Source organism: Novosphingobium sp. NDB2Meth1, assembly GCF_900117425.1.
Classification (GTDB): domain Bacteria; phylum Pseudomonadota; class Alphaproteobacteria; order Sphingomonadales; family Sphingomonadaceae; genus Novosphingobium.
On the sequence record NZ_FPEH01000016.1, the window covers coordinates 1 to 112,371 of the forward strand.

Here is a 112,371-nt window from a genome sequence, read left to right on the forward strand (position 1 = left end):
ACCTCAACAGCGACGGACGAAGCGACCTGCTGTTCCGCGACGCGGCCGGCACATACGCCTCATGGCTGATCAACGACACCGCCATCATCGGCGGCGGAAACCTCGGCAACCTCGGCGCAGAGTGGATTTTGATCTAGGGCAGGCAGCCATAGAACCGGTTGAACGAGCTAGCTGCCGTCGACCAGACGGTCTCCAAACCTGTCCGATAGCGCAGCCTTTCCTCGTTGCATGGATCGTGCACCATCAAACTCCGCGACCAAAACGGCTAGCACAACTCCTCGATCTGGCCGAGGCGTTCCTTGCCGAAGAACATCTCGCCATCGACGAAGAAGGTGGGGATGCCGAACGCCCCGCGATCCACCGCGTTCTGCGTGTTCGCGGCAAGGCGGTCCTTGACCTCGGCGGACTGGGCACCCTCTGCCAGCGCAGCGGCGGGCAGACCTGCTGCGGCGATAACGGCGTCGACGGCGGTCGTGTCAGCCGGGTTGAGCCCGTCTTCCCAGATCGCGCGCAGGAAGGCTTCGGCAAAGGCCTCTCCGCAGCCGAGATCGATCGCGGCGAGCAGCAGGCGCTGAAGGTCGACCGAACGGAACGGGAAGGCCGGATTCATGCGGAACTTCGTCAGGCCATGGCGGACGATGAAGCGCTGCATTTCGAGCTGGGCGTAAGCGCTCTTGCCCTTCACATCGGCGTCGCGGATGAACGGCGGGGCATTGCCGGTGAGCTTGTGCATGCCGCCGAGCAGCGCCGGGGTGAGCGTGATTGTCGCGCCCTTGCGCGCGGCGAGCTCCTGCAGCGGCTGCCACACGAGGTAGCCGTTGGGGCTGACAAAATCGAAGATGAACTCGATAGTTTTGGTCATGTCAGAAGCGCTCCTGCCAGGGGCGAAGGTCAAGCTCGTGCGTCCATGACGAGCGGGGTTGCTGGTGCAGCCACACGAAAGCCTCTGCGGCATCTTCGGGCTTGAGCACGGAATCCTCCGCGAGCAGCGGGGCGACATCCTCCACGCGGCTGCGCAGGAAGGTGCCGTCGATGGCGCCGTCGCAGACGACGTGGGCGACGTGGAGGCCTTCGGGGCCAAGTTCGCGCGCCATCGATTGGGCGAGCGCACGCAGGCCATGCTTGGCGGCGGCGAAGGCGGCAAACCCGGCACCGCCGCGCAGGGAGCCAGTCGCACCGGTGAAGAGGATCGTGCCGTGCCCCCGCGGCGCCATCACCCGAGCGGCTTCGCGGCCTGCCAGGAACCCGGCGAAGCAGGCCATTTCCCACACCTTTTGGAACACACGGGCTGTCGTCTCGCGGATGCCGAAACGGACATTGGCGCCGATGTTGAACACGGCGACTTCGATGGGGCCGATTTCGCGCTCGATCTTGTCGAACAAAGCGACGGTCTCCTCCTCGGAGCGGGCATCGACGCCGAAGGCATGCGCCGTGCCGCCCTCGCTGCGAATCTCGGCGCAGAGCGCTTCGAGCTGATCGAGGTGGCGGGCACGGCGGGTGACGCAGACGGTGAGGCCGGTGCGCGCAAAAGCCCGCGCAATGGCTCCGCCCAATCCATCACCGGCGCCGATGACGAGGCAGACGCCAGCGGGCGATAGTTCGTTCATGGCACTCCCCCGTTTTGCTTCTGGCACTGTCGTAGCTTGCCGGACGGGCGGCTGGCAATGCGGACAAGGATCGGCGACAAGGCAAGGATGGACCACGTAGGACCCCTGCTGGACGAAATCGCCGCCTGCCGGGTCTGCGCGGAGAAGCTGGCGCATCCGCCACGTCCAGTCGTACAACTGGGCGCCGGTGCGCGCGTGGTGCTGATCGGGCAGGCACCGGGGCGCAAGGTGCATGACAGCGGCGTGCCGTGGGACGATGACAGCGGGCGGCGGCTGCGCGATTGGATGGGGATCGACGAGGCGGATTTCTACGATCCCGGCAAAGTCGCGATGCTGCCGATGGGCTTCTGCTATCCGGGCAAGGCCAGCGGTGGAGACATGCCGCCCCGCCCCGAATGCGCGCCGCTGTGGCATGCACGGGCGCTGGAGGTCCTGCCGCCGGACAGGCTCACGCTGCTGATCGGCACTTATGCCCACGCCCGCTATGCGCCCGGCAAGGGGAAGCTGGCCGAACGCGTGCGGCGGGGCAGTGGTTCGCCTGACGTGTTTGTCCTGCCTCATCCGGCTTGGCGCAGCGTGCTGTGGATGAGAGACAACCCGTGGTTCGAAGCGGATATCCTGCCCGAATTGCGCGCGGCCGTTGCAGCGCGGATCGGATAAGTTTGCACCTCGCGCGCCAGCCGAGGCGTGCTAGCTTGAAGGCATGAGCACCACACCCTTTCGCGCCGCTGTCGTGCAGGCGGCGTCCGATCCGGCCGGAGGCGGCGCATCCGCTGCCAAGGCCGCCAGTCTGATCGCCGAAGCCGGAGCTGCGGGCGCGCGGCTGGCGGTGTTTCCGGAGGCCTTCATCGGCGGCTATCCCAAGGGGGCGCGGTTCGGCGCGCCGATTGGCCTGCGTCTGCCCGAAGGGCGCGAGGCCTACGCGAGCTACTACGCGGCCTCCGTGATGCTGGACGGCCCCGAGATTGCGCTGGTGCGCGAGGCGGCGGGCGCGGCGGACATGATCGTGGTGATGGGCGTGATCGAGCGGATGGGCTCGACGCTCTACTGCACCGCGCTCATCATCGATGGTGAACATGGCACCATGGCGCACCACCGCAAGCTGATGCCGACAGCGGCGGAGCGGCTCGTCTGGGGCTTTGGCGATGGTTCCACCCTGCCGGCGGTGGAGACGGCTCTGGGAATCGTGGGAGCGGTGATCTGCTGGGAAAACTACATGCCGATGCTGCGCATGGCGATGTATGGCCAGGGCGTGACGCTCTACTGCGCGCCGACCGCCGACGACCGCGACGGCTGGGTTTCGACGATGCGCCACATCGCGCTCGAAGGGCGCTGCCATGTGCTTTCCGCCTGCCAGTTCTTGCGGCGGCGCGATGTGCCCGAGGGGCAGGAATGCGTGCTGGGCGAGGATCCCGAGACAGTGTTGATGCGTGGCGGCAGCCTGATCGTAGGACCGCTCGGCGAAGTGCTGGCGGGGCCGGACTACAGCGGCGAGACGGTGCTCTATGCCGATATCGACCCGACCGAAATTGCCCGTGCCCGCTATGATTTCGACCCGGTCGGCCACTATTCCCGGCCCGACGTGTTCCGCCTCACCGTCGACCGCCGGGCAAAGCCGGCAGTGGCTTGGCAGGACGAGGAAGCGTGATTGCACGTGCAATTGATTCACTCGATTGAATCAAGGCAAATCTTGAGGTAAGCGGGTCGGATAAGGCTCCTTCGAGAGTCGTGCGGGAGAGAGCCGTTGGACCTGACCAAGCCCAAGTCGAGCACACCAGGTGCGGCAAAACACAAGCCGATCCTCTCGCTTGCACGCGTGATCGAGATGAACCTCGGGTTCCTCGGCCTGCAGTTCAGCTTCGGCCTGCAGCAGGGCAACATGGTGCCGATCTACTCGTGGCTCGGCGCCGACGAATCGAACCTTCCGATCCTGCAGCTAGCGGGGCCGATGACCGGCCTCCTCATCCAGCCGCTGGTTGGCGCGCTTTCGGACCGCACCAGTTCGAAGTTCGGTCGCCGCACGCCCTACTTCCTGCTCGGCGCGGTGATGTGCAGTCTTGGGCTGCTGTTCATGCCCTTTTCTTCGAGCCTGCTGATGGCGGCGAGCCTGCTGTGGCTGCTCGATGCCGGCAACAACATCACGATGGAGCCCTACCGAGCTTACGTCAGCGACCGGCTTGACGAGAGCCAGCACGAGATCGGCTATCTGAGCCAGAGCGCGTTCACCGGCCTTGCCCAGTGCCTGGCGTTCCTCTCCCCCTCGATCCTCGTCTACTGGGTGGGAATCGACCGCAATGCGGTGGATGCGCACAATATCCCAACGATCACGCATATCTCGTTCATGATCGGCGCGGTGCTGTCGATCACCACGATCGTGTGGTCGATCTGGCGCGTGCCCGAACTGCCGCTCAGCGAGGACGAGAAGGCCCGCATCGCCGCCGCACCGCGCTCCGCCGGGGCGACGCTGGGCGAGATCGGGCGCGCCATCGTGGAAATGCCGCAGGCAATGCGTTCGATGGCGTGGATGAGCCTGTTCCAATGGTACGGCTTCTCGATCTACTGGTCATACAGTTCGCTTTCGATCGGGCGCTCGATTTACGATACCGCCGACAAGAGCAGCGAAGCCTTCCGCGCGGCAGTGCTGACCACGCAGCAGCTCGGCGCGTTCTACAACCTCGTCGGCTTTGTCGCGGCGCTGGCGATGGTGCCGATCTCGCGCGCGCTGGGCGCATCGCGGGTGCACATGGCGTGCCTTGCGGCTGGCGGGCTGGGCATGTTGGCGCTGGCACACGTATCGAGCGCGGCCAGTGCCCCCGGCGTCTTGTTCACCGTGCTGGCGATGCCGGACCTTGGCAGCCATACCCCGCTGCTGCTGATCGCGGTCATGCTGGGCTTCTGCTGGGCCAGCATAATGGGCAACCCCTACATCATCCTTGCAGGCTCGATCCCGCCTGAGCGGACCGGGGTCTACATGGGCATCTTCAACATGATGATCGTGATCCCGATGCTGATCAACGGCGTCACCTTTGGCTGGATCTACAACCACCTGCTCGGCGCGGACCCCCGCAATGCGCTGACCTTTGCCGGCGTGCTGCTGGTCATGGGAGCGATCACCATGCTGCGCGTGCCCGATCCGCGGCGGGCGGCCGGGCTGGCTGCGGCCTGAATTCCCTTCGCAAAACCTTTATTCCGTCAGGACCGAACTTCATGCCCGTTCTCGCTTCTCCCACTGCGCTCTGGACCAGCGAGCACTTGCGCGCGCTGCGGATCTCGCCTTGCCATGAGATACCGCTCGTCGAAGGCGCAGGGCTGCACCATCCGCTGCCGGGCTTCGATCTGTGGGACCTCTGGCCGCTGCAACTGGCCGACGGCAGCACTGCGGTGGTCGATGGCTGGACGCTGTGGTTCGTGCTCTCGGCTCCGGCTGGCGAAGACCCGGAAGCGCGGCACGATATCGTGCGCATCCGCCTGATGGCCGAGCGCGGCGGCGCATGGCGCGATCACGGCAATGCCCTGCCCGATGAACTCAATCCCGGCAGTCGCGAATGGGCCGGGTCAGCGCTCTACGATCCCGAGACAGGCGCGGTGACGCTGTATTGGACCGCATCGGGCCTGCGCGGCGAGGAACCCAGGACCTTCATCCAGCGCATGTTCGAGACGACCGGCACGCTGACCGGTGACGCCACCACCTTTGCCATCAAGGGTTGGACCGCGCCGCGCGAGATCGCGGGAGGGCCGATCCCGCACTACATGCTGGTGACCGCCGCGCAGGGCGTGCCGGGCTTCATCAAGGGATTCCGCGATCCGGCCCATTTTCGCGATCCGAGGGATGGCTCGGACTATCTGCTGTTCACCGGCTCGCTGCAGGACGCCAAAAGCGACTGGAACGGCTGCATCGGCCTGCTGCGTCGCGAAGGTGAAGGCTGGGCCGTGCTGCCGCCGTTGCTGAGCGCGGATGGGCTAAACAACGAGCAGGAGCGGCCCCACGTGGTGTTTCACGCCGGGCGATACTATCTGTTCTGGTCGACCCAGCGGAAGGTCTTCGCGCCGGGCGTGCCCAACGGTCCCAACGGGCTCTATGGCATGGTGGCAGAAAGCATGGAGGGGCCGTGGCTGCCGCTCAACGGCAGCGGGCTGGTCGCGGGCAATCCGGAGGAAGCGCCGGTGCAGACCTATAGCTGGTGGGTGACGCACGAGCTCACCGTGCACGGCTTTGTCGATTATCCCAACTCGCTGAAGGGCAATGACCATGGCGACGCGGCGTGGCGGCGAGCGCATTTTGCCGGGGTGCCGGCGCCGGTGTTCTGCCTCGTTCTCGACGGCACGCGCGCGGAAGTCGCGGCATGAGCACGGCGCGCTATGGCCTGATCGAGGCGGGCGGCACCAAGTTCGTGCTGGGGGTCGCCGATGCTGAGCGTACAATCTACGCCCGGGAACGCATTCCCACGACCACCCCGGCTGAAACGCTGGGCTCGGCGTTGGAGTGGTTTGCGGCGCAGGGCGTGGACTATGCCGCGTTCGGCATTGCCTCGTTCGGGCCGCTCGATCTCGATCCCGCCTCTCCCGCCTTTGGCTGCGTGCGGGCGACACCCAAGCCGCACTGGAGTGGTGCGAGCTTGATCGAGCCGTTCCTCGAGCGGTTCGGCGTGCCCGTTGCGATCGATACCGATGTGAACGGCGCCGCCTTGTCAGAAGCGCTGTGGGGTGCCGGGGCCGGACTCGGCTCGGTGCTCTACCTCACCATCGGCACGGGAATCGGCGGCGGCTTCTGCAGCGGCGGGCAGTTGCTCCAGGGCCTCTCGCACCCGGAAATGGGCCATATCCGCATGCCGCGCCATCCTGTGGACCTCGATTTCGCCGGAACCTGCCCCTTCCACGGCGATTGCCTTGAGGGCCTCGCCTGTGGTCCGGCGGTGATCGCGCGCTGGGGCATGTCGCTCTCGGAACTGCCGGCCGGTCATCTGGGCAAGGGCATTATCGCCTGGTACATCGGTCGCGCGCTGGCGACCTTCCAGACGGTGATGGAACCGGCTCGCATCGTGCTCGGCGGCGGCGTGACCGCGACGGAAGGTCTGCTCGATCTGATCCGGGTCGAGGCCCTGGCGGCGAACGGCGGTTATACCGTAGGCAAGATCGATGAACTGATCGTGCCGCCGGGCCTTGGTGACAATGCCGGGCTGCTCGGCGCGCTGGCCCTCGCGCTCAGGTAGATTCGCGGATGAGCAGGCGCGGCTGGAGGATGACCGAATGGATCTCCTCCCCCGCGATGCGCTGGATCACGCTGTTGACGAGGTTTTCCGCACCCTGCTCCAGATCCTGCGCGATCGTGGTGAGCGGAGGCATCGTGTGCTCGCCGAGCGGCAAGCCATCGTACCCGATCACCTTCACGTCGCCGGGAACTGACAAGCCTTGCTCGGCGAGTACGCGCATGGCGGTGACGGCGATGACGTCCGACGCGGCGAAGACACCATCCGGCCGGTTGACCTTTGATCGGAAGTACTTGGCAATCTCGCTCTGGGCTTCATCGGCGACGAGGTGCGTGGGGACAGCGTTGAACTCCACGCCCGGCGCACGAGCGATCACGGATTGGCAGCCTTCGAGGCGCTGACCGATCTCAATCGCGCGCGGATCGCCGAAGAACACCACGTTGCGGCAACCGCGCTCCATCAGATGCTGACCGGCGAGCGCCCCGCCGCGGAAGTTATCCGATCCCACCGAGCAATGCGCCTGCCCTGCAAGGTGCGAGCCCCATGCAACCAGCGGGCGATAGAGCTCGGCCACGCGGTCGAGCACGGCGGACTGGTCCGACTGGCCGATCACGATGATGCCATCCGATTGGCCTGAACGCGCCAGCTTGAGCAGCCAGTCTTCGTCGGTCGGAACCACGCGCGAAAGGAGCAGGCTGTAGCCGCGGTTGGTCAGTTTGTCCGCGAGCAGGCCCAGCATCGTGATGAAGAACGGGTCGGAAATGTTCTGGCGGACTTCGTGGCCGAGCGGGATGACCACGCCGATCGTGTTCGTCTTGCGCATGCGCAAGTTGCGCGCGGTCGCGTTGGGCGTGAAGCCATGTTGCCGGGCGAGCGCCACGATCATGTCGCGCGTGGCGGGCGTGACGAGGTTCGAGCCCGACAGGGCGCGCGAGACCGTGCCGCTGGTGACGCCCGCCAGTTCGGCAAGCTCCTTGAGGGTCTTGGGCCCGGTCATCGAGAAAGCGTCATGGCAAATCAATGTCTTCAGGCGGAGACAGAGCGGGCATCAATCGCGACGTCTGCTCCGACTTCCGCTGCTGGCGGACAAGTCCCATGCCACAGGATAATCGCGAAGACCACTTGGGAGGGTAACCTCGAGACAAGTTTGTTTCCCTCGCCTGCGCGGATCGAACAAGAAAATCCCCCGGATGCAGACTGGCGCACCCGGGGGACTGGAGTCCTTGCGGTCCGGCGTCGGCTCAGAAGTCGAGCTTGAGCGAAGCCGAGATCGTGCGACCGTTGATCGAGCGGGCGCGGACGATGCCGTTGCCCGGGATCGCGCCTTCTTCGGCCTCGGTGAAGCCGAAAGTGTCGAACAGATTGTTGGCGTTGACCGAAACCTGCACGCGCTTCAGCGGGCGGACCGCGACGAAGGCGTTGACCTGCGCGAAGGCGGGCAGCTTCAGCAGGTTGCTGTCCTGCGTGTAGCTCGAGGTCGTGCCGACAACGCTGCCGCCGATCGAGAACAGATCGGTGTTGTAGGTCGGCGCGAAGCGGTAGATGAACTCGGCCTGGCGGCGCGGACGGTTGCCGATCACGGTCGCGTCGAGCGACTTGATGATCTTGGCATTGGTCCAGGTGCCGCTCGCGTTCAGCGAGAAGTCGCCGATGCGGTAGGCGCCTTCGAGTTCGATACCATAGGCGCGGTAGGTGTTGGCGCTCGAGCGTTGCGTGGTCGCTTCGTAGTTCTGTTCCTCGGTCTTGGCCCAGAACGCGGTACCATAGAGCGCGAGGCCGCCCGACTGGTACTTCACACCCGCTTCGGCTTGGCGGACGAAGTCGACCGGGCGCGCACCGGGGAGCAGGGCGCCGGAAGTCGGGCTGGTGTTGCCGCCGAACACGAAGCGATCGGCATTGGCACGGCCGCCGCGGCTGTAGCGCGCGAAGACCGATAGATCGTTCGCGAGGCGATAGTTGGCGCCGAACGAGTACGACCAGTAATTGTAGTTGTAGTTGACCGGGCGCTGGGCATTCAGCGGCAGGATCGTCGTCTTCGATTCCGGCACCGAGATCACGCCGTTGCCATCGACATCGGTCGGCACGACAGGGCCGTCACCCGCGACATAGCCGCGCGCATTGCCGGCGTCGTAGCGCAAGCTGCCGTCGACGGTGAACTTGCCGCTGTTGTAGCTGGCGGCGAAGTAGGGCGCGTTGGTATCGAAATCGAGGTTGTAGGTGCGGCGGCAGCAGTTGCCGAAGAACGAGGCACCGTACGACACGAGCCCGCCATCGGTCTGGAGCGCGCCGGCGGCGTTGCGGACGTCGATGAGCGCGGCGTTGTCACCCTTCGCTTCGAGCAGGTAGGAAGACCACAGCCAGTCCATGTTGATCGTCTGGCGCGACTTGTAGAAGCCGGCGGTGAGATCGAGCGAACCGCTGCCGAGATTGAACTTGCGGTTGATCTTCAGGTCGTTGGTGATGTTGTCGAGGCTGCGCAGCTTGGTGTTGAACAGCACGATGTTGATCGCATAGGCGCCGGCGGGGACGGCCTGACCCGCGTTGGGACCGTTGGCGAAGACCGCCGTCGCGCCCGCGCCGCCGATGCCGGTGGCAAGGTTGCCAATGGTGTCCGCGCCCGCCGGGAACGGCGAGTTGAAGCCACCCGAGATATTGGCGTAGCGGAACTTGTCGTTGACGGTCCAGCCATCGGCGACGTCGAACTGCGTCTCGAAGCCGATCGACTTCACGAGCGGGCGCATGCCGTCGCGGATGTCGTCAACCTGGCGGTTGTTCTGGCCATCGAGCGTCACCGCGCGGGTGAAGAAGGCGCTGTGGATGGTGTCGTTGTTGGGGCTGAGGCCCGGCAGGGCTTGGTAATTCGGGTTGGCATTGGTACCGGTCACGCGGACCGGGCTCGGCAGGTAGCCGATGGCGCGGTCGTCGAGGTACTTGAAGTTCAGGCGGAAGAAGCCGCCGTCGAAGGTCTTGGTGATGTTGCCCTTGATCTGGCCGCCCTTGTTGCCATCATAACCGGCACGGCGCGGGCCTTCGCCGACGCGGTAGAAACCGCCGACGTGGTAGCTCAGGGTGTCGCTCAGCTTGCCGCCGTAATCGGCATCGATGCGATATTCGCCGTAGTCGAGGCCGACGGTGCCCTGGATCGAGCCGCCTTCCTGGTTGCCGGTCTTCGAGATCAGGTTGATCACGCCGCCGGGCGAGTTCGAAGCGAAGGTCGAGGCCGAGCCGCCACGGACCGCTTCGACGCGGGCGACGTTGAAATCGGCGCGGAGGAAGATGTCGGCGTTGCCGAACGCGATGTCGCCGAATTCGAGGATCGGGAGGCCGTCTTCCTGCAGCTGGAGGAACTTGGCACCGCCGGTCGAGATCGGGATACCGCGGACCTGGATGTTGGCGTTGCCTTCACCACCCGACGATTCCGAGCGGATGCCCGGCAGGCTGCGGAACAGTTCGGCGGCGGAGCGCGGCGCGGCGGCGGCGATCGTCTCGGCATTGAGCGAGCTGACCGAGACCGAGCTGTCGAGCTTGTTGGCGCTGCGAGCGACGGCGGTGACGACGATCTCGGCATCGCTGGCGGGTGCTTCGGCGGCGGTGGCAGCAGCATCTTCAGCGCAGGCAGGCGCGGCAAGGCCGGCGACGGCGAGTGCGAGGATTGATGCACACGATTGAATCGCGCGATAAGAATTGAACGTCTGCTTCACAGGTCTCTCCCTTGTGCGTGCACTTTTGTGCCAACGTCGGCAGCGAATCGAGCCATCGATGCGCTTTCTTTGCGCTCCACTCGCAAATGAGCGGAGCATCTGCAAGGTGTAATGCAAGCGATTGAATCAAGTTTAGCACGGGAACGGCAAACCTGTGTCTTCCATGTCACGCCTGAATCGACTGCCCTCTGCAAGCGCTCCGATACTCCGTAGACCAACGCCCCTCTTGACGTTTACGTAAAGTGGAAGGATGGAGGGTACAGGAGACCGGATGCGTGGCTGCGCGCCGAGTCCCGTCGTTTCGCGGCCTTCAAGGCCTTGAATATAAAGGGAGAGCATCATGGATCTTGAGTTCAGCCCCGAGGACCTCGCGTTCCGCGACGAGGTGCGCGCGTTCATCGCCGAGAACTATCCGGCCGAACTGCGCGGCAAGCAGGACGAAGGCGACGAACTTTCGAAGGAAGACTTCCTCTCGTGGCACAAGGTGCTGGCGAAGAAGGGCTGGGTCGCCCCTGCATGGCCGGTCGAATACGGCGGCACCGGCTGGACGGCGACGCAGCGCTACATCTGGTCCGAGGAGACCGCGCGCGCGGACTGCATCCGCCTGATGCCCTTCGGCCTCTCGATGGTCGGCCCGGTGATCTACACCTTCGGTACGCCCGAGCAGAAGGCCAGGTTCCTCCCCCGCATCCTGTCGGGCGAGGACTGGTGGTGCCAGGGTTACTCGGAACCGGGTTCGGGCTCCGACCTCGCCTCGCTGCGGACCAAGGCGGTGCGCGACGGCGATCACTATGTCGTCAACGGCCAGAAGACCTGGACGACGATGGCGCAGCACGCCGATTGGGGCTTCTTCCTCGTCCGTACCGATCCCGATGCCAAGCAGCAGGAAGGCATCAGCTTCCTCCTGGTCGACATGAAGACGCCGGGCATCGAAGTGCGCCCGATCATCACGCTGGGCGGCGAGCACGAAGTCAACGAAGTGTGGCTCGAAGACGTGCGCGTGCCGGTGGAGAACCGCGTCTACGAAGAGAACAAGGGCTGGACTTGCGCCAAGTTCCTGCTGGCCCACGAGCGCACCGGGATCGCGGGGGTCGCGGCTTCGAAGCGCGGGATCGAGAAGGTGAAGACCATCGCGCGGGCGGAGATGGACGGCGACAAGCCGCTGATCGCCAACGCCTTCTTCAAGCGGAAGATCGCGGAGCTGGAAATGGACCTCACCGCGCTCGAGTTCACCGAACTGCGCAGCCTCGCTGGTGAGAGCGCCGGCAAGGGCCCGGGGCCGGAATCGAGCCTGCTCAAGATCAAGGGTTCGGAAATCCAGCAGCGCCTGACCGAGCTGACCCTGGAAGCGGTGGGCCACTACGGCGCGCCCTACTTCCGCGGCTTCGGGGAAGGCGACAACGAGCACCCGATCGGTCCGGACTACGCGCACCGCGCCGCGCCGACCTATTTCAACACCCGCAAGACGACGATCTACGGTGGCTCCAACGAGATCCAGCGCAACATCATCGCCAAGATGGTGCTGGGGCTCTGATTTGACATGAGGCCGCCGCGCAGCATGTGCCGCGGCGGCCCTTTAGCGGGATTTGAGGACAATGGATTTCAGCTACACCGAAACGCAGGGCATGCTGCGTGACACGCTCGCGCGCTTCCTTGCCGACACCTACGATTTCGAGACGCGCAAGAAGATGCTGCTGCGCCCCGAAGGCCGCGATCCGGGCATCTGGCAGGCGCTCGCCACCGAGCTTAGCATTCTGGGCGCGCCCTTTGCCGAAGAGCATGGCGGCCTTGGCGGCGGCGCGCTCGAGAACATGATCATGATGGAAGAGCTGGGCAAGGTCATCGCGGTCGAGCCCTATCTCCAGACCGTGGTGATCGGCGGCGGTGCGATGAAGCGCGCCCCTGCCGCCATGGCCGATGCGGTGATCCCGGAGATCATCGCGGGCAATGCCGTGATCGCCTGGGCCTATGCCGAGCCGCAGGGCCGCTATGACCTGGCGAATATCCGCACGACCGCGAAGGCGGACGGCGCGGGCTTCGTGCTTTCGGGCCACAAGGCGGTGGTCTATGCCGCGCCCTGGGCGACGCACTTGCTCGTGACCGCGCGCACCGGCGGGAGCCAGCGCGAGCGGGAGGGCGTCGAGCTGTTCCTGATCGATGCCAGCCTGCCCGGCATCGTGCGGCGCGACTACCCTTGCGTCGACGGCTTCCAGGCGAGCGAAGTCTACTTCGAGAACGTCGCGATCCCGGGCGATGCACATATCCCGGGCGGCATCGACCTGATCGAACTGCTGGCGGACGAAGCCACCATGGCGATCTGCGGCGAAGCCTGCGGGGTGAGCCGCAAGCTGCACGAGGGCACGCTCGACTACATCAAGCAGCGCAAGCAGTTCGGCCAGCCGATCGGCAAGTTCCAGGTGCTGCAGCACCGCATGGCCGACATCTTTATCGAGGTGGAGCAGATCGCCTCGATGGCGCTGATGGGCACCTTGAAGCTCGATCTGCCTTCGGACGAGCGCAAGGCGGCGGTAAGCCTCGCCAAGGCGAAGGTCGCGCGTTCGATCAACTTCGTCGGGCAGAACGCGATCCAGACCCACGGCGGCATCGGCATCACCGTGGAACTGGCTATCGGCCACTACTTCAAGCGCGGCACGATGATCGAGAACCAGTTCGGCTCGGCCGACTTCCACCTTGGCCGGTTCGAGGATCTGACGCTGGCGGCGTAACGCAACTGCCCCTTAAAGCCCCTCCCCGCTCGGGGAGGGGTTGGGGAGGGGTGCCCAAGCTTTCCGGCAGGCGCCGCGCACCCCCACCCAGCCTCCCCCGAACGGGGGAGGAGCAGGTTGCGCTTGGTTGCGGGGTGGCGCCTACGCCATCCCCGCCAGCCGCTCGCGGATGATGCCGTTGGCCTGTGCCATGATGCGGTCGATCAGCTCCTTGCAGGTCGGGATATCGTGGATGAGGCCGGCGACCATGCCGCAGCTCCACGCGCCGGCTTCCATATCGCCTTCCATCATGATGCGCGGGTAGACCCCCGCGACTTCCTCGATGATGTCCTCGAACTTGATGTCCGCGCCGAGGCGGCGTTCTTTTTCGAGCAGGCGTTCGACGGCGGCGTTGGTGAGCACGCGTTCGGTATTGCGCAGCGGGCGCATGACGAGCCGGGTATCGAGTTCGGACGCGGCGACGAGCGCCTGCTTCACCTTTTCATGCACCGGCGCTTCCTGGGTGGCGATGAAGCGTGTGCCCATGTTGATGCCTTCCGCGCCCATGGCCAGCGCGGCGACGAGGCTGCGGCCATCGGCCATGCCGCCCGAGGCGACGAAGGGAATCGTGAGTTCCTCGGCCGCGCGGGGGAGCAGGATGAAGTTCGGGATATCGTCTTCGCCCGGATGGCCGCCGCATTCGAAGCCGTCGACCGAGATCGCATCGCAGCCGACGTTCTGGGCCTTCACGCTGTGGCGCACCGAGGTGCACTTGTGGATCACCTTGATCCCGGCGTCCTTGAAATAGGGGAGGAAAGGCGCGGGGTTGTTGCCCGCGGTCTCGACGATCTTGACCCCGCCTTCGATGATTGCGCGGATGTAGCCCGGGTAGTCGGGCGAATTGACCGTGGGCAGGAAGGTGAGGTTCACACCGAAGGGCTTGTCGGTCATGTCCTTGCAGCGCGCGATTTCATTGGCGAGATCGGCGGGCGTCTTCTGCGTGAGGCCGGTGATGATGCCCAGCCCGCCCGCGTTGGACACGGCGGAAGCCATCTCGGCAAAGCCGACATAGTGCATGCCGCCCTGGATGATCGGATGCTCGATGCCGAAGAGTTCGGTGATGCGGGTCTTCATGGGTGCCTTGATCCTCTCGGTCGTTGTTGTCCGCGTTGCGGGTCGCAGGAAAGGCAAGTTTGGCCCGCCGCGCAAGAGGGGCTGCGCTGCTATTTCTGGCAGGAAGCACAGAAGAACGTTGAGCGCCCGCCCTGCACCAGCCGCTGCACCGGCTTGCCGCAGGCGCAGGGATCGCCCTCGCGGCCATAGACGCGCCAATCCTTGGCAAAATAGCCCAGTTCGCCGTCGGGCCGGACATAATCACGCAAGGTGGAGCCGCCTGCGCGAATCGCTTCCTCGAGCACGGCGCGGATTTCCGGCACGAGGCGGTTCAGCGCGGCGCGGCTGACTTTGCCCGCCTCGCGCTCCGGGTGGATCTTGGCGCGGTGGAGCGCCTCGCAGACATAGATATTGCCGAGCCCGGCGACGATCTGCTGGTCGAGCAGGAGCAGCTTCACGGCGGCAAAGCGGTCCTTAAAGGCCTTGGCGAGATGCGCGGCCGTCAGGCCCGGACCGAGTGGTTCGGGCCCCATGGCGGCAAACTGCGGCCACTCTTCCAGCGCGGCGGTATCGACGAGATCGACCGAGCCGAACCGGCGTGCGTCGTTCAGCGCCAAGGTGCGCCCTGCCCCGGTCTCGATCACCAGATGATCGTGCTTGCCGATTTCCTCGGGATCGATTCGCCAGCGCCCGCTCATGCCGAGGTGGAACACCATCGTCTGCCCGCGATCGACATGGATCAGTCCGTATTTGGCGCGGCGGCCAAGCCCCGTCACCCGCGCGCCGGTCAGCGCCTGCACCAGCTCCGGCGGAAATGGGCGGCGCAGGTCTGCGCGGCGGGTCTCGATACGGGCGATCACCTGCCCATCGAGGACATGGGCGAGGCCGCGGACGGTGGTTTCTACCTCTGGCAATTCAGGCATGGCTCTGTGCCCCTAACAGGCTTTGCGGTTGCGGCAATTCCCACGTAAAGGCGCGTGTCATGACCGACGCAACCGCTGCCGAGCCCGAAACCGTCTCCTTCGGCTATGAGGAGGTGACCCCGGAAGAGAAGACCGAGCGCGTGGGCGCGGTGTTTTCCTCCGTCGCCAAGAACTATGACCGGATGAACGACGCCATGTCGGCGGGCATGCACCGGCTGTGGAAGGACCGCTTCGTGCGCCGGGTCAAGCCGCGCAGCGGAGAGGCGATCCTCGACATGGCGGGCGGCACCGGCGACATCGCCTTTCGCATGGCGCGCCATGGCGCGGAGATCACGGTCTCGGACATCAACCAGGACATGCTCGATGTCGGCATCGAACGCGCCGAAAAGCAGGGCATTCAAGGCCTGACCTGGTCGCGCCAGAACGCCGAGGAGCTGACCTTCGGCGACAAGACCTTCAACGCCTACACGATCGCGTTCGGCATCCGGAATGTGACCCGGATCGACAAGGCGCTGGCCGAAGCACACCGCGTGCTGAAGCCCGGCGGGCGGTTCTTCGTGCTCGAGTTCTCGACCACCGAATGGCCGGGCTTTGCCGAGGCCTACGACTTCTATTCGCACCGGATCGTGCCGCAGTTGGGCCAGATGATCGCAGGCGATGCCGATTCGTATCGCTACCTGATCGAATCGATCCGCCGCTTCCCCAAGATGCGCGAATTCGAGGGCATGATCCGCAGCGCTGGTTTCCGCCACACAAAGGTCGAGCCGATTCTGGGCGGCGCAGTCGCGATCCATTCGGGCTGGAAGATCTAGGACCGGCCCTTGCTCCGCCACACGACTCATATTCGCCGCCTGCTCGGCTGGGGCATCACGCTTGCCCGGCACGGCGCGCTGATCGGCATCGAGAACGACCGCAACGCGCCGCCGCAGGTGCGCCGCTTGGCAAAACTCGCGCGCTGGGTTTCGCTGACCGGCAAGAACCGCGAGCGCGATTACGCGGGGGCCTTCCGCGCGATCGGGCCCGCTGCCATCAAGCTGGGGCAGACTTTGGCGACACGGCCCGATCTGGTCGGTCCGGGACCAGCGACCAACCTGCTCAAGCTGCAGGACAAGCTGCCGCCGGTGGATTTCGCGCTGATCCGCCGCGAGATCGAGGACAGCTTCGAGCGGCCGCTGGAGGACTTGTTCGCCGAGTTCGAGGAAGAGCCGGTGGGTGCAGCTTCGGTGGCGCAGGTCCACCGCGCCGTGACGACCGATGGCCGCAAGGTGGCGGTGAAAGTGCTGCGTCCCGGCGTGCGCGAGAAGTTCACCGCCGATATCGCCACGTATGAATGGGCGGCCGCGCATCTCGAATCGTTCGGCGGCGAAGCCTCCCGCCTTCGCCCGCGCATGGTGATCGCCAATTTCAAGCGCTGGACGATGAGCGAGCTTGATCTGCGGCGCGAGGCGGCTTCGGCCTCCGAACTCGCCGAGCAGATGCACGCCTTCCCCGGCTACCGCGTGCCCGGTATCGACTGGGATCGCACCAATGGCCGGGTGATGACGCTCGACTGGATCGACGGCATCAAGATCAGTGACAACGATGCGATCGACGCTGCCGGGCATGACCGCAAGGTGCTGGCAAGCCGGCTGGTGATCGCGTTCCTGCGGCAGGCGATCAGTGGCGGTTTCTTCCATGCCGACATGCACCAGGGCAACCTGTTCATCGAAGCAGACGGCACGATCACCGCGATCGACTTCGGCATCATGGGCCGGATCGACCGCCGCGCGCGGCAGTGGCTGGCGGAAATCCTCTACGGCCTGACGACGGGCAACTACACCCGCGTCGCCGAGATCCATTTCGAGGCGCAGTACGTGCCGAGCTACCATTCGGTCGACGAGTTCGCGACGGCGCTGCGTGCGGTGGGCGAGCCGATGCGCGGCAAGCCGGTGAGCGAACTTTCGGTCGGCCAGATGCTCGACGGGCTCTTCGCGATCACCCGCGATTTCGACATGCAGACCCAGCCGCATCTGTTGCTGCTGCAGAAGACCATGGTGATGGTCGAGGGCATCGCCACCCAGCTCGACCCGTCCATCAACATGTGGGACGTGGCGGCGCCTTTCGTGCGCGAATGGATCCGCGACGAACTGGGCCCGGAAGCCGCGATTGCCGACCGCATCCGCGAGAACGTGAAGACCCTGCTCGGCCTGCCCGATCTGGTCCGCCGCGTGGAGGAACGCTTCCCGCCCAAGGGCGGCGCGCCGGAAGATCCGCCCTTGCCGCAGGTGGTGCTCATCGGCGATGGCGGCGGGCTCAAGTGGCTCGGCTACGTCGCCGCAGCAGTGATTGGTGCGGCGGCCAGCGCGGGAGTCCTCCTGCTCGGTCCGTGGGGCTGAGGTGAGCAAAACGCCTCCCCTGCCCGGCCTGCGGCTCGAGAAACGGCACTTCAATGCGCTGGACCTCTCGCGCCTGCTCGCCGCCTGTGCGGTGCTGTTCTGGCACTACCAGCACTTCTTCGTGCCGCCGGTGGATTTCCAGTTCCACGTGGCCCGCGCGAAAGTCTCGCCGCTCTATCACGAGCTGTGGTGGCTCTACGATTACGGCCACGTCGCGGTGCAGTATTTCTGGGCGGTCTCGGGCTTCGTCTTCGCACATGTGTACCTTGCCGATGCCGGCGCGCGAGGGCGATTCTGGCTGGCGCGGGTGGCGCGCCTTTGGCCGCTGCATCTGCTGACGCTGGTGCTCGTGGCGGTGCTGCAGGCGGCCTACAGCGGCGTCAACGGCACCGAGTTCATCTACCACCATCAGGACATCAAGCACTTCGTCCTGAGCCTCGGCCTCGCCCATTACTGGGGTTGGCAGGCGGACCAGTCGTTCAATGGCCCTTCGTGGTCGCTCTCGACCGAGATCCTGGCCTACGCGGTGTTCTGGCTGCTGCTGCCGGGCCTCCGGAAGTCCCCCATGGTTCTGGCCCTGACGGCGGCGGTGACCGCGTTGGCGCTGTTCTTCCTCAAGGCGCCGGATGAGCCGGTGTTCACCTGCATCGGCTACTTCTTCGGCGGCGCGGCGGTCTATGGCGCAGCGCTGAAAGGCGGGCTGCGCGCGGGCGTGCTGGCGCCGCTGGCAGCCATGTTGGCCGTCGCAGCACTTTGGCTCGGTCTGAGCCTTCATTGGGAGGACAGTGCGACGCTGGCGGGCACTTTTGCCGCGCTCCTTGCCGTGCTGGCGATCGATACAGCGGATCGCAGCGACAAGCTGGCCGCGGCGCGGCACCTCGGTGATGCATCCTATGGCGTCTACTTGTGGCACTTCCCGCTGCAGCTGATGCTCGTGCTGCTGATCGATGCCACGCTGGGTTCGCGCGGCATTGCGCGGCAACCGGCCTTCCTGCTGTTCTTCGTGGGCGCCAGCGTGCTGGCGGGCTTTGCCTCGCACCGCTGGTTCGAACGGCCTGCACAGAAATTGGTGCTGAAGCTTGCGGGCAAGCGGCGGGAGCGCAAGGCGCTGACGGCATAGCAACTTCCCTGCCCCCGCTCACCCTGAGCCTGTCGAAGGGTGCCGGAGCAACGGTCGCGGATAATGCTTCGACAAGCTCAGCATGAGCGGGATTGGGTGGAAGCTTTCAAAACGGATTGCGCCGCGCGGCGCGCCATTGCACAAGCGCGGCCATGCTCGGCAAGCGCATCCTCCTCATCATCGGCGGCGGCATCGCGGCCTACAAGGCCAGCGAACTCGTGCGCCTGATCCGGCGCGAGGGCGGCTCTGTGACCTGTGTGCTGACCAAGAGCGGCGCGCAATTCGTGACGCCGATGACGCTTGCGGCCCTCAGCGAGAATGAAGTCCACACCACGCTGTGGGACCTCGATGCCGAAGCGAAGATGGGCCACATCCAGCTTTCGCGGAATGCCGATCTCGTGGTGGTCTGTCCGGCAACGGCGGATCTGATGGCCAGGATGGCGGCAGGCATCGCCGATGATCTTGCCACCACGCTGCTGCTGGCGACCGACAAGCCGGTGCTCGCGGTGCCCGCGATGAACGTGCGGATGTGGCAACACCCGGCGACTTGCCGCAACGTCGCCACCCTGCGCGGTGATGGCATCGAGGTGATGGAGCCCGACGAAGGCCCGATGGCCTGCGGTGAATTCGGCCCCGGCCGCCTGCCCGAACCGCCCGCGATCCTCGCCGCAATTGTCGCGAAGCTGGGCGGAGAGCCGACCGGACCGCTGGCGGGCAAGCACGTGCTGGTCACTGCCGGGCCGACTCACGAGGCCATCGATCCGGTGCGCTACATCGCCAACCGTTCGAGCGGGAAGCAGGGCTTTGCTATTGCCGCCGCCGCCGCGCGGATGGGTGCGCGGGTGACGCTGGTGGCGGGACCCGTCACGCTTCCGACGCCGCCGGGGGTGACGCGCGTGAACGTCGAAAGCGCGCGCGAGATGGCCGCTGCGGTCGCCAGCGCTCTGCCTGCCGATGCGGCAGTGATGGTCGCGGCGGTGGCGGATTGGCGGGTGGCAAGCGAAGCCGATCAAAAGCTGAAGAAGGATGGCTCGGGCGCCGTCCCGCCGCTGCTGCTGACCGAGAACCCGGACATTCTGGCGCGGCTCGGTGCCTCGCCAGATCGCCCGCACCTGCTGGTCGGCTTTGCGGCCGAGACCGAGAACGTGGTGCCGCACGCGCAGGCCAAGCTGGTGCGCAAGGGCGCGGACTGGATCGTGGCGAACGACGTGTCCGGCGATGTGATGGGCGGGCACCTCAACGCGGTGCACATCGTGCGTGCCGACGGGGTGGAGAGCCTGCCCGAAATGCCCAAGGATGCGGTTGCTGCCGCGCTGGTTGAAAGGATTGCCAATGCACTCGCCTGACCCTGTGCCCGTTTTGGTCAAGCGCTTGCCGGGCAATGATGACTTGCCGCTGCCAGCTTACGCCACCGCAGGCGCGGCGGGCATGGATGTCGTGTCGGCCGAAGACGTCGAGATCGCACCCGGCGCGCGCCATGCGGTCGCGACGGGTCTTGCAATGGCAATTCCGGCGGGTTTTGAAATCCAGGTGCGTCCTCGGTCGGGCCTTGCACTCAAGCATGGCGTGACGGTGCCCAACACGCCGGGCACCATCGACAGCGACTATCGCGGCGAACTCAAGGTCATCATGATCAACCTTGGCGCCGAGCCCTTCTCGATCCGCCGGGGAGACCGCGTCGCGCAGCTGGTGCTCGCACCGGTCACGCAGGCCAGCTGGCTTGAAGTCGAGGAACTGGATGAAACCGCGCGCGGCGCGGGCGGGTTCGGCTCGACCGGGGGCCTTGCGGCGCTTCCCGGCTAAGCCGAACCGCTGCGGGCGATCAGCCCTTCTTCTTCTTTTCCGGCGCGATCGAGATCTTCACCGTTTCGCCATTGTGGCCGGGGAAGCCGGTGAACATCGCCTCGACCAGATTGGGCACGAGATAGGGCAGGCGGTTCGAAGTCGACGCCGCTTCGGCCTTGCCTTCGAACAGGCGCTTGCCATCGGCGCGGCGGTCGATCTTCATGTCGATCCCGCTGGTGTAGACCGTCACGACATCGACGTTGTTGAAGCCGCCGCCGTAGAAGAACGGATCATAGAACCCGTAGCCCCACGGTCCGCCGAAGCCGCGTCGACCCCAGCCGCCGCCCCAGCCACCCCAACCGCCGAAGCCCGGGCCCCAGCCCGGACCATACCAGCCGCCCCAGTAGGGATCGCCGATACCAGTGGTGCGCAGCTTGTCGCGGCCCTTGTCGACGCCGTAGTCGAACTGGACGACGAGATCGGCGGTCTGCGGGCTGGTGGCGGGCACGTAACCAACCTTCTGCAGCTGTCCGGCGACAAGGCTGGCATATTGCGCGAACTCGAGGCCGCCGGCATTGCGCGGGTCCTGCGGGACGATCGCGAAGCTCTGGCCGGCCGGCGCAGGCAATTCCGCCTGAAAGCGCGAGACATTGGCATTGAACGGCGTGGCGCAGCCGCCAAGGGCCAGCAGCAGCGGCGCTGCGAGCATGGCGAAGCGATTACGCGTGGGCATCAGACTCATATCCGGCGACTCCTTGGTGCGTGAGCCGGCTCCCCTGTCAGCCAGCACCATCTGCATTGGTAGCATGCCTGAAGGGTGCGCGTCAGGTGCTGAATGCCGGTTGAACGACAAGGCAAAAACCCTGCAATTCCGGGCGATTCCGGCGCAAATGCATCAACCTGATGCAATTTGTTACACCGCCGCCAAACGGTGCAAACACAGCAATACAGGTTAACCGCGCAGGAGGCCAAGCGCCGCATAGGCGCGTTCAAGCGTGGGTGCCGCGAGCGCCTTGGCCCGCGCGGCGCCGTCCGCGAGAATCGCATCGAGCGCGGCGGTGTCGCGGCGCAGGTCGCGGTAACGCGCGGTGATCGGCGCGAGCTTCTCGACGAGGAGCTCGCCCAGTGCCGGCTTGAACGCGCCGAAACCCTGCCCGGCGAATTGTGTCAGCACATCGGCCTGCGTGATCCCTGCCATTGCGGCATAGATGCCGACGAGGTTGGCGGCCTCGGGGCGCCCTTCAAGCCCGTCGTTGTCGCCCGGCAGAGGTTCCGGATCGGTCTTGGCCTTGCGCACCTTCTGCATGATCGCGTCGGCATCGTCGGTAAGGTTGATGCGGCTCATGTCCGAAGGGTCGGATTTCGACATCTTCGAGGCTCCATCGCGCAGGCTCATGATCCGGGCCGCTTCAGGCGGGATGATCGGCTCGGGCAGAGTGAAGACAGGTGCCTCTTCCGAAGCGAAGTCGTTGTTGAACTTCTGCGCGATGTCGCGTGCGAGTTCGAGGTGCTGCTTCTGGTCCTCACCCACCGGCACGTGAGTCGCCTGATAGAGCAGGACGTCTGCCGCCTGCAGCACCGGATAGGTAAACAGCGCGACCGAGGCACCTTCGCGGTTCTTGCCGGCCTTGTCCTTCCACTGCGTCATGCGGTTGAGCCAGCCCATGCGGGCGGTGCCGGTCAGCAGCCATTGCAGTTCGGCGTGGGCGGGGACCTGCGTCTGGTTGAACACGACCGAGCGCTTGGGATCGATCCCGCAAGCGACCAGCGCGGCGACCATCTCGCGCGTGCCGGCGGTCAGCGCAGCGGGATCGTGCGGCATCGAGATCGCATGGAGATCGGCGAGGAAATAGAGGCACTCGCCTCCCTTCGCGGTCCATTCATCCTGCATCGCCACCCAGTTCCGGATCGCGCCCAGATAGTTGCCGAGGTGGAGATTGCCGGTGGGCTGGATGCCCGAGACGATGCGCATGGGTACGGTCACTCTGAAGGGGCGCGTTTGCGGCGCAGGAGAAGTTGCAGGTCGGCCTTGGAGAATGCGCCGAGGATGACCGCGCTGAGCCCATAGACGAGCCCGCCCGCCGAGACCAGCACCGCCAGTGCGAGGAAACGAACCAGCCAGGTGCCGTGGACGTAAGGCATCAGCAGGCCCTGCCCGGCCCACAGCACGCCGCCCATAGCCAGCGCGGCGAGCGCGAGGCGGGGCACACGGCGGCGCAGGCGCGCATCCGTGGTGAACTGCCCGCGCGCCACGAGCGTGCGGTAGAGCATCAGCACGTTGACCGTGGACGCGATGGCCGTCGCCAGCGGCGGGCCGACATGCTGGAGCGGCAGGATCAGCACGAGATTGAGCGCGAGGTTCACGGCCATCGAGATCGTGGCGTAGCGCACCGGCGTCACCGTATCCTGCCGCGCGTAGTAGCCGGGGGTGAGCACCTTGACGAGGATGTAGCTGGGCAGGCCGATCGAGAAGGCGGCCAGCGCCTGCGCGGTGAAATGCGCGTCTTGCGGCGTGAAGCGGCCATAGCCGAACAGCGCGGCAGCAATCGGCTCACCGCAGAGCACCAGCGCTACTGTGGCAGGCAAAGTCAGCAGCAGCGCGAGTTCAAGCCCGCGGTTTTGCGTTTCCATCGCAGCCGCTTCGTCCCCGCCGCCGAGCTGACGCGAGATGGTGGGCAGCAGCACGGTGCCGAGCCCGATGCCGATCAGGCCAAGTGGAAGCTGATTGAGCCGGTCCGCCATGTAGATGTACGTCACCGAACCATGCGCGAGCAGCGAAGCGGCGAGCGCAGTCGAGATGACGAGGTTGATCTGCACCGCGCCAGCCCCGGCGGCGGCAGGCCAGATCAGCGCCATGAGGCGCTTCACGTCGGCATCGAGCCGCGGCAGGCGCAGCTTGAGGCTCACCCCGGCGCGGCGGCAGGCCCAGACCAGCCACGCCAGCTGGAACGCACCGGAGACCGAGACGCCGATCGCCTGGTTGCGCGCGGTGATCATCGGGTCGTCCGAATGGAAAAGCAGCAGCGCCGCGATCAGCGTCAGGTTCAGCAGGATCGGCGCCGCGGCATTGACCCAGAACTTCTGCAGCGAATTGAGGATCCCCCCGCAGAGCGAGACGAGGCTGATCAGCATCAGATAGGGGATCGTCATGCGCGAAAGCGCGACGGCGAAGGCGAACTGCTCCGCGCTGACGCCGTTGAACTGGCCGGAGAGGACCAGCGTGACCGGCCACGCGAACACCTCGAGCAGCGCGGTCATCACGACCAGCGTCGGCAGCAGCACCGCCAGCGCCCGCTCGGCGAAGTCGAGGCCATCGGGCAGGCCCTGCCCTTCCGGATCGCCTACCTTGCGGTTGAACATCGGGATGAAGGCCGAGGCGAACGCGCCCTCGGCGAAGAGGGCGCGGAACATGTTGGGCAGGCGGAAGGCGACGAGGAACGCGTCGGACGCGAAGCCTGCGCCGACATAGCGGGCAAACAGGCTGTCGCGCACGAGACCCAGCACACGGCTGGCGAGCGTGAGCCCGCCAATCGTGCCGGTTGCCTTCAGCAGGTTCATGGCATCTGCTTCATGGCTGGAGCGGCCATGAAACCGGCCGGATCAGGCCTGACCGGCGGTGCCGGCGGCCAGTTCCTCGGCCTGGCGGGCCTGGAGCTGCTGGAGGTAGAGGCCGTTGAAATCGATCGGCTCGAGCAGCAGCGGCGGGTAGCCCGCATCGCGCACGGCATCGGCAATGATGCGGCGGGCGAAGGGGAACACGAGGCGCGGACCCTCGGCGAAGAGGAACGGATGGGCCTGCTCGTCCGTGATGTTGCGCATGCCGATCAGTGCGCCGTAGAGCAGTTCGACCGCGTACTGGGTGCCCTGCGGCGCCTTCGAGGTGGCGGTGATCTTCATTTCGATCTCGTGCACGTCGGGCCCGAGCGGGCGGGCGCCGATGTTGAAATCGATCGAGACTTCCGGCGCGTCGGTCCAGCCATAGCTGTCGGGCGCATTGGGGTTCTCGACCGAGAGATCCTTGATGTACTGCGAGATCAGGCCGATCGCGGGGCTGGTGTCCTCGCCGTTGGGCATGGGCTGCGCCGCATCGAGATCTAGCGGGGTGATGATGTCGCCTTCTTCGGCCATGATCGTGCTTTCGTGCGAATGAGTTGATGAGATTGCGGCGGCGCCTAGCACCTGCCGGAGAACGGGGCAATCGCGCTTGCTGCGACAGAGTGCACCTAGAGGCAGGCGAAAATTGGCCTCAGGAGGGCAATCCGGGTGCCGTCCACGCGTTGTTCATTTGTATTTCGTAACCACATAGGGCACGATACTCATTCGGCGGCGACCGGGACCCGCAGGCCCGGCTACCGCCCTGATCAAGCAGGATGTGGCCTTGTGATTGTTGAAATTGTGATTCTCGCGATGATCGCAGCATTCCTGGGCCTGCGACTCTATGCCGTGCTGGGCCGCCGTCCGGAGCAGAACGAGGAGCCGATGCGCCGCCGCGTCGAGCAGCCCGATCCGTCCAGCGCGCCGCGCACGCTTGCACCGCGCCTGCCGGAAAAGACCGCAGCCGCGCCGCGCACGCTGCCGCTGCCGCAGGACAACCAGCTCGACTCCCGCGCCGAGGCAGGCATTCGCGCCATCGTGAATGCCGATCGCCGCTTCGATGTCGGCCAGTTTCTTGCCGGGGCGCGCGGCGCCTATGGCATGGTGCTCGAAGCCTTCTGGCGTGGCGACAAGAGCGAGCTTTCGCAGCTCTGCGACAGCGATGTCTACGCCGGTTTCGCCGAAGCGATCGACGCGCGCAATGCGGCGGGCGAGGCGATCACCGCCAAGCTGATCCGCATCGAGGAAGCGCGCATTGTCGGAGCGGACTATTCCGCGCCGCGTGCACGGATCACCGTCCGCTTCACTGCCGATGTCGCATCGGTCACCCGCGATGCGAACGGCTCGGTCGTCGCCGGCTCGCTCGACGATGCCATCGAGACCCACGATGTCTGGACCTTCTCGCGCGATCTCACTTCGCGCGATCCGGACTGGGTGGTCGACGAGACCGACGAAGGCTGATTTTTCGTGGGGTTTCGGCGTGCAGGACGGGCCGGGAAGCTGGCCTGGCTTGCCGTTCTGGCACCGGCCTTCCTTTCGAGCTGCCTTCCCATCATTCCGCCGGGCGCGCCGGTTCCCCCGGTGCCGCCCACCGCGCCCAACGCCGCGCTGATCGGCACGCATCGGGGGCCGCTGGCGGCGGGGCTCGGCTTCAGCGACGCCAATGCCCGCGCTGCGCTGTCTGCCTTCATCACCAGTTGCCCGCGCCTGACAAAGCGCAACGATACGAGCGGACTGACTCGCCCGGAAGACTGGGCGCCAGCTTGCGCCGCTGCGTCTGCTTGGCCGGCGGAAGACGCACGCGGCTTCTTCACGCGCTATTTCGAAACCGCCACGGTGGCGCGCGGCGAAGCGCTGGTGACGGGGTATTATGAGCCGGAGATCGCCGGGGTGCGCGTGCGCCAACCGGGCTTCGACGTGCCGGTCTACGCGCTGCCCCCCGATCTGGTGCGCGCGCGTCCCGGCGACGCACCGCCGCAGCAGCCCGATGGGACGCAGCCGCTTGGCCGTTATGACGAGACCGGGCGCTTCGTGCCCTACTACGACCGCACCGCCATCGAGAACGGCGTGCTTTCCGGCCGGGGTCTGGAAATCGGCTGGGTGGCAGACCGGGCCGAGCTGTTCTTCCTCCAGGTCCAGGGCTCAGGCCGCCTGCGCGCACCTGACGGCAGCGTGATCCGGCTCGGCTTTGCCGGGCAGAACGGCTATCCCTACACCGGCATCGGCAGCGTGATGCGCGCGCAAGGCTTGATCGGCACCGGCCCCGGCCAGTATCCCGGCTCGATGCAGGGCATCCTGCGCTACATCCACGAACACCCCGTGGAAGGCCGCGCGCTGATGCAGCAGAACCAGAGCTATGTGTTCTTCCGCGAGCGGACCGGGACGGACACCGTGGGCGCGCTGAACGTGCCGATCATGCCGCGCACCACCTTGGCGGCGGACCCGGCCTATGTCCCGCTCGGCGCGCCGGTGTGGCTGCAGGGTGAAGGCGGGATCAGCGGGCTCTGGGTGGCGCAGGATACGGGCGGCGCGATCAAGGGGCCCAACCGCTTCGACAGCTTCTGGGGTGCCGGGTCCGAGGCGCGCACCATCGCGGGCGGCCTGAAGGCGCAAGGGCAGGCCCTGATCCTGCTGCCCAAAGGCACGCTCGCCCGGCTGAACGGCCAATGAGAGCGCCTCCGCGCGGGCTCAGCCCCGATGAAGCCGCGCTGTGGCGGAAAGTGGCGGCGACCGTCACCCCGCTCCACCCGAAGAAGGCGCTACCAGCCCCCCTCCCGCCTGCGGGAGGGGCCGGGGATGGGCCAGACGAAGCACCGTCCCCTCCGCCCAAGCGTGTCAAAGGCCGCGTCCCGCCGCCCCGCCCGGAACCGGCTCCTTTGGCGAATCCGGTTCGCCCGCTCACTGCAGGAGGCCTCGATTCGAGCTGGGACCGCAAGCTCACGCGCGGACCGCTCCAGCCCGATGTGACAATTGACCTTCACGGCCTTTCCATCGCCTTGGCACACAGCCGGCTCAATGGCGGTATCGAGCAGGCGCTGGCGATGGGCGCGCGGGTGATCCTGCTGATCGCGGGCAAGCACCGCCCGGTGGCAGAGAATGGCCTGCCCAATCACCTTGAACCGGGCGACAAGCGCGGGGCGATCCGCGCGCGGCTGCTCGACTGGCTGGCGGCGAGCCCGCACGCAGGGCGCATCGCGTCGGTCAGACCCGCCCAGCCGCGCCATGGCGGCGACGGGGCGGTCTACATCGTGCTCAGGAAAGCGCGCTGAGCGCGATCCGGCGGTAGATCCGCGTCAGGACTTCCAGGTCGTCCACAGCCACCGCCTCGTCGGTCTTGTGCATCGTCGCGTTGGTCAGGCCGAATTCGATCACCGGGCACAGCGCACGCAGGAAGCGGGCATCACTGGTACCGCCGGTGGTGGAAAGCTCAGGGCTGATACCCGTCTCAGCCTCGACCGCCGTCGCCACGAGCGCCGACTGCGCGCCGGGGAGAGTGATGAATGCCTCGCCGTGCAGGGTCGCGCGGACCTCGGTGCGATGCCTGGCGGCAATCTCGGTCACGCGGTCGACCAGCGCCTGCCCGGTGTGGTGATCGTTGTAGCGGATCGAGAGCCGCGCGCGGGCTTCGGCCGGGATCACATTGGTGGCGCGGTTGCCGACTTCGAGATCGGTGATCTCGAGATTCGAGGGCTGGAACCACGCGCTGCCTTCATCGAGGACAAGTGCATCGAGTTCCGCCAGCAAGGCGACTAGGCGCGGGATCGGATTGTCGGCGAGGTGCGGATAGGCGACGTGGCCCTGCGCGCCCTTCGCCGTGAGCCACACATTGACCGAGCCGCGCCGACCGATTTTCACCATGTCGCCCAGCCGGTTCACCGAGGTCGGCTCTCCCACGAGACAGAAATCGGGAAGCGCGCCCACTTCGCGCATGTGGGCAATCAGCGGTACGGTGCCGTACTTGGCGGGGCCTTCCTCGTCGCCGGTGATGATGAAGCTGATTGTGCCCGCTTCGGCGGGAATCTGCTCTACCGCGCAGACCATCGCCGCGATGGCGCCCTTCATATCGACCGCGCCGCGCCCGTAGAGCACTTTGCCGCCGGGTGCGTCGCGCAAGTCCGCCGCGAACGGATCGCTGGACCAGCCCTCGCCCGGAGGCACGACATCGAGGTGTCCGGCAAACGCAAAGTGGCGCGAGCGTGCAGGGCCTTGGCGGATAGCGAAGAGGTTCTCGACCGGACCTTCCGGCGGCTCTCCGGCGAGGAAGCGATGCACCGCGAAGCCCATCGGCGCGAGCATGGCTTCGAGCACATCGAACACGGCGCCGGTGGCCGGGGTGATGCTGGGCGCCTCGATCAGCGCGGCGGTGCGGGCAAGGACATCGGTGGGAACAGCCATGGGGCGGCGTTAGACGAGCAGGAAAGCGGAGGGAAGCGTCTGCAAGGGCGGAGAGGCATGACCTGCGAGGTAATTGCAGGCCGCCGGGCGCACTGGGACAATCAGGGCGGCGCGCAAGGGGAGAGGATCAACGATGCGATCGCGCGCGTTTCACAAGTTCTGGCTGAAGGTGGCGGCTCTGATCGTCGGATCGTTCGGGCCGGTGTTCTTTCTCGGCACGATGATCGCAACAGCCGAACCTGCCCGGCTTACCCTCGACCTGCTCAGTTGGCCGATCGACGGCAGCGTAACCTATGCTGCATCCGACACGCGCTTCCTGTCCGCACTGACGGGCGGGTTCCTGCTGGGTTGGGGCGTGATGATCTGGTGCCTTTCCGCCTGGGTCCATGATGCAGCGCCCGAAGGCGTGCGGCGCGCGGTGGTGACGGGGCTGACGGCGTGGTTCTGCCTCGACAGCGCGGGATCGCTCGCCTCGGGCAATGCGCCCAATGCGGTGATCAACGTGCTTGTTCTGTTGTCCGCCGTCGGCCCGCTGTGGTGGCCGGCGCGGGACTAGACCTCAGCCGCAGCATCAAAATGCGGGATCGACCAGCTTTCGCCCGCCGCCGCAGCCCGCCAGGTCTCGAGCCACTCGTGGTCCCAGACCGCATCCATGTAGGCAGCAGCAAAGCCCGGCACAGGCACACCATACTGCCGGAAACGTACCACCACCGGCGCGAAGAAGATGTCCGCTGCGCCAAAGGTGCCGAACAGGAACGGTCCGCCTTGCCCGAACCGCGCACGGGCCTGTGCCCATAGCGTAAGGATTCGCTCGACATCTGCACGAACTGCATCGGTCAGGGGCTTCGCCACCGGCTCCATGCGCAAGTTGAACGGCAGCTCGCTGCGCAGCGCGCCGAAGCTCGAATGCATCTCAGCGACCATTGCGCGGGCCAGCGCCCGGGCATCGTCAGCCTTGGGCCAATAGCGGTCGCGACCGACCTTGTCGGAAAGGTAGCCCAGGATGGCGAGGCTGTCCCACACCACTCCGTCGCCGTCCCACAGCACCGGCACTTTGCCCTGCGACGGCGCGAGTTCGGGAATACCGGCTTTCACCGCATCCCAATTCTCGCGGTAGAGCGGAATGACCTGCGTTTCGAACGCAAGGCCGGATTGCCGGGCTGCCAGCCACCCGCGCAGGGACCAGCTGGAATAGGAACGGTTTCCGATGATGAGCTTCATGGGCGAGCAGGCCTAACCCGTCCGCACGGCGGTGTCGAGGCGCGCCGTCAAGGCCGGTCGCAAGGTTAGTTTTTTCAACGCATGCCCGGCGTGGTCGCGCGGATGGACGGGACAACCGCGCGACAAGGCGCCTTGCGCAAAAGAGCCGCATGACATCGCAGGCCGAGCGACTGGTCTTCGAAATCACCGAAACCTCGCTCATAGCCGATTTCGCCGGGGCCCGCGCCGCGCTCCAAAGGCTGCGCGCCTGCGGAGCCAGGATCGCGCTCGACGACTTCGGGACGGGCTACTCCAGCCTCAGCACGCTGCACATGCTGCCGATCGACGTCATCAAGATCGACCGCAGCTTTGCCGTGCAACTCGACGATGGCGAGGGGCGCCGGCTGGTCCGCGCGATCTTCAACCTCACCCGCTCGCTGCGGCTGGAATGCGTGTTCGAGGGGATCGAGACCGAGATGCAGCTGATGGAAGCGACCCTGGCCGGCTTCCACTATGCGCAAGGCTACTTCATCGAGCGGCCAGTGTCGCTCGATGTGCTGCTGGCACGGCAGGCCGCCAGAGCCGCCTAGCCATGTTGCCTAGCCATGTTGCCTAGATCGCGGCGTCCTCGAGGATGGCGCCGCGCAGCTCGGCTATGCCCATCTTGAGTTCCGACGAGGTGACGTGGATCTGCGGAAAGGCCGCGGTCCGCTTGCGCGCGGCGGCTTCGGTCGCGGCGACGGTGGCGGCAAGCTCGCTCGCCTTGATCTTGTCCGCCTTGGTGAGGACGACGCGGTAGCCGACCGCCGCCTCGTCGAGCATCTTCATCATGTCCTCGTCGACCGGCTTGATGCCGTGCCGCGCATCGATGAGGAGCAGCGTGCGCTTCAGCACCACCCGCCCGCGCAGGAAATCGCGCACGAGGCGCTTCCACTGCTCGGTCACCTTGGGCGGCGCCTTGGCAAAGCCATAGCCGGGCATGTCGACGAGCCGCATCTGCAGCGGTTCGCCGACATCGAAGAAATTCAGTTCCTGCGTGCGCCCCGGCGTGACCGACGTGCGCGCCAGCGAATTGCGCCCCGTCAGCGCATTGAGCAGCGAGGACTTGCCGACGTTGGAGCGGCCCGAAAACGCGATCTCGGGCACCTCGGGATCGGGAATGAACTTGAGCGCGGGCGCGGACTTCAGGAAGGTGATCGGCCCGGCGAACAATCGCCGGGCACGCTCTTCAAGCTCGGCGCGCGCTGCGGCTTCCGCTTCGGTGATCGCCATCAGCGCGTCTTGGGCTTGCGCGGCCCGCCCTTCGGCTCTTGCGCCTTCTGCTCACGCGCCACCACGCGGTCGATATCGAGCTGGTCCTTGCTTGCCTGCGCCTTCAGCTGCGGATGCTTGCTGTAGAGGTACTTCTGCTGCGCGATGGTGAGCAGGTTCGAAGTAATCCAGTAGATGAGGAGGCCCGCCGCGAAGGGCGCCATCACGAACATCATCATCCACGGCATCAGCGCCATGACCTGTTGCTGCGACGGGTCCATCGCCGCCGGCTGCAGCTTGAACTGCGCCCACATCGTGATGCCGAGCAGAATCGCCAGCACGCCGATGGCCAGGAATGCTGGCGGGGTGAACGGCAGCAGGCCGAACAAGTTGAGCACGTGCAGCGGATCGGGCGCAGAGAGGTCCTTGATCCAGCCGAAAAAGGGCTGGTGACGCATCTCGATGGTCAGCACGAGCACCTTGTAGAGCGCGAAGAACACCGGGATCTGCAGGAAGATCGGCAGGCAGCCGGCGAGCGGGTTCACCCCTTCGGCCTTGTAGAGCGCCATGATTTCCTGCTGCTGCTTCTGCTTGTCGTCCTTGAAGCGTTCCTGGATCACCTTCAGCTTGGGCTGGATCGCGCGCATCGCCGCCATCGAGGCGAACTGGCGCTGGGCGACCGGGAACATGATGCCGCGCACGATCAGCGTGAGCAGGATGATCGCGAGGCCGAAATTGTGCACCGCGCGGAAGAGCGAATCGAGCAGCCAGAAGATCGGCTTCTCGAACCAGCGGAACCAGCCCCAGTCGATCGAGAGCGAGAGATTGGTCGCGCCCTGCTTCTCGTAGGCTTCGAGGACGTTGTTTTCCTTGGCACCGGCGAACAGGCGCACGGTCTGCGTGGCGGTCTGGCCCGGCGCGACGGTGGCGACCGGGTAGATCAGATCGGCGCGGAAGATATCGGGCGAGACGCTGCGGAAATCGCCCTTGGGCTGCACGGCACCATTTGCGGTGTCCGGGATCAGCGCGGAGAGCCAATAGATATCAGTGAAGCCGATCCAGTTGGCCGAGCCCGCCGGGCTGACCGCGCCTGCGGTCTTCACGTCCGAATAGTTGGTGTCGAACGTCACCGCACCGTCGAAGGCGGCAATCGGGCCCGAATGGACGTTCCAGGTATCGATGCTGGCGGTGCGATCGGTGCGGTTGACGAGCGCGAAGGGCTTGACCGCGACCGGAGTGCCGCCGGCATTGTTGACCGACTGCGTGACCGTGATCATGTAGTTTTCGTCGATCGCATAGCGGATCGCGAAGGTCTGGCCGGTGGCATTGCTCCATTTGAGCGTGACCGGCGTCGCGGGCGTCAGCTTGGCGCCGTCGGCCTGCCACAGCGTGTCCGGTCCGGGCGCAGCAACGCCGTTCTGGCCGAGCCAGCCGACTTGCGCGAAGTGCTGTGCAGGCGTCCCGGCGGGCGAGAACAGGCGCACCGGCGGGCTGTTCTTGTCGAGCGTCTCGCGGTGGCGGGCGAGCGTCAGATCATCGACAAGACCGCCGAGAAGGTTGATCGAACCCTTGAGGCCCGGCGCATCGACGGGGATGCGGTGACCGGCGGCAAGCGCCTGCGCGAGGTCCTGCTTTTCCAGCGCGACATCTGCCGCGGCCTGCAGACCGCCTTCGCGGTTGGGCTTGGGCGTGGCCGCGGGTGCGGGCGCGACACCCGGCGTGGCGGCCGCTCCGGCAGCAGGCTTGGCAGGCTGCGGATAATAGTACCGCATGCCAAGGTCCCAGCCCACGAGCATGAGGGCCATGAGCACCATCGCCAGGATCACATTGCGCTGATTTTCCACTCTGCCTCGCGTTCGTAAGTCTGGTGTGCCGGTTGATTGTTCAGGGCACCGGATCGTAGCCGTGGCCACCCCAAGGGTGGCAGCGCAATAGCCGCTTCACCGTCAGCCAACCACCCTTAATCGCACCGTGTTTGCCGAGCGCCTCGATCGCATATTGCGAACAGGACGGGCTGTAGCGGCAGGACGGCGGCAGCACGGCTGAAGGGCCGATCTGCCACAGCCGGACAATCAGGATCAGCAGCTTGCGGATCACTTGCCACGCCCCCTCGGTTTGCCTTTGAAGCCGGGCGAGCGCGGCGGATCGCCCTTTCCCGCAGCAGCCCGCGAGAGCGCGGCTTCGAGTTCCTGCCGGAGCAGGCCGAAATCGCGCTCGATCCCGTTTTCGCGGCCGATCAGCACATGGTCCGCACCAGGAATGCCCCGCGCTGGCAGGATTTCCCGCGCCAGTGCCCGGAGGCGCCGCTTCATGCGGTTGCGGGCAACCGCGTTGCCGATGCGCTTGGTGACGGTGACGCCGAAGCGCCGTGATCCGTCAGGGCGCGCGAGCGGGTTCACCAAAAGCACGAAACCGGGCCTTGCGACCCGGATTCCGTTGTTCGCCGCGAGGAAATCGCTGCGCTTCGCGATTGTTTCCAGCTTGCACCCCATGACGGGCGCAACCGGAGCCTCGGCGATCAGGCCGAGAGCTTCTTGCGGCCGCGGGCGCGGCGGGCGCGGAGCACCTTGCGACCGCCGACAGTGGCCATGCGGGCGCGGAAGCCGTGGCGGCGGGCACGCACGAGGTTGCTGGGCTGGAAAGTGCGCTTCATCGGTCTGCTCTTTTCGTTCGAATCGGTTTGCCAATGGCCTGCGCAGGACGCGGCCCGGAATCAGGAGCGCGCCGATACGCCGGGATGCCCGTGCAGTCAAGCGCTGCGGCGGCTTCGCGTCCTTCCGCACCACCCCCTTGCCTTGGCGAGGCTGACAGAAAAAAGGCCCGGTCGTTGCCAACCGGGCCTGAAAGTTTTGGGAGAGGATGCCTGAAAGGCAGCTTTCATATGCAACTATCCCGTCATTTTCGCAAGTGCGAAATGGGGCAGGTTGATTGCACTTTTTGCAATACACTCATTACCATTGCCCATGAATGGCCAATTTCCGCCGATATTACAGCGCCATGACTCCATGGCATGCAGTCAATGCCGAAATCAGATAGTGCTGCTGCTGCGTCGCAACATGCCCCTAGAGGCAGGTCTCGCGCGCTTAATGAGCCAGCAGCAGCGGCACCATCGACTTGTCGAGCAGATCGCGCGAGACCCCGCCGAGCAGCAGTTCGCGCAGGCGGCTCTTGCCGAATACGCCCATCACGATCAGCCCCGCGCCCAGTTCGTGGGCCTTGTCGGCGATCGTCGTGGCAATCGCGCCATGTTTGGCGACTTCATGCACTTCGGCATGGATATCGTGGCGCGAGAGGTAGCAGGCGGCATCGCGTGCCGGGAAGCTGTCCTCCTTTTCGCGCACCATCAGGATGTGCACCGAGCTCGCATGCGCGAGCAGCGGCAGCGCGGCACGCATGGCGGCCGCCGCTTCATGTCCGCCGTCCCACGCCAGCAGGACCGGCTTGTCGAACACCACGAAGGGCACCCCGCGCGGCAGCGCAAGCACAGGGCAGTGCGAGCCGAGCGCGACTTCCTCCAGCGCCGGATCGTCGAGACTGGTGACGATCACGTCGGTGAAGCGTGCCGCAGCCGCCACACCTTCGACCCGACCCTGATCGGTCAGCACGACATCGAACGGAACGTCCTCGTTGGCGAGGCGCGCGTCGAGATCCTTGGCGAGTTGCTCATCCGCCGCACGCACTTCGTTGATCACCTGGGCAGACAGTGCCGCACCGCCGAACGGCTCCCACAGCGCCATCTGCGCGAAGGGAGTCGCGATCTGGAACGAGACATGGCCCCGCATTGCCCGCGCCAGCGCGAGCGCGGTTTCGACACGGTCATCGAGGGTATCGGCAGTATCGGCCGGGCAAAGAATCGAGCGCATCTGGTTCCTCCGCAAAACAGGCTGGCAGAGCTTCATTACACCCGTTTCGGACCGAGCCCCAATGATCCAGATCAACTAACTACCTGCCCTTGCGCTCGCCGCGCCGACCGCTATGCCGCCGAGGCACAGGAACACGGAGCGGACAGCATGGCGGAGCGGGCATTTTCGGCAGTGATCTTCGATTTCGGCGGGGTCATCACCTCCTCCCCGTTCGAGGCATTCAACCGGCTGGAAGCAGAGCGCGGGTTGCCGCAGGACTTCGTCCGCCGCGTCAATGCGACCAACCCTGACGACAATGCCTGGGCCCGATTCGAGCGCGCGGAAATCGGCGCTGCGGAGTTCGACGCGCTGTTCGCCGCCGAAGCCAAGGCGCAAGGGCATGAACTGGCAGGGGCGGACGTGCTTGCCGTGCTTGCAGGAACGGTGCGCCCCGCGATGGTCCGCGCGCTCGACCAGCTGAAGGGCGCCGGCTACCGCATCGCCTGCATCACCAACAATGTGCCCACCGGGCCCCAAGGACTTCTGGGCGCAGGGCTTGCCCGCAGCGAGGATCGCAGCGATGCGCTGGAGCAGATCTTCGCCCGATTCGAGCACGTGATCGAAAGCAGCAAGGCCGGCGTGCGCAAACCCGATCCGCGCATATATCTTATGATGTGCGAGAAACTCGGGCTGGAACCGGCGGCCTGCATCTACCTCGACGACCTTGGCGTGAACTGCAAACCCGCGGCAAAGCTGGGGATGCACGCGATCAAGGTGACCAGCGGCGAGCAGGCGCTGGCCGATCTTTCGGCCCAGCTTGGACTGCCGCTGGGGTGACAATCCGGCCCCGCGCGCTAGATAGGCGCTGCACTGCAGAAGGAGCCGGATTCGCGTGGCCAGCAAGCTTTACCCCGATGCCGCCAGCGCCCTTGACGGGCTATTGCGCGATGGTCTGCTCGTCGCCTGCGGGGGCTTCGGCCTGTGCGGCATTCCGGAACGCCTGCTCGATGCGGTGCGCGACAGCGGGGTGAAAGACCTCACGTTCGCCAGCAACAATGCCGGGATCGACAACGAAGGCATCGGCAAGCTGCTGCGCACGCGGCAGGTCAAGAAGATGATCGCCAGCTACGTCGGCGAGAACAAGGAATTCGAACGCCAGTACCTCTCCGGCGAGCTTGAAGTGGAGTTTTGCCCGCAAGGAACCCTCGCCGAGCGCATGCGCGCGGGCGGTGCGGGCATTCCGGGCTTCTATACCAAGACCGGCGTCGGCACGCTGGTGGCCGAAGGCAAGGAAAGCAAGGTCTTCAATGGCCAGGAGTACATCCTCGAGCAGGGCATCTTCGCCGATCTCGCGCTGGTGAAGGCGTGGAAGGCGGACGAGACCGGCAACGTGGTATTCCGCAAGACCGCACGCAACTTCAACGTTCCGGCAGCGACCTGCGGCAAGGTCTGCGTGGTCGAAGTCGAAGAAATCGTGCCCGTAGGCGCGCTTGATCCCGATGCGATCCACCTGCCGGGCGTCTACGTCCAGCGCATGATCGTGGGCGCGCCCTACGACAAGAAGATCGAATTCCGCACCACTCGCAGCACGGATCTGGGCTGATGACCAAGCATGATGGACTGACGGCGGGCTGGACCCGTGACCAGATGGCCGCCCGCGCCGCGCGCGAGCTGCAGGACGGCTTCTACGTGAACCTCGGCATCGGCATCCCGACGCTGGTGGCGAACCACATCCCCGAAGGCATGACCGTGACCTTGCAGAGCGAGAACGGCATGCTCGGCATCGGGCCCTTCCCGCTCGAGAACGAAGTCGATCCCGATCTCATCAACGCGGGCAAGCAGACGATCAGCGAGCTGCCGCACTCAGCCTATTTCGACAGCGCGCAGAGCTTCGCGATGATCCGCGGCGGGCACATCGATCTCACCGTGCTGGGCGCGATGGAAGTGGCCGAGAACGGCGACATCGCCAACTGGATGGTGCCCGGCAAGATGATCAAGGGCATGGGCGGCGCGATGGACCTCGTCGCGGGCGTCAAGAAGATCATCGTGGTGATGGAGCACTGCGCCAAGGATGGCAGCCCCAAGTTCATCCCGACCTGCACCCTGCCGCTGACCGGGAAGGGCGTGGTCGACATGGTGATCACCGATCTCGCCGTGTTTGCCCGGCCCGATCACGCCTCGCCGTTCAAGCTGGTCGAGCTGGCGCCCGGCGTAAGCGCCGAAGACGTGCGCGCGAAGACCACCGCGCACTACGCGGAGTAGCAGAGCGTGGCCTACACCCTCATCACCGCGAACCGGAACTATTCAAGCTGGTCGCTGCGCCCCTGGGTGCTGATGAGGGCGCTGGGCATTCCGTTCACGGACAGGATCGAGCCCTTCACCAAGCCGGTGAACTACGACGAGTTCCGCAGCTTCTCGCCGACCGGGCAAGTCCCGGTGCTGCTCGATGGCGAGACCACTGTGTGGGATTCGCTGGGCATCGCGCTCTATCTGGCCGACCGGCACGAGGGCATCTGGCCTACCGATCCCGCCGCCCGAGCCTTCACGCAGTGTGCGGTGACCGAGATGCACGGCGGCTTCTCGGCGCTGCGCAATGATTGCCCGATGAATGTCGGCGTCCGCGTCAAGCCGCGCCCGATGCGCGAAGCGCTCCTGAAGGACGTCGCCCGCGTGCGCGAGATCTTCGAGCAGGGCCTATCGCGCTTCGGCGGGCCATGGCTGGCGGGTGAGCGCTTTACGGTGCTCGATGCTTTCTATGCACCCGTTGCTTTCCGCATCCGCACGTACGGGCTGGATGTAGGCGCCGGACAGGCCTGGGTCGACAACGTGATCGCGCATCCCGCCATGCAGGAATGGGAAGCAGCAGCGCTAGCGGAAGACTGGCGCGAGGCGAGCCACGAGGAAGAACTCGCGGCAACGGGCGTGCTGATCGCGGATTACCGGACGGGCTGAGGGCTTACGCAGCAGGTATGCTGAAGCTTGTTCCGTTCACGCAGGGGCACTTCGAAACGCTCGGCAACTGGTTTCCCAATGAAGCCGACCTCGTCCAGTGGGGCGGGCCGTTCGTGACATTCCCGCTCGATACGAACCAACTCGAAGCCATGGTGGCCGAGTTTGCGGCATCGCCGCCCACGCGCCTGTGCTGGATGGCAGAGATCGAGGGATCGGCCACCGGGCATGCGCAACTGGGGCTCGACTGGCGCAACGGCGTGGCCCTGCTTTCCCGCGTCGCAATCGCGCCGCAAGCACGCGGCCAAGGCCTGGCCGCACCAATGCTGCAGCTCGTGCTCGAAGCCGCCTTTGCCATCCCGGACATCGCCCGCGTCGAACTCAATGTCTACACGTGGAACCAAGCGGCAATCCGCACTTATGAACGTCTCGGGTTCCAGATGGAGGGCGTGCGCCGTTCGTCCGCGCGCGTCGGCGACGAGCGGTGGGACACGGCAATCATGGGGCTGCTGCGCAACGAGTGGCAGGCGGTGTCAGATCACGACCGTTGATCGTCCGCATGCTTGCGCGCGTTGAGCTGTGCCCACAGCCCTTCCGTCCCCGCTTCGACCGCCTTGTTCACATATTGCGAGGCGGCGAGCCAGCCCTTGAACGGACGCAGCGTGGCAACGCAGCCGAGGACGAGGATCGGCACCGAGGTGAAGACGTGGACCCACCACGGCGGATCGAAGCGTACCTGCACGTAGACCACCACGAAGACGAGCGGGAATGCGGTGATGCACAACGCGAAAAAGGCCGGGCCATCGTCCGTCTGCGCGTAGCTGAAATCGAGGCCGCAATGTTCGCAGGTCTTGGCGAGCTTGAGCCAGCCGGCGAACATGTAACCTTCGCCGCAGCGCGGGCATTTGCCGTGCCAGCCGCAGCGGAGGATCCATGCGAGCTTCGGATTGGATATCAGCGCCATAAGGGGGGCGTTAGACCTCGACGCCCCCTTCAGCAACCGGTTAGTGGCGGGGTAGTGATCCGCAGCCGCGGCCATTTGCGGCGCGCCCGCCGGGGGCGCCTTGCCGGCCTTGACGAAGAACAGCACCGGGATCGAGGCCCAGCACAGCAGGCCCATCATGTAGAAATCGTTGAGGTAGCCGATCATCGCCGCCTGCTTGTTGACCATGCCGTCGACCATCCGCATCCCTGCTTCCGAGACGCCGCCATAGGCGGTGATACGGTCAAGATCGAAGGGCATGCTCATCCTCGTGATCCGCGCGCCCATCTCCGCGTGGTTCACCTGGATGTTGCGCGCGAGCATGAAGGTGCAGACGGCAATGCCGATCGAAGCCCCGATCGAGCGCATCAGGTTGTTGAGCCCCGCCGCATCGGTGCGCATCTCCGGCGGCAGGGTTGCAAACGCGATCAGGTTTATCGGCATGATCGTGAAGGCGATGCCCACGCCCTGGATAAGGCCGGTTATGAAGATCGGCGCCATCGGCATATCGGGCGACCAGCCGGACATCAGCCAGAGCGACCAGCCCGAGAGCCCCATCCCGATGGTCAGTGCGACGCGCGGATCCATCCTGGTGATCCAGCGGCCCAGCAGGGTGATCGTGACCAGCAGACCCACGCCGCGCGGCGCCAGCAGCCACCCGGCATCGACCGCTGGATAGCCGTAGATGCCCTGCAAGAGGCCGGGCAGCAGCGCCAGGACGGCCATCATTACGCAGCCGATCAGGAACATGAAGATCAGGCTGGCGACGAAATTGGTGTCCGCAAACATGCGCCCCGGAAACAGCGGCTTCTCGGCGGTGACGAGGTGGACCAGCGCCATCCAGCCGCTGCAAGCCCAGATGACGGCATAGGTCACGACCTCGGCGCTGCCGAACCAGTCCTGCGAGGGGCCGCGATCAAGCATCAGCTGGAACGAAGCGAGTGCAAGCGCGACGAGCAGCCAGCCGGTGAGGTCAATCGGCCGCCGGATGGCAGGCTGGCGCGGCAGCAGCCACCACAGCACGCAGCCTGCCGCAATGCCGATGGGCACGTTGATGAAGAAAACCCAGCGCCACGAATAGCTCTCGGTGATATAGCCGCCGAGCAGCGGCCCGGCGATGGGGCCGAGCATCACGCCTTGCGTGAACAGCGCCATCATCTTGGGCCGCTCCTCCGCCGTGCTGGCGTTGAGCATCACCGTCTGCGCGAAGGGCGACAGGAACGCGCCGCCGACGCCCTGGATGATGCGGAACGCCACCATCTGCCCAAGATTCTGGGCAAGGCCGCAGAGAATCGAAGCCGCAGTGAACGCGACGACCGACAGCGTGAACACGACGCGGATACCAAAACGGTCGACCAGCCAGCCGCCCAGCGGCAGCGCGACGGCCGAGGCGAGCACGTAGCTCGTCAGCACCCAGCTGATCGTCTCCTGCGTCGCCGAAAGCGAGGCTTCCATATGCGGCAGCGCGACGTTGGCGATGGTGGTGTCGAGCACCTGCATCACCATCGCCGCCATCACCGAGGTGAACAGCAACGGCCGGTGCTTGACCACCCACGCAGGTTGCTGCGCGCTACTTGTCCCCGACATGGACCGTGACGTTCGCGCTGAGGCCGGCGATCAGCGGGCGATCCCCGCTGGAGCTGTCGATGGCGATGCGCACCGGCACGCGCTGTGTCACCTTGACCCAGTTGCCGGTGGCGTTCTGCGCCGGGAGCACCGAGAATTCGGAGCCAGTCCCCGCACCGATGCTGTCGACATGGCCTTTGAGCTTCAGACCGGGATAGGCATCGAGCTTCACTTCGGCGGGCTGGCCGGGGCGCATGTGTGCAAGATCGGTTTCCTTGAAATTCGCCTCCACGCGGGCGCCGCCTTCGCGGACGATCGAAAGCATCGGCACGCCGGTGAACACCATCTGGCCAAGTTGCAGACGCGTGACTTGCGTGACACGACCCGAAACCGGCGCACGGACCACGGTACGCGTGAGATCGAGCGCAGCCTTGGCGCGGGTCGCCTGCGCGGCGGCGACTTGCGGGTTTAGACCGGGCACCTGCGCGCCGGTCGCAAGCTGGGCGCGGGCCTTCTCGACTTCGGCACGGATCGAACCGAGCCGGTCGCGCGCGACGGCGACGGCGTGCTGCGCCTCGTCGATCCGCGCGCGGGTATTGAATCCGCGGTCGAGCAGCGCCTTTTCGCGGGCGTATTGCGATTCAGCGAGCGCCAGATCGTCGCGCGCGGCGGCAAGATCGGCAGCATTGGCGCCGACATCGGCCTCAAGCGCGGTCATGTGGGCCTGCGCCCCGGCGATCTGCGCATCGGCCTGACGGATCGCCACTTCATAGCTGGTGGGATCGATCCGGAACAGCACATCGCCGGCCTTGACCTGCTGGTTCTCGCGCACTTTCACATCGACGACGAGGCCGGTCACTTCGCCCGCGATCGAGACGATGTCCTGCTTCACATAGGCGTTGTCGGTAGAGACTTCGCCGGGCTGGCCGAACCACCAGTAAAGCGCGCCGCCGACGATCAGCGCGGGGATGACGAGCATTCCGACCAGCCGGAGACGCTTGGTGCGGGTTGCCTTGCGGCGTTCGGCAGCGGAGGTTTCTGCCGCTGCAGCGGGCTTGAAGGGATCGGCTTCAGCCATGGGCGAGCGCTCCTTCGGTCACGGGCTTTTCGGGCGCGCTGTCCTCCAGCAGATTGGCGCGCACGCGTTCGAGCAAGGTGAGCAGCAACTCGCGCTCGGCGGGCGCAAAGCCCTGCTGCGCTTCCTCGAACACCTCGGTGGCGCAGACGAACAACTCATCGAGCAACGGCGTCGCCGCATCGGTCAGGAACAAGCGCCAGGCGCGGCGGTCGTTGGGATCGGCGCGGCGCACGACCATGCCCGACTTCTCCAGCCGATCTATCATGCGCCCCGCCGTGATTGCTTCGACTTCAAGCCACTGCGCCAGCGCGCCCTGATTGATTCCGGGCGTGCGGCGCAGCGCGGCAAGCATGCGCCACTGCGGGCCGGTCACGCCGAAGCGGCGGCTGACGACGTCGAAGCGCTTGCGCAGCAGGCGGCTCACGTCCGAGGTCAAAAAGGCAATATTATTCTGCATAAGCGCACATATAATAATCATGCTTATTATCGTCAAGCTTGCCTAAATGGACAGCTGGCCCTTTTGTTCCCTTCGACAAGCGAAAATGTCCCCGCTAAACCCCCCGAGTAAAAGGGGATCATGAATGGGCGAAAGGGTGCTGGAAAGCGGTCCGGGCGGCCGGAAGGCGAGCCTGTCGTCGCGGCTGGTCAAACGCGCGCTGCTCGGGTTTTACCGGATGCAAGGCTGGAAAGCGGTTGGCACGCCGCCACCCGGTGGGCGCTATGTCATCATCGCCGCACCGCACACCTCGAACTGGGACTTCGTCTACTTCCTCGGCCTCGTCAACGAACTGGGCCTCGATGCGCACTTCATGGCCAAGGACAGCTTGTTTCGCTGGCCGATGGGCGGCTTCATGCGCGACATGGGCGGCATTTCCATCGACCGGTCTGCCCGGCACAACGTGGTCGATGCAATGATCGCCGAGTTCGCTCGGCGTGACCGTTTCGCCCTCACCATCGCACCCGAAGGCACGCGCAGCGCGGTCAACCAGTGGCGGACGGGGTTCTATCACATTGCCCTTGGAGCCGGGGTTCCCATGGTCGTCGGCTTGATGGACTATGGCCGCAAGGTGGGTGGACTTGGCCCCGCGATCATGCCGACAGGAGATTACAAGGCGGATATGCAGCAGGTGGCAGAAATCTATCAGAGCGTGACGCCGAAACACCCGGAACGCGGCATCAAGGACTTTACGGGGATGTTCAATGCTTGAGGGCCTGCTGATCAATGCGCTTGCACTCGCCGTGCTGATGGCGCTGCTGGCGCGTACCGCGGCAAAGATCGGCGATGTCAGTTTCATCGATGCCGTATGGGGCGCGGCCATGGCGGTGCTGGCAGCATCTGCGTGGGTGCAGGCGGCGGAGAAAGGCCCGCGCGCAACGCTGATCGCAGCGATGGCCGTGATCTGGGGCGCCCGCCTCGGCTGGCATCTCTACACCCGCTGGCGCGCGCACGGCGAGGACGTGCGCTACGCCCGCATGCTCGGCAAGGCGCGCAAGGCCGGCAAGTATGGCCGGGCGGCAGCGCAAGTCTTCGCGGTGCAGGCGGTACTGCTCTATGTGACGTGCCTGCCCGCGCAGATCGGTGTGCTGGCTTCCGGCAATGAAGGAGCAGGCCCGCTCGCGATGGCAGGGGCCGCGCTGTGGCTGATCGGCTTCGCGTTCGAGACCATCGGCGATGCCCAGCTCACCCGCTTCCGCGCCGAACCCGCCAACAAGGGCCGCGTGCTCGATACCGGGCTGTGGCGCTACACCCGCCATCCCAACTATTTCGGCGATACTTGCGTGTGGTGGGGCATCTGGCTGGCGGCGAGCGAGGCCGGCCTGCCGGTGGCGCTGGCCTCGCTGGCAGGGCCGGTGTTCCTGACCTTCACGCTCACCCGCTGGTCCGGCAAGCCGCTGCTCGAGAAAGGCCTCGTGCAGCGGCGGCCGGACTACGCCGCCTATGTCGAGCGGACCTCGGGCTTCATACCATGGCCGCCGAAACGCTAGAGGCTGCGGTCATTTGCTGGCGTCGATGGTCCGCACGTCGCGCGGCACGTCGACCACGGACTTGCTGCGGAACAGACCTTCGAACGCGTCGATATCGGTCGGCCCGGTCACCGTATCGCGCCCGGCCTTGAACACGGTAAAACCGTCGCCGCCGAGGGCAAGGAAGCCGTTCACCGTCACGCGGTAGCTCGCGGCGGGATCGAGGGGCTTTCCGTTCAGCGTGATCGCGGTGACCCGGCTGCCCTCCGGCTGGCGGCGATCATAGCGGAAGACAAACCCCGCCGAGGGCGCCAGCACCTGCTCCGGTCCGATCGCATCAAACCCCTGCTCCAGCACCGCCTTGATCTCGGCCCCGGTCAGCGTTTCGGTCACCAACGCATTACCGAAGGGCTGGACGAGATAGATGTCGCCGAAGGTGACCGTTCCGTCCGCGGCCGGAACGAGCGCAGCGCGTACGCCATAAGGGTTCATGAAGGCGATCTGCGCTCCCGCGCTGCGGGTGGCCGCCAGCTGCGCATCGGCAATCAGGTGCGCGAGCGGACCGCCGGTGCTGCCCGCAGGCGCCTCGCCGCGATCCGCCGGGCCGGAGAGCTTGCCGACCGGACGCGTTGCGAAAGACTTCGCCGCATCGACATAGCGCTGGACATAAGCGGCGATGTCCGTGCGCGGGGCATAGGCAGGCACCAGCGGCGAGAGCGCGACTGGTCCCTTCGCCGAGTTGAACGGCTGCGACTGCACGATCAGGTTGCGCGCGCTCCGGGCGGTGACGCGGTGCGCAGCGGGATCGATGGCCAGCGTGATCTCGGTCAGTTCCTTGCCGTAAAGCCCCGCGCTGGTGAGCAGCACTTTGCGCGCCGGATCGCTGGTCGGCAGCTCGCAGATATAGTCGGCATGGGTGTGGCCCGACACCACGACATCGACTTCGGGCGACACGCGCGCGAGAATGGGCTGGATGTCCCCCGCAAAGCCGCCGCAGCCGTTGGGATCGGGCGCGCCGCTCTGCTTGCCGCCCTGGTGGATCAGGACGACAATGGCATCGGCTCCCTGGGATTTGAGCTTGGGTACTTCGGCATTGATCGTGTCTGCTTCGTCCGCGAAGGTCACGTCGGCAATGCCCGCCGGATTGACCAGCATCGGCGTGCCCCTGAGCGTGAGTCCGATCACCCCGACCTTCACCTGCGACGCACCGGTTCCGAAGGTGCGGATCGCACTCGCCGGGAACAGCGGCGCGCCGGATGCGGTCAATGTGCTGGCGGCGAGATAGTGGTAACGTGCTCCGGCAAAGCGTTCGAGCTGACATGGCTCGCGCACCGTCAGCTTCTCGCAGCCGCCTGCCTGCATCCGCCGCAGTTCCTTCGTGCCGCGGTCAAACTCGTGGTTGCCGACCGCCGCGTAATCGAGGCCGATGCGGCTGAGCGTTTCGACCGACGGCTCATCAAGAAACAGCGACGAGGCCAGCGGCGAGGCGCTGATGAGATCGCCCGCAGCGACAGTGAGCGAGTAGGGATGCTTCATGCGCAGCGAATCGAGCGCGCTGGCAAGCCAGGCCGCACCGCCTGCGGGGACTTGTGCGGTACCGCCTTGCCCATCGGGCATGCCCACGCTCTGGCGCGGGGGTTCAAGATTGCCATGGAAATCGTTGAACGCCAGCACTGCAACCTCCACGGGAACGGCCGGTGGCGGCGTCGAAACCAGGGCGCCCCCTGCCTGCGGTGCGGCACACCCCGAAAGCAGCCCGGTGAACGCCAGCGCACCCGCTGCCAGCATACCGGCGCGGCGCGTATTGCCCATAAACGTCATCGACCCATCTCCTGCTGTCGGCATCACCGCCGATCCGGACTCGATCAATTGCCTGTAACGCAATTGAATCCGTCTCGGGCAATGCCTAGTATGGGCAGTAGGCCTCCCCGGCGACAGGATCATAACATGCCCCGCGCGCAGTCCGATATCGAAGCCGGTCAGGAGCGTCTGGTCGAACTGGCCTGCGCCCTGATCGAGGAGCGCGGCGGGCAGGCGCTGAACATGCAGGAAATCGCGCTGCGGGCAGGCATCTCTCCGGCTCAGGTCTTCCGCTATTTCGAAAGCCGCGAGGCGCTGCTCGAAGCCGTCGCCGAATACTGGTTCCGCCCCAAGGTCGCGATCATGGAGGAAGTGGTCGCCAGCGAGCTGCCGCCCCGCCGCAAGATGTACGAGTTCTTCGCGCGCCGCTTCGTGATGATGCGCGATGCCTACCGTGCCGATCCGGTCGCACACGAGATGTATGTCGAGCTGGGCAACGAATACTTCGAACAGGTGCGCAGCTACGTCGATCTGGCCGATCACTACCTCAGCATGATCATCGCCGAAGCAATGGGCGAAGGATTCTTCCCTGGGCTCGAGATCGACATGACGCTGAGCCTGATCAACCAGATGGTCTCGCCCTACTGCAACATCGGCGTGATGGGCATGCTGATGGACCGCCTGTCCGAAGAGAAGCTTGCCCGGATCATCGATGCGGTGTTCGACGGCCTTTCCGCGCAGGACCGCGGGGCCATGGGCGTCAGCGGGCTGCGCGCCGCCTAGGCCGCGCACCAGTCGCCGCGCCGGCCTTGCCAGTGTTCGGCGAGGCCTTCGCGTTCCAGCACTGCACCCAGACTGCGCCCGCCGCGCAACACCACGCGCAGTGCGCGCCCATAGCGGTCGGTCTCGCGCCCCTCGACCACCAAGGTGAACGAGCCGGCATTGAGCAGGTCGGTCAGCCGCAGTGTCGCTGCCTGGGCCAGACGGGCCTCATAGGCGCAGGAAGGATGGTCGAGCTCCGGCGCATTGACGTCGGCAATGCGGATCTTCAGGCCGCGATACCAGAACGTATCGCCGTCGACGACGCAAGTGACGCGCACGGGTCCCTCGCATGGCGCGAACCTGGCCGTTTCCGTGTCAGCCGCGGCGATTGGACGCGGCTCGGCGAGAATGGCGCGACCGGACAAAGCGGCGGCAAGCAGGACGGTGAGACCGGCAGATTGCCGGATGACAGCTGCATTCTTCATGCCGCCGCGATGGCATATATTCTTGCTTTGTTCTATATAAAAACGTTATAGTACAATAGCTTAGTATTCTTTCGCAAAGATGGACGGCAGCAAGATTGAAGGACCGGCTGAAAAATCGTGACGCAAAGCCATAGCAGAATGAAAAACAGTATTCCGAAAATAGCATCGGTCGATTGGCGATATCTTAACCAGAATTGCGGATTTCTACTGGCGCTCGGTTTCGCTGCAGCAGGTGTTTTCAGATCATGCCGGACTTCTTCTTCGATCTGCGTTGGCGCATCATTATCGGCCTTGGGGTGATGAGCTTGAGTTCACTGGGTCTCGCCATGATCGGCAAGAGCGCGTCCGTCAGCTACCAGGGGCCGAGCGCAGAAGAGCGCGAAGAGGCCCGCAAGGCCGTGCAAGAGTACGAGGCCGAGCGCGAAATTCGAAAGGCCCGGCGGACCGAAGGCTATGACCCCTCCGATCCGTCCGTCGTCCGCGATGGCTATCAGGACGAATACAACCGCGGGTCCTACAGCGATTCGCAACCCTGACAAGGCAGGCCGCGCCCCGGCGCCTAGCGCGTCGGGACCGGCACCTCGCCGCTGTAGTCATAGAAGCCGCGGCCCGACTTGCGGCCGAGCCAGCCTGCCTCGACATACTTCTGCAGCAGCGGCGCGGGGCGGTACTTCGGGTCACCCGTCGAGGCGAGGTAGATCTTCATGATCTCGAGCAGGGTGTCGAGCCCGATGAAGTCCGCGAGTTCGAGCGGGCCCATCGGGTGGTTGAGGCCCAGCTTCACGCCCTTGTCGATATCCTGGATCGAGCCGGTGCCCGAGCCGAGCACGAAAGCCGCCTCGTTGATAAACGGCACGAAAATGCGGTTGACGATGAAGCCTGGCTCGTCCTGCGACAGCACGATTTCCTTGCCGATATCGCTCACGAAACCGCGCACCGCTTCGATGGTCTGCACCGAGGTGGCAAGGCCGGGGATCACCTCGACCAGCTTCATCAGCGGCACGGGATTGAAGAAGTGGATGCCGATGAAGCGCTCCGGATCGGGCGAGGAGACGGCCATGCGGGTGATCGGGATCGAGGAGGTGTTGGTCGCCATGATCGCGGCGGCGCCAAGGTGCTTGCCGGCGGCTTCGAAGATCCTGTGCTTGATATCCTCGCGCTCGGTCGCAGCCTCGATCACGAGATCGGCCTCGCCAAGGCGGGCGTAATCGCCGACGGCGGTGATGCGCGAAACCGTCGCGACGGCGTCTTCGGCCGGGATCTTGCCGCGCTCGGCCAGCTTCATCAGGCCCTTTTCGATCTTGGCCCGGGCCGCTTCCGCAACCGCGAGCGAAACATCGGAGAGCAGCACGGACTTGCCCGAAGCGGCCGCGACCTGAGCTATGCCCGAACCCATCTGTCCGGCACCGATGACTGCGATTGTCTGCATGTGAACTATCCCGCCTGATTGCACGTTTGCGGGCTGACTAGTGTGGAATGGCGCCCATGGAAAGCTGCCAAATTGAGGGGGCAATCAGCGCGAGGCGCCCGGCACCCACAGCGGATCGTTGCCCGCATTGATCGCGCGCGCGAGCACGAAGAAATAGTCAGACAACCGGTTGAGATAGGCCAGCGCCGCCGGGTTAACCGGCTCGCTCGCCGCCAGCGCGGTAGCAGCGCGCTCGGCGCGGCGGGTGATCGCGCGGGCCAAGTGGACGCGCGCGGCGCCTTCGCTGCCGCCGGGAAGGATGAAGCTCGTCAGCGGCGGCAGCGACGCATTGAGCGTATCGATCTCCGTCTCGAGCCGGTCGGGCTGGGCCGCGACAACACGCAGCACCATTTCGGACGGGGTGAAATCCGCTCCGCCAATCTCGCCGAGCGGAGTCGCCAGATCAGCGCCCAGATCGAACAGATCGTTCTGGATCCGGCGCAGCGCGGTGGCGCGATCAGCCTCCAGCGCCAGCGCAGCGAAACCGACCGCAGAGTTCAGTTCATCGACTTCGCCGATCGCCTCGAGGCGCAGGTCATGCTTGGCGCGGCGCGAGCCATCGACGAGGCCCGTCGTGCCGTCATCGCCGGTGCGCGTGTAGATCTTGTTGAGCTTGACCACGCTGGAGGAACAGTCAGCGGCCGCCGTGGGTGAACAACAGCAGAATGGCGACAACCGCGACCGCGAGGCCCTGATACTTGATGCGGTTGAACATCATCTTGTTCTGCAGCAGCTGCATCTCGGTCGCACGCGTGCCATCGCCTTCCAGCTCGGCCTTGGTGCTGTTGAGGAAGGCGCCGATGCCGCGCAGCAGCGACCATACTGTAAGCCCCATCAGGATGAGGATCACGGGGACGAGGAAAAGTGTCATGGCAAGAGGTCTAGGCCCTCATGCAGCGAAATGCCACTGTCAAAGCGGGTAGCACGCAAAGCGGCGGCGAGCGCGGTTCCATCCTCCCCGGCGCGGCGGCGATCCGCGAGTGACGGCGCATGGCGGCGCTTGGCGAGCTTGCATCCATCGGGGCCGGTCAGCAGCGGGTGGTGATGCCAGCGCGGCTCGGGCAGGCCGAGCAGGAATTGCAGCAGGCGGTGGATATGCGTGGCAGCAAAGAGATCGGCGCCGCGGGTCACGACCGTCACACCGTCCTCGGCATCGTCGAGCGTGGCGGCCAGGTGGTAACTCGCGGGCGCGTCGCGGCGCCAGATCACCACGTCGCCGAGCATGGCCGGGCGAGCGCTTTGCGGTCCGCGCAGTTCATCGAACCATGTGAGCGGCCCTGCCAGTTCCGCCGCCTGCTCGACATCGAGCCGCCAGACGGGATCAGGTGAGCCGAGCGGCGGATTCCGCAGGCAGGTGCCGGGATAGATCGGCCCGTCCGGCCCTTGCAGCGTGGCAGCAGCGGCCACTTCGGCCCGGGTACAGCGGCAGGGATAGATGAGACCCATCGCGCGCAGGTTCTGCGCTGCCTCGCGGTAGCGCTCGATGCGGGTGGACTGTGGGGGCACTTCCTCGAAGGTCAGGCCCAGCCAGTGGAGGTCTTCGCGGAATTCGTCGGCGAGTTCAGGCCGGCTGCGCGCGCCGTCGATGTCCTCGATACGCAGCAGGAACCGGCCACCGTCTCTTGCAGCACGGTCATGCGCGGCAATCGCGGCATAAGCATGGCCCAAATGCAGCGATCCGTTGGGACTGGGCGCAAATCGGGTGACAGTGGGAGCGGACATGGCCTCGGTTCATAGCCATGTGCCGGGAAAACAAAAACGGCTGCCTTAAAGGGTAAGGCAGCCGTTTTCTTTGGGAAGCCCGCGGAGCGGGTTGGCGTTCACCGGGCCAGCTCAGACGAGCGTGGCACCGAAGAACATGCTGCTGATGCCAGCAGCCAGAACCAGCGAGACGATCGCCGAAGTGTAGTTACGCATAGTGTCCTCCTGTTTTGAGACCTTTCAGGAGACTCTCCCATTCCAGAGGCGCCGGCAGGGTGGTGGATTGCACAGAGCGTTTGGAACGAGGGCGCAAATAGGGATTCCCGCCCGTGCTGCAAGTGCGAACAAGGCAAGCACAGTTGCAATCCATGCAATCGGTTTTCTTTTGCGACTGAATGACTGAAAAACAAGGATTTTTCTGAGTTATGCCCTTTGGTGAAGCACAAATGTTTCAATGACAGAATATTTTCTAAACCAGATGCGTGTCGCGCAATCGCAACATTCGCCTTTTTTTGCGCGTCGCTGGACAGCGCGAGGCGAGATCATTATCCGCCTGCCATGAGCATTCAGCCTTCAGAATCGATCCTCATTGTCGACTTCGGTAGCCAGGTCACCCAGCTGATCGCGCGCCGCGTGCGTGAAGCGGGGGTCTACTCCGAAATCGCCCCCTTCACGCAGGCCGAAGCCGCCTTCCACCGGATGAAGCCCAAGGGCATCATCCTGTCGGGCTCCCCGGCCAGCGTGCCCGCTGAAGGCAGCCCCCGCGCGCCGCAGGTGCTGTTCGACAGCGGGCTGCCGATCCTCGGGATCTGCTACGGCCAGCAGGTGATGAGCCAGCAGCTCGGCGGCGATGTGCAGCCGGGCGATTCCGGCGAGTTTGGCCGTGCCTTCCTGACGGTCACCGAGCCATGCGCCCTGTTCGACGGCCTATGGGCGCCGGGCGAGCGGCATCAGGTGTGGATGAGCCATGGCGACAAGGTGACCCAGTTTGCACCCGGCTTCCGCATCGTTGCCGTGTCCGATGGCGCCCCCTTCGCTGTCATCGCCAACGACGAGAAGCGCTACTACGGCACCCAGTTCCACCCCGAGGTGGTCCACACGCCCGATGGCGGCAAGCTGATCGCCAACTTCGTTCGCCATGTCTGCGGCTGCACCGGTGAATGGACCATGGCGGAGTTCCGCAAGACCAAGATTGCCGAAATCCGCGAACAGGTCGGCGATGCCCGCGTGATCTGCGGCCTTTCCGGCGGCGTCGATTCCGCCGTCGCCGCTGTGCTGATCCACGAAGCGATCGGCGACCAGCTGACCTGCGTCTTCGTCGATCACGGCCTGATGCGCATGGGCGAGGCCGAGCAGGTCGTCAGCCTGTTCCGCGGCCACTACAACATCCCGCTCGTCCACAAGGACGTCTCGGCGCTGTTCCTAGGCGGTCTTGCCGGGGTGACCGATCCCGAGGCCAAGCGCAAGTTCATCGGCAAGACCTTCATCGACGTGTTCGAGGCCGAGGCCAAGCAGGTCGGCGGCGCGGACTTCCTCGCACAGGGCACGCTCTATCCGGACGTTATCGAGAGTGTCTCGTTCACCGGTGGCCCTTCGGTGACGATCAAGAGCCACCACAACGTGGGCGGCCTGCCCGAGCGGATGAACATGAAGCTCGTCGAACCCTTGCGCGAGCTGTTCAAGGACGAAGTCCGCGCGCTGGGCCGCGAGCTCGGCCTGCCGGACGTCTTCGTCGGCCGCCACCCCTTCCCCGGCCCCGGCCTTGCCATCCGCATTCCCGGCGAAGTGACGCGCGAGAAGTGCGATATCCTGAGGAAGGCCGACGCGATCTACCTCGAGGAAATCCGCAACGCCGGGCTCTATGATGCGATCTGGCAGGCCTTTGCCGTGCTGCTGCCGGTGCGCACCGTGGGCGTGATGGGCGATTTCCGCACCTATGACAGCGTCTGCGCGCTGCGTGCGGTGACCTCGACCGACGGCATGACCGCCGATATCTATCCCTTCGACGCCCATTTCCTCAGCCGCGTGGCGACGCGGATCGTCAACGAGGTCAAGGGCATCAACCGCGTGGTCTACGACTATACGTCGAAGCCGCCCGGCACCATCGAGTGGGAATGACGGGCGCCCTGTTTATCCGGTGATCCGGATGCGCGCGAAGAGCATGAAGCTCGTCGGGCTCGATCCATAGCTGGGCTTGATCGCGTCTGGCAGCGCATACTTGCTGACGAGCCCGCCCAGATCGAAGGCGACCTTGCCCACCGGCAGCGAGTGATAGCCGCCAAGGCTGAACTTGCTGACGTTGAACGCTTGCCCGGCCAGTGGATTCTCGTCGGCCTCGTCACCGAACAGTTCGTCCTTGTCGACGTTTTCGGCGCGGCCGAATACAGTCCAGCGCCCCAGTTGCAGCGCGCTGTCGAGCAGGAAAGCATCGGCGGGATGCGCATGATCGCCGCCCAGATGGGTGTTGCGCCCCCATGCCAGGGTGGACTGCCAGTTGCGCTTCGGTCCGAGCGCACGGTTCCACGTGATCGAGGCCGTGGTGCGGCGCACGTCTTCGTCGGGATGGAGGCCTTCGGGGCTCTTGAGGAAACCGTGGCTCACCTGCATCGAAAGGTTCGCGGTCGGGTTCCATGTCGCGCGCACGGACCAGCTGTCGAAGCGCGGCCGCTCGAAATCCCAGCGATTGGCGTCCGGCTCGCGCCCGGTGAACACGGAGCCCTCCAGCTTGACACCCTTGGTCGCAAGGCCCGCCGTCAGCACGCCGAAGGTGACATGGGTGCTGTCGAGCCAGTGGTGCGAGATCGGCGCCTCCGGGTTCGCCATACCGGGGAAGCGGTGCATGAAGGTGGCCGGACCCAGCGCCGGTTCACCCGGCAGGCCGAAGTAGACGAAACCGGAGAGCCCATCGGTGATCTGGTGGCTGTAGGTCGCCGAAAGTTCCATGAAGGCATCGTGCGGGTGCTGCCGGTCGATGAGCTTTGTAACGCCGTCAGCACTTTCGCCGCTGGCGAGAAGCAGCGGATAGCCGCGCTTGCCCATCAGCGGGTCGAGGCTGACCATCCCGCGCAAGGTCAGCGTGCCGCCGCCGAGCGGGCGCTGCGCGCTGCCCATCAGCATCGAGGTTGAGAACGTCTTGCGATCGCCGCGCGGGCCACCCTGATTGTCATATATCAGTGTGGCAAAGCCGTGGACCATCGTCGACCAGCCGCCGAGCCGGCCCATGATCGCCCACATCGGCGCCGTATCGGGCTGCCATGCCGTCCCCGATGCATCGCGCATCATGCTGTAGGGGCCGAGCGCGCCCACGAAGCCCTTCATGTCCATGCCATGCATGGAATGGTCCATGGCGCCGTGGTCCATAGCCCCATGATCCATGGCGGCATGGTCCTCCGTCGGCGTCGCTGATGACGCTCCGGCAGCAGGGTCGGCCGGTTGGTGCTGGTGTTGGTCCATTCCGTCCATGGACTGGGCCTGGGCCGTGATGGGGAAAGCAAGCGCAGTCACTGCGGCGAGGGTTCTGACAAACATGGGTCCTGCTATGGTATGGGGAGGGAGAGGGAAAGGTCTGCGAGCCGCGCGCGGTCAGCCCATGCGGGCAGCCATCCAGAGTGCCATCACGACCATCATCACGTTTTCCGTGAGGGAGACGAAGCCCAGCGGCACGTTCGAGGATCCGCCGACACAAGCGCACTTGAGTTCGCGCCGATCGATATAGACCGCCTTGAACACCGAAACAGCGCCTATCGAGCCGATGAACAATGCGACCGGAATCGAAAGCCATTCGAGCTGGCCCGAGACCATCAGCACGCCCGCCCCTGCCTCGGCAAAGGGATAGATCGTGCCATAGGGCACCCAGTGCTTTGCAAGCAAGTCGTAGTTCAGGAACATGGTCGAGAAGCGCTCGACGTCCTGCAACTTCAGAATCGCCAGCACGCACACGCTGAAGGCGATGAACCACTCCGCCGCACGCACGGTGATGGGCGAACCGAGCGCAGCCTCGCTCGTCGCGAGCGCCATGAGCGCCGTCACCGCGAAGACCGCCACGACCGGGCGGTAGCTCGTCGCTCCCGGTTCGGCGACGTGGAGACCAAAGTGGCGCCGCAGATCGTCGTAGCCACCGATACGCCGGCCGCCGATGAATATCTGCGGGGTCGTGCGGACATCGTGCTCGGCCTTGAACGCGTCGGTCTCTGCTCGGGTTTTCAACCAGATGTCCCCAACGGTGAAACCGCGGCGGCGCAGCAGATCGAGCGCCTTGATGCCATAGGGGCAGGTGTGTTCGGGCATGACCATCCGGTAGATGCGGGCGGTTTTGCCAAGGGGTGCGTGCATGGGAGTGGACCTTGCTGATGACCTTGCACGAACGCATATAGGGTCCGTACCATAGTACGGAGTCAACCGATGCCTGCGCTGACCATTGCAAAACTTGCGGCCGAAGGAGGCGTCGGCGTCGAAACGGTCCGCTACTATCAGCGGCGCGGCCTGATGCCGGAGCCGGAGCGCCCCAACGGCGCAAGCGCAAACGGGCGGGTGCGGCATTATGGTGCCGAAGACGTGCGGCGCTTGCGCTTCATCAGGGCCGCGCAGTCAGCCGGCTTCACGCTCGAGGAAATCGGCCAGCTGCTGTCGCTCGATGCAACCGAGGACCGCGCCCGCGCGCGAGAACTGGCGCGTGCCCGGGTCAGTGCTCTCGATGAGAAGATCCGCGAACTGCAATCCGCCCGGGACGCGCTCAGCCGGCTGGCGCAGGTCTGCGAGCAGGGCTCCACGCGGCTTTGCCCGATCCTGACCGCGTTCGAACCCTGAACGCCGCTGCACGAATCAGGCGGCGAGCGCTTGGCCCTGTCGAGCTTTGCCCTGTCGAGACTGCCAGCGACGCGGATTGCTGACCGGGCTGGTCTGGCAATCGGATGCGATGGTGGCGATCTCGTCGATGCCCATGAAGCGCAACTGGGTATCGATGCAGCGCACCTGATGGTCGGTGATCGCAGTGTTGTTCCACGGCCCCATCTGCGCAGCGAGCACAATCGCCTTCTTCCCCGCGAGCAACCCCTGCGGTCCCTGCGCGGTATAGCGGAAGGTCCGGTCCGCCCGGATCACCTGGCTGAACCACGCCTGCAGCCCCGGATTGAGCCCCATCGCATAGAGCGGCGCACCAAACCCCTTTCTGGCCCTTGCGCGGCGGGACCATTCCGCCAGTGCAGGCGTTACCGGATGGTGCCCGATGGGCGCACCGATCACCACCAGATCGGCAGCCTCGAGTTCCCGCACCAACTGATCCGATTCATCGCAGCTGGCGCCGTGCGGCGCGAGCCCGGCGAGATAGCGATAGGTCACTGCCATCTCGGGCACATGATCAGCAACCTGGCCCAGAACGCCGCCAAGCTGATCATGGATCCACGCCTTGTCGCGCGTGACCGCCGGAATGAGGGCAAGGACATTCATCGGGAGCTTTGATCCGGCACTGCATGAGGCGTGGAAAGTTTTAATTGGACATTTGTCTAAGCTCCTTACCAGCAGATCGGTATTGATTCGCCCATGCGGAAAGATGCCGGTTTGATGACAACCACGCGGCAGATGGTGCCGAAATGACAACAAAGAACCCGGCCGGTCCGGCACCGACCGGGCTTGATGGAGACGCGCCAATTCAGCGCCGGCTCTGGGCCATTTTCCAGATCGGATTGTCGGGCCGCGGAAGGTCGCGGTACATCACCGAAGCGCTGTTCCAGATCACCAGATCGCCGGCTTGCCAAGTGTGGCGATAGACGAATGTCGGCTGCGTCGCCCATTTGCGAAGGTTACCGAGGAAAGCCTCGCTCTGGCTGAATTCGAGATCGACGACCTGTATCGCGGTATCGTCAATAAGCATGCCGTGACGACCGCCGGGCAACGACTGAACCAGCGGCAATTCCGCGCTTTGCATCGCCATCCATTGCATGAGCGCCTCATGGCGCGGCTCGCGTTCGTGATAGAGCCGATCCTGCCAGAAGCCATGCAGAACGCGCAGCGAAGCCAGCTCGCGCTGATCGGCAGGCGCAAGTCCGTCCCATGCAGCAGCGGTGCAGGCGAACTGGGTCGGCGTGGCAATGCTCCCCTTGCCGGGGATCGCCATGATCGAGACCCCGCCGGGGGCGCGGCCCATGACATGGTCGCTTTCCCACACGCGACTGTTCTGGAGATATTCAGCCAGCGCGGAGACCTTGGGATCGCCGACAATCAGGTAGTCCTCAGGCGTGGGCTGGCGTGCCCGCGCCAGCGGACCATGGAGCATGGCCTCAAGCCGCTCGGCAAAGGAACGCAGCGGCCGTTCCGGACAGAAGGCCTGCCGGACGACAATCACTTCCATGTCTTCCAGTCGCGCGAGCAGCCAATCCTGATCTCCGATCAACAGATCGGCCAGACCGCTGCGATCAAGCGTCATGACTGGCTCGCCAACACGCCCGCCTGAATGCATCCCCAGATCATCAATGGCCATAGTTGGCTCACCTCCTGAGGAAAGAGATGGGATTTATTTTACATAGTTTGAAGGGTAAATATTTTATTATTATTTTGATGTAGATCAATGTTAACTTGCGGTGAATTTGCAATTATAGATGGGGACTGAGTCAAAAACCAGTCCCTTGCCGGGATCAAGCCTGATCGAAGGGATCGCGCATCGCGCGGTCGATCAGCTGGCGCACCACCGGGTTGGGGAACCGGCGCTGGGTGGTGACGGCGAGAAATGTCTCGGCAATGCCGGGCAGGGCTTCGGCTTCCACCAGCGCCCCATCGGCGATCTCGTCGCGCACGGCAATCGGCGGGAGCACGCCGAGCGCATGCCCCTCGCGCACGATGAGACGCATCATCGCCATGTCGTCCACTTCGGCGGCGATCTGAGGCCGCAGATCGAGCCGGTCGACGTAGGCGTCAAAAGCAATGCGCATCCCGCTGCCCGAGGCCGGCAAGACCACCGGATGCGCGCGCAGCAAGTCTGCCACCGCGCGGGTTTCGCCCAGCAGCGCGGGGGCACCGACCAGACTGACCGGCTGTTCGGAAAGCCGCTGGACGATGAACGGAGCCAGCGCGTCGCTCGCCGGCGCTAGATCGGTGAGCACCACGTCGATTGCCAGCGACTGCAGCGCGCCCAGCAGTTCCGCCTGGCTGCCCGAGCGCAGCACCACCTCGATATCGGTCCGCGCGAGGAGGGGCTCCACGAAGCTGATCTGGAAGTTGCGCGACAGCGTGGCGAGTGCGCCGATGCGGATGGCCTGTCGCACCTTGCCGGTCTCCTTGAGCGTGCCGAGCAGTTCATCGCCAGTCGCAAAGATCGCCTCGGCATGGTCGAGCGTGATTCGGCCCGCTTCGGTCAAATGCAGCGCGCGCCCGCGCCGCTCGAACAGCGCGTGGCCCAGCCGATCCTCCAGCTTGCGTATCTGCACCGACAGCGCGGACTGCGAGACATTGAGCCGCTCGGCGGTGCGCGAGAGGTTTCCGTCCTGCGCGACGGCCCAGAAATAGCGAAGGTGGTTGTAATTGAGGTCAGCCATGTCGTTCACATAAAGCGAACGATAAAGGCTAAACAATGAATTTTTTGCTCAACCAAGGTTCCGCTACGAGGACAGCAACTTCGAACGCCCCTCCAGCGGAGCACCGATCATGCCCTTCTCGCTCGCCGTCCTTGCCCCGCCCGCGCTGCTGCTGATCGCAGCCGCGCTCGGTTTCGCCCAGCCCGGCCGCATCGGTCGCAGCCCGCTTGCGCTGATCGAGCTCCTCGCCCTGATCGCGGTGGCGATGGCGGGCGGCACGATGGCGGCGCTGGCTTTCGGCGGTGCGACCACGCTCACCCTCGCCGCGGCCAGCCCCGCGCTGCCGCTGCTGGCGTTCCGGCTCGATCTCATCAGCGCGACGATGCTGCTGCTCGTCAGCTTCGTCGGCTGGATCGTGGTGCGCTACGCCCGCGTCTACCTAGACGGTGAGACTCGCCAGGGCGTGTTCATGGCATGGCTGGCGACGACGCTGGCGATGGTCATGCTGCTGGTGACGGCGGGTTCGCTCGTCCAGCTGCTCGGCGCATGGATCGCGACCAGCCTTGCGCTACACAAGCTGCTGCTGTTCTACCCTGAGCGGGTCGCTGCCCAGCGCGCCGCACGCAAGAAGTTCGTCACCGCCCGCGCCGGTGACGCGGCGCTGCTTGGTGCCGCGCTGCTGCTGTTCAAGGCATATGGCACGACCGACCTCCCTGCGATCCTCGCCGCTGCGCACGCCGGGATGGGTGGCTACGGCGCGATGACCGCCGCTGGCCTCCTCGCCATTGCTGCGCTGCTCAAGTCTGCGCAGTTCCCGCTGCACGGCTGGCTGACTGAAGTCATGGAAGCACCGACCCCGGTTTCCGCGCTGCTCCATGCCGGTGTGATCAACGCGGGCGGCTTCCTCCTCATCCGCTTCGCCGATGTCATGCTGCTCGCTCCCGGCGTGCTGGCGGTGCTCGTCATGGTCGGCGGCTTCACCGCGCTGTTCGGCGGCCTCGTCATGCTCACCCAGCCGGCGATCAAGACCTCGCTGGCCTGGTCGACGGTCGGCCAGATGGGCTTCATGATCATGCAGTGCGGCCTCGCGCTGTTCCCGCTCGCGCTGCTCCACATCGTGCTGCACTCGCTTTACAAGGCGCATGCCTTCCTCGCCTCGGGCGGTGCGGTGGAACAGACCGCCGCGGCGCGGCGGCCGGGTCCGGTTGCCATCCCGCGCCCCGCAGCGGTCGGCCGGGCCTTCGTTGCGGCGCTTGCCATCTACACGCTGATGAGCTTCGCCTTCGACGCCGTCCCCGGCTTCCACCACAAGTCACCGCAGGCGGTCGCGCTCGGCGCCATCCTGATCTTCGGCGTAGCCTACCTCTTCGCCCAGGGCCTCGCCGACAGCGCCCCCCGCGCCCTCACCCGCAAGATGGCGGTCTACGCGGTCGCTGCCTCGATCGGCTACTTCACGCTCCATGGCCTCGCGCTCTGGCTGACCGCCGGGACACTGCCCGCCACCCCCGCGCCCGGCCCGCTCGAATGGACGCTGATGGTGCTGGCAGTGCTGAGCTTCGGCCTCGTCGCGGTGGCGCAGTCGATGTTCCCGCTCTGGGCGTACCACCCGGCAGCCGCAGGCCTGCGGGTCCACCTCTCCAACGGCCTTTACGCCAACGCCCTGTTCGACCGGATGCTCGGCGGCTGGACGCTCAAGCGGTCGGCCTGAGACGCACCCTCTTTTCCCGAAGGATCTCCCATGCTCATGATCCCCACCGACAACAGCCAGACCCTCGCCCAGCTCAAGATCGCAGCCGATGGCGCGGCCCGCGCGATCCCGCCAGTCTGGCCGCTCGCCTCGAGCGTCGCGGTCAACCCCTACCTCGGCCAGACCGGCCTGACGCTGGCCGAGACCGCCGCGCTGATGGCGCGCGTCTCGGGCACGCCGGTGACCATGCCGCGCCAGTGGTACCGCGACCGGATCGCCAGCGGCGCAATCACCGAGGCACATCTCTCCGCCGCGCTTGCCGCTTCGCCGCATGCCGGAAAGCCCGGCTCGCTCACCGCGCTGCAAGCGGCGCTGATGCTTGAACCGGCACCCGCCAAGGCCGTCCCGACCGTCGCCGATCTCGCCGCCAAGGCCACCGGCATCGACTGGCCGGGGATCATTGCCGAGCGCTTCGGCGCCTGGGCCGGCGGCTACTTCGACAAAGGCCAGGCGCTGTGGGCCGCCCCGCGCGGCAAGGGCGCCTATGCCGCCTGGCAGGCGGTCGCCTCGCACGATCTGACGCCGGAAATCGCGGGCCTGACCGGTTTCGGCAGCCTCGTCGCCGATGCGCCCGAGCGCGCGGCCGAAGCGCTGGCCTGCGCCGTCGACACACTCGCGCTGCCGTCAGCGGCCCTGCCGACCTACTTCCACAGCCTGCTTGTGACGCTCGGCGGCTGGGCGCATGTCGCCCGCTACGAGCTGTGGCAGGCCGAACTTGCCGGCAAGAGCGACGAAACGATCACTGATTTCCTCACCATCCGCCTGCTTTGGGAGCAAGCGCTGCTGGGCCGCTACGGCAGCAAAATCGGACCAAGCTGGCTGGCGACAATCGCCGCGCACGAGGAACCGGTCGAGCCCTCTGCCGACCAGATCGTCGACGCGATCCTGCAGGAAGCCGCAGAGCGCGCAGGGCAGACGGCCCTGTCCGAAACGCTGGCAGAGCCGCTTGCCGGGTTCGAGCGTCAGCCCCCCGTGCTCCAGGCTGCCTTCTGCATCGATGTGCGCTCGGAAGTGTTCCGCCGCGCGCTGGAATCGCTCGACAAGCGCATCCAGACCTTGGGATTTGCCGGCTTCTTCGGCCTCACCGCCTCGCACCAGCGGTTTGCCTCGGACGTCCACGAACATCGCCTGCCGGTGCTGCTCAATGCCGGGCTGACCAGCCGCGTCGGCAGCGAAGGCGCGACCCATGCCCGCCACACCGCCCGCGCCGAGCGCGCCTGGGGCCGGTTCAAGCTGGCGGCGGTCTCCTCGTTCGCCTTCGTCGAAGCTGCGGGCCCGATCTATATCGGCAAGCTGCTCAAGGATGCGCTCGGCCTCAAGGCGAACAAGCCACCGCGCGATCCCAAGCCATTCGCCGATCCCGCGCCCGATACCGCGACCCGCGTCGGCATGGCCGCCTCGATCCTCGGCGCGATGTCGCTGACCACCGAGTTCGCGCCGCTGGTGCTGCTCGCCGGGCACGGCGCGAATGTCGTCAACAACCCGCATGCCAGCGGCCTCCACTGCGGGGCATGCGGCGGCTATTCCGGAGAAGTGAACGCGCGGCTGCTCGCTGGGCTGCTCAACGATCGCGAAGTGCGCGCCGGCCTTGTCGACAAGGGCATCCTGATACCCGACACCACGCTTTTCGTTGCCGCGCTGCACGACACGACCACCGACGCCGTGACGCTCTACACCGAAGACCAGCCCACGGACCTGCACCGCGATGCGATCGCGCAGGCCGAGCAGTGGCTGGCGGCGGCGGCCGTGCTCACCCGCAGCGAACGCGCGCTTCGCCTGCCGCGCGCGAACAGCGACGCGAGCGTGATCAAGCGCAGCCGCGACTGGTCGGAAACGCGGGCGGAATGGGCTCTCGCAGGCTGCAAGGCCTTCATCGCCGCACCCCGCATGCGCACCGCCGGCCGCAGCCTCGAAGGCCGCGCCTTCCTCCACGACTACGTCTGGCAGCGCGACGAGGGCTTCGGCGTACTCGAACTGATCATGACCGCGCCGGTCGTTGTCGCGAGCTGGATCAGCCTGCAGTATTACGGCTCGAGTGTTTCGCCCGAGCTGTTCGGCGGCGGCAACAAGCTGCTCCACAACGTGGTCGGCGGCATCGGCGTGATCGAGGGCAATGGCGGTCCGCTGCGCGCGGGCCTGCCGTGGCAGTCGGTCCACGACGGGCACCAACTGATGCACGAGCCGCTGCGCCTTTCGGTCTGCATCGAAGCCCCGCGCGAGGCGATGACCGCGGTGCTCGAGAAGCATGCCGGGGTGCGCGCGCTGTTCGACAACAAGTGGCTCCACCTCTTCGCCATCGACGACGAAGGCAAGCTCGCCTGGCGCTATGCTGGCGATTTGCAGTGGGAAGCGGCGACCGAGACGGCCCCGGCAGCGTCAGCAGCGGAAATGGCGATCTGAACGATGGACGGCGCGCGGGCGGTGCTCGCGACAATGCACGGCAAGGAGAGGGTTATCGCCCCCCTTGCCGCGCGTTTCCTCGGGCTGGACGTGGTTGTTGCCGAAGGGCTCGATACCGATGCGTTCGGCACGTTCAGCCGGGATGTGCAGCGTATCGGAACGCCGCGCGAGGCAGCGCGGGCCAAGATCGCGGCGGCCTTCCGCCACCATCCCGAAGCCCGCGTGGGGCTGGCGAGCGAAGGCAGTTTCGGTCCGCACCCGAGCTTGCCGTTTGCTGCGCTGGACCGCGAACTCGTGGTCATGATCGATCGCGAGCGCGGGCTGGAACTCGTCGGCCACCATGCAACGATGGCCACCAACTTCGCGCATCAGGTGGTGACAGGCGCTGAAGCGGGACTGGCTTTCGCGGCAAAGGCCGGATTTCCTGCGCATGGCGTCATCGTGATGAGCGTGCTGGACGGCGCCTCTGCACCGCAGTTGGCGCTGTTCAAGGCCGTCGAAACCGAAACTGACCTCGCCGAAGTCCTCGCCCGTACGATCGCGCTCACCGGCGCCGCCCATATCGAGACCGACATGCGCGCGCACCGCAACCCAAAGCGGATGCGCGCGATCAAGCGGGCGATGATCGACCTCATCCGCCGCTCGCGCAGCTTTTGTCCGGCATGCGCACGGCCCGGCTTTGCGATGACCGGACGCGCCAGTGGCCTCCCCTGCGCGTGGTGTTCCTCTCCAACACCTCTGGCCCGCGCGGAAGTCTGGACCTGCGAAGGCTGCGGCCACTGCGAGGAACGTCCGGTCAGCGCCGCCAGCGCCGATCCGATGCACTGCGAAGAGTGCAATCCTTAGGCCGCGAGCTTGTCGTAGCCGGTCGGCGTCACATCCTCGCCGAAGCGATAGGCGGAGGCAGTGATCCCGCCGCGCAGGTCATTCTCGGAATAGATGCACACGCCCGGATCACCGCCCGCCGCGCCGACCGCGACCATCAGCGGGATGAGGTGATCCTCGCGCGGGTGAGCTACTCGGGCAGCCGGCGCCTGATCCCAGCGCAGCAGCTCTGCCGCCCGCGCCTCCGGTTCCAGATCGAGCAGGGTATGCCGCAGCCAACCGTCGAACTGCCGCGAAGGCTCGGCGGCCCGCGCGTCGAACATGCGCAAGTTGTGGTACGAAAGGCCCGAACCCATGATCACAACGCCCTCGTCCCGCAGCGGCGCCAGCGCGCGGCCGAGGGCGAGGTGCGCGGCGGGATCGTAGCCCTGCTTCATCGAAAGGCTGACGACGGGAAGGTCCGCTTCCGGGCGGATCGGCTGCATCATCGAGAAGGTGCCGTGGTCGAACCCACGCGCCGGATCATCCCCGACCGCAATGCCCGCAGCCGAGGCCAGTTCGCGCACCCGGGCCGCCAGCACCGGATCACCGGGAGCCGCGTAGCGGATATGGTAGGTGTGCTCTGGAAAGCCGAAATAGTCGTAGACCATCCCCGGCTGCGCGGCACTGGAAACCGTAAACTCCGGCTCCTCCCAATGCCCCGAAACCGCCAACACCGCGCGCGGCGGCTCGGGCAGCTGTGCAGGCAACGCCTTGAGCGAGGCCTCCAGCCAGGCAAAGCCTTCGCGGAACGGGCCATCGAGCCAGGGCCAGGGGCCCCCGCCATGCGAGAGGAAGAACACGGGCTGCTTCATGCCGCCAATCTAGGCGGCACCGGGCCACGGCGACAGTGCCAAGATTCGCGGGTCTCTGTTCTAGAAACCCGAACGGTCAGAGCTTCGCCAGCACCGCCGCTGCGCTAGCGGCAATGCGTGCCTTCTCCGCATCGGCGAACTTGTCATAGGTCCGCACCATCTGCGCCATGCGCGGATTGCCGCCGATCTTGTCCCGGTGGCGCGCGATGAAGTCCCAATAGAGCGGGTTGAACGGGCAGGCATCCGGCCCCGTCCGCTGCTTCACGTCATACCGGCAAGTGCCGCAGTAGTTCGACATGCGGTTGATATAGGCCCCGCTTGCGGCATAGGGCTTGGAGGCCAGCAACGCGCCATCGGCGAACTGGCTCATCCCCACGGTGTTGGGCAGCTCCACCCATTCATAGGCATCGGCATAGACGCCGAGATACCATTCGTGGAGCTCGTGCGGATCGATCCCGGCCAGCAGCGCGAAGGTGCCTGTCACCATCAAGCGCTGGATGTGATGGGCATAGGCGTGCTGGCGCGTCTGGGTGACAGCGGCGCGGACGCAGGCCATCTCGGTTTCCGCCGTCCAGTAGAACGCGGGCAGCGGGCGCGTGTGTTCAAGGAAATTGCGCCGCTCGTAGCCAGGGGCGGTCAGCCAGTAGATCCCGCGCACATATTCGCGCCAGCCGATGATCTGGCGGATGAAGCCCTCGGCGGCATTGAGCGGCACGCGGCCTGCCTGCCATTCCGCCTCGACCGCGCGGCAGACTTCCAGCGGATCGAGCAGCCCGCAATTGAGATACTGCGCGATGACGGCATGGTAGAGGAACGGCTCGCCCTCCAGCATCGCGTCCTGATAGTCGCCGAAGCGGGGCAGCGCGCGCTTCACGAAGGCCGCGAAGGCGGCTTCGGCGTCGGGGCGGATGACGGCGAACTGGAAGGGTTCGAGATCGCCGAAGTGGTTGTCAAACCGCGCCGCGACCAGCGCCATGACCTCCGCCGTGATGGCATCCGGCGCGAACACCGGAGGACTGGGCATGAACAGGTCCGGCGCCGCAGCCTTGCGGTTCTCCGCGTCGTAGTTCCACTCGCCGCCCGCCGGTTTGTCGCCCTCCATCAGGAGGCCGGTGCGGCGGCGCATCTCGCGGTAGAAATACTCCATCCGCAGCGCCTTGCGGCCTTCCGCCCACTCGCGGAACACCGGCAGCGGGCAGATGAAGCGCGTGTCGGGGAGGATCTCGACGGGAAGACCGAACTGCGCCTCCCACCATGCGAACATCTGCGCCACGCGCCATTCGCCTGCCTCGGTGACGAGGATGCTGTCCGGTTTCTGCGCAGCGACAGCCCGCGCCACTTCGCCGGTAAAGCTGCCGGTATTGCCCGGATCATCGAGCTTCACATAGTCCACTGTCCAGCCCAGCCCGCGCAGCTCCTCGGCGAAGTGGCGCATGGCGCTCAGCAGGAACGCGATCTTCTTCTTGTGGTGGCGGACGTAGGTCGCTTCCTCGCTGACTTCGACCATCAGCACCCGGTCACGCGCCTTGTCCGCCGCCTGAAGCGAGGTCATCGCCGGGCTGAGCTGATCGCCCAGCACAAGGACCAGCCGGCTCACAGGTCGAGCGCCAATTGCGTGGTTGGCGCGCGGCGGCGCGATTTCTGGCCCGTCATCGGCATGCCCGCTTTGCGGCTGCCATGCTTCTCGGCAATGCGGCTCGCCGTCACGCGGTGCCCCGATCCCTTGCGGACCGCATGCAAGGCATCGCGGGCGGCAGCGGCGGCTTTCACATGATCGACAATCGGCGGCGGATAGCCAAGGCCTGCTGTGCTTTCCCACTTCCACGGCTCATGGATCAGCGGGGTGGGCACATCGGCAACCTCCGGCACCCACCGCCGCACAAACAGGCCTTCCGGGTCCTGATCATGGCCCTGCTTCACCGGATTGTAGACCCGCATCGTGTTGATCCCCGTGGTGCCCGATTGCATCTGCACCTGGCTCCAGTGAATGCCCGGCTCGTAATCGACGAACTGCCGCGCGAGATGCAGCCCCGTCGCGCGCCACGGCAGCCAGAGCTGGTAGCTCGCGAACGAGACCAGCATCGCACGCATGCGGAAATTGAGCCAGCCATGCGCCGCCAGCGCGCGCATGCAGGCATCGACGAAAGGATAGCCCGTGTGCCCCTCGCGCCATGCCGCAAGCCGCTCGGCATCGGGTATATCGGGGCGCAAGCCATTGTAGGCGGGATGGAGGTTTTCGAACTCGATACGCGGCTCGTCCTCCAGCTTCTGCATGAAGTGGCAGTGCCAGTGCTGGCGCCCGGTGAACGAGATCATCGAGGCCCGCCAGCTGCGCGCCGCTGCACGCTCATCCCCGCGCAGCCCCTTGAGCCGCGCCGCACTCGCCTGCGCGACTTCACGCATCGAAAGCGTGCCCCACGTGAGGTGCGGCGAGAGGCGCGAGCTGGCATCGAACGCCGTCACCGGGCTCGACATCTGCCAGCGATAGTCCCTGCCGCGTAGCTCGAGAAAGCTGGCGAGGGTGGCAAGCGCCTCGACGCGCCCACCACGCTGGCGGTTTGGACAAGGATCGGGAGCAAGGCCAAGATCACACGCCTGCGGAATGCGCGTGGGCCAATCCGGGCCGAGCGGCTTTAATGCGGCGGGCGGCGCGGTGAGCTCTTCAGCCATGCGCCGATCCCAACTGCGTGCCCAGCCGTGGCGCGATTTCAGGCGCCGGATCACACCGTTCTGCGGCAGCTCATGCCACGGCACACCAGCCTCGCGCGCCCATGCGGCGACCGCCTTGTCGCGCGCGTAGGTCCATCCGTTGCCGGTTTCCTCGTGGCTCCACAGTGCCGAAATGCCATGCCGCTCATGGATCTTGCGCAGCACCGCCACTGCATCACCGCGCACCACGCAGAGCAGTTGCCCCAGCGCACCCAGCACCGCCTGCAATTCCGCGAGGCATTCGGCCGCGAAGTCCCATTGCCGCGCAGACGCATCCTCCTCGGCCCATAACCCTGGTTCGGCAATGTACAGCGGCAGCACCGGCCCGTGTTCGGCAGCAAGCGCCAGCGGGCGATGATCCGCGATGCGCAGGTCGCGCTTGAACCACACGACCTGCAGCGGCACTTTCACAGCATCCCCTCGGCGCGCAAGTGCCCCTCGATCTCGGCATCGAAGGCAAAGAACCCGCGCCGCGCATGGGGCCAGAGGCCCGCATCCCAGCGCCGCCGCACTGGGCGCAGCGCGATCCCCTCGGCCGCCAACACAGGTTCCAGTCCGGCCAGCGCATCGGCGACCGGGCCGACCGGGGCACAAGGCGTTAGGACCTGACGCGCGCCGACAGCCCGCGCCGCTGAAAGCAGCGTCTCAGCATCGAGCCTGTCCGCCAGAGTGGAGCCGCAGCCGAAGTGCGTTTCGGCGCGTGTGGCGGCATCGGCCATGGCTTCGCCCGCAAAACGCCGCGCCGCATCGCCCCAAAGCAGTGCCGGATCGCATGCGGCAAGCACCCCGCGCACAGGCGCATCGGCAGCAAACAGCGATTCTGCATTGAGGTCTTCGTGATGCACCAGCAGCAGGCTCGGCGCAGCCATATCGGGCGTAGCCAGCGCCTCCAGCTTGCCTGCGGGCCCAACCGGTGGTTCGGTCAGCGCGGCCGCTTCCTCCGCCAGTCCGCGCGGCGCAAAACGGCCTTCGGTGTAGCGCGCGATATTGTCCGCCCGCGCGAGATAGGTCTTGCCCGCCGTCTGCAGCCCCGCCACCCAGCGCCATGAGAGCGTGTTGCTTGCCGGGTCGGCGTCGATAAGGTGGCGCAGGAAAAAGTCTGCCCCCAGCGTCCACGGCAGGCGCAAGGTGAAGATCCAGATCGAGGCGAACCACATGCGGGCGTGGTTGTGAAGATAGCCCGTCTCGACCAGTTCCCGCGCCCAGGCATCGAAGCAATCGATCCCGGTGCGTCCCGCTTCTGCCGCCATGACATCGGCCTCACGCTTCGCCGCATCGCGCTCGGCAAGGAAGCGCTGCCACACCGCCGGGCGCAGTTCGACCCAGCCTTTCCAATAGGTCCGCCAGCACACCTCCTGAATGAACTTGCCAGCCGCGCTGAAGCTGTGCCGCCCCAGCACTTCGGCCACCACGTCCTGCTCGGTCACCAGCCGGTAGCGCACGACAGGCGAAAGGCGCGAGACCGCAGAGGGCTTGCCGGGCCCCGGATCGGTGTTGCGCCCTGAAGCATAGGACGCCCCGGCGCGTGGCACGAAACGGCGGAGGTGATCAAGCGCAGCACGGCGTGTAGGGAGAGGCAGCATCCCCTTGCCCTTGGCCCCGCACGCTGTTGCGGCCCAGATGGTCATGCGGGCAAGTGCCTGTCCAGAATACAAGTACTTGTCGCGCGGGCATTTCGCGAAAATGGCCAAAGCGTAATGTTCTGCTCACACCGCCGACGGGCACCGCGCCCTAGATGGGCTTTCGACGATGGGCGCCAGTCACGGGATGCGTGACGTGACGGTCCCCTGTTCCGCTTTCCGGTCCGGCGTCCATCGTCACCCAGCCCGGCTGCTACGAACCCAGCCCGTGCGAGAGCAATGCCTCCTGCGCGCGGCTCTACCGTCTCCCGCGCAAGCCTTGAGGAACAGACCCGTGTCTCGTCCGATCTTCTTCGATCCCACCGGCCGCCGCCGCCGCCTGACCCGCCGCGGCGCGTTCATCGGGCTTGTCGTGCTGCTCGTGGCCGCGCTGGTCTTCGCGACGACCGTGGTGACGGTTCCCCGCGCAGCGCCGCTGCCCCTGGGCTTCGAGCGGCAGGCGCCGTTCCCGCTGAAGACGCAGGTCAGCCGCATCTCGCACAAGATCTTGCATGAACTGAACCAGCTGCTCGGCCGCCACAACCCTGCCACCGGACGGGGCACCGGCCAGGCGCTCAACGTCGGCTTCTACACTTCGTGGTCGGACGGCAGCGCGGAGACGCTGCGTCGCCATGTCAGCCAGCTCGACTGGGTTGCGCCGACGCTGTTTTCGCTGGGCCATGGCGGCAATCTGGTGGTGACCGATGATGCGCCGATGCGCCGCATCCTCACCTCTGCCATCCACCGCCCGCTGGTGGTGCCGGTGCTGCAGAACGCCGCCAACGCCAAGTGGGATGGCGCAGGGGCAACCGCCATCATGGAAAGCCCAGCCCGCCGCGCCGCGCTGGTGAACCAGATCGATGTTGCACTCGACAGATCGGGGGACGGCGGCGTCATGGTCGACTTCGAGAACCTGCCCAAGCCCGGTATCGCTGCGCTCCGCACCTTCGTTGCCGATCTCCATGCCCGACTCGCGCCCAAGCACCGCGTCGTTGCAGTGACGATGCCGATCGACGATGCGGACTGGTCCGCCAAGCGGCTGGCCGAGGTCGCCGACAAGGTCGTGCTGATGGCCTACGACGAGCACTGGCAGGGCGGCGAGCCCGGGCCGATCGCCTCGAACGGCTGGTTTGCCGGCCACCTCACCGATCAGCTCAAGGGGCTGGCCCCGAACAAGGTCATCGTTGCGCTCGGCAACTATGGCTACGACTGGTACAAGGGTCACGCCGATGTCCAGACTGTCGAAGAAGCCTGGCTTTCCGCGCATGACAGCGGGACCACGCCCACATGGGACAAGGTGAGCGGCAACACCGGCTTCGGCTATCTTGATGACCAAGACATCAACGCCGCAACGCCGCCGGAGCGGCATCAGGTGTGGATGCTCGATGCCGCGTCCAGCTGGAACCAGATGCAGATGCTCTCCCGCCTCGGTGTCGGCTCGGTCGCGCTGTGGCGGCTGGGATCGGAGGACCCCGGCTTCTGGGACGTGCTCAGGACATGGCGCAGCGGACACGGCGCCGTGCCCGATCTCGGCCAGATCAAGGAGACCAGCAACGTCGATGTCGAAGGCAATGGCGAGATCCTGCGCATCGATGCGACGCCCGAAGAAGGCGCGCGCCAGATCCACTATACCGTCGCGCAGTTCGGCCGCCCTTCTCTGATCGACGACGAGCGCTATGGCACGCTGCCGACGCCCTATGTCGTGCGCCGCACCGGCGATCGGCCCAAGCTCGTCGCGCTGACCTTCGACGATGGGCCGGACCCGAAGTACACGCCCGAAGTGCTTTCGGTGCTCGAGCGCTACCACGTGCCCGCCACCTTCTTCATCATCGGCGAGAATGGCGTGGCCGGGCGCAGCCTGCTTCAGCGCATGGTCGCCGACGGCGACGAGATCGGCAATCACAGCTACACCCACCCCAACATGGCCGAGGATTCCGAGACCGGCGTGAAGCTGGAGCTCAACGCCACGCAGCGCCTGATCGAGGCCTATACCGGCCGCTCCACCCGGCTGTTCCGCGCGCCCTATTTCGGCGACGCCGAGCCGACGACGGCGGACGAAATCGGGCCCGCGCTGATCGCGCAGAAGGAAGGCTACACCGTCGTCGGCCTCCACGCCGATCCGGGCGACTGGATGAAGCGCAGCGCGGACGACATCGTCGCGCGCACCGTCGACGCGGTCGAGCATGCCACGCCCGACCGCAGCGCCAACGTGATCCTGCTGCACGACGGCGGCGGCAACCGCGAGCAGACCGTGGCGGCACTGCCGCGCATCATCGAGCGGCTGGAAACGGATGGCTACCGCCTTGTGCCAGCCTCGACGCTGGCCGGGCTCAAGCGCGACGACGTGATGCCGCAGGTCAAGGGCTGGGACCTCGCCGCGGTGCGCGTCGACGTCGCGATCTTCTCGGTGCTCGCGCTGCTGCTGGCCGCGCTCAACTGGAGCTTCTTCTTCGCGATCGCCTTGGGCGTGATCCGCGCGCTGGGGCTGACCGGGCTGGCGCTCGTACCGGATCGCCGCAAGGTGCCCGCTCTGGACAATGGCTACCAGCCTGTCGTCAGCGTGATCATCCCCGCCTACAACGAAGAGCGCGTGATCGAGGCTTCGGTGCACCGCATCCTCGCAAGCGACTATCCGCACATGGAAGTGATCGTGGCGGATGACGGCTCGAAGGACCGCACCAGCGCCATCGTCGCGGCGGCGTTCGGGGACAATCCGCGCGTGCGGCTGATGACCATGGTCAACGGCGGCAAGGCCTCCGCGCTCAATCGTGCGCTGGCCGTCGCGACCGGGGAAATCGTCGTCGCGCTCGATGCCGATACCCAGTTCGAGCCGCAGACCATCGCGCGGTTGGTGCGCTGGTTCGAGAACGAACGCGTCGGCGCGGTGGCGGGCAATGCCAAGGTCGGCAACCGGGTCAATCTCGTCACGCGCTGGCAGGCGGTGGAATACATCACCGCGCAGAACATCGAACGGCGCGCGCTGACCCGCTTCGGCGCGATCATGGTCGTGCCCGGTGCGGTCGGCGCTTGGCGGCGCAGTGCGCTCAATGATGTCGGCGGCTATCCGGAAGACACGCTGGCCGAGGATCAGGACCTCACCATCGCGATCCAGCGCAAGGGCTGGAAGGTGTGCTACGACGAAGATGCCGTCGCCTGGACGGAAGCGCCCGAGACGCTCGCCGCGCTGTCCAAGCAGCGCTTCCGCTGGGCTTTCGGCACGCTGCAGTGCCTGTGGAAGCACCGCGCGGTGCTGTGGGCGCGCAAGCCCGCCGGGCTATCGTTTGTCGGCATGCCGCAAGCGTGGCTGTTCCAGATCCTCTTCGCGCTGATTTCGCCGCTGATCGATCTCGCACTCGCCGTCTCGATTGTCGGCACCGTTCTGCGCGTCATGCAGCATGGCTGGGCGCAGACGCAGACCGATGTGCTGCGCATGGGGCTCTACTGGGCCGCATTCACCTTCATCGACCTCGTCTGCGGCTGGGTCGCCTACCGGCTCGATGTGCGCGAGCGGCGCTTCCCGCCGATCCTGCTGCTCAGCCAGCGCTTCGTCTATCGCCAGCTGATGTACAGCGTGGTGATCCGCGCGGTGGGTGCGGCTCTGCAGGGCCTCGGCATCGGCTGGGGCAAGCTGGAGCGGACGGGCCGCGTCTCAGCAGGGCAGGCGCAAGGTGGCCATCAGGCCCTTGCCGCCTGACGGACCGTCCACCACAGGGTCACCAAGCACGAAGCTTCCACCGTGGAGCCGCGCGACGGCGGAAACCATGGCAAGGCCCAGCCCGCCACCGGCCCGGGTGCGCGCATCGTCGAGCCGGACAAAGCGTTCGACCACCCGCGCCCGATCTGTCGGCGCGATGCCAGGGCCATTGTCCTCCACCGTGATCTCGGCCCAGGTCATGCCGTCAGCATCCGGGACAGCGCGAGTGCTGACGACCACGGCATTGCCGCCATACTTGAGCGCATTGTCGATCAGGTTGGCGAGTGCGCGGGAAACCAGCTCTCGGTCAGCCGGTGCGGTAACCGGCTCCAGCCGCGCTTCCAGCCGCACTTCGGACTGTTCGGCGAGCGGATCGTAAAGCTCGACCAGATCTTCCGCCACAGCCGCCAGATCGAGCGGGCGGCGGCGATCCTCGACTGCGCCGCCCTCGATCAGGCTGATCTCCAGCGCATTCTCCAGCATCGTGCGCAAGGCATCCGCATCCGCACGCGCGGCTTGCAGTGCCTCGATCGCCCGCGGCTCCTCTGCCCGCGCAAGCGCAAGATCGATCGCCGCCGAGAGCCGCGTGACGGGGGAGCGCAGATCATGCGCCAGCGCGCCGGAAACCGCGCTCAACTGTCCGACCAGTTCGCCGATCCGCTCGGCCATGAGGTTGACCTGCTGGCGCAAGTGATCGAAGCCGTCCCCCGTCCCCTCGATCGGCACGCGTGCGCCAAAGTTGCCTGAGGCCAGCTCCGCAGCGGTCTCGGCGATGAGGTGGGTACGCCGACTGATCACAAAGCCGACGACGACCGCACTCAGCAGCGCCATGAGCACGGCGACGGCGATGGTCAGCTCCACTGTCGAGGCAAAGGCGAGGTTGATGCGCCGCTCGGCGAGGCTGACCACTCCGACGACGAGCCGCTCGCCATCGGGCAACTGGCCGACAAGGGCGACACCTTCGCTCGGGGGCTGGTCCGGCCCGCGCCGTACGGCAACGTGCTGCGGCTTGGTCGAGACCGGAATATCCGGCACCCGCACGAGGTTGCTGAGGACCGGCGCGCCCTTGCCGATCAGCGCAACGAAGACGGCAGGATCGGCCGCGCTGCCCCGCCGGGCGCTGATGTATTCGGCGAGTTCCTCGCGCCCGCCATCGTAATAGGCCGCGAGCAGGTCGTCGCGCACGTCGGTAACCTGCCGCTCGCGGTCGATCCGCACCACATCGAGCATCTGCCCGCGCAGAAACACGATGACGAGCGCGCTGGAAAGCAGCTGAAGCACGAAGATCGCCGTTACCAGCCGCACCATCGTCGGCGAGAGACCGCGGCGAACCGCGCGGCGAACGGTGCGTGCCGGCATGGTCGGGTCAGTCCGCCGCGAGCCGGTAGCCCGCCCCGCGCACGGTGTGGAACAGGGTCTGCTCCTCGCCGTCATCGATCTTGCGGCGCAGGCGGCTGATGTGGACATCGATCACGTTGGTGCCGGGATCGAAGTGGTAATCCCACACCGCCTCGAGCAGCATCGTGCGCGTCACCACCTCGCCCGCATGCATCAGCATGTATTCGAGCAGGCGGAACTCGCGCGGCTGGAGCGCGATCTTGCGCGTCCCCCGGCGCACCTGCCGGGTCAGCCGGTCAAGCTCGAGATCGGCGCAGCGCAGTGTGGTGTCCTGAACCTGCCGAACAGCGCCGCTCGCCCGGCGCAGCAAGGCCTGAATGCGCGCGAGCAGTTCTCCGAACGAGAACGGCTTTCCGAGGTAGTCGTCCGCGCCCGCAGTCAGCCCGGCAATGCGATCATCGGTGCTGGCAAGCGCGGAGAGCATGATCACCGGCGTTGCCATTTCCGCCGCGCGCATGGCCTTGAGCAGCGCGAGGCCGTCCATGCCCGGCAGCATCCTGTCCAGCACCACAACATCGAACTGGCTGTCTGTCGCCAGGAACAGCCCGTCGCGGCCATTGCCGGCGTGGTCGACGGTAAAACCTTCCTCGGCAAGCCCGGACCTGATGTAGTCCGCGATCTGTGGGTCATCCTCGACGAGCAGAATGCGTCCTGCCACTGGGCCATTTCCATGTTGTAACAAAAGAGGAACTTCGAATTCGCACAATGAATGCCGCAGCTGCCGCTCGCAAGAGCTTTCCCGCGCTGATGGCACCCCCTGCCGCGTGGCCGATAAGCCCGACCTGAACACCCGCTTTACCACGGCGAAATGTTGCTGAAATTTTCCGCTAAGCCATCGCGCAAAATCACGTTAAGACGCGCGCAAATCGGACCGAACAGCCTGCCCGGGGGTAGGGTCTAGGGCGATTTTGCACTGATCAATCCCGGTGCGCGATGACGCGGCGCGCTGGACTTAGTACCACACGGGCACCGTTTGCCACCCTTGGCGACGTTCCCCATGCCGGATGACGAGATACCGATGGACAGCAAAGCCCCGATCGCCCGAACTTTCACGCAAGCGGCCAAGAATGCGGCAAACCTCCTCGCCACTGCCGCTCCGGCTGCCCTGATGGTCGGCGTGACCCCCGCGCTGGCGGACACCACTGTCAGCACCGCGACGACGACCCCGCTGGTCACTTCGACCGCCGGTGCGGTCACCGTGGCCAGCGGCGGCACGATCAAGCTCGACACCGGCACGGCGGTGACGGTCGATGCATCGCAGAATGTGACAGTCGCCAGCGGCGGCACGCTCGACATGGGCGCGGGCAACGGCGCTGCGGGCGTGATCGTGAACAGCGGGACGACCTCCAATGTCTCCAACGCCGGCACGATCCAGGTACTCGAGACCTTTACCCCTCCCGATACCGACAACAACGGTATCCCCGAAGGCCCGATCGCGCAGGCAACCGGGCGCTATGGCATCCGCGTGGCGCCGGGCGGGACGGCAACGGGCACGATCTCCAACACCGGTACGATCAGCGTCGACGGCCTCAATTCGGCGGGCATCGCGGTTGATTCCGCGCTGACCGGCTCGGTCACCAACACCGGCACGATCCGCATCCGGGGTGACAACTCGGTCGGTATCCGCACCGGTGCAGTTTCCGGCAACGTTTCGGCGGGCGGCTCGATCGCCGTGGTCGGCAGCGGCACCCAGGCGCTGGTGGTAAACGGCGATGTCGGCGGTCTGGTCAAGATCAACGGCGCACTTTCGCAGTTGCCGTCCTACACTGCGGACAGCGGCGCAACGCAGAACCTGCCGCGCAGCGCGCTCTCCACCGGCAAGGCCGCGGTCGAGATCAACGGCAACGTGGCTGGAGGCGTGATTGTCACCACGGCTTCGGGCAGCGGCACGACGGCGGAAACGACCGGTACGATCACCTCGATCGGCAACAGCCCGGCGCTCCAGATCGGCGGTGCCAACAACATCACCATCGGCGGCGGCACTAGCAGCACGGGCACCTATTCGGTCGCCATCGATGGCAGCGTGGCTGCGAACGCGACGTTCAGCTCGACCAATGCCTCGGCCGTGGTGATCGGCGGCAAGGGCGGCAATGTCACGCTTACCAAGGGCATCGGCGTCGGCGGCAGCGTGACAGCGACCACCGTGGACGCGGGCGCGGCGGCGATCCTCGTCAACGCCGGTTCGACCGTCCCCTCGCTCTACAACAACGGCACGATCAGTGCCGTTATCAGCCAGCCGGGCATCGGCTCGTCGGCAGCGATCAGGGACCTTTCGGGCACGCTCACCACCATCACCAACAACAAGACCATCTCGGTGACCGGTTCGAGCGAGGACCAACTGGCAGCGATCGACGTCTCGGCAAACACCTCGGGCGTGACGATCCGGCAGGCGCTCAACAGCACCGATGCGACATCGCAGACCAGCGACAAGGCGGCAACCGGTTACGATCCTGATACCGCCAAGGTCTACACCTCGATCCGGGGCAACATCTACACCGGCAGCGGCAACGATACGCTCGACATCGCCTCGGGCACCGTCACCGGCAACAGCTTCCTCGGCGCGGGCAACGATGTCGTGAAGCTGGCGGACGATGCCAAGTACACCGGCAACATCGATTTCGGCAGCGGCACGGCTTCGCTGGCGATGACAGGCAATTCGCGCTTCACCGGCACACTGATCCTGAACGATCAGGTCGGCACGCTGACGCTTGCCGACAAGGCGATCTACCGTGGCACTGTCACCGGCGGTTCGCAGCTGGCCGTCACCGTGAACGGCGGTACCTTCGGCGCGAACTCGGCGGTCACGACCACGGTCAAGTCGATCGACTTCGGCGCCAACGGCACACTGGGCGTCTATGTCGACGGCGCCACCGGGACCGCATCCAAGCTCGTCGCCGATACTGCCAGCTTCGCCAGCGGCGCTAAGATCTCTGCGCGGGTCACCTCGCTTGCCAAGGCGGAAGGCACCTACACCGTGCTCAGCGCGGGCACGCTCACCGGCGGCAACAATGTCGCGACCTCGGCGCTCAACCTGCCGGTTCTGTTCAAGGGCACCGTCGCGGCTGTGGGCAACAATGTCACGCTGACGATCGCCCGCAAGTCGGCGAGCGAGATCGGGCTCAACACCCCGCAGTCGCAGGCCTACAACGCGATCCTCGCCAATGCGGCCAAGGACACGCTGCTGCAATCGAGCCTGCTGCAGGCGGCGGATACCGCCACGCTGCAGACCCAGTTCAACCAGATGCTGCCCGACTATGCCGGCGGCACGCTTGATTTCCTTTCGCGCGGGATGCGGCTTGCCTCGCGCCGGATCGACGATGATTCGAGCTGGTTCACGATCAGCAACGCCGGTGGGTGGATCGAGCCGATCTACTTCAGGGGCAAGCAGAAGGCCGGCGCGACGCAAGGGTTCACCAACAGCGGCGGCGGGCTCTCGCTCGGCTTCGAGAAGGCATTCGGTTTCGGCCATATCGGCGCGTCGTTCACTTACCTGACCGGCAACTCGACCACCGACGCCACGCAGAAGGTCAAGGTCAGCAACATCGAGCTCGCCGGCTTCTGGCGCCTCGCCTCGGGGCCGTTCTACGCCTATGCCCGCGTCGGCTGGGGCCGCCCCTCGTTCACCTCGACCCGCACCTTCACCGGCGCGGTCGACAACCAGTCGTTCGGCTACAGCGCGAGCGGCAAGTGGAAGGGCACGCTGATTTCGGGCTCGGGCGGCCTGTCCTATGCCCTCTCGGTCGGTGATCACTTCAAGCTGAAGCCGCGTGCCGCGATCGAATACTTCCGCCTGAAGGAAAACGGCTACACCGAGACCGGCAACGCACCGCTGGCGCTGACGCTGGCAAGCCGGACCAGCCAGCTGGTGAACGCCAAGACCACGCTGGTGGCCAGCTGGAGCAGCGCGCCGGGCGACTACGAGAACCGCCCCTTCACGATCGAGGTCGAAGGCGGCCGTCGCAGCCGCATCTCGGGCGAAGTCGGCAACACGCTCGCCACCTTCAACCGCGGCGCGACAAGCGGGGGCGACAGCTTCACGCTGACCGGCCAGCAGCTGCCGTCGGCGTGGGTTGGCGAAGTCAGCCTGCTGCAGGGCGGGCTCGACTACACGTGGAAGATCGGCTTCGGCTACGAAAAGCTGCAAGGCGGCGGCACCGGCTATTCGGGCCGCGCCTCGCTCGCGATCGCGCTCTGAGGCGCGCCGCAGCGCAAGCGATCAGGGGGTGGCCGCAGGGCCGCCCCCTTTTTCGTTTCAGGCCTGCACCAGCGCGCTTTGCGCCTGGAACCACGGCACCATCCGCGCGATGGCTTCCTCCACCAGCGAGGTCGAGACCGCAAAGCTGAAGCGCACGAAGCGGTGCCCGTCGACCGGATCGAAATCGATGCCCGGCGCGGTCGCAACGCCCGTCTCCTCGAGCAGGCGGATGCAGAACGCCATCGAATCCTGCGTCAGGTGGCCGACGTCGGCATAGACATAGAACGCCCCGTCCGGCGGGGCGATCCGCGCCAGACCCATTGCCGGGAGCGCAGCCAGCAGCAAGTCGCGATTGCGCGCATAGGTCCGCACATGCCTGTCCAGCTCCTCGCCGCAATCGAGCGCGGCAAGGCCCGCGTGCTGGCTGAGCGAGGGCGGGGTGAGGAACAGATTGCCCATCCGCGCGCGCGCCTGCCCGACAAGGTCCTCGGGCACGACCAGCCAGCCGAGCCGCCAGCCCGGCATGCTGAAATACTTCGAGAAGCTGTTGACCACGATCGCTTGCCGCTCGAACGGCAGCATCGAGCTGGCGGGCGCGCCATACGTGATGCCCTGGTAGATCTCGTCCGAGACGATATGGATGCCGCGCGCGCGGCAGACTTCGGCGATGGCGGCCATTTCCTCTGTCGCGATCACCGTGCCGGTCGGATTGGCGGGGCTGGCGATGATCACCCCGTCCGGAGCGGGATCGAGCGCGGCCAGCGCGGCGGCGGTGATCTGGTAGCCGACGTCCGGCCCGCAGGGCAGCTCGACCGGCTCGATCGACAGCGCACGCAAGGTGTTGCGATAGGCCACATAGCCGGGCCGGGCGATGGCAACCCGCGCGCCCGGGGCAAAGCGCAGCGAAAGCGCGATCACGAGCGCGGGCGAGGCACCGCAGGTCAGCACGATCTGCTCAGGCGAGACCGCAACCCCGGTCGTCTCTTCCATGTAGCGGGCCAGGCGCGCGAGCAGCTCGGTGCTTTCCCAATAGCCCTTGTCCTCCTCGTCCAGCACGGCACGGGCGCGGGCAAGCGCGGCAGCGGGCGCACCGGTCGAAGGCTGGCCATACTCCATGCGGATGACCGAACGCCCCTCGGCCATCAGGCGCTGGGCAATGGCGGAAATGGTGATGGCGTGAAAGGGTTCGAGCTGAGGTGTCATGCCCGAGGGCCTAGCACCGGGCATGATGCGGCGCAAAGGCGCTGGAGTTGACATCCGGCGGCCTGCGCGCGAGCCTTGCGTGCTGATCCGGGCGGACCAATCGCACCGGACAGTGGGAGAGCCAGACATGTCCACACCATCCGCGAGCGCGGGTGCGCCGCCGCAGCTGCCCTTGGGGCAGGCCGCCATCGTCACGCTGGGCGTCATCGTCGTCATCGCCGGGTTTGTCGCGCTTGGCGCATGGCTACATGTCACGCCGCTCTACGCGGGCTTCCTGCTGCTGTGGGCATGGTCGGCGCTGCACCAGCTTTCAATGAGGGCATTGCCAGGCGCGCTCATCGGTGCGCTGACGGGCGCGGGCATGAGCTTCCTGCTCCAGACCGGCGCGGCCACCGGCAATACGGCACTCGTCATTGCGGCGCTGCTGTTGATGGTGGGCGCGGTGTTCCTCGTCGTCGCAGGCCGCGCGACACTCGTATGCAACCAGAGCACAATGCTGTTCATCACCGTGCTCAACGCGCCGGTGATCCAGAAGGGCGAGGATTTCCGGCAGGTGATCGTGGCTATCACGCTCGGCGCGCTATGGTTCGGCGTGGTCGCCTGGGTGATCAGCCGGATCGTGCCGGCGCCCTCAACGGCGGCTGCAACGTCCTAGCACTTCGCCTGCGGCTGGGTCGGCGAGGGATTCTTGATGCCGGTCAGGTCGCGGTCATCGCGAACGTAAAGCGCTGCTTCCTTGCGGATGACCTTGGAGGGGATAAGGCTGCCGAGAAAAAAGGGCTTGTAGTTGTAGGCGACCTCGACGAACATGATCGCCGTACTGGGATCGGCAGTCATCTTCGTGGTCGTGTAGCCCATTCCGGCGAACGAAGTTCCGGTGAGGCCGGTGCCCTCCACACCATAGCGCGAGACATAGGCAGTATTGCCCCAGCATCGCTGCCATGCGATCCACTGGCCGCCGCTGCCGTTGACCTGGAGGCTGGAGACGATCACACGGCCGCGCTGCGGAATCTGCAGATCTTCCGCTTGCAAGGCAGCGCCGCGGAACACCTGATTCATGTCGAATTCGCGGAACAGAGGTGCACCGTTCACCTGCGTCTGCTTGGCCCTGCTCGCGTTGTCCGCAACCGTGATGGCGAGCTGATTGAGCCGCACGTGGATCAGCGCAAGGTTCACCACTTCGACACCACTCAAGGTGAGCGCCATCAGAAACGGCATGGCAAGGCCAAGCTCGACCGCGCTCACTGCGGCAGTGCTGCGGGCGAGACGGTGGGCAAAGCGGCCAAACCGGCCCGATGTCACGCCGCCTGTCCGGCGGTAATGCATCATGTCGGACATACCGATACCCCCGTGCGGGTGGACTGTGTCGCGTAAGGCTGGTTCATCAGAATGGTCGTCTGGGGGACCGTCTGATACTCCGGCAGGCCGAACATCTTGGCGAAGCCGAACCACTGCTTGTACGAGACGGTGACAGTGTAGACGACAATGTCGTTCGCACTGCCAAGGCCGGTCTTGCCTAAATCGGCATCCCAGGTATTGTTGCCGTTCATGTCGACGAAACATTCCTTGTTGTCGTAGACACCGTTCGCATTGGTATCGGTGAAATCCTCCGGCTTCCCTACTGACGTGAAGTCAGCGTAATTCTTGCGCGTGAAGGTGATATTCGCGGTCGGCATGACGTATTTGATTGATTTCGAGACAAGCGTATCAAGTGTAGTCTGGTTCGTCTGGCCGCTTTGGAGCGAGGACTTGCGCGCAGCGGCATTGATCGACCCGGTCAGCACGGTGCGCACGTAATAGCCCTGCGCCACTTGCAGCGAACCGAACACGATGAGGAACAGGATCGGCGCGGTCATGCCGAACTCGACCGCGCTGACCCCGCGCTTGTCGCGCAGCAGCGATCCCTTGGGCATCCAGCGCGGGAAGAGACGAAGCGCCATCACTTGTTGATCCGCAGGTCGGCCACCTGGCCGGCGATGAACTTGAAGGTGTTGTTGAGCGTGGTCGTGTCGCCTGCGAAGTACGCGCGCCCCGCCGTCGCGCAGGTCGTCATCTGCGTGGTGAGCGTGGTGCCGAAGCCGATCAGCCATACGGTGTAACCTGCGTTCTTGGCCCGCGTGCAGGCTGCCAGAAAGCGATTGTTGTGATAGTTTGTAAGCGTCGAGTTGTTGGTGCCGGAGGGCGCCACGCGGTTGTCGTACATCTCCTCGCCATAGGCGCTGTAGCTGTCGATCGTCGGCGCCATATCACCGTCGGTCATGAAGATGATATGGCGGCTGACCGAAGGATACTTGACCGGATCGGCGTTCACATTCGACTGGAAGATGCCGGTCGGGCTGGCCAGCCGCGCCCCCCAGATCATGCCGATATCATGGTAGGTGCTCCCCGCGGGAACCAGCGTGTTGACGTAGTTGGTCAGCCAGGTCGGTGCCACGGTCGGGGTTGTCGTATCGACTTCGGTAAAGAGCATCGCGCGCGGCGGGCACTGCGAGCTTTCGCGCACGACACCGCTCGGGATGGACGTGGCGGTGCGCGTCCCGAGACCAGTGCCGCGGTACCACACGAGATCATTCTCGTAGATCTTCCACTGCGTCGTCGGATCGCCGGCGCTCGGCGCGGAGTCGATGTCGAGATCCTTGGCGCCGCTGGGCACCGGGTTCATCGCAAGGTTCTGGACCGTTTGGCGCTCCTCGATGCAACCATCCCACTGGGTATTGGTCGTGGTGAGGCCGGTCACACCGGTCGTACCGTTGAGGGCGGCGAGCGCGACCATGTCGTACGTACCCTCGTTCGGCACTGTCGAGTTCGACGCGATGTTGGTCACCACCGGTACTGTGCCCATGCCCTTGAACGAGCTGACATTGACCGTGAGGGGCTGGAAGCTCCAGTTGGTGAACTGGTAGCGCAGCTGGTAGTTTCTGGTTGTTGCGGTTGACACGTTGCGCACACAGGTGCCGATCGACGAGCTGCCGCTGCCCGAAGTCCTCGTCCAGGATCCGTACGAATAGGTGGCCCAGGTGGTGTCTGCCGGCGGAGGTCCACCCGCCACGGTGGCCGGGTTGCTACCGGTGGTGGGGTAGGTATTGTTCCCGTAGTTGGTGCATTGCGACGAAGTGATGCCAGTAAGCGTCTGGGTCGTCGCGGTTGCGGGACCTGTTGTGCCGACATAGATTGGCGTCTTGTAAACTGCGACGGCAGTCTGGAACGGCTGCATATCGGCAAAGTAGCTGGTCGGCATATCCCCAGACGCAATGATGCCGCCCATGTTGACTGTGGCCGTGTAGGGTACGAAACCGAAGCGGATGCGCGTATTGGTCTTGTCGACCACAGCAGCCGCCACCGTCTTGTAGAAATCGAGGATGGCCGACCGCAAACCCGCCATCTTCGAAAGCGAGCCCTGATCGCTCGAGCAGGAGGACTGCGAAGGCTGGCATCGCATCGACCCGGTGGTATCGAGCACGAACATCACGTCGGCGCTCGCCATCTGCAGTTCCGCACTGCACTCCACGGTCAGCGTGATGCTCTTGAAGCCGAAAATGCCCATGATCACCGTGGGCATCTGGGTCGACGCGGTTCCGCTGATCGCGCCGGTTCCAGACGACGAGGTGTTGAAGGTGATGTTCTGGGAATTGGTCGCGAGCGGGTTGAAGTTGAAGTTGAACATCTTGTTCGCCTTCGCCGTCTCCGACGTGCCGTAAGTACCCGAAGTCGCCATCGCCTTGCGGCCCGCCAGCACGCCCGCGTCGCAGGCGTTCTGCAGGCTGGTCTTGGTCATGTAGGCGCGCGCCATGTCGGTCCCGCTGCCGACAAGGGTGACAAGCAGGATGATCGTGGCAAGCGCGATGCCCATCGTGGTGCCCGCCGTATCGCGCAGCAGGCTGCCGATCAGGGCGCGCATAGCGGCGCGGATCTGGCCTTCCGGTGCATTCGAGCGGCGCGGCATCTGGCGTTCGTCCTCCAAAGGCAGGGCTACCTCCACCAAACGCCGCGACTCCGCCCAGGCAGACGGAAAGCGGGCACGAGGGTGACCCAATCTCAGTCCATGCAGGCCAACCGCCTTCCAAATCGTAAATTTGCTGAAAAAACTTGTCTCCGCAGCCTTACGCAGACGCCGCAAGCACGGCGGCGGCAATGGTAAACGCGCTGGTAGCGCTCAGGCGCAGCGGGTTTGGCAAGAGCGCGCGGAACGCAGCACCGAGGGTTTCACGGTGGTGCAATCCCCGATGAGGTTACCTTCGCCTCGCTCGGCATTCCCTTCTCAGCGCTCTCTTCCACCCAACAGAACGCCCTGATCGCGGCAAGCAAGGTGAACCACGCCGAGCATGCCCGCGCCAAGCCAGACAAGCCGCCCGCCAAGGATCAGGAGCGACCCGGCAAGCTCGACCGCGATGGTCAGCGCGGCGCGTGTGCAGCGGCACCGTGGGGATCAACGCGCATGGCCTGCTTGATGTGGCGCTGCCCTTTGGCGGCATGAATCAATCGGGATTTGGCCGGGAATACGGCGCGGAAGGCGTGCTGGCCTATACCGAACTCAAATCGGTGGCCGCGCTGCTGGGGGCCTAGCGAGGCTGGATGAGGCGCCTTCTCGAGGCGGGCGCCACATCAGGAATCGACCGTGCCACCGCGCGGCCTAGCCACGCGGCTCGCCCATGCGCACCAGATCGGCGAGCATCCGGGTGGTCGGCGTGGCCACGTCGGCCTGCTCGGCCATGCGCACGATCGCGCCGTTGATCGATTCGATTTCCGTCCGGCGTCCGGCCAGCCGGTCCTGCAGCATCGAAGGCTTGTGTGCCTTGTGATTGGCGAGTGCGAAATCGATCTTGGCGAGGACACGTGCCGGATCGATCGGCACGCCTAGTGCGGTGGCGGTGGCGATGGTTTCCTGCGCGACAGCCGTGGCAATGCGCCGGCCTTCGGGGCAATCGAGCCCGCCGACCGGCAGGCCCGTGATCGTCGCAAGCGGGTTGAGCGCGGCGTTGAAGGCGACCTTTTCCCACACCGAGACGCGCACTTCGGGATCGATGGCCACGTTGAGCGCACCCTTGTTCAGCGCCTCTGCAAGCGCCTCGGCATGGGCATGCGCGCGCTCGTTCACGCCGCCTAGCCAGATGTGGCCATCGCCATGCGAGGAGACCTGCGCCGGACCTTCGAGATCGGCGGGAAAGTCCGTCACGCCCCACAGCACGTGATCGGCATGGAACACTTCGGCGATGGCCTCGACGTTGCCGAGCCCGTTCTGCAGGGTGAGCACTAGCGGGTTATGCTGCGCCAGATGCGCGACCGAGCGAATCGCTGCAGCACTGAACATGCCCTTCGTCATCAGCAGGACGAGATCGACCGGCCCTGCGAGTTCGACGGCGAGGCAGGCGCGGACCTTGGCGGTGGCGGTGCCATTGTCGTCGTGCAGGGTGATTCCCTCGCGCCCGATAACCTCGAGCCGCGCGCGGTCGACGTCGATCACCGTCACATCAAGCCCGCCTTTGGCCAGCCGTGCCGCCAGAAAACAGCCCATGGCGCCCGCGCCGACAATCGCAATTTTCGAGATCATGATCTGGTCCCTTACGTGTACGCGCGAATTTTCGGGGATCGGTGGAGGTCGTCAATCATGCATCGGGAGAAAGTTCAGAAACATGCGTGCAGCCTGCGGCAGGAGGCCGGTACGCCGACGGTAAAGCAGCATCTGCCGCTCGGTTTCGAGCGCCGGAACGTCCAGCTGGCGCATGGTCCCGCTGGCGAGGTGCGGCGCCACAAGCGGACCCGGCAGCCAGCACAGCAGGCGGCTGGCGGCGGAGACTGCGATCATGGTTTCGACCGAGGCGGTCTCGACCGGGACGGGCGGCATCGGCAGACCGTGCTCGCGAAAACGGCCGGCAAACTGGACGCGCGGGGTGGCGGTGGAGCCGGGCATGACCCAGCTCTCGGCGGCAAGGTCCGCCATGGTGGGGTTATCGGCAATCGGGTTTTCCGCCGCGCAGAACACACCGAACCGGTCGGTGTAGGCGCAAGTGCCCACGGCCTCGACCGCGTCGGATTCGAGCGGTGCGGCGGTGACTACCAGATCCACCTTGCGATCGAGCAGCGCGCCGAGCAGATCGCTGTCGGTGCCCTCGCGCATTTCGACCGAGAGGTCGGGGTAGGCCGCGATCATGGCAGCGGCGGCGCTGGTGACGAGCGTGCGCATCACCGCTGCTACCGCGCCGATGCGGACAACACCGCGCCGAAGCCCGCGCAGGGCATCGAGCTGGTCGCGCGCTGCCTGCATCTCGAAGGCGAGGAGGCGCGCGTGGTCGAGCAGGATCTCGCCCGCCGGAGTCAGAGCTACCCCCGTGCTCAACCGATCGAACAGGCGATGGCCTAGGCGCTGCTCCATGCCCTGGATCATCCGGCTGAGCGAAGGCTGGGTGAGGTTTACGATGGCGGCAGCTCGGCCCACGCTGCCGGTATCGGCCACGGCGATGAAGGCACGCAGCTGGCGTTCGTCAAAATCCATACGTACGTCGTATGACTTTCTGCCAAGATTGCAATTGTGGCTATGGCCCGAAGCGGGCACTCTGCTTGCTGAGGCTGGCGCATGCCCGGCCCGCCGGGAGAGACCATGCCTTCTGTTCGCGAAGTCACGATTGGCCTGCTGCGCGAGCTGGGGATGACCACGATCTTCGGCAATCCCGGCTCGACCGAGCTGCCGATGTTCCGCGACTTTCCAGAAGACTTCCGCTATGTGATGGGCCTGCAGGAAAGCGTCGTGCTGGGCATGGCAGATGGCTTTGCGCAAGGCACCGGCAATGCCGCGATCATCAACCTGCACAGCTCGGCGGGCGTGGGCCATGCGCTGGGCAACCTCTTCACAGCCTTCAAGAACCAGACCCCGCTGGTGGTCACAGCGGGCCAGCAGGCGCGTTCGATCCTGCCGTATGAACCGTTTCTCTTCGCCGAGCGGGCGACCGAGTTCCCGCAGCCGTTCGTGAAATGGGCCTGCGAGCCGGCGCGAGCGCAGGATGTGCCGGCGGCCATCGCGCGGGCCTATCTCGTGGCGATGGAGCCGCCTTGCGGGCCGACATTCGTTTCGATCCCCATCGACGACTGGGACCAGCCGGGCGAGCCGTTCACCGCGCGCAGGGTCCATTCCGCGCGGGCGCCAGAAGGCACCGCGATTGCCGAATGCGCAGCGGCGCTGGCCCGCGCCGAGCGACCCGCCTTTGTCGTGGGCGCTGGCATCGCGCGCGACGGGGCGTGGGACGAGGTGATTGCGCTGGCCGAACAGCATCAGGCCGCGGTCTGGGTCGCGCCAATGTCGGCCCGGTGCAGCTTTCCGGAAAACCACCCGCTGTTCGCCGGGTTCCTCACCGCCGGGCGCGAGGCCATCGTGGCAACGTTGAAGGGCCACGATTTCGTGCTGGCGCTGGGCGGGCCGATGAACCTCTACCATGTCGAGGGGCAGGGGCCACATATCGCGCAAGGCACCGAGGTCTGGCTGATCGGCGACAATCCGGTCCATGCGGCATGGGCCCCTGTGGGCACGGCGATCGTTGCCAACACCCGGCTGGCGCTGGCGCAGCTGTTGCAAATCGGCCCCGCCGTCCAGCGCGCCGCCCCTGTGCCGCGCGCCCTGCCGCCGGTGCTCGATGGCTCGGCCATGACCGATTCCTACGTGCTCCAGCGCCTCGCCGCGCTGCGCGCGCCCACAAGCGTGATCGTCGAGGAAGCCCCTTCCACACGTGGGACAATGCACGATTATCTGCCGATCTTGGCGAAGGACACGTTCTACACCTGCGCCAGCGGCGGCCTTGGCCATGGTCTGCCCGCAGCCGTCGGCATGGCGCTGGCGCGGCCGGGCGAGAAGGTGATCGCGGTGCTGGGCGACGGCTCGTCGATGTACGCCATCCAGGGGCTCCATGCCGCTGCGCAGCTGGGGGTGCCGGTCAGCTTCGTGATCCTCAAGAACCGGCGCTACGAGGCGCTGCACAGCTTCGGGCGACTGTTCGGGCTGCAGACTCTGGTGGGGACGCAGTTTCCTGAGCTCGATTTCTGCGCGCTGGCGGCGGGGCATGGTATCGAGGGGCGCAGCGCGGCGGATGCGTCTTCACTCGATGCGGCGCTGGCATGGTCGCTGGCGGCGGACAAGCCGACGCTGGTCGAAGCCGTGATCGACTGAGAAGGGACGAGACCATGGATGTGACCCGGTTCGTTGATGATCGTCCCGCCGACGGAGTGTTCCGCGTCAACCGCGCGATATTCACAGATCAGACGGTGTTCGACCGTGAGATCGAACGAATCTTCGAGGGCGGCTGGGTCTTCCTCGGCATCGAGAGCCAGGCTGAAAACCCCCACGACTTCTTCACCACCACGATGGGCCGCGTCCCGGTCATGGTGCAGCGCGATGGTGAGGGCACCTTGCGCGGCTTCGTCAATTCCTGCCCGCACAAGGGCGCGCGGCTGGCGCAGACGCGCGCCGGCAACGCGCGGCTCCATGTGTGCCCCTATCACAGCTGGAGCTTCGACAGCGCCGGGCGCAGCAAGGCGGTGAAGTGGCAGAAGGCAGGTTGTTACAGCGCGGCCTTCGAACAGGACGACCACGGGCTGGCAGCCCTGCCCCGGTTTGAGGCCTATCGCGGCTTCCTGTTCGGCAGCATGGCCGCCGATGTTATGCCGCTGGCAGACTACCTTGGCGAGGCGGCGAAGCTACTCGACTTGGTGGCCGATCAGAGCGCGGACGGACTGGAACTGGTCCCCGGGCAGGTCACCTTCACCTATGAGGCGAACTGGAAGTTGCAGCTTGAGAACTGCTCTGACGCCTATCACTTCACCTCGGCGCATCCATCCTACATCCGCGTGCTGGAGCGGCGGCAGCAGGAACTGAGCGCCGACGTCGTCGCCTCGGTGTGGGAAAACAGCGACTACTGGAAAGAGGAAGCGCAAGGCGTCGCGGGCGGCAGCTACAGCTTTGCCAATGGCCACGTGCTCAATTGGGGCATCTTCGGCGTGACCCCCGCGATCCCGCTTTATGAAAGCGCGGGCGCGCTGGCCGAACGGCACGGCGAGGGGCGGCGCGACTGGATGTTCAACATGCGCAACCTGACGATCTTCCCCAATCTGCAGGTGGCGGAAAACGCATCCAGCCAGCTGCGCGTGATCCATCCGCTGGCGCCCGGCCTCACCGAAATGCGCACCTGGTGCATCGCGCCCAAGGGCGAAAGCGCCGCCGCGCGCCGCCAGCGCATCCGCCAGTACGAGGATTTCTTCAATCCGACGGGCATGGCGACACCGGACGATACCGTTTCGTACGAGAACTGCCAGATTGGCTATGGCGGCATGGCCCAGCCCTGGCTGCAAGGCTATGCGCGGGGGATGACAGCTACGGTGGAAGGCGGGAACCGCTTTTCCGACCTCTTGGGCATGAACCCGGCGCGCAGCGTGCTGGCGGATTCGCAGCTGTGCGACGAGACCCTGTTCCACAGCTACTACCGTGCCTGGGCGCAGCGCATGGCTGGCGGAGACGCCGCATGACCGCCCCCATCACCCGCGCCGAAGCCGAGGACCTGCTCTTCCGCGAGGCCCTGCTGATCGACAGGCAGCGCTTTGCGCAATGGCTGGAGCTGTTCACCCCCGATGTCGAATTCTGGATGCCGGCCTGGCGCGATGAGGCCACGACGACCGAAGACCCGGACCGCGAACTTTCGCTGATCTACTACAAGGGCCGCCGCAACCTCGAGGACCGGGTGATGCGGCTGACCTCCGGCCTCTCGGTCGCCTCGCTGCCCCTGCCGCGCGTGGTGCATCAGGTGACCAACGTGCTGGTGCTCGAAGCAGACCAAGATGCAGCAACAGTCTCGGCAGCTTTCACCTGCCACCGCTTTGATGTGCGGATGAACCGCACCGACTGCTTCTTCGGAAGGTACGAATACCAGCTGGTGCGACAGGATGGCGCATGGCTGATCGCGCGCAAGAAGATCACTCTTCTCAACGACACCGTGCCGACGGTGGTGGACATCAATTCGATCTGAGAGCGCTTGCGGTTGGCTGCATGCGCGGGAGGTCTGCGATCAAATGCCCACCCCATGAAGCAATCGGACTTATGACGTCGTTTGAGTGAATTACGTCACGGTACGTTAGCTGCAATGAGCTAGGAAAGTTCATCGCGGTCGGACAGCTTGTACGCTTTCGGCCGAGGCTTTGAGTGCTTCACTGCGTTGGCGGTGAGCCCAGATTTGCGTTTCACACCTTCCGACATTGACGGACATCCGCGTCCAGCATCGGGCTGTGATCCATCACCTGTACCATCGATGGTCCCGGATGCGGTCGGATCGACCCGCACTGATGCGGAGGATTATATCAGAAAAAGCGCTGTGAAACAGCTGCTTACCGGACGTTGTCGGACGTCTTCAAACGGTGAAATGGAGGCCCGAGCCGGAATCGAACCGGCGTAAACGGATTTGCAGTCCGGTGCGTAACCACTCCGCCATCGGGCCTCGATGCGCATCAGCGTGGAACGGCGCGGTTAGCCGAGCCTCGCCGGAGCCGCAACGGGATTCTTGCGCCCTCCCCTTCAGGGATCGACGAAATCGGCGACGCGCTTCTCCATTCCGGCCTTCACCGCCTCGATCTGGTTGCGCGAATACATCAATTCATGCTGCGCGACGCTCTCGGCCATGAGGATCGCGTCCTCGTCCATATAGACGGTGCGGTTGGTGAGCAGCTTGGCGCCGCGCACGGCATGCGGGCTCTTGCTGGCGATCTCCTTCGCCAAGGCCATCGCGCGGCCGAGCGGATCGGCATCGGCATGGGTGGCAAAGCCGAGAGCCGCGGCCTCGGTGCCGTTGAACTCGCGGTGGGTGTACGTCAGCTCGCGCAGCACATCGTCGCGCACATTGCCGCGCCACAGCGCATAGCCGCCCATGTCGGGCACGAGGCCCCACTTCACTTCCATCACGGCCAGACGGGCATCGGGAGCCACGATGCGGATATCGGCCCCGCTCATGACCTGAAGCCCACCGCCGAAGCACACGCCGTGAACTGCCGCGATCACCGGCATCGGCAGCTTGCGCCAGACCATCGCCGCCTGCTGCGCGCGGTTGGCATTGCCGTGGGTGCGGTCGGTGAGGCTGCCGCCGCTGCCCCACCGATCCGTGTTGCCCATGCTCGAAAGATCGAGCCCGGCGCAGAACGACCGCCCCGCGCCGGAAAGGACCACGCTGCGCACGCCCTTGGCGGTGTGCAGATGGCTCCCCGCCGCCACGATCCCCTCGAACATCGCATCGTCGAGCGCGTTCATCTTGTCCGCCCGGTCGAGCAGAACATGAGCGACGTGGTCTTCGATAGTGACGCTGACGCGATCGTGGAACTTCATTGTGGTCCTGCTCCGGTTTTGTCGTTGTTATGCTGCGCTGGCGTTGACGCCCATGCTGGTCAAGTAACGGCGGATATTGCGCGCGGCCTGGCGCAGGCGCTGTTCGTTCTCGACCATGGCAATGCGGACATAGCCCTCGCCGTCCTCGCCATAGCCGACGCCGGGCGCGACCGCGACTTCGGCATGGGTGAGCAGCTGCTTGGAAAACTCGAGGCTGCCCATCTCGCGCAGCGCCGGCGGCAGCGGCGCCCAGGCGAACATCGAGGCGCGCGGGCTCGGGATTTCCCACCCGGCACGGCCGAACGCCTCGACCATCACGTCGCGGCGCTTCTGATAGAGCAGGCGGTTCTGCTCGACGATATCCTGCGGGCCATTGAGCGCGGCACATGTCGCCGCCTGGATCGGGGTGAACGCGCCGTAATCGAGGTAGGACTTCACGCGGGTCAGCGCCGCGATCAGCTGCTTGTTGCCCACCGCAAAGCCCACGCGCCAGCCCGCCATCGAGAACGTCTTGGACATCGAGGTGAATTCGACCGCGACATCCTTGGCACCCGGCACTTCGAGGATCGAGCGCGTCGGGTTGCCGTCGAAATAGAGCTCGGAATAGGCAAGGTCAGAGAGCACCCAGACCTTGTTCTCCTTCGCCCAGGCGACGAGGCGCTCGTAGAACGCAAGGTCCACCGTTTCGGCGGTCGGATTCGACGGATAGTTGACGATAACCACCGATGGCCGCGGCACGCTGTAGCGCATCGCGCGGTCGAGCGCTTCCCAGTAGCGTTCGTCGGGCGTCGTCGGCACTGAACGGATCGTCGCCCCGGCGATGATGAAGCCGAAGGTGTGGATCGGATAGCTCGGGTTGGGCGCCAGCACCACATCGCCGGGCGCGGTGATCGCGGTGGCGAGGCTGGCGAGCCCTTCTTTCGAACCCATGGTCATCACCACTTCGCTCTCGGGATCGAGTTCCACATTGAAGCGGCGGGCATAATAATTGGCCTGCGCCTTGCGCACGCCGGGAATGCCCTTGGACGCCGAATAGCCGTGCGCGTCGGGCTTCATCGCCACTTCGCAGAGCTTTTCGATGACATGCGCAGGCGGCGGGAGATCGGGGTTGCCCATGCCGAGATCGATGATGTCCTGCCCGCGGGCGCGAGCGGCGGCCCGCATCGCGTTCACTTCGGCGATGACGTAGGGCGGCAGGCGCTTCATGCGGTAGAATTCTTCGGTCACGGTGGTTTCTCGCACTCCTTTGGCCCGGCAAAAGCACCCGGCCAGCATGCCCCTTACGACAATCGCAAGCCTCTGGGAACCGGAAGGGATCACAAGCGCCCGAATCGGCGCTATAGGACCCCCAAGCGCAACTGGGACTGGGACCACTATGGCTGACGCCGCAACGCCGCCGGAAAATCCGCTCGATACGCCGATGGATGCTGGCGTGATCGAGGATCTGATGCGCCAGCAGGGTGAGGCAGTGCAGGCCCTGTTCGCGCCGTTCCTGCCCACTGCTTCTACCCCCCTGCCCAATCTGGCGTCCGATCCCGCCGGAATGCAGCACTGGGCGATGTCCGCCGCAAAGTTGCAGAAAATGTGGCTCGATTTCGGCGCCGAACAGGCGGGACAGGTCGAACCGGTGATGGCACGCATGGCCGATCCCGCCCGCTGGACCGCGATGTTCACCGATTGGTACAGCGCGTTGCCGATCTCGCAGGCCGAAACGCAGGCCAAGCTGTGGGAGGACGGGCTCGAACTGTGGACGCAGGTGCTCGGCCGCTACGGCATCGGACCGGGCACGAAACAGCCGGAGGATGCGCCGCTGCCGCGCAAGGACCGCCGTTTTGCCGATCCGCGCTGGGCCGATCAGCCGTGGTTCGCGCTGCTCCACCAGACCTACCTGCTGCTCGCCGAAAAGCTCACCGCCATGGCCGCCGAGGTGAAGGGCCTGCCGCCCGAGCGCCAGCATCAGGTGCAGTTCTTCACGAAGATGGTGGTCGATGCGCTGAGCCCGGCGAATTTCCCGATGACCAATCCCATCGTGATCGAGCGCACGCTGGAGACCCACGGCGAGAACCTCGTCAAGGGCGCCGAGCACCTGCTCGCCGACATCCGCAAGGGCCAGCTCACCCACACCGATCCCGAAGCTTTCGAGCTTGGACGCAATATCGCGATCACCCCAGGCAAGGTGGTCTACGAGACCCCGCTCTACCAGCTGATCCAGTACAGCCCCGCGACCCCCGACGTGCTGGCGGTGCCGCTGCTGATCTTCCCGCCGTGGATCAACCGCTTCTACATCCTCGATTTGAACCCCAAGAAAAGCTTCATCCGCTGGGCGGTCGAGCAGGGGCTGACGGTGTTCATCGTCTCGTGGAAATCGGCCGATGCCTCGATGGCCGACATCGTCTGGGACGACTATGTGTTGGCGCAAGTCGAAGCCATCGACGTGGTCCGCGAGCGGCTGGACGTACCGCAGGTCCACGCGATCGGCTATTGCGTCGCGGGCACCACCCTCGCCGCAACCCTCGCGCTGATGGCGCGGCGCGGCGAGGCGGACAAGGTGCGCTCGGCCACCTTCTTCACCGCGCAGGTCGATTTCGAAAAGGCGGGCGATCTCAAGTCGTTCATCGATGACAGCCAGATCAAGATGCTCGAGGGCCTTGCCACCGACGGCTATCTCGACGGGCGCTACATGGCCGCAACGTTCAACCTGCTGCGCGGGACGGACCTCATCTGGAACTACGTCGTCAGCAACTACTTGCTGGGCGAGGACTATCCGGCCTTCGACCTGCTCCACTGGAACGGCGATACCACCAACCTGCCGGCCAAGTGGCACAAGGCCTATCTCGAAGACCTCTACCGCGACAATCGGCTGGTCATGCCGGACTCGCTGGAAATCGACGGCACACCGATCGACCTCAGGCTGATCGCCACGCCCTGCTACATCCAGGCCGGGCGGGAGGACCATATCGCGCCCGCCGAGAGCGTGTGGAAGCTCACGCGGCTGCTGTCCGGCCCCTGGCGGTTCCTGCTCGCGGGGTCAGGCCATATCGCCGGGGTGGTCAATCCGCCGGACGCGCACAAGTACCAGTATTGGCGCAATGATGGTCCAGCCACCACGCTCGCCGAGTTCGTGGCGGGTGCGCGCGAGACCAAGGGCAGCTGGTGGCCCGACTGGATTGCGTGGATTCGCGAGTCGGATGGCGCCATGATTCCCGCAAAGGGCAAGCGCGTGCCGGGCGGGCGCGGCGATGCGGTGATCGAGGATGCACCCGGCCGCTACGTCAAGACCCGCTGAGTTCTGCCAAGAACGGTCGAAACGCCGCCAATCTGGGCACTTCTCTTCATGGTGCAGTGCACAAAAGTCCTTGACCTGACCCCGCCACCTGCCTATTTTGTGCACTGCAACACGGTCCACTGCGCATCCAACTTGTTGGATTATGTCGATGGAGCGTGTCCGATGCAGGAGTAGTCAGGTTATGGAAGACGAAGTCAAGGACATCGCAGACGCAGCAATTGCGGCGCTGGCTGTCGAGGCTGAGATCGCCCCGGCCGAGCTGCCCGCGCAGTCGGAAGAGCTTGCTGCGGAAGCCGCCCCGGTTCCCGCAGCCACGCAAGCTCCCAAACTCAAGGGCAAGCCCGGCCGTCCCCGCAAGGTCGCCGCGCCTGCTCTCGAAGCGACTGCGGATGCACCGGTAGCCCCGGCTGCAAAGCCGGCTCGGAAGGCTCCGGCAAAGCTGACTGTAACCACAGTCAAGTCTGCACCGAAGCCCGCCGCGAAGACCAGCACGCCCAAGACCACCAAGAACGAGGCCGCCTCCATGAAGAGCACGGTCGCCAAGCAGAAGGACTTCACCATGAACGCCGCCACCACCGAAATGACCGAGACGATCCAGACCGCGATGAAGGAAGCTGCCGAAAAGGCGAAAGCCGCGCTCGAAAAGAGCCAGGCTGCGCTGGGCGATATGGGCGCCTTCACCAAGGGCAACGTGGAAGCCGTCGTCGAATCGACCAAGATCCTCGCCACCGGCATCCAGGAAATGACCAAGAGCTACGCCGCCGAGACCAAGACCGTGGTCGAGACGATGCAGGCCGAAATCAAGGAACTCGCCGCCGTGAAGTCGCCGGCCGAGTTCTTCGAGAAGCAGAACGCCCTGCTGCGCAAGCAGTTCGACGCCGCCGTCGCCGCGACCTCGAAGAACAGCGAAGCGATGCTCAAGCTCGCCAGCGAAGCGTTCCAGCCGATCTCGAACCGCGTCAGCCTCGCGGTCGAAAAGATGAAGCAGGCCGCCTGATCGGCACTTCCGGCCCGCGCAATCGCGCTGGCCGGGCCTGAACACGAAAGCGGGCCGGACGGGATTTACCTCCGGCCCGTTGTCGTATCTGCCGTGTCGTTGCTGGCAGCAGAAATGCGGCCTCGATGCTGGACTTTGAGGTCAAGTGTTTACCCGCCTCTTGTACGCAGCGGCGTGCGATGCGATATTCCTCCTACGCCATGACAATGAAATCCAACCCCGGCGCCCCCGAAGGCACTGCCGCTTCGACGGTGCGTATCCCCGTGCGCGCCGCCGACGACGAAACCAAGGGCCCCGGTGGCGGTGGTGACGATCAGGTCGGCATCGCGACCAAGACGCGCACGCGGCCCAAGAAGCCCAGCATGTTCAAGGTGCTGATGCTGAACGACGATTACACGCCGATGGAATTTGTCGTGATGGTCTTGAAGCGCTTCTTCCACATGGATCTCGAGCAGGCGACGCGGGTCATGCTCCATGTCCACCAGAAGGGCGTCGGCGTCTGCGGGATCTTCCCCTACGAGATCGCCGAAACCAAGGTGAACCAGGTGATGGATTTCGCCCGGCAGAACCAGCATCCGCTGCAGTGCACGCTGGAGAAGGCCTGATTCGCGTCTGATCGCCCTTTTGCGTCGACAAAATGCGTTGGGACCTCGGTGTTTCCGCCTTCCGCCTGTCCCTGAACCGGGCTAACCGGAACTGTTCATTCGGTCCCAGCGAGCCGCCCCGCCCTTGCCCTTTCTCACCGCCACAGACAGGTACATCGCCCGGCTCGTGTTCGTGCCGATGTGCGCGGTTTTCGTGATCGCGGCATCGCTGCTCGTGCTCGACAAGATGCTCAAGCTGTTCGACTTCGTGGCGACCGAAGGCGGACCGGTCAGCGTCGTGTTCAAGATGCTGGCCAACCTCCTGCCCGAATACGCCAGCCTGGCGATTCCGCTGGGGCTGATGCTGGGCATCCTGCTCGCCTTCCGCCGCCTCGCCACCTCGTCAGAGCTCGACGTGATGCGCGCGGTGGGCCTCTCCTACACCCGCTTGCTGCGCGTACCCTACCTGTTCACCGTGGTCCTCGCCGCGCTCAACCTCCTTATTGTCGGCTATCTCCAGCCGCTCTCGCGCTATTACTACGAGCAACTCCAGTTCGATCTGCGCTCCGGCGCGCTGGGAGCCTCTATCAAGGTGGGCGAGTTCAACACGCTGCAGGACCGCACTGCGCTGCGCGTCGATGCGAGCCGCGACGAAGGGCGCGACCTGCGCGGCATCTTCGCGCGCATCGCCGCCAAGGACGGGCAGGTCCTCGTGATCTCCGCGCGCGAGGGACAGTTCTTCGCCAACAAGGAAAACCCGGATACGGTGATCCTGCGCCTTTCCGAAGGCCAGATCGTGCAGGACGGCCCGGGCATCACCTCGCCGCGCGTGCTGACGTTCGCGACGCATGACCTGCCGATCGACCTTCCGAAGATCGAGCAGTTCCGCAGCCGCGGCGAGCGGGACCGCGAGTACTTCCTTCCCGAGCTGCTGCGCATCGGCTGGAGCAAGGATTCAAGCAAGCTGGCGCGCGCGCAGAGCATCGCCAACCTCAACTACCGACTGGTCGAGGTGGCGATGATGTTTCTGCTGCCGCTGCTGGCCGTCGCGCTGGCGGTGCCGCCCAAGCGCTCGAGTTCGGCACTCGGCGTGTTCGTCTCGATCGTGATGGTGGTCGCCTACCACAAGGTCAACGAATACGGGCAGGACGTCTCCAGCCTTGGCCGGGTCGATCCGACATTGGCGCTGTGGGGGCCGTTCGTCCTCTTCGCCGCGCTGATTGTCTCGATGTACTGGCGCCTTGCCTATGTCCCCGGCGGCCAGCCGATCGGCGCGCTGGAGACCGGCTTTGCCAAGATCGCGCGCTCGGTGATGAAGCTGTTCGCCGCGCGCCAGCCGCGCGCCAGGAATGTCGGCATCGACGCAGCAGGAGCGATCGATGCAGCTTGATTTCTTCCCCTCGCGCACGATCACGCTTTACATCGGTCGCATGTTCGCGGTGCGGATCATCGCCGTGCTGCTGATGCTCGTGCTCGTGCTCCAGATGCTCGATCTCCTGAGCGAAAGCGGCAAGATCCTCGCCGCGCCGGGCAATGGGCAGGGCCAGCTGCTGACCTACGCCTCCTTGCGCGTGCCGCAGCTGATCAGCCGGTTCCTGCCCTATTCGGTGCTGCTGGCAACGATCATCACATTGATGACACTCAACCAGAACAGCGAGGTCATCGCGCTGAAAGCCGCCGGCCTCTCCGCGCATCAGGTGCTGGCGCCGCTGTTCCTCGTCGCCGCGCTCACCTCGCTCGTCACTTTCGCCTTCAACGAGCGCGTCGTGGTACGCTCCTCCGCGACGCTCAAGGCGTGGCAGGCGGCCGAGTACAAGGCGATCCCCCGCGACAGTGCGGTGAAAAGCAACGTGTGGCTGCAGGATGGCAACAACGTTCTCTTCGCGCGTGCGGTCACCGGGCAAGGCGCCGCCACGCGCATGACCGATGTCAGCTGGTACCGCCGCGACCGGTCCAGCGCCGTGGTGGAGATCGTGCGCTCGCCCGAAGCGACTTACGCACGGCCCGGCTGGCACTTCACCAAGCCGACCGGCTTCGACGTGCAGAGCGCACGGCGCATCACCTACAGTGCCGATCAGGTCTTCGCGAAAAGCGTCGATCCCGCACAAGTGGTGATCCGCAAGGCCGACGCAGATGGGGAATCGATCGGCCAGCTGTCGAACTCCATCGCGGCGATCCGCAGCGCGGGCTATCGCACCAGCGAACTCGAAGGCAAGTGGTGGCACAAGCTTTCCGGCCCGCTTTCGGCGCTGCTCATGCCGCTGCTCGGCGCGGTCGCCGCGTTCGGCCTTGCGCGCTCGGGCATGCTGTTCGTCCGCGCGGTGATCGGCATGGCGCTCGGATTTGCCTACTTCGTGGTCGACAACGCCGCGCTGGCGATGGGCAACTTCGGCGGCTACCCGCCGCTGCTCGCCGCGTGGGCGCCGTTCTTCCTGTTCCTGCTGATCGGCGAGACGGTGCTGGTCAGGACAGAAGAGTAGCCGCACCCTCGTCGCCCGCGCGCAGCGGCAGCCGCAGTGCGCGCAAGCCCTGCGCATCGGCCGGCGGCAAACGCCCGCCGCGAATGTTCACCTGGATCGACGGCAACAGCAGGCGCGGCGGCGCGAGCGTGGCATCGCGCGCCTGCCGCTGTGCGACGAAGGTGGCCTCATCGATCCCGTCATGCGCCTGCACATTGGTGCGGCGCTGCTCGCCGACGGTCGTTTCCCATGCAAACTCGGACCGGCCCGGCCCCTTGTAGTCGTGGCAAAGGAACAGCCGCGTCTCGTCCGGAAGTGAAAGTATCCGCCGGATCGAGGCGTAGAGCGCATGGGCATTGCCGCCCGGAAAGTCGGTCCGCGCGGTGCCGTAATCGGGCATGAACACGGTGTCGCCGACGAAGACCGCGTCGGCAATGCGGAAGCTGATGCAGGCTGCCGTATGCCCCGGGGTATGCATCACGGTGAAGACCAGATTGCCGAGCGGCAGAACCTCGTCGTCATGGAGCAAGCGGTCAAAATCGCGCCCCTCCGGCAGAACGTCATCTGCCCCGAACATCGGCACAAAGGTTGCCTGCACTTGGGTGATCAATGCGCCAATCCCGATCCATGCGCCAGTACGCGCGGCGATCAGTTTCGCGCCGCTGAGGTGATCGGCATGCGCGTGCGTTTCAAGCACCATCTCGATCTTCCAGCCGCGCTCGGCCGCCGCCTCCAGCAGCGCCTCCACCGATGCGGCACCGATCCGCGCCGAGGCCTGATCATAGTCGAGCACCGGATCGATCACCGCCGCCGCGCCGGTGGTCGGATCGGCAACAAGGTAGGTCACGGTGAAGGTCGGCTCATCGAAGAAGGCGAGAATCTCGGGCTTGGAGTTCATGGTCGGGTCCTTTCGGGCACTCTCTATATTAGGTATTGCTAAATTAGCAAGTGCTGATATATAGGGTCCATGCAGATCCACCCTCCCCTCGATCACGCCACGTTCGAAGCAAACGCCACTGCGGTCGCGGCGACCTTGCGCGAGCTGGCGAACCCGCACCGGCTGATGGTGCTTTGTGCACTGGCGGAAGCCGGCGAGATGAAGGTGGGGGACATTGCCCAGCGCGTCGAGCTCTCGCAATCGGCGCTCTCGCAGCACCTCGCCCGCCTGCGCGAGGAAGGCCTGGTCGCCTTCACGCGCGACGCGCAAGTGCTGCGCTACCGGATCGCCGACGCGCGGATCGAGGCGCTGCTCGCCACGCTCTACCAGCTCTATTGTACCGAGGAATAAGGCCATGACACTGCCCCTGATCTCCCCTGCCGAAACACGCCGGTTGATGGCCGGCGGCGCGCGGCTGATCGACATCCGCTCGCCTGATGAGTTTGATCGCGTCCGCATTCCCGGCTCCGAGAACCGCCCGATCGATGCGCTGGGCCGCGTCGGCGATGCTCCGGCAGTAGTCTATCACTGCCGCAGCGGCATGCGCACATCCGCCAACGCCTCCCGGCTTGGTGCGGCCAGCGATTGTCCGGCCTACCTCCTTGAAGGCGGCCTCGATGCATGGCGCGCAGCAGGCCTGCCCCTTGCGGAGAACCGCAAGGCACCGCTGGAAATCATGCGTCAGGTCCAGATCACAGCCGGTGCGCTCGTTGTGCTGGGGGTGGTGCTGGGCGTGCTGTTCCAACCTGCCTTCTTCGGCCTTTCCGCCTTTGTCGGCGCGGGCCTGATGTTCGCGGGCACAACGGGATGGTGCGGCATGGCCAAGCTGCTGGCAGCGATGCCGTGGAACCGGAAATCGGCGGCCTGACGCCATGCCGCTGGCGATGATCCTCGCCGCTTTGGGCTCGGGTGCGGTGATCGGGCTGATCCTCGCCGGGCTTGGGGCGGGGGGATCGATTCTGATGACGCCGCTGCTGGTCTACATGGTCGGCGTGTCCTCGGCGCACGCAGCGGTAGGGACCAGCGCGGTAGCCGTCACGCTCAATGCGCTGGTCGGCCTCGCCGGACATGCCCGCGCCGGGACGGTCAAGTGGCGCTGCGCCGGAGTCTTCGCCCTCGCCGGCGTGTTCGGTGCCACGCTCGGTGCCGAATTGGGCAAAGCACTTGATGGCAAGCGGTTGCTCATGCTGTTCGGCCTGCTGATGGTCGTCGTCGGCCTCGCGATGCTGCGCCCCCGCCGGGGCGAAGAGCGCGCCGACGTGGAACTCAACGCCGCCAGCGCCGGGCGGCTGCTCCCGCGCCTGATCCCCATCGGCCTCGGCACGGGCCTGCTTGCAGGGTTTTTCGGAATCGGCGGCGGCTTCCTCATCGTCCCCGGCCTGATCGCCGCGACCGCAATGCCGATGCGCTTCGCCTCAGGCACCTCGCTGGTGATCGTCGCAGCGCTGGGGACGACGACGGCAACGTCTTACGCGCTCTCCGGCTATGTCGATTGGCCGCTGGTCGGCGTGCTCGCCATCGGCGGCGCAGTCGGCGCGGCGCTCGGGATCAAGGGCACCGCAGCGCTTGCGTCGCATCGCGGCCTTGTGGAGAAAGCCTTCGCCGTGCTGGTGATCGCCGTCGGCGTCTACGTCACGCTGAGGCGCTGAGCCCCGGAACGCTGCCCCATCGTGCTGCGCACCAGCCGCCCGAGCAGAGGAAACAATCCGGCATAGCTCGACTTCTGGTAGGTCGAACCTGCACCCAGATCGGCCGTCAGCCGCCGGTGCGCCTCACCCAGCGCGTGATAGGGCACGCTCGGCAGCAAGTGGTGCAGCGCGTGATAGCGCAGGCCGACCGGGGCCCAGAGCACCGTCACCCAGCCCGGCGGCGGCACGTTGACCGAATCGAGGTACTGCCCGGTCACCGTCATCGTCTCGCCCTCATTCTCCCACAGGTGAGCAACAAGCGTGCGCGCCTGATTGAGCACGGCGCCGAGTGCGATCACCGCAATGCCGATCAGCAGCGGCCGCCAGCCATGCGTCGCCGACCAGCCGAGCAGGAACCATGCCCAGGCCGTCGCGCCCAGTTCCTGCCAGAACACCATCCGCGCGAACTCACCCTCGGGCAGACGGCGCTTGAACGAAGGGTTGATCGCCAGCGCCGAAGCCCGTTCCCACACCAGCTTCCGCAGCGGCGGCACGATCACGCCCAGCGGCGTCAGCACCGCACAGCGCACCAGCAGGGCAACGGGCAGCAAGATCGCGGTCAGCAGGAACACCGGCAGCGACCACGGCTTCATCAGCGCGAGCGGGAGGTATTCCGGGTCTTCCGCCGTGCCATAGCGCGTGCGCGCATGGTGCAGCGGGTGGACGCCTTCATACATGAACGAGGGCGTGAGCATCGGTATGCCGACGATCACATTCCACACGAAACGGAAGCCCGGCAGCGCATTGCGGTGGATATGCGAAAGCTCGTGGATGAATAGCAGCGCGCGGTAGAACGCGAGTGCCGAGAGCATCCCGGAGGCGACTGCAATCCACACATTGGCCGAAAGGATTGCACCTGCCAGCGCGGCATAGCCCGTCAATGCCGAGGCCAGCATGTCCGGCCAGAAGATCGACGGCTTCGCCTCGCCCAGATCGCGCGTCAGCTCGACCGCCGCGCGCAGCATCGCCTTGTCGTCCGGCGTGCGCGCGAGGATCGCAGCGGCTTCCGGCGCGGCGGCCGGAGGCTGCGGAGCCGTTTCGAGCGCCGGATTGAGCTGGGGAGAGGCAAGCATGCGACGTTTCCTGATTGATCCGAGAGTTCTAGTGCTGCGTTCGGCTTGACAATCCGGCCCGGGCCAACGCAGGCAAGCCCTGAATTTTTCTGCAATACTTCCAAACAAAGGCAAGATCGTGGCCGGAACTCCAGACACTAGCGGCGAAGTAGTCATCACCCCGGTTTCCAGCAAGGCCGACCGGACTGCCTTTGTGGACTATGCCTATCGCATCAACGCGAATGATCCAGCCTGGGTGCCGCCGCTGCACATGGAAGCGGTCGAACTGGTCACGCCGGGCAAGAACCCGTTCTTCGAGCACGCGGACGTCCAGCTGTTCCTCGCGCGCCGCAATGGACCTGGCGGCGGCACGATCGTCGGCCGCATCTCGGCGCATATCGACCACCTCGCCGTCGCGATGGACCCGGTGCAGGGCATGGGCCCCGGCACCGGCAACTGGGGCCTGCTCGAAGCGGAAGACGAAGCCGTCGCCAAGGCCTTGATCGCCCGCGCCGAGGACTGGCTGCGCGAAAAGGGCATGACCCGCGTGCTCGCCCCGATCTCGATGTCGATCTGGGAGGAACCGGGCCAGCTCGTGCGCGGCTTCGAACAGTCGCCGACCGTCATGATGGGCCACCAGAGCAAGCGCTATCCCGCCTATATCGAGGGCATGGGCTACACCCCGGCGAAGTCGCTGCTCACCTACGAGCTCGATATCAGCAAGGAGTTCCCGCCGCTGATCCAGCGCATCGTCGCCTCGGGCGAGAAGAACCCGCGCATCCGCATCCGCGGCGTGGACAAGAGCAGGTTCGATTCCGAAGCCAAGCTGATCCTCGACATCCTCAACGATGCCTGGTCGGACAACTGGGGCTTCGTCCCCTTCACCGACACCGAGATCGCCTACGCGGGCAAGAAGTTCAAACCGATCGTGCGCGAAGACCTCATAATGATCGCCGAGTACGACGGCGAGCCGGTGGCCTTCATGATGACGCTGCCGGACCTCAACGAAGTGCTGAAACCCATGGGCGGCTCGCTGTTCCCGTTCAATTGGGCCAAGCTCCTCCTGTGGCTCAGAAAGCCCCGCGTGCGCACCATGCGCGTGCCGCTGATGGGCGTGCGCAAGCGCCTGCAGGCCTCGCGCCTCGCCAGTCAGCTGGCCTTCATGATGATCGAGTACATCCGCCGCAATTCGGTCGCGAACTACGGCGCCAGCCGCGGCGAGATCGGCTGGATCCTCGATGACAACCAGGGGATGGTCGCCATCGCCGATGCGATCGACAGCAAGGTCAACAAGGAATACGTGATCTACGGCAAGGAATTGGCCGGCTAGGACATATGCGTTAACGCGCAGTCCCCCGCCTTGATCCGGCCACACGCGGGGTCCACAAGAAGAGCATATGGCCGACATGCCCGATCCGGAACTGGAAGCAGGCACCGCCCTGCCCCGCCTGCCCGACGAATGGGCGGGCGATACGCGCGCGCGGCTGCAATCGGCCATCGTGCTGCTGCTGATGGCGGGCCTGTTCCTCGCACTGCCCTTCGTGCTCTCAATCGGTTCGGTGGTGTTCCTGCCGCCGGTCTCGGCCGTCGTCATCACGATCATTCTCGCCCCGCTGGCTGACCGCATGTGCCGCCTTGGCCTGCCCGACATGCTGGCCGCGCTCTTCGCCATGCTGACGATGGCCGGGGTGATCGTCCTCGCGCTCGCGCTGATCCTGCAGCCGGCCTTCGCCATGGTCGATCAGGTGCCGGACATGCTCACCGTGGTCAGCCGCCGGTTTGCGGAGCTGCGCGGCAACCTCGCGTGGATCAACGATTTCAACCGCCAGCTCGCGCGCCTTCTCGGCCACAGCCCGCGCGAGGTGGTGCTCGCCAGCCCTTCGGTCATCGAGCAGGTCGCCTTCGCCACGCCCAGCCTCGTGCTGGAGACGCTGGTCACCATGCTGATGACCTTCTTCATGATCGAGACGCGCCTGCGCGTGCGCCGCCGCCTCGCGCGCGATGGCGAGAGCGTGAACGCGTCAGTCCGCATCGCCCGCGTGATGCGCGACGTGCAGGACCGGGTGGCGGGCTATCTGCTCACGGTCGCGCTGATCAACCTCGGCGTCGGCGTGATCGTCGCCTGCGGTGCCTATGCCTTCGGGCTCAGCGCGCCGATCATGTGGGGCGGCCTCGCCTTCGTGTTCAACTTCCTGCCCTACCTTGGCCCGCTGGCGATGATGGCGCTCCTCGGGCTGGTCGGCCTCGGCACGGCGAGTTCGATGGCCGTGGGCATCGTGCCGGTCTTCGCCTTCCTCGCGCTCCACGCCATCGAAGCGAACTTCGTGACCCCCGCGATCCTCGGCGCGCGGCTCACCGTCAGCCCGGTCTCGATCCTCGTCGCGATCAGCTATTTCTCGTGGATCTGGGGCGTGCCCGGCGCATTGCTCTCGGTGCCGATCCTGCTGATCATCGAGGCGATGCTCGACAATCTGGGGCGCCCCAACGTGATCGGCTTCCTGCTCGGCGAGCCGCTGTTCCGGCCCGCACAGGTGGTCACTCGCTAGCCTTTTCCTCGTCCAGCCCCGGCATCGCGTCGACCACGGCCGTCACCGCCACGTCGAGCGTCACGTTGCCCAGCGTGCGCATGAGATCAGGCAACACTTCCACCGCGACCAGCAGCGCCAACGGCCCCACCGGCACGCCCATCGCCAGCGCAATCGGCCCGCATGAGGTGACGAGGCTGATCGCGCCGGGCAGGCTCACCGCGCCGAAGCTCATCACCGAGGCGACCGCGAAGCCCGCCACCATGTGCCAGCCATCGACCGGCACCCCGAGCCAGTGCGCGAGGTAGAGCGCCACCGCGAAGTTCATCGCCGGGCCCGTCCCGCGAAACAGCGCGACCGCCAGCGGCAGGGTGAACTCGGCCGCGCGGTCGCGAATGCCCAGCTGGCGGCAGGCGCCCAACATGGCCGGCAGCGTGGCGAGCGAGGATTGCGTCGAAAGCGCCAGCGCCTGCGCCGGAATCACCGCGCGGGCGAAGGCACCCAGCGGCTGGCGCCCGAACAGCACCGCGATGGGATAGGCCGAGAGGAACATCACGGTCCCCGTCAGCGTCACGATCAGCACATAGTGCGCCAGCGCACCGATGGCCGCAGCACCGGTATGCGCCGCGACTGCAAAGCTCAGTGCGAAAACGCCTGCAGGCGCGACCCACAGGATCCAGCCGACCACCACCAGCGTTGCCCCGCCCACGGCCTCGAAGAAGGTCAGCAGGCTCTCGCGCTGGCGATTGGCGAGCCGCGCCGCCGCAACGGCGAAGATCGCAGTAAAGAGGAGCAGCGGCAGGATCTGGTCATTGGCGGCGGCGGCAAACACGTTGGCCGGCACGAACGAAGCGACGAAATCGCCGACACCCGGCAGCGGCCCCGCCGCCTTCGCATCGGCCGCGGCGACACTTGCCCGCAGCGCCTCGATGGCCCCCGGCGGGCTGGGGATCACCGCAAGCAGGGTCGGCACCAGGAAACCCGCCATCGCCGAGCCACCTGCAAGAATCAGGTAGAACCATCCGAGTGCCCGCCGTGCCATCGCTCCGGCGCGCGCGGCTGCCACGGTCTGCACCACGCCCATGAACAGCAGCGAGACGACCAGCGGAATGATCGTCGCCCGCAGCGCCCTCAGCCACATGTCGCCCAAAGGCTCCGCCACCGCGAGCAGCGGCGCCAAGGCCCCGGGCGCGCGCATGACCATGAGCAGGCCAAGGCCAAGTCCGCCGATCAGGCCGATGAAGGTCCATAAGGTGGGCACCTTGGTGATCTCGGGCAGGGGGCTCGGCGCCCTTGATGACGTATCGTTAATCGCTTCGTTCATGGGGCGGTGACATTAAGCGTGTAGGGACATATGGCAATCCGCGCCGATCGGCGCAGCGGACAAGGATTCATTTCAGGCTATGGCACGCAAATTCTTCGGCACCGACGGGATCCGCGGCCGGACCAACGCCGGGGTCATGACGGCGGCAACCGCGATGAAGGTCGGCCAGGCCGCAGGCACCTATTTCCTGCGCGGCGATCATCGCCACCGCGTGGTGATCGGCAAGGATACGCGCCTTTCGGGCTACATGCTCGAAAACGCGATGACCGCCGGCTTCACCAGCGTCGGCATGGACGTCGTGCTGCTCGGGCCGATGCCGACGCCGGCCGTCGCCCTCCTCACCCGCGAGATGCGCGCCGATGTCGGCGTGATGATCTCCGCGAGCCACAACCCGTTCGAGGACAACGGGATCAAGCTGTTCGGCCCGGACGGCTTCAAGCTTTCGGACGAGGACGAACTCGCGATCGAGGCGATGCTGGAGCAGGACTTGCCGCTCGCCGAGTCCGGCGATGTCGGCCGCGCCCGCCGCATCGAGGACGCACGCGGCCGCTATATCCACGCGGTCAAGGGCTCGCTCCCCCACAACGTGCGGCTTGATGGCCTGCGCATCGTTGTCGATTGCGCGAACGGCGCGGCCTATCATGTCGCCCCCTCGGCGCTGTGGGAACTCGGCGCCGAAGTGATCGCCATCGGGGTCGAACCAAATGGCAAGAACATCAACGCGGGCGTCGGCTCGACTCATCTCGATGCGCTGAAAGCCCGCGTGCGCGAAGTGCGCGCCGATATCGGCATCGCGCTCGATGGCGATGCGGACCGCCTGATCGTGGTCGACGAGAAAGGCCAGACGGTCGACGGCGACCAGATCATGGCGCTGATCGGCGGCCGACTGCATGCGCAGGGCAAGCTGCGCGGCGGCGGCGTGGTGGCGACGGTCATGTCGAACCTTGGCCTCGAACGCTACCTCAATGGCCTCGGCCTCGAGCTCGCGCGCACCGCCGTGGGCGACCGCTACGTGCTCGAGAAGATGCGCGAGGGCGGCTACAACGTCGGCGGCGAGCAATCAGGGCACATGATCCTGACCGATCACGGCACGACAGGCGATGGCACGGTCGCCGCGCTGCAGGTGCTCGCCGCGCTGGTCGCCTCGGGCAAGCCCGCGAGCGAAACGCTGCATCTGTTCGACCCCGTCCCGCAACTCCTCAAGAACGTCCGCTTTGCCGGCGGCAAGCCGCTGGAAGCGGACAGCGTCAAGGCTGTGATCGCTGAGACCGAAGCGCAGCTTGCCGGGCGCGGCCGTCTCGTCATCCGCCCCTCAGGCACCGAACCCGTCATCCGCGTGATGGCCGAAGGTGACGACGCGCGTGAGGTCGAACAGGTGGTCGACACGATCTGCGACGCGGTCCGCAAGGCCGCCTGAGGAGAGCCCCCGATGCTGGACATGCGCCCCGATTGCGAACGCTGCGGCACCGACCTTCCGGCCGAGGCGCCGGGCGCGTTCATCTGCTCGTTCGAATGCACGTTCTGCGCTGAATGCGCCGAAGCGCTCGATGACCGCTGCCCCAATTGCGGCGGCGAACTGATGGACCGCCCCAGCCGTGCCAAGGCGCTCCACGCCAAGTATCCGCCGTCCAGCGAGCGGACTTTCAAGGGATGAAACCACCGCGCGTGCTGTCTATCGCCGGCTCGGATTCCGGCGGCGGCGCAGGCATCCAGGCCGATATCAAGACCATCACCATGCTCGGCGGCTATGCGATGACCGCCGTCACCGCGCTCACCGCGCAGAACACTTGCGGCGTCACGATGGTCGAGGCCGCCAGCCCAGCGATGGTCGCCGCGCAGATCGACGCTTGCGTGGGCGATCTCGGCGTCGATGCGGTGAAGATCGGCATGCTCGGTTCGCCCGAGATCGCCGCCGTGGTGGCCGACCGACTGGAGCGCCTAAGTGTGCCTATCGTGTTCGATCCGGTGATGATCGCCACCAGCGGCGCCCCGCTGGCCGACGCCGCCACCATCGCCGCGTTCGAACGGCTGATAGCGCTCGCCACCCTCACCACCCCCAACGTTCCCGAACTCGCGGCACTCGGCGGCGAGGCAGCGCTCAGGGCCCGCGGCATCGCATGGCTCGGAAAGGGCGGCGATGCCGAAGGGCCGGACGTGACGGATCGGCTTGCCGTCCCCGGCGTGGAAGATGTCGTCTGGACAGCCCCCCGCATCCACACGCGCCATACCCACGGCACCGGCTGCACGCTATCCAGCGCCATCGCCACCCACCTCGCGCGCGGGCTGTCCCTCGCTGACGCGGTGGCGCAGGCTCGTCAGTTTGTCCGCGCTGCCTTGCTAGCTGCGCCCGGCCTTGGCGCTGGGTATGGGCCGATGGGGCACTATGCCGTGGTGCGGACCGCCGAACAATCAGGCTGATCAAGCGCTAGATAGACACTGTCGCACCATTGCTCGCCTACAAGCCAGGTCCGCGCCTGCCGGTGGGTCTCGCGAAAGCCCAGCCGCGCCAGCAGTCGCAGCGATGCAGCGTTGCGCGGGTCGACGTCGGCCTGAATACGCGGCAGCCTGTGCACCTCGAACGCCCGCGCGATGACCGCCCGCAGTGCCTCGGTCGCAAGACCGCGCCCCCAAAATGCGGGATCGAGCAGATAGCCGATGTTCGGAAATCGATAGAGCCCCGCCTTCCCGATCAGGCGACTTTTGAACTCTATCACGAAGTCCTCGCCCTCGCCGGACGGGATAGAGATCATGGCATCCAGGAAGTCGGCAGTCTCGGCCAGAGTGCTATGCGGCGGCGTCGACCAGTAGGCCATCGCCTGTGGCTGGCGCATGATCGCATGCAGCGCATCAATATCATCGGCCCGCACGGGCCTCAGCAGCAGCCGCTCGGTCCTGAGAACGGCCATGACCGCTCAGTTCAGATCCAGCCCGTAGAACGCGGTGATATGCCCCCAGGCTTCCTCCGCCGTTTCGACGATATGGAACAGGTCAAGGTCGCCCGGGCTGATCACGCCTTCCTCGGCGAGCGCCTGGAAGTTCACCACCCGGCTCCAGAACTCCCCGCCGAACAGCAGGATCGGGATCGGCTGCATCTTGCCCGTCTGGATCAGGGTCAGGAGCTCGAACAGCTCGTCGAACGTGCCGAACCCGCCCGGAAACGCCGCCACCGCCCGCGCGCGCAACAGGAAATGCATCTTGCGCAGCGCGAAATAGTGGAACTGGAACGAGAGGTGCGGCGTCACATAGGCATTGGGCGTGTGCTCATGCCGCAAGGTGATGTTGAGCCCGATCGATTCCGCGCCGACATCCGCCGCGCCGCGATTGGCTGCTTCCATGATCGATGGCCCGCCGCCCGAGCAGATCACGAAGTGGCGCTTGCCATCTTCCACCACCGCGCTGCGGCTGGCGATCTGCGCGAGCGCGCGCGCCTCGTCGTAGTAGCGCGACTTGGCGATGAGGCGCTCAGCCACCGCCTGCTTCTCCGGGGTTGTCGCCGCCGCGCGAACCTTGTCCGCCTCCTCCGGTGAGGGAATGCGCGCCGATCCATACATCACCAGCGTCGAACCGATCCCGGCCTCGTCCAGCAGCATTTCGGGCTTCAGCAATTCCAGCTGGAAACGGATCGGGCGCAGTTCCTCGCGCAGCAGGAAATCGGTATCGCTGAAGGCGAGCCGATAGGCGGGATCCTGCTGCTGCGGAGTGACGCATTCGTGCGATTCGACGAATTCGGCTTCCTGCTCGGCCTTGTAGAATTTCCGGCGCGTGAGCTCGTGGGCGATTTCTTCTTCGGTCATGTCAGGGATGTCGCAAGTGCCGCCCCGATGCGCAATGGGTGATGCCTCAAGTTTAACACTCCGCGCCGCAGAGAATGGCCCGAACCGGGCTTTTTAAGGGCATTGCGCCGCCGCAGCAAAGCCGCCTTTCGGGCCGATCGCGTGGTCCGAAAGACGCTGTTTAGGGAAAAATTCACCACGCTTGGCAACCCGGTCCTAACAAGAAGTTTCAACGGACTGAGGGGCAATACGCAGAGGTTCGCAAGGACCGCGCAAGGAGTTTGGCCACCACGGCCGCAAGGACAGCCCGGGTTGCGGTGCCGCCGCAACCAGGACTGACGGTCCCTCCCCCGAGGGATGGCCGGCCTGCATCGAAACCAGGCCGGCCATTTCGTCATGGCATCCATCGCAGCTCTGTGGACGCCCGGCTTCACAGCAGAATTTTTTTGCGGCACCCCGGAAGGAAATCGCGTGGTCCTGACTCTAGGCCAGTAACGGAAAGAAACTCCACGAACTTATGGAGGATGGGACGGGACCGGATTTGCGAGCCACGCTCGAACGCCGCCGCGCGCTTGCGCAGTGGGTGGCGCGCGAGATCATGCCGCACGAACCGCGCATCCGCGCCTGGTTCGTGAAGCGGCGGATCGCGCACGACGTGGTCGATGAACTGGTCCAGGACGCATATTGCCGCGTGGTCATGCTCGAGACGGTCGATCACATCGAGTGCGCCCACGCCTACTTCTTCTCGATCTGTCGCAACCTCCTCGCGCGGAGGCTCAAACGGCAACAGATCGCCCCCTTCGACGCGATCAGCGAGATCGAGAGCTACCGTGATACTGGCACGCCCACACCCGAAGAGCAGGTCGCCACACGCTTGGCGTCCGAACGCGTGCGTGCCCTCCTCGCGGACCTGCCCGAACGCTGCCGGCGCATTGTCGAGCTGCGCAAGATCGAAGGCTGGTCGCAGCGCGAGATCGCCGATCACCTCGGCATCACCGAGAAGGCGGTCGAAAAGCAGGTCTGGGTCGGCGTACGCGCCATCCGCAGCGGCTGGGATGCGATCGACCGCGAACCCGAAACGACCGGCGACAGCCGGCGGGTGGTTTAGCCATGGCCACGGACGAGACACCCATGTCTGACCGCGACCAGGCCGCCGATTGGGTCGCCCGGATGGATTCGGGCAACTGGAGCCAGGCCGACGAGGCTGCGCTGCAGGCCTGGCTGGCCGCCGATCCGCGCCGCCAGGGGCTGCTGCTGCAGACACAGGCCGCGTGGATGCTGCCCGATGCGGTGCACGAGCCGGATGTCGTCGAAGCACATGAACCCGCAAACGACGCACGCGGCAAGTGGATGCGGCGCGGGGTGCTCGGCGGCATGGTCGCAGCGAGCGTTGCCGCCTTCGTCACCGTGCGCACCGGCTTCTCGCGCGATGCCGAATTCGTCACGCGGGTGGGCGAAATTCGCCGCGTGCCGCTCGACGACGGCTCGATCATGACGATCAACTCGGGCTCCGAACTCAAGGTCAGCCTGTCCCCCCGCGCCCGCGAGATCCAGCTCTTGCAAGGCGAAGCGTGGTTCGATGTCGCCAAGGATGCCGAGCGGCCCTTCATCGTCGCCTCCGGCCCGGTCCGCGCCAAGGCCGTCGGCACTGCCTTCTCCGTGCGCAAGCGCGACGAAGGCGTCGAAGTGCTGGTGACCGAAGGCGTAGTCGAGACATGGTCCGATCAGGATGCCAGCCGCCGCCTCACCGTCACCGCGGGCGAGCGCGCGGTGATCAAGGAATGGGCGCTGGTCCACTACCGCGAGGGCGACAACACCCCGGTCGACCGCGCGCTCGCCTGGCGCAACGGCATGATCGACCTCAACGGCACCACGCTGCGCGAGGCGGCGGACGAGTTCAACCGCTACAACCAGCGCCAGATCGTGATTTCCGATCCCGGCATCGCGGGCGAACAGTTCGACGGCTTGTTCAAGCTCGATGATCCCATGGGCTTTGCCCAGACCTTGAAAGTCACGCTGCCGGTGGCGATCGACACCAGCGATCCCAGCACGATCCGCATTTCACGCTCAACTGAAGCAGACTCACAGAAATAAATCGAAAAAGTGCGGAAGGAAATCCAACACCCACGTCTCTAGGGGAATGCAGGCCAAAAAGGTCTGAAACGAGATGATATCCTTTTGGGAGGGATTAGTGATGACGACCACTTTACGTGGCATGCTATTTGCGTCCGTCAGCGTTGTTTCCGTGGCATCGATGCCCGCTGTGGCGCAGGCCAACGCTGAACTGCGGCAATTCTCCATTCCCGCCCAGTCTGCCGAATCCGCAATCGGGCTTCTGGGCCATCAGGCCAATGTCCAGATCATCGCCTCGCGCAAGCTGACCCATGCCGTGCGCACCAATGAAGTGCGCGGCCGCCTGACCGTCAGCGAAGCGCTCGACCGTCTGCTCGCCGGCACTGGCCTTGCCGCCCGCCAGACCGGACCGGGTACGTTCGCCGTCGTCGGCCGCCCGCTCGCCGCGCGTCAGATCGCCAGCGCCGCGCCGGTCGCCCTCGCGGCCCAGGCCGCCGAACCCCAGCCCGCGGGGCCTGCCAGGGCGGCCGAACCGGAACCCGAACCCCAGCCGATCGTCGTCACCGGCCTGCGCGGCAGCCTCGACAACGCGCGCAGCATCAAGCGCGCCTCCTCGGGCATCGTCGATGCGATTTCCACCAAGGACATCGGCAAGCTGCCCGACGCCAACCTCGCCGAATCGCTGCAGCGCGTGAGCGGTGTCTCGATCGACCGCTCCGGTGGTGAAGGCGCGTTCATCACCGTCCGCGGCTTCGGCCCGGAATTCAACACCGTCCTCATCAACGGCCGCCAGATCGCCACGCCGACCGATCCCAGCCAGGCCTCGGGCCGCGCCTTCTCGTTCGATACGCTGGCCTCCGAACTCGTTTCCGGCGTCGAGGTCTACAAGTCCGCGACCGCCGTCTACCAGTCGGGCGGCGTCGGCTCGACGGTGAACATCAAGATCGCGCGTCCGTTCGATTACAAGGAACGCAAGATCGCGGCTTCGTTCGACGTCAACTACGACCAGAACTCCCGGAAGGCCGCGCCGGACGCGACGTTCCTGTTCGCCGATACCTTTGCCGACGGCAAGCTGGGCCTGCTCGTCTCGGGCACCTATCAGCGCCGCTATACCCTGCTGAAGCAGGCCCAGACCGACGGCTGGCTGGTCAATCCGGCCGTCCCCGCTGCCGAAGTCAACGGCGGCAACGGCACGGTCAGCAGCAGCAATCCCGCCGGCAACATCTTCGTACCGCAGAACTTCGATACCAAGGTCACCCGCGAAGACCGCGAACGCATCGGCGGCACGATCGTGCTGCAATACCGTCCTTCGGATGACGTGACGGTGACCGCCGACGCGCTCTATTCGAAGTTCACCAACACGACCGACGCCCGTTCCTATGGCCACTGGTTCACCGCCTCGAACCTCACCGACGTGACCACCGACGCCAATGGCACGGTGACCGACATGACCCAGGCCACCGGCATCGCGACCGACTTCCACGACAAGAAGTTCGACAAGCGGACCAACACCCGCGAGTTCGGGCTTAACGTCGAATGGAATGTCTCACCCAACCTCACCGCGAAGTTCGATGGGACCTATTCGCTGGCGAAGCAGGACCCCAACGGCGGGCGGCAGGCCTATCTTTCGCTGCTCGGCTACCTGACCGGCTCCTCGCGCTACCAGTCGGATGGCTCGATCCTGCCCTACCAGACCGAGACGCTGCCCACCTTCGCCAATCCGACGAGCCCCTGCGGCAGCGCAGTGACCGATTCCGGAAGGCCCGCCGATCCCAACGTGGTCGGTGCCGGCCAGCCGCTCTGCCAGCACGTGATGCTGCTGCGCGGCTACGGCACCCGCGACGAGGTCTACCAGGGCCGCGCCGACCTTGCCTACAAGGGCGATTCCGATGTCGGTCTGGTGAATGCCAACCTCGGTTTCTACTACTCGCGCGACCAGAAGCGCACTTCGCTTTTCTCGAACGATGGCGGAACCGGCTGCACCACCTGCGGCTACAACCTGCCCTCGCCCCCGGGCGTGACGATCAGCACCTACAATGCAGGCAGCGGCTTCCTTTCCGGGATCAGCGGCTCGCAGCGTCTGCCGACGCAGTGGCTGACCTTCAGCGGTCCGGCGCTGTTCGATGCAATCACCCAGCAGCAGCGCGCCACGAACCCGAACTTCACCTTCGCTCCGCCGCTGGTGAATGATACGATCGTGACCGAACGCGTGCTTGGTGCCTATCTCGAGACCGAGTTCAAGGGCGAAGTGGCCGGCAGCCCGATCTCCATCGTCGGCGGCGTCCGCTTCGAGGACACGCAGACCAACGTGAACGGCCTCGCCACCGCCTATACCGCGCTGGTCCGGCTGGCGAACGACCAGACGCAATATGGCTCGGCCTCGTCCGGCACGACGCGCACGGTCGGCAAGACGCACTATCTCGACATCCTGCCCAACGTCGCATTGAAGTGGCAGGTGACCGACAAGTTCACCGTGCGCTTCGCCGCCTCGCAGACGATCACCCGGCCCACGCTCGAGCAGCTTTCGCCCGTCACCACGCTCGTCACGCTGCGTCCGGGCAACTTCGCGGCGAGCCGGGGCAATCCGGACCTCAAGCCGTTCAAGT

The 112,371-nt window shown here is 65.8% G+C and carries 104 protein-coding genes, 1 tRNA gene and 1 pseudogene (1 of these 106 only partly in view); 54 read left to right on the forward strand and 52 right to left on the reverse strand.

The annotated features are described in order from the left end of the window. Positions 1-265: 265 nt before the first annotated feature. Both NDB2M1_RS12135 and NDB2M1_RS12140 read right to left on the reverse strand, forming a co-directional pair. The gene (locus NDB2M1_RS12135; protein WP_072382675.1) at positions 266-862 is read right to left on the reverse strand and encodes a 2-hydroxychromene-2-carboxylate isomerase; all 597 of its coding nucleotides are present in this window, start codon (positions 860-862) and stop codon (positions 266-268) included. A gap of 1 nt (position 863) precedes the next feature. Continuing rightward, positions 864-1,607: an SDR family NAD(P)-dependent oxidoreductase gene (locus NDB2M1_RS12140; RefSeq protein ID WP_072382676.1), complete on the reverse strand. Its 744-nt coding sequence runs from the start codon at positions 1,605-1,607 to the stop codon at positions 864-866. Positions 1,608-1,664: 57 nt separating this feature from the next. Between NDB2M1_RS12140 and NDB2M1_RS12145 the strand changes: the two genes are divergently transcribed. From NDB2M1_RS12145 to NDB2M1_RS12165, 5 genes are all read left to right on the forward strand, one after another. Continuing rightward, a complete protein-coding gene (locus tag NDB2M1_RS12145) occupies positions 1,665-2,267 on the forward strand; it encodes a uracil-DNA glycosylase family protein (RefSeq protein WP_231625137.1) in 603 nt (200 codons plus the stop codon). Between the two features lie 43 nt (positions 2,268-2,310). Further along, positions 2,311-3,255, forward strand: a complete 945-nt coding sequence (locus tag NDB2M1_RS12150) for a carbon-nitrogen hydrolase family protein (RefSeq protein WP_072382677.1) — start codon at positions 2,311-2,313, stop codon at positions 3,253-3,255. A 177-nt stretch (positions 3,256-3,432) separates the two neighbouring features. Next, on the forward strand, positions 3,433-4,773 hold the full coding sequence (locus NDB2M1_RS12155; RefSeq protein ID WP_072383191.1) for an MFS transporter: 1,341 nt from the start codon (positions 3,433-3,435) through the stop codon (positions 4,771-4,773). 41 nt (positions 4,774-4,814) lie between these two features. Beyond that, positions 4,815-5,954 (forward strand): glycoside hydrolase family 68 protein, encoded by a 1,140-nt coding sequence (locus NDB2M1_RS12160; protein ID WP_072382678.1) that lies wholly within the window; start codon positions 4,815-4,817, stop codon positions 5,952-5,954. After that, the gene (locus NDB2M1_RS12165) at positions 5,951-6,817 is read left to right on the forward strand and encodes an ROK family protein (RefSeq protein WP_072382679.1); all 867 of its coding nucleotides are present in this window, start codon (positions 5,951-5,953) and stop codon (positions 6,815-6,817) included. The genes NDB2M1_RS12160 and NDB2M1_RS12165 overlap by 4 nt, the downstream gene beginning before the upstream one ends. On the opposite strand, the gene NDB2M1_RS12170 is transcribed toward NDB2M1_RS12165, so the two are convergent. Both NDB2M1_RS12170 and NDB2M1_RS12175 read right to left on the reverse strand, forming a co-directional pair. Next, on the reverse strand, positions 6,810-7,811 hold the full coding sequence (locus tag NDB2M1_RS12170; RefSeq protein ID WP_072382680.1) for a LacI family DNA-binding transcriptional regulator: 1,002 nt from the start codon (positions 7,809-7,811) through the stop codon (positions 6,810-6,812). The genes NDB2M1_RS12165 and NDB2M1_RS12170 overlap by 8 nt on opposite strands. Positions 7,812-8,055: 244 nt before the next feature. Next, entirely contained in the window at positions 8,056-10,485 is a 2,430-nt protein-coding gene (locus NDB2M1_RS12175; protein ID WP_072383193.1) for a TonB-dependent receptor domain-containing protein, read from the reverse strand. A 370-nt stretch (positions 10,486-10,855) separates the two neighbouring features. Here NDB2M1_RS12175 and NDB2M1_RS12180 point away from each other — a divergent pair, with 370 nt between their 5' ends. Further along, entirely contained in the window at positions 10,856-12,049 is a 1,194-nt protein-coding gene (locus NDB2M1_RS12180) for an acyl-CoA dehydrogenase family protein (RefSeq protein ID WP_072382681.1), read from the forward strand. Between the two features lie 61 nt (positions 12,050-12,110). Then, positions 12,111-13,241: an acyl-CoA dehydrogenase family protein gene (locus NDB2M1_RS12185; RefSeq protein ID WP_072382682.1), complete on the forward strand. Its 1,131-nt coding sequence runs from the start codon at positions 12,111-12,113 to the stop codon at positions 13,239-13,241. Positions 13,242-13,382: 141 nt separating this feature from the next. Here NDB2M1_RS12185 and NDB2M1_RS12190 read toward each other — a convergent pair whose 3' ends face one another. Together NDB2M1_RS12190 and mutM are read right to left on the reverse strand one after the other, a co-directional pair. Next, positions 13,383-14,354 (reverse strand): NAD(P)H-dependent flavin oxidoreductase, encoded by a 972-nt coding sequence (locus tag NDB2M1_RS12190; protein WP_072382683.1) that lies wholly within the window; start codon positions 14,352-14,354, stop codon positions 13,383-13,385. 89 nt (positions 14,355-14,443) lie between these two features. Next, entirely contained in the window at positions 14,444-15,256 is an 813-nt protein-coding gene (mutM, locus tag NDB2M1_RS12195) for a bifunctional DNA-formamidopyrimidine glycosylase/DNA-(apurinic or apyrimidinic site) lyase (RefSeq protein ID WP_072382684.1), read from the reverse strand. Between the two features lie 59 nt (positions 15,257-15,315). On the opposite strand from mutM, the gene ubiE reads away from it, so the two are divergent. The 5 genes from ubiE to dut all read left to right on the forward strand — a co-directional run bounded on the left by ubiE (position 15,316) and on the right by dut (position 20,554). Further along, positions 15,316-16,068 (forward strand): bifunctional demethylmenaquinone methyltransferase/2-methoxy-6-polyprenyl-1,4-benzoquinol methylase UbiE, encoded by a 753-nt coding sequence (gene ubiE, locus NDB2M1_RS12200; protein ID WP_054123786.1) that lies wholly within the window; start codon positions 15,316-15,318, stop codon positions 16,066-16,068. A gap of 9 nt (positions 16,069-16,077) precedes the next feature. Continuing rightward, the gene (ubiB, locus tag NDB2M1_RS12205; RefSeq protein WP_072382685.1) at positions 16,078-17,631 is read left to right on the forward strand and encodes a 2-polyprenylphenol 6-hydroxylase; all 1,554 of its coding nucleotides are present in this window, start codon (positions 16,078-16,080) and stop codon (positions 17,629-17,631) included. A gap of 1 nt (position 17,632) precedes the next feature. Then, positions 17,633-18,751, forward strand: coding sequence for an acyltransferase family protein (locus tag NDB2M1_RS12210; protein WP_253185870.1), 1,119 nt, complete (start codon positions 17,633-17,635; stop codon positions 18,749-18,751). 152 nt (positions 18,752-18,903) lie between these two features. Further along, a complete protein-coding gene (coaBC, locus tag NDB2M1_RS12215; protein ID WP_072382687.1) occupies positions 18,904-20,097 on the forward strand; it encodes a bifunctional phosphopantothenoylcysteine decarboxylase/phosphopantothenate--cysteine ligase CoaBC in 1,194 nt (397 codons plus the stop codon). After that, positions 20,084-20,554 (forward strand): dUTP diphosphatase, encoded by a 471-nt coding sequence (gene dut, locus NDB2M1_RS12220; RefSeq protein WP_072382688.1) that lies wholly within the window; start codon positions 20,084-20,086, stop codon positions 20,552-20,554. Before coaBC ends, dut begins: the two co-directional genes overlap by 14 nt. A 19-nt stretch (positions 20,555-20,573) precedes the next feature. Here the strand turns inward: dut and NDB2M1_RS12225 are convergent, their stop codons facing one another. The 4 genes from NDB2M1_RS12225 to secB all read right to left on the reverse strand — a co-directional run bounded on the left by NDB2M1_RS12225 (position 20,574) and on the right by secB (position 24,664). Continuing rightward, a complete protein-coding gene (locus NDB2M1_RS12225) occupies positions 20,574-21,278 on the reverse strand; it encodes a DUF4136 domain-containing protein (protein ID WP_143146747.1) in 705 nt (234 codons plus the stop codon). A 210-nt stretch (positions 21,279-21,488) separates the two neighbouring features. Beyond that, positions 21,489-22,508 (reverse strand): tryptophan--tRNA ligase, encoded by a 1,020-nt coding sequence (gene trpS / locus NDB2M1_RS12230; protein ID WP_072382689.1) that lies wholly within the window; start codon positions 22,506-22,508, stop codon positions 21,489-21,491. Between the two features lie 8 nt (positions 22,509-22,516). Beyond that, entirely contained in the window at positions 22,517-24,094 is a 1,578-nt protein-coding gene (gene murJ / locus NDB2M1_RS12235; protein WP_072382690.1) for a murein biosynthesis integral membrane protein MurJ, read from the reverse strand. Between the two features lie 42 nt (positions 24,095-24,136). Continuing rightward, a complete protein-coding gene (gene secB, locus NDB2M1_RS12240) occupies positions 24,137-24,664 on the reverse strand; it encodes a protein-export chaperone SecB (protein ID WP_054123778.1) in 528 nt (175 codons plus the stop codon). 252 nt (positions 24,665-24,916) lie between these two features. Between secB and NDB2M1_RS12245 the strand changes: the two genes are divergently transcribed. Genes NDB2M1_RS12245 through NDB2M1_RS12255 form a run of 3 tightly spaced genes read left to right on the forward strand, consistent with a single transcriptional unit; the run spans position 24,917 to position 27,399 of the window. Beyond that, positions 24,917-25,591 (forward strand): Tim44/TimA family putative adaptor protein, encoded by a 675-nt coding sequence (locus tag NDB2M1_RS12245; RefSeq protein WP_072382691.1) that lies wholly within the window; start codon positions 24,917-24,919, stop codon positions 25,589-25,591. A 6-nt stretch (positions 25,592-25,597) separates the two neighbouring features. After that, a complete protein-coding gene (locus NDB2M1_RS12250; RefSeq protein WP_072382692.1) occupies positions 25,598-26,800 on the forward strand; it encodes a murein transglycosylase A in 1,203 nt (400 codons plus the stop codon). Further along, complete coding sequence (locus NDB2M1_RS12255; RefSeq protein WP_072382693.1) at positions 26,797-27,399, forward strand: Smr/MutS family protein; 603 nt, start codon at positions 26,797-26,799, stop codon at positions 27,397-27,399. The genes NDB2M1_RS12250 and NDB2M1_RS12255 overlap by 4 nt, the downstream gene beginning before the upstream one ends. Here the strand turns inward: NDB2M1_RS12255 and dapE are convergent. Then, positions 27,383-28,525, reverse strand: a complete 1,143-nt coding sequence (dapE, locus tag NDB2M1_RS12260) for a succinyl-diaminopimelate desuccinylase (protein ID WP_072382694.1) — start codon at positions 28,523-28,525, stop codon at positions 27,383-27,385. The genes NDB2M1_RS12255 and dapE overlap by 17 nt on opposite strands. 133 nt (positions 28,526-28,658) lie before the next feature. On the opposite strand from dapE, the gene NDB2M1_RS12265 reads away from it, so the two are divergent. Continuing rightward, positions 28,659-29,081, forward strand: a complete 423-nt coding sequence (locus NDB2M1_RS12265) for a hypothetical protein (protein WP_072382695.1) — start codon at positions 28,659-28,661, stop codon at positions 29,079-29,081. Here NDB2M1_RS12265 and NDB2M1_RS12270 read toward each other — a convergent pair. Next, the gene (locus NDB2M1_RS12270) at positions 29,078-29,746 is read right to left on the reverse strand and encodes a glutathione S-transferase family protein (protein ID WP_072382697.1); all 669 of its coding nucleotides are present in this window, start codon (positions 29,744-29,746) and stop codon (positions 29,078-29,080) included. The two genes, NDB2M1_RS12265 and NDB2M1_RS12270, sit on opposite strands and share 4 nt — an antisense overlap. Before the next feature lie 134 nt (positions 29,747-29,880). Between NDB2M1_RS12270 and NDB2M1_RS12275 the strand changes: the two are divergent. Next, positions 29,881-30,315, forward strand: a pseudogene (locus NDB2M1_RS12275) (EAL domain-containing protein); the annotation flags it as partial. Positions 30,316-30,337: 22 nt separating this feature from the next. Here the strand turns inward: NDB2M1_RS12275 and yihA are convergent. The 6 genes from yihA to NDB2M1_RS12305 form a co-directional block, all read right to left on the reverse strand. Then, positions 30,338-30,997, reverse strand: a complete 660-nt coding sequence (gene yihA / locus NDB2M1_RS12280) for a ribosome biogenesis GTP-binding protein YihA/YsxC (RefSeq protein WP_072382701.1) — start codon at positions 30,995-30,997, stop codon at positions 30,338-30,340. Continuing rightward, positions 30,997-32,820: a membrane protein insertase YidC gene (yidC, locus tag NDB2M1_RS12285; RefSeq protein ID WP_072382703.1), complete on the reverse strand. Its 1,824-nt coding sequence runs from the start codon at positions 32,818-32,820 to the stop codon at positions 30,997-30,999. The genes yihA and yidC overlap by 1 nt, the downstream gene beginning before the upstream one ends. A 40-nt stretch (positions 32,821-32,860) precedes the next feature. Next, positions 32,861-33,073 (reverse strand): membrane protein insertion efficiency factor YidD, encoded by a 213-nt coding sequence (yidD, locus tag NDB2M1_RS12290; RefSeq protein WP_072382705.1) that lies wholly within the window; start codon positions 33,071-33,073, stop codon positions 32,861-32,863. Then, on the reverse strand, positions 33,070-33,468 hold the full coding sequence (gene rnpA / locus NDB2M1_RS12295) for a ribonuclease P protein component (protein ID WP_072382707.1): 399 nt from the start codon (positions 33,466-33,468) through the stop codon (positions 33,070-33,072). The genes yidD and rnpA overlap by 4 nt, the downstream gene beginning before the upstream one ends. 26 nt (positions 33,469-33,494) lie before the next feature. Continuing rightward, positions 33,495-33,629: a 50S ribosomal protein L34 gene (rpmH, locus tag NDB2M1_RS12300; protein WP_054123767.1), complete on the reverse strand. Its 135-nt coding sequence runs from the start codon at positions 33,627-33,629 to the stop codon at positions 33,495-33,497. Positions 33,630-34,059: 430 nt separating this feature from the next. Continuing rightward, on the reverse strand, positions 34,060-34,839 hold the full coding sequence (locus tag NDB2M1_RS12305) for a universal stress protein (protein ID WP_072382709.1): 780 nt from the start codon (positions 34,837-34,839) through the stop codon (positions 34,060-34,062). A 147-nt stretch (positions 34,840-34,986) separates the two neighbouring features. Between NDB2M1_RS12305 and NDB2M1_RS12310 the strand changes: the two genes are divergently transcribed. The 5 genes from NDB2M1_RS12310 to NDB2M1_RS12330 are packed head-to-tail and all read left to right on the forward strand — an operon-like array spanning position 34,987 to position 38,318. Beyond that, positions 34,987-35,655: an HAD-IA family hydrolase gene (locus NDB2M1_RS12310; protein ID WP_072382711.1), complete on the forward strand. Its 669-nt coding sequence runs from the start codon at positions 34,987-34,989 to the stop codon at positions 35,653-35,655. 55 nt (positions 35,656-35,710) lie between these two features. Continuing rightward, the gene (locus NDB2M1_RS12315) at positions 35,711-36,421 is read left to right on the forward strand and encodes a CoA transferase subunit A (RefSeq protein ID WP_072382713.1); all 711 of its coding nucleotides are present in this window, start codon (positions 35,711-35,713) and stop codon (positions 36,419-36,421) included. Next, a complete protein-coding gene (locus NDB2M1_RS12320; protein ID WP_072382715.1) occupies positions 36,421-37,080 on the forward strand; it encodes a CoA transferase subunit B in 660 nt (219 codons plus the stop codon). Before NDB2M1_RS12315 ends, NDB2M1_RS12320 begins: the two co-directional genes overlap by 1 nt. Positions 37,081-37,086: 6 nt before the next feature. Beyond that, a complete protein-coding gene (locus NDB2M1_RS12325) occupies positions 37,087-37,770 on the forward strand; it encodes a glutathione S-transferase family protein (RefSeq protein WP_072382717.1) in 684 nt (227 codons plus the stop codon). A 17-nt stretch (positions 37,771-37,787) separates the two neighbouring features. Continuing rightward, complete coding sequence (locus NDB2M1_RS12330; RefSeq protein ID WP_072382719.1) at positions 37,788-38,318, forward strand: GNAT family N-acetyltransferase; 531 nt, start codon at positions 37,788-37,790, stop codon at positions 38,316-38,318. Here NDB2M1_RS12330 and NDB2M1_RS12335 read toward each other — a convergent pair. From NDB2M1_RS12335 to NDB2M1_RS12345, 3 genes are read right to left on the reverse strand one after another with little or no spacing between them, the layout of a single operon-like run. Then, complete coding sequence (locus NDB2M1_RS12335) at positions 38,306-40,300, reverse strand: DHA2 family efflux MFS transporter permease subunit (protein ID WP_072382721.1); 1,995 nt, start codon at positions 40,298-40,300, stop codon at positions 38,306-38,308. The genes NDB2M1_RS12330 and NDB2M1_RS12335 overlap by 13 nt on opposite strands. A gap of 19 nt (positions 40,301-40,319) precedes the next feature. Beyond that, entirely contained in the window at positions 40,320-41,393 is a 1,074-nt protein-coding gene (locus NDB2M1_RS12340; RefSeq protein WP_072382723.1) for an HlyD family secretion protein, read from the reverse strand. Next, positions 41,386-41,817 (reverse strand): MarR family winged helix-turn-helix transcriptional regulator, encoded by a 432-nt coding sequence (locus NDB2M1_RS12345; RefSeq protein ID WP_369817043.1) that lies wholly within the window; start codon positions 41,815-41,817, stop codon positions 41,386-41,388. Before NDB2M1_RS12345 ends, NDB2M1_RS12340 begins: the two co-directional genes overlap by 8 nt. A 157-nt stretch (positions 41,818-41,974) precedes the next feature. Here NDB2M1_RS12345 and NDB2M1_RS12350 point away from each other — a divergent pair, with 157 nt between their 5' ends. Both NDB2M1_RS12350 and NDB2M1_RS12355 read left to right on the forward strand, forming a co-directional pair. Next, positions 41,975-42,601, forward strand: coding sequence for a lysophospholipid acyltransferase family protein (locus tag NDB2M1_RS12350; protein WP_072382725.1), 627 nt, complete (start codon positions 41,975-41,977; stop codon positions 42,599-42,601). Then, positions 42,594-43,379: a DUF1295 domain-containing protein gene (locus NDB2M1_RS12355; protein ID WP_072382727.1), complete on the forward strand. Its 786-nt coding sequence runs from the start codon at positions 42,594-42,596 to the stop codon at positions 43,377-43,379. Before NDB2M1_RS12350 ends, NDB2M1_RS12355 begins: the two co-directional genes overlap by 8 nt. A 9-nt stretch (positions 43,380-43,388) precedes the next feature. Here NDB2M1_RS12355 and NDB2M1_RS12360 read toward each other — a convergent pair whose 3' ends face one another. Next, a complete protein-coding gene (locus tag NDB2M1_RS12360; RefSeq protein WP_253185871.1) occupies positions 43,389-45,179 on the reverse strand; it encodes a bifunctional metallophosphatase/5'-nucleotidase in 1,791 nt (596 codons plus the stop codon). A gap of 126 nt (positions 45,180-45,305) precedes the next feature. On the opposite strand from NDB2M1_RS12360, the gene NDB2M1_RS12365 reads away from it, so the two are divergent. Beyond that, complete coding sequence (locus NDB2M1_RS12365) at positions 45,306-45,941, forward strand: TetR/AcrR family transcriptional regulator (protein WP_054123755.1); 636 nt, start codon at positions 45,306-45,308, stop codon at positions 45,939-45,941. Here the strand turns inward: NDB2M1_RS12365 and NDB2M1_RS12370 are convergent. Beyond that, a complete protein-coding gene (locus NDB2M1_RS12370) occupies positions 45,938-46,405 on the reverse strand; it encodes a thermonuclease family protein (RefSeq protein WP_083554836.1) in 468 nt (155 codons plus the stop codon). The genes NDB2M1_RS12365 and NDB2M1_RS12370 overlap by 4 nt on opposite strands. A 245-nt stretch (positions 46,406-46,650) precedes the next feature. Here NDB2M1_RS12370 and NDB2M1_RS12375 point away from each other — a divergent pair, with 245 nt between their 5' ends. Continuing rightward, positions 46,651-46,941 (forward strand): hypothetical protein, encoded by a 291-nt coding sequence (locus NDB2M1_RS12375; protein WP_054123754.1) that lies wholly within the window; start codon positions 46,651-46,653, stop codon positions 46,939-46,941. 23 nt (positions 46,942-46,964) lie between these two features. Here NDB2M1_RS12375 and NDB2M1_RS12380 read toward each other — a convergent pair whose 3' ends face one another. From NDB2M1_RS12380 to gluQRS, 4 genes are all read right to left on the reverse strand, one after another. Then, positions 46,965-47,834, reverse strand: a complete 870-nt coding sequence (locus NDB2M1_RS12380) for a 3-hydroxyacyl-CoA dehydrogenase NAD-binding domain-containing protein (RefSeq protein ID WP_072382728.1) — start codon at positions 47,832-47,834, stop codon at positions 46,965-46,967. 84 nt (positions 47,835-47,918) lie between these two features. After that, positions 47,919-48,494 (reverse strand): cob(I)yrinic acid a,c-diamide adenosyltransferase, encoded by a 576-nt coding sequence (locus tag NDB2M1_RS12385; protein ID WP_072382731.1) that lies wholly within the window; start codon positions 48,492-48,494, stop codon positions 47,919-47,921. A 13-nt stretch (positions 48,495-48,507) separates the two neighbouring features. Beyond that, positions 48,508-48,744: an HIG1 domain-containing protein gene (locus NDB2M1_RS12390; RefSeq protein ID WP_054123751.1), complete on the reverse strand. Its 237-nt coding sequence runs from the start codon at positions 48,742-48,744 to the stop codon at positions 48,508-48,510. After that, complete coding sequence (gluQRS, locus tag NDB2M1_RS12395; protein WP_072382732.1) at positions 48,741-49,595, reverse strand: tRNA glutamyl-Q(34) synthetase GluQRS; 855 nt, start codon at positions 49,593-49,595, stop codon at positions 48,741-48,743. Before gluQRS ends, NDB2M1_RS12390 begins: the two co-directional genes overlap by 4 nt. Before the next feature lie 537 nt (positions 49,596-50,132). Between gluQRS and guaA the strand changes: the two genes are divergently transcribed. After that, the gene (guaA, locus tag NDB2M1_RS12400) at positions 50,133-51,692 is read left to right on the forward strand and encodes a glutamine-hydrolyzing GMP synthase (protein WP_072382734.1); all 1,560 of its coding nucleotides are present in this window, start codon (positions 50,133-50,135) and stop codon (positions 51,690-51,692) included. A gap of 12 nt (positions 51,693-51,704) precedes the next feature. On the opposite strand, the gene NDB2M1_RS12405 is transcribed toward guaA, so the two are convergent. Continuing rightward, positions 51,705-52,949: a hypothetical protein gene (locus NDB2M1_RS12405; RefSeq protein WP_216234010.1), complete on the reverse strand. Its 1,245-nt coding sequence runs from the start codon at positions 52,947-52,949 to the stop codon at positions 51,705-51,707. 207 nt (positions 52,950-53,156) lie between these two features. After that, positions 53,157-53,906 (reverse strand): glutaredoxin family protein, encoded by a 750-nt coding sequence (locus NDB2M1_RS12410; protein WP_072382742.1) that lies wholly within the window; start codon positions 53,904-53,906, stop codon positions 53,157-53,159. Positions 53,907-53,975: 69 nt separating this feature from the next. On the opposite strand from NDB2M1_RS12410, the gene NDB2M1_RS12415 reads away from it, so the two are divergent. Beyond that, positions 53,976-54,380 carry a MerR family transcriptional regulator gene (locus NDB2M1_RS12415; RefSeq protein WP_072382744.1) on the forward strand — a complete coding sequence of 135 codons (405 nt, stop codon included), beginning with the start codon at positions 53,976-53,978 and terminating at the stop codon, positions 54,378-54,380. A gap of 15 nt (positions 54,381-54,395) precedes the next feature. Here NDB2M1_RS12415 and NDB2M1_RS12420 read toward each other — a convergent pair whose 3' ends face one another. The 3 genes from NDB2M1_RS12420 to NDB2M1_RS12430 form a co-directional block, all read right to left on the reverse strand. Then, positions 54,396-55,019 carry an NAD(P)H-dependent oxidoreductase gene (locus NDB2M1_RS12420; RefSeq protein WP_072382745.1) on the reverse strand — a complete coding sequence of 208 codons (624 nt, stop codon included), beginning with the start codon at positions 55,017-55,019 and terminating at the stop codon, positions 54,396-54,398. A gap of 202 nt (positions 55,020-55,221) precedes the next feature. Next, positions 55,222-56,049 carry a TauD/TfdA dioxygenase family protein gene (locus NDB2M1_RS12425; protein ID WP_072382746.1) on the reverse strand — a complete coding sequence of 276 codons (828 nt, stop codon included), beginning with the start codon at positions 56,047-56,049 and terminating at the stop codon, positions 55,222-55,224. A gap of 154 nt (positions 56,050-56,203) precedes the next feature. After that, the gene (locus NDB2M1_RS12430; protein ID WP_072382747.1) at positions 56,204-57,100 is read right to left on the reverse strand and encodes a LysR family transcriptional regulator; all 897 of its coding nucleotides are present in this window, start codon (positions 57,098-57,100) and stop codon (positions 56,204-56,206) included. A 109-nt stretch (positions 57,101-57,209) separates the two neighbouring features. On the opposite strand from NDB2M1_RS12430, the gene NDB2M1_RS12435 reads away from it, so the two are divergent. Genes NDB2M1_RS12435 through NDB2M1_RS12445 form a run of 3 tightly spaced genes read left to right on the forward strand, consistent with a single transcriptional unit; the run spans position 57,210 to position 62,072 of the window. Continuing rightward, the gene (locus NDB2M1_RS12435; RefSeq protein WP_072382749.1) at positions 57,210-58,787 is read left to right on the forward strand and encodes a proton-conducting transporter transmembrane domain-containing protein; all 1,578 of its coding nucleotides are present in this window, start codon (positions 57,210-57,212) and stop codon (positions 58,785-58,787) included. Between the two features lie 30 nt (positions 58,788-58,817). After that, positions 58,818-61,226 (forward strand): YbcC family protein, encoded by a 2,409-nt coding sequence (locus NDB2M1_RS12440; RefSeq protein ID WP_072382751.1) that lies wholly within the window; start codon positions 58,818-58,820, stop codon positions 61,224-61,226. A gap of 3 nt (positions 61,227-61,229) precedes the next feature. Next, positions 61,230-62,072, forward strand: a complete 843-nt coding sequence (locus tag NDB2M1_RS12445; protein WP_072382754.1) for a DUF6671 family protein — start codon at positions 61,230-61,232, stop codon at positions 62,070-62,072. On the opposite strand, the gene NDB2M1_RS12450 is transcribed toward NDB2M1_RS12445, so the two are convergent. The 4 genes from NDB2M1_RS12450 to NDB2M1_RS12465 all read right to left on the reverse strand — a co-directional run bounded on the left by NDB2M1_RS12450 (position 62,069) and on the right by NDB2M1_RS12465 (position 67,242). Then, the gene (locus NDB2M1_RS12450) at positions 62,069-62,905 is read right to left on the reverse strand and encodes a DODA-type extradiol aromatic ring-opening family dioxygenase (RefSeq protein WP_072382756.1); all 837 of its coding nucleotides are present in this window, start codon (positions 62,903-62,905) and stop codon (positions 62,069-62,071) included. The genes NDB2M1_RS12445 and NDB2M1_RS12450 overlap by 4 nt on opposite strands. Positions 62,906-62,981: 76 nt before the next feature. Then, complete coding sequence (locus tag NDB2M1_RS12455; RefSeq protein ID WP_216234013.1) at positions 62,982-64,502, reverse strand: cryptochrome/photolyase family protein; 1,521 nt, start codon at positions 64,500-64,502, stop codon at positions 62,982-62,984. Next, entirely contained in the window at positions 64,499-66,025 is a 1,527-nt protein-coding gene (locus tag NDB2M1_RS12460) for an FAD-binding domain-containing protein (RefSeq protein ID WP_143146749.1), read from the reverse strand. The genes NDB2M1_RS12455 and NDB2M1_RS12460 overlap by 4 nt, the downstream gene beginning before the upstream one ends. After that, a complete protein-coding gene (locus tag NDB2M1_RS12465) occupies positions 66,022-67,242 on the reverse strand; it encodes an FAD-binding domain-containing protein (protein WP_072382758.1) in 1,221 nt (406 codons plus the stop codon). Before NDB2M1_RS12465 ends, NDB2M1_RS12460 begins: the two co-directional genes overlap by 4 nt. A 286-nt stretch (positions 67,243-67,528) precedes the next feature. Between NDB2M1_RS12465 and NDB2M1_RS12470 the strand changes: the two genes are divergently transcribed. Then, complete coding sequence (locus NDB2M1_RS12470; protein ID WP_072382760.1) at positions 67,529-70,927, forward strand: glycosyltransferase; 3,399 nt, start codon at positions 67,529-67,531, stop codon at positions 70,925-70,927. On the opposite strand, the gene NDB2M1_RS12475 is transcribed toward NDB2M1_RS12470, so the two are convergent. Beyond that, a complete protein-coding gene (locus NDB2M1_RS12475; RefSeq protein WP_253185872.1) occupies positions 70,883-72,286 on the reverse strand; it encodes a sensor histidine kinase in 1,404 nt (467 codons plus the stop codon). The genes NDB2M1_RS12470 and NDB2M1_RS12475 overlap by 45 nt on opposite strands. 7 nt (positions 72,287-72,293) lie before the next feature. Further along, positions 72,294-72,983 carry a response regulator transcription factor gene (locus NDB2M1_RS12480; RefSeq protein WP_072382764.1) on the reverse strand — a complete coding sequence of 230 codons (690 nt, stop codon included), beginning with the start codon at positions 72,981-72,983 and terminating at the stop codon, positions 72,294-72,296. A gap of 360 nt (positions 72,984-73,343) precedes the next feature. Here NDB2M1_RS12480 and NDB2M1_RS12485 point away from each other — a divergent pair, with 360 nt between their 5' ends. Continuing rightward, complete coding sequence (locus NDB2M1_RS12485) at positions 73,344-76,520, forward strand: autotransporter outer membrane beta-barrel domain-containing protein (RefSeq protein ID WP_083554837.1); 3,177 nt, start codon at positions 73,344-73,346, stop codon at positions 76,518-76,520. 57 nt (positions 76,521-76,577) lie between these two features. Here the strand turns inward: NDB2M1_RS12485 and NDB2M1_RS12490 are convergent, their stop codons facing one another. Then, on the reverse strand, positions 76,578-77,723 hold the full coding sequence (locus NDB2M1_RS12490) for an aminotransferase class I/II-fold pyridoxal phosphate-dependent enzyme (protein ID WP_072382766.1): 1,146 nt from the start codon (positions 77,721-77,723) through the stop codon (positions 76,578-76,580). Positions 77,724-77,850: 127 nt separating this feature from the next. On the opposite strand from NDB2M1_RS12490, the gene NDB2M1_RS12495 reads away from it, so the two are divergent. Next, the gene (locus tag NDB2M1_RS12495; RefSeq protein WP_072382767.1) at positions 77,851-78,378 is read left to right on the forward strand and encodes a hypothetical protein; all 528 of its coding nucleotides are present in this window, start codon (positions 77,851-77,853) and stop codon (positions 78,376-78,378) included. On the opposite strand, the gene NDB2M1_RS12500 is transcribed toward NDB2M1_RS12495, so the two are convergent. The 3 genes from NDB2M1_RS12500 to NDB2M1_RS12510 are packed head-to-tail and all read right to left on the reverse strand — an operon-like array spanning position 78,375 to position 81,666. Further along, on the reverse strand, positions 78,375-79,061 hold the full coding sequence (locus NDB2M1_RS12500) for a TadE/TadG family type IV pilus assembly protein (protein WP_054123732.1): 687 nt from the start codon (positions 79,059-79,061) through the stop codon (positions 78,375-78,377). The genes NDB2M1_RS12495 and NDB2M1_RS12500 overlap by 4 nt on opposite strands. Next, positions 79,049-79,663, reverse strand: a complete 615-nt coding sequence (locus tag NDB2M1_RS12505) for a TadE/TadG family type IV pilus assembly protein (protein WP_171955385.1) — start codon at positions 79,661-79,663, stop codon at positions 79,049-79,051. The genes NDB2M1_RS12500 and NDB2M1_RS12505 overlap by 13 nt, the downstream gene beginning before the upstream one ends. Further along, positions 79,663-81,666 (reverse strand): TadE/TadG family type IV pilus assembly protein, encoded by a 2,004-nt coding sequence (locus NDB2M1_RS12510; protein WP_143146750.1) that lies wholly within the window; start codon positions 81,664-81,666, stop codon positions 79,663-79,665. The genes NDB2M1_RS12505 and NDB2M1_RS12510 overlap by 1 nt, the downstream gene beginning before the upstream one ends. Positions 81,667-82,142: 476 nt before the next feature. Here NDB2M1_RS12510 and NDB2M1_RS22065 point away from each other — a divergent pair, with 476 nt between their 5' ends. Continuing rightward, positions 82,143-82,286, forward strand: a complete 144-nt coding sequence (locus NDB2M1_RS22065) for an aldehyde dehydrogenase family protein (protein WP_231625132.1) — start codon at positions 82,143-82,145, stop codon at positions 82,284-82,286. A gap of 67 nt (positions 82,287-82,353) precedes the next feature. Here NDB2M1_RS22065 and NDB2M1_RS12520 read toward each other — a convergent pair whose 3' ends face one another. Together NDB2M1_RS12520 and NDB2M1_RS12525 are read right to left on the reverse strand one after the other, a co-directional pair. Next, positions 82,354-83,271 carry a ketopantoate reductase family protein gene (locus NDB2M1_RS12520; RefSeq protein WP_072382771.1) on the reverse strand — a complete coding sequence of 306 codons (918 nt, stop codon included), beginning with the start codon at positions 83,269-83,271 and terminating at the stop codon, positions 82,354-82,356. A 51-nt stretch (positions 83,272-83,322) separates the two neighbouring features. Beyond that, complete coding sequence (locus NDB2M1_RS12525; protein WP_072382773.1) at positions 83,323-84,213, reverse strand: LysR family transcriptional regulator; 891 nt, start codon at positions 84,211-84,213, stop codon at positions 83,323-83,325. Between the two features lie 105 nt (positions 84,214-84,318). Here NDB2M1_RS12525 and mdlC point away from each other — a divergent pair, with 105 nt between their 5' ends. Genes mdlC through NDB2M1_RS12540 form a run of 3 tightly spaced genes read left to right on the forward strand, consistent with a single transcriptional unit; the run spans position 84,319 to position 87,724 of the window. Further along, positions 84,319-85,875: a benzoylformate decarboxylase gene (gene mdlC / locus NDB2M1_RS12530; protein ID WP_072382775.1), complete on the forward strand. Its 1,557-nt coding sequence runs from the start codon at positions 84,319-84,321 to the stop codon at positions 85,873-85,875. 14 nt (positions 85,876-85,889) lie between these two features. Beyond that, the gene (locus tag NDB2M1_RS12535; RefSeq protein ID WP_072382777.1) at positions 85,890-87,227 is read left to right on the forward strand and encodes an aromatic ring-hydroxylating oxygenase subunit alpha; all 1,338 of its coding nucleotides are present in this window, start codon (positions 85,890-85,892) and stop codon (positions 87,225-87,227) included. Next, a complete protein-coding gene (locus NDB2M1_RS12540) occupies positions 87,224-87,724 on the forward strand; it encodes an aromatic-ring-hydroxylating dioxygenase subunit beta (protein WP_072382779.1) in 501 nt (166 codons plus the stop codon). Before NDB2M1_RS12535 ends, NDB2M1_RS12540 begins: the two co-directional genes overlap by 4 nt. A 391-nt stretch (positions 87,725-88,115) precedes the next feature. Here the strand turns inward: NDB2M1_RS12540 and NDB2M1_RS12545 are convergent. The 3 genes from NDB2M1_RS12545 to NDB2M1_RS12555 form a co-directional block, all read right to left on the reverse strand. Beyond that, a tRNA-Cys gene (locus NDB2M1_RS12545) sits at positions 88,116-88,189 on the reverse strand. A gap of 77 nt (positions 88,190-88,266) precedes the next feature. Beyond that, entirely contained in the window at positions 88,267-89,067 is an 801-nt protein-coding gene (locus NDB2M1_RS12550; protein ID WP_072382780.1) for a crotonase/enoyl-CoA hydratase family protein, read from the reverse strand. A gap of 27 nt (positions 89,068-89,094) precedes the next feature. Beyond that, the gene (locus tag NDB2M1_RS12555) at positions 89,095-90,294 is read right to left on the reverse strand and encodes an LL-diaminopimelate aminotransferase (protein ID WP_072382782.1); all 1,200 of its coding nucleotides are present in this window, start codon (positions 90,292-90,294) and stop codon (positions 89,095-89,097) included. Positions 90,295-90,442: 148 nt separating this feature from the next. Here NDB2M1_RS12555 and NDB2M1_RS12560 point away from each other — a divergent pair, with 148 nt between their 5' ends. The 5 genes from NDB2M1_RS12560 to lptG all read left to right on the forward strand — a co-directional run bounded on the left by NDB2M1_RS12560 (position 90,443) and on the right by lptG (position 96,414). Next, on the forward strand, positions 90,443-92,353 hold the full coding sequence (locus tag NDB2M1_RS12560; protein ID WP_072382785.1) for a PHA/PHB synthase family protein: 1,911 nt from the start codon (positions 90,443-90,445) through the stop codon (positions 92,351-92,353). 181 nt (positions 92,354-92,534) lie between these two features. Further along, positions 92,535-93,350 (forward strand): phasin family protein, encoded by an 816-nt coding sequence (locus tag NDB2M1_RS12565; RefSeq protein WP_072382787.1) that lies wholly within the window; start codon positions 92,535-92,537, stop codon positions 93,348-93,350. Between the two features lie 206 nt (positions 93,351-93,556). Further along, positions 93,557-93,955, forward strand: a complete 399-nt coding sequence (gene clpS, locus NDB2M1_RS12570; protein WP_231625108.1) for an ATP-dependent Clp protease adapter ClpS — start codon at positions 93,557-93,559, stop codon at positions 93,953-93,955. A gap of 124 nt (positions 93,956-94,079) precedes the next feature. After that, positions 94,080-95,324, forward strand: coding sequence for an LPS export ABC transporter permease LptF (gene lptF / locus NDB2M1_RS12575; RefSeq protein WP_054123489.1), 1,245 nt, complete (start codon positions 94,080-94,082; stop codon positions 95,322-95,324). Then, the gene (gene lptG, locus NDB2M1_RS12580; RefSeq protein WP_054123490.1) at positions 95,314-96,414 is read left to right on the forward strand and encodes an LPS export ABC transporter permease LptG; all 1,101 of its coding nucleotides are present in this window, start codon (positions 95,314-95,316) and stop codon (positions 96,412-96,414) included. Before lptF ends, lptG begins: the two co-directional genes overlap by 11 nt. Here the strand turns inward: lptG and NDB2M1_RS12585 are convergent. Further along, a complete protein-coding gene (locus NDB2M1_RS12585) occupies positions 96,398-97,291 on the reverse strand; it encodes an MBL fold metallo-hydrolase (protein ID WP_072382789.1) in 894 nt (297 codons plus the stop codon). The genes lptG and NDB2M1_RS12585 overlap by 17 nt on opposite strands. A gap of 69 nt (positions 97,292-97,360) precedes the next feature. Here NDB2M1_RS12585 and NDB2M1_RS12590 point away from each other — a divergent pair, with 69 nt between their 5' ends. Genes NDB2M1_RS12590 through NDB2M1_RS12600 form a run of 3 tightly spaced genes read left to right on the forward strand, consistent with a single transcriptional unit; the run spans position 97,361 to position 98,979 of the window. Next, positions 97,361-97,681, forward strand: coding sequence for an ArsR/SmtB family transcription factor (locus NDB2M1_RS12590; protein WP_072382791.1), 321 nt, complete (start codon positions 97,361-97,363; stop codon positions 97,679-97,681). A 4-nt stretch (positions 97,682-97,685) separates the two neighbouring features. Beyond that, positions 97,686-98,198: a rhodanese-like domain-containing protein gene (locus NDB2M1_RS12595; protein ID WP_054123493.1), complete on the forward strand. Its 513-nt coding sequence runs from the start codon at positions 97,686-97,688 to the stop codon at positions 98,196-98,198. A gap of 4 nt (positions 98,199-98,202) precedes the next feature. Further along, the gene (locus tag NDB2M1_RS12600) at positions 98,203-98,979 is read left to right on the forward strand and encodes a sulfite exporter TauE/SafE family protein (RefSeq protein WP_072382793.1); all 777 of its coding nucleotides are present in this window, start codon (positions 98,203-98,205) and stop codon (positions 98,977-98,979) included. Here the strand turns inward: NDB2M1_RS12600 and NDB2M1_RS12605 are convergent. Further along, positions 98,958-100,091: a fatty acid desaturase family protein gene (locus tag NDB2M1_RS12605; RefSeq protein WP_072382795.1), complete on the reverse strand. Its 1,134-nt coding sequence runs from the start codon at positions 100,089-100,091 to the stop codon at positions 98,958-98,960. The genes NDB2M1_RS12600 and NDB2M1_RS12605 overlap by 22 nt on opposite strands. Before the next feature lie 118 nt (positions 100,092-100,209). On the opposite strand from NDB2M1_RS12605, the gene NDB2M1_RS12610 reads away from it, so the two are divergent. Both NDB2M1_RS12610 and NDB2M1_RS12615 read left to right on the forward strand, forming a co-directional pair. Further along, positions 100,210-101,400: an N-acetyltransferase gene (locus NDB2M1_RS12610; protein WP_072382797.1), complete on the forward strand. Its 1,191-nt coding sequence runs from the start codon at positions 100,210-100,212 to the stop codon at positions 101,398-101,400. A gap of 67 nt (positions 101,401-101,467) precedes the next feature. Next, positions 101,468-102,616, forward strand: a complete 1,149-nt coding sequence (locus NDB2M1_RS12615) for an AI-2E family transporter (protein WP_083554839.1) — start codon at positions 101,468-101,470, stop codon at positions 102,614-102,616. On the opposite strand, the gene NDB2M1_RS12620 is transcribed toward NDB2M1_RS12615, so the two are convergent. Further along, the gene (locus NDB2M1_RS12620; protein WP_072382799.1) at positions 102,606-103,919 is read right to left on the reverse strand and encodes a dicarboxylate/amino acid:cation symporter; all 1,314 of its coding nucleotides are present in this window, start codon (positions 103,917-103,919) and stop codon (positions 102,606-102,608) included. The two genes, NDB2M1_RS12615 and NDB2M1_RS12620, sit on opposite strands and share 11 nt — an antisense overlap. A 79-nt stretch (positions 103,920-103,998) precedes the next feature. On the opposite strand from NDB2M1_RS12620, the gene glmM reads away from it, so the two are divergent. From glmM to thiD, 3 genes are read left to right on the forward strand one after another with little or no spacing between them, the layout of a single operon-like run. Then, positions 103,999-105,336 carry a phosphoglucosamine mutase gene (gene glmM / locus NDB2M1_RS12625; RefSeq protein ID WP_072382801.1) on the forward strand — a complete coding sequence of 446 codons (1,338 nt, stop codon included), beginning with the start codon at positions 103,999-104,001 and terminating at the stop codon, positions 105,334-105,336. Between the two features lie 12 nt (positions 105,337-105,348). Then, entirely contained in the window at positions 105,349-105,573 is a 225-nt protein-coding gene (locus NDB2M1_RS12630) for a DUF1272 domain-containing protein (protein WP_072382803.1), read from the forward strand. After that, positions 105,570-106,337 carry a bifunctional hydroxymethylpyrimidine kinase/phosphomethylpyrimidine kinase gene (thiD, locus tag NDB2M1_RS12635; RefSeq protein ID WP_072382805.1) on the forward strand — a complete coding sequence of 256 codons (768 nt, stop codon included), beginning with the start codon at positions 105,570-105,572 and terminating at the stop codon, positions 106,335-106,337. The genes NDB2M1_RS12630 and thiD overlap by 4 nt, the downstream gene beginning before the upstream one ends. Here the strand turns inward: thiD and NDB2M1_RS12640 are convergent. Then, positions 106,301-106,825, reverse strand: a complete 525-nt coding sequence (locus tag NDB2M1_RS12640) for a GNAT family N-acetyltransferase (protein WP_072382807.1) — start codon at positions 106,823-106,825, stop codon at positions 106,301-106,303. The genes thiD and NDB2M1_RS12640 overlap by 37 nt on opposite strands. 6 nt (positions 106,826-106,831) lie before the next feature. Further along, complete coding sequence (locus tag NDB2M1_RS12645) at positions 106,832-107,713, reverse strand: LOG family protein (RefSeq protein ID WP_072382809.1); 882 nt, start codon at positions 107,711-107,713, stop codon at positions 106,832-106,834. A 520-nt stretch (positions 107,714-108,233) separates the two neighbouring features. On the opposite strand from NDB2M1_RS12645, the gene NDB2M1_RS12650 reads away from it, so the two are divergent. The 3 genes from NDB2M1_RS12650 to NDB2M1_RS12660 form a co-directional block, all read left to right on the forward strand. Next, positions 108,234-108,800, forward strand: a complete 567-nt coding sequence (locus NDB2M1_RS12650) for an RNA polymerase sigma factor (protein WP_231625105.1) — start codon at positions 108,234-108,236, stop codon at positions 108,798-108,800. A 23-nt stretch (positions 108,801-108,823) separates the two neighbouring features. Next, the gene (locus tag NDB2M1_RS12655) at positions 108,824-109,786 is read left to right on the forward strand and encodes a FecR family protein (RefSeq protein ID WP_143146753.1); all 963 of its coding nucleotides are present in this window, start codon (positions 108,824-108,826) and stop codon (positions 109,784-109,786) included. A 160-nt stretch (positions 109,787-109,946) separates the two neighbouring features. Beyond that, positions 109,947-112,371: the 5' portion of a TonB-dependent receptor gene (locus tag NDB2M1_RS12660; protein WP_253185886.1), read on the forward strand. The gene runs 671 nt beyond the window's last position; the window shows 2,425 of its 3,096 coding nt (coding positions 1-2,425); it begins with the start codon at positions 109,947-109,949; the stop codon falls past the right edge of the window.

Excerpts from the sequence above, each read along its gene's own strand:
- rpmH (WP_054123767.1), bottom strand. The coding sequence starts at position 33,629 with ATGAAGCGCACTTTCCAGCCCAGCAACCTCGTGCGTGCCCGCCGCCAC.
- NDB2M1_RS12435 (WP_072382749.1), top strand. The coding sequence starts at position 57,210 with ATGCCCTTCTCGCTCGCCGTCCTTGCCCCGCCCGCGCTGCTGCTGATC.
- thiD (WP_072382805.1), top strand. The coding sequence starts at position 105,570 with ATGAAACCACCGCGCGTGCTGTCTATCGCCGGCTCGGATTCCGGCGGC.
- NDB2M1_RS12415 (WP_072382744.1), top strand. The coding sequence starts at position 53,976 with ATGCCTGCGCTGACCATTGCAAAACTTGCGGCCGAAGGAGGCGTCGGC.
- NDB2M1_RS12420 (WP_072382745.1), bottom strand. The coding sequence starts at position 55,019 with ATGAATGTCCTTGCCCTCATTCCGGCGGTCACGCGCGACAAGGCGTGG.
- NDB2M1_RS12365 (WP_054123755.1), top strand. The coding sequence starts at position 45,306 with ATGCCCCGCGCGCAGTCCGATATCGAAGCCGGTCAGGAGCGTCTGGTC.
- NDB2M1_RS12305 (WP_072382709.1), bottom strand. The coding sequence starts at position 34,839 with ATGCGCTCGATTCTTTGCCCGGCCGATACTGCCGATACCCTCGATGAC.
- lptG (WP_054123490.1), top strand. The coding sequence starts at position 95,314 with ATGCAGCTTGATTTCTTCCCCTCGCGCACGATCACGCTTTACATCGGT.
- NDB2M1_RS12475 (WP_253185872.1), bottom strand. The coding sequence starts at position 72,286 with ATGCCGGCACGCACCGTTCGCCGCGCGGTTCGCCGCGGTCTCTCGCCG.
- mdlC (WP_072382775.1), top strand. The coding sequence starts at position 84,319 with ATGCCTTCTGTTCGCGAAGTCACGATTGGCCTGCTGCGCGAGCTGGGG.
- NDB2M1_RS12320 (WP_072382715.1), top strand. The coding sequence starts at position 36,421 with ATGACCAAGCATGATGGACTGACGGCGGGCTGGACCCGTGACCAGATG.
- NDB2M1_RS12185 (WP_072382682.1), top strand. The coding sequence starts at position 12,111 with ATGGATTTCAGCTACACCGAAACGCAGGGCATGCTGCGTGACACGCTC.
- NDB2M1_RS12655 (WP_143146753.1), top strand. The coding sequence starts at position 108,824 with ATGTCTGACCGCGACCAGGCCGCCGATTGGGTCGCCCGGATGGATTCG.
- NDB2M1_RS12410 (WP_072382742.1), bottom strand. The coding sequence starts at position 53,906 with ATGCACGCACCCCTTGGCAAAACCGCCCGCATCTACCGGATGGTCATG.
- NDB2M1_RS12440 (WP_072382751.1), top strand. The coding sequence starts at position 58,818 with ATGCTCATGATCCCCACCGACAACAGCCAGACCCTCGCCCAGCTCAAG.
- NDB2M1_RS12535 (WP_072382777.1), top strand. The coding sequence starts at position 85,890 with ATGGATGTGACCCGGTTCGTTGATGATCGTCCCGCCGACGGAGTGTTC.
- NDB2M1_RS12150 (WP_072382677.1), top strand. The coding sequence starts at position 2,311 with ATGAGCACCACACCCTTTCGCGCCGCTGTCGTGCAGGCGGCGTCCGAT.
- ubiE (WP_054123786.1), top strand. The coding sequence starts at position 15,316 with ATGACCGACGCAACCGCTGCCGAGCCCGAAACCGTCTCCTTCGGCTAT.
- NDB2M1_RS12605 (WP_072382795.1), bottom strand. The coding sequence starts at position 100,091 with ATGCTTGCCTCTCCCCAGCTCAATCCGGCGCTCGAAACGGCTCCGCAG.
- NDB2M1_RS12630 (WP_072382803.1), top strand. The coding sequence starts at position 105,349 with ATGCTGGACATGCGCCCCGATTGCGAACGCTGCGGCACCGACCTTCCG.
- NDB2M1_RS12255 (WP_072382693.1), top strand. The coding sequence starts at position 26,797 with ATGAGAGCGCCTCCGCGCGGGCTCAGCCCCGATGAAGCCGCGCTGTGG.
- NDB2M1_RS12180 (WP_072382681.1), top strand. The coding sequence starts at position 10,856 with ATGGATCTTGAGTTCAGCCCCGAGGACCTCGCGTTCCGCGACGAGGTG.
- dapE (WP_072382694.1), bottom strand. The coding sequence starts at position 28,525 with ATGGCTGTTCCCACCGATGTCCTTGCCCGCACCGCCGCGCTGATCGAG.
- NDB2M1_RS12340 (WP_072382723.1), bottom strand. The coding sequence starts at position 41,393 with ATGGCTGAAGCCGATCCCTTCAAGCCCGCTGCAGCGGCAGAAACCTCC.
- NDB2M1_RS12360 (WP_253185871.1), bottom strand. The coding sequence starts at position 45,179 with ATGACGTTTATGGGCAATACGCGCCGCGCCGGTATGCTGGCAGCGGGT.
- NDB2M1_RS12190 (WP_072382683.1), bottom strand. The coding sequence starts at position 14,354 with ATGAAGACCCGCATCACCGAACTCTTCGGCATCGAGCATCCGATCATC.
- NDB2M1_RS12310 (WP_072382711.1), top strand. The coding sequence starts at position 34,987 with ATGGCGGAGCGGGCATTTTCGGCAGTGATCTTCGATTTCGGCGGGGTC.
- NDB2M1_RS12380 (WP_072382728.1), bottom strand. The coding sequence starts at position 47,834 with ATGCAGACAATCGCAGTCATCGGTGCCGGACAGATGGGTTCGGGCATA.
- NDB2M1_RS12510 (WP_143146750.1), bottom strand. The coding sequence starts at position 81,666 with ATGCCGCGCCGCTCGAATGCACCGGAAGGCCAGATCCGCGCCGCTATG.
- NDB2M1_RS12270 (WP_072382697.1), bottom strand. The coding sequence starts at position 29,746 with ATGAAGCTCATCATCGGAAACCGTTCCTATTCCAGCTGGTCCCTGCGC.
- clpS (WP_231625108.1), top strand. The coding sequence starts at position 93,557 with ATGAAATCCAACCCCGGCGCCCCCGAAGGCACTGCCGCTTCGACGGTG.
- NDB2M1_RS12355 (WP_072382727.1), top strand. The coding sequence starts at position 42,594 with ATGCTTGAGGGCCTGCTGATCAATGCGCTTGCACTCGCCGTGCTGATG.
- NDB2M1_RS12565 (WP_072382787.1), top strand. The coding sequence starts at position 92,535 with ATGGAAGACGAAGTCAAGGACATCGCAGACGCAGCAATTGCGGCGCTG.
- NDB2M1_RS12600 (WP_072382793.1), top strand. The coding sequence starts at position 98,203 with ATGCCGCTGGCGATGATCCTCGCCGCTTTGGGCTCGGGTGCGGTGATC.
- NDB2M1_RS12495 (WP_072382767.1), top strand. The coding sequence starts at position 77,851 with ATGTCCACACCATCCGCGAGCGCGGGTGCGCCGCCGCAGCTGCCCTTG.
- NDB2M1_RS12550 (WP_072382780.1), bottom strand. The coding sequence starts at position 89,067 with ATGAAGTTCCACGATCGCGTCAGCGTCACTATCGAAGACCACGTCGCT.
- NDB2M1_RS12140 (WP_072382676.1), bottom strand. The coding sequence starts at position 1,607 with ATGAACGAACTATCGCCCGCTGGCGTCTGCCTCGTCATCGGCGCCGGT.
- NDB2M1_RS12405 (WP_216234010.1), bottom strand. The coding sequence starts at position 52,949 with ATGGATCATGGGGCTATGGACCACGGCGCCATGGACCATTCCATGCAT.
- NDB2M1_RS12615 (WP_083554839.1), top strand. The coding sequence starts at position 101,468 with ATGGCCGACATGCCCGATCCGGAACTGGAAGCAGGCACCGCCCTGCCC.
- NDB2M1_RS12155 (WP_072383191.1), top strand. The coding sequence starts at position 3,433 with ATGAACCTCGGGTTCCTCGGCCTGCAGTTCAGCTTCGGCCTGCAGCAG.
- NDB2M1_RS12370 (WP_083554836.1), bottom strand. The coding sequence starts at position 46,405 with ATGAAGAATGCAGCTGTCATCCGGCAATCTGCCGGTCTCACCGTCCTG.
- NDB2M1_RS12330 (WP_072382719.1), top strand. The coding sequence starts at position 37,788 with ATGCTGAAGCTTGTTCCGTTCACGCAGGGGCACTTCGAAACGCTCGGC.
- NDB2M1_RS12165 (WP_072382679.1), top strand. The coding sequence starts at position 5,951 with ATGAGCACGGCGCGCTATGGCCTGATCGAGGCGGGCGGCACCAAGTTC.
- NDB2M1_RS12430 (WP_072382747.1), bottom strand. The coding sequence starts at position 57,100 with ATGGCTGACCTCAATTACAACCACCTTCGCTATTTCTGGGCCGTCGCG.
- NDB2M1_RS12445 (WP_072382754.1), top strand. The coding sequence starts at position 61,230 with ATGGACGGCGCGCGGGCGGTGCTCGCGACAATGCACGGCAAGGAGAGG.
- NDB2M1_RS12265 (WP_072382695.1), top strand. The coding sequence starts at position 28,659 with ATGCGATCGCGCGCGTTTCACAAGTTCTGGCTGAAGGTGGCGGCTCTG.
- NDB2M1_RS12485 (WP_083554837.1), top strand. The coding sequence starts at position 73,344 with ATGGACAGCAAAGCCCCGATCGCCCGAACTTTCACGCAAGCGGCCAAG.
- NDB2M1_RS12590 (WP_072382791.1), top strand. The coding sequence starts at position 97,361 with ATGCAGATCCACCCTCCCCTCGATCACGCCACGTTCGAAGCAAACGCC.
- coaBC (WP_072382687.1), top strand. The coding sequence starts at position 18,904 with ATGCTCGGCAAGCGCATCCTCCTCATCATCGGCGGCGGCATCGCGGCC.
- glmM (WP_072382801.1), top strand. The coding sequence starts at position 103,999 with ATGGCACGCAAATTCTTCGGCACCGACGGGATCCGCGGCCGGACCAAC.
- trpS (WP_072382689.1), bottom strand. The coding sequence starts at position 22,508 with ATGCGCATCGTCTCGGGCATCCAGCCCACCGGCAATCTCCACCTCGGC.
- NDB2M1_RS12225 (WP_143146747.1), bottom strand. The coding sequence starts at position 21,278 with ATGAGTCTGATGCCCACGCGTAATCGCTTCGCCATGCTCGCAGCGCCG.
- NDB2M1_RS12500 (WP_054123732.1), bottom strand. The coding sequence starts at position 79,061 with ATGTCCGACATGATGCATTACCGCCGGACAGGCGGCGTGACATCGGGC.
- NDB2M1_RS12390 (WP_054123751.1), bottom strand. The coding sequence starts at position 48,744 with ATGACACTTTTCCTCGTCCCCGTGATCCTCATCCTGATGGGGCTTACA.
- NDB2M1_RS12490 (WP_072382766.1), bottom strand. The coding sequence starts at position 77,723 with ATGACACCTCAGCTCGAACCCTTTCACGCCATCACCATTTCCGCCATT.
- NDB2M1_RS12620 (WP_072382799.1), bottom strand. The coding sequence starts at position 103,919 with ATGAACGAAGCGATTAACGATACGTCATCAAGGGCGCCGAGCCCCCTG.
- secB (WP_054123778.1), bottom strand. The coding sequence starts at position 24,664 with ATGGCCGAAGAAGGCGACATCATCACCCCGCTAGATCTCGATGCGGCG.
- NDB2M1_RS12350 (WP_072382725.1), top strand. The coding sequence starts at position 41,975 with ATGGGCGAAAGGGTGCTGGAAAGCGGTCCGGGCGGCCGGAAGGCGAGC.
- NDB2M1_RS12465 (WP_072382758.1), bottom strand. The coding sequence starts at position 67,242 with ATGACCATCTGGGCCGCAACAGCGTGCGGGGCCAAGGGCAAGGGGATG.
- NDB2M1_RS12170 (WP_072382680.1), bottom strand. The coding sequence starts at position 7,811 with ATGACCGGGCCCAAGACCCTCAAGGAGCTTGCCGAACTGGCGGGCGTC.
- NDB2M1_RS12560 (WP_072382785.1), top strand. The coding sequence starts at position 90,443 with ATGGCTGACGCCGCAACGCCGCCGGAAAATCCGCTCGATACGCCGATG.
- NDB2M1_RS12375 (WP_054123754.1), top strand. The coding sequence starts at position 46,651 with ATGCCGGACTTCTTCTTCGATCTGCGTTGGCGCATCATTATCGGCCTT.
- NDB2M1_RS12645 (WP_072382809.1), bottom strand. The coding sequence starts at position 107,713 with ATGACCGAAGAAGAAATCGCCCACGAGCTCACGCGCCGGAAATTCTAC.
- NDB2M1_RS12595 (WP_054123493.1), top strand. The coding sequence starts at position 97,686 with ATGACACTGCCCCTGATCTCCCCTGCCGAAACACGCCGGTTGATGGCC.
- gluQRS (WP_072382732.1), bottom strand. The coding sequence starts at position 49,595 with ATGTCCGCTCCCACTGTCACCCGATTTGCGCCCAGTCCCAACGGATCG.
- NDB2M1_RS12425 (WP_072382746.1), bottom strand. The coding sequence starts at position 56,049 with ATGGCCATTGATGATCTGGGGATGCATTCAGGCGGGCGTGTTGGCGAG.
- NDB2M1_RS12135 (WP_072382675.1), bottom strand. The coding sequence starts at position 862 with ATGACCAAAACTATCGAGTTCATCTTCGATTTTGTCAGCCCCAACGGC.
- NDB2M1_RS12505 (WP_171955385.1), bottom strand. The coding sequence starts at position 79,663 with ATGGCGCTTCGTCTCTTCCCGCGCTGGATGCCCAAGGGATCGCTGCTG.
- NDB2M1_RS12540 (WP_072382779.1), top strand. The coding sequence starts at position 87,224 with ATGACCGCCCCCATCACCCGCGCCGAAGCCGAGGACCTGCTCTTCCGC.
- NDB2M1_RS12585 (WP_072382789.1), bottom strand. The coding sequence starts at position 97,291 with ATGAACTCCAAGCCCGAGATTCTCGCCTTCTTCGATGAGCCGACCTTC.
- NDB2M1_RS12520 (WP_072382771.1), bottom strand. The coding sequence starts at position 83,271 with ATGATCTCGAAAATTGCGATTGTCGGCGCGGGCGCCATGGGCTGTTTT.
- yihA (WP_072382701.1), bottom strand. The coding sequence starts at position 30,997 with ATGGCGATCACCGAAGCGGAAGCCGCAGCGCGCGCCGAGCTTGAAGAG.
- mutM (WP_072382684.1), bottom strand. The coding sequence starts at position 15,256 with ATGCCTGAATTGCCAGAGGTAGAAACCACCGTCCGCGGCCTCGCCCAT.
- NDB2M1_RS12525 (WP_072382773.1), bottom strand. The coding sequence starts at position 84,213 with ATGGATTTTGACGAACGCCAGCTGCGTGCCTTCATCGCCGTGGCCGAT.
- murJ (WP_072382690.1), bottom strand. The coding sequence starts at position 24,094 with ATGAACCTGCTGAAGGCAACCGGCACGATTGGCGGGCTCACGCTCGCC.
- dut (WP_072382688.1), top strand. The coding sequence starts at position 20,084 with ATGCACTCGCCTGACCCTGTGCCCGTTTTGGTCAAGCGCTTGCCGGGC.
- rnpA (WP_072382707.1), bottom strand. The coding sequence starts at position 33,468 with ATGGGGTGCAAGCTGGAAACAATCGCGAAGCGCAGCGATTTCCTCGCG.
- NDB2M1_RS12450 (WP_072382756.1), bottom strand. The coding sequence starts at position 62,905 with ATGAAGCAGCCCGTGTTCTTCCTCTCGCATGGCGGGGGCCCCTGGCCC.
- NDB2M1_RS12145 (WP_231625137.1), top strand. The coding sequence starts at position 1,665 with ATGCGGACAAGGATCGGCGACAAGGCAAGGATGGACCACGTAGGACCC.
- guaA (WP_072382734.1), top strand. The coding sequence starts at position 50,133 with ATGAGCATTCAGCCTTCAGAATCGATCCTCATTGTCGACTTCGGTAGC.
- NDB2M1_RS12160 (WP_072382678.1), top strand. The coding sequence starts at position 4,815 with ATGCCCGTTCTCGCTTCTCCCACTGCGCTCTGGACCAGCGAGCACTTG.
- NDB2M1_RS12640 (WP_072382807.1), bottom strand. The coding sequence starts at position 106,825 with ATGGCCGTTCTCAGGACCGAGCGGCTGCTGCTGAGGCCCGTGCGGGCC.